Origin of the sequence: Natronoglycomyces albus (assembly GCF_016925535.1) — a bacterium.
GTDB lineage: Bacteria > Actinomycetota > Actinomycetes > Mycobacteriales > Micromonosporaceae > Natronoglycomyces > Natronoglycomyces albus.
Genome location: NZ_CP070496.1, coordinates 633241 through 748583 on the forward strand (window position 1 = coordinate 633241; position 115343 = coordinate 748583).

A 115343-nucleotide genomic window follows, 5' to 3' on the forward strand; every position below is an offset into this window, starting at 1 on the left:
TCATGGTCGAAGACAAGAAGATCGCCTGGCCCGCACAGCTATCCCTGGGTGGCGACGGCCTAGGCAACAGCCTCAACCACGTCCGCCACATCATGAGCCAGTCCATGGAAGCTCTCATCCACCACTTCAAACTGGTGACCGAAGGCTTCCGCGTCCCCCCCGGACAGGTCTATGTGCCCATCGAAGCCCCGCGCGGAGAACTGGGAGTCCACATGGTCTCCGACGGAGGAACCCGCCCCTACCGGATGCACATGCGTGAACCCAGTTTCATCAACTTGCAGTGCGTTCCCGCGCTGGCCGAAGGCGGCATGTTGAGTGACGTTATCGCCGGGGGCGCGTCCCTCGACCCCGTTATGGGAGGTTGTGACCGCTAATGGCCTACTCCGAAGAGATTCACGCATCGGCTGAGGAAATCAAGGCGCAATACCCCGAGGGCCGTGAGCGCTCGGCGCTGTTGCCCCTGCTGCACCTCGTGCAGTCGGTGGACGGCTACATCACGCCCGAAGGCACAGCCTTCTGCGCGGAGAAACTCGGCATCACCAAGGCCCAAGTACAGGCCGTGTCGACCTTCTACACGATGTACAAGCGCAACCCGACCGGCGACTGGCTGGTGAGCGTATGCACCAACACCATGTGCGACGCCCTGGGTGGACAGAAGATCTACGACCGGCTGTCGGACCACCTCAAGGTTGGTCACGACGAGACCACCGCCGACGGCAAGATCACGCTCGAACACGCCGAATGCCTCGCCGCCTGCGACTATGGCCCAGTCATGACGGTCAACTACGAGTTCTTCGACAACATGGACGAAGAACAAGCCCTAGAGGTCGTCAACCAGCTGCAAGAAGGCAAAATCCCCGTCCCCAGCCGGGGCGCGCCGCTATGCACGCTCAAGCAGATTTCGGTACAGCTGGCCGGCTACGGCGATGAGCGCGACGAAGGCAACGCCGGAACCGGCGCGGGAGATTCCACCTTGGTCGGCCTCCAATTGGCCGCCGAGCACGGCGTCACCGCCCCCCAGTTCGACCCCGACACGCCTCTGGTGTCAAAGGAGGAGGCTCAGTGAGTCAGTCCACTTCCGCGCCGCGCGCCGAACTGATCGAAAAGATCACGCCGGTCGTCACCAAGCGCTGGATGTCGCCCAACGCCTGGAAGCTCGACGTCTACGAGCAGCTTGACGGCTACGCCGCCCTGCGCAAGGCCCTGCGCCACACTCCCGACGAAATCATCGCCTTCATGAAGGACTCCGGCCACCGTGGACGCGGCGGCGCGGGATTCCCCGTAGGCATGAAGTGGGGCTTCGTGCCGCAAAATGACGGCAAGCCCCACTACATGGTCATCAACGCCGACGAGGGCGAGCCAGGCACCTGCAAGGACCTGCCGCTGATGATGAACGACCCGCACTCGGTGATCGAGGGCGTCATCATCTCCTCCTACGCGATTAGAGCCAACAACGCCTATATCTATGTCCGCGGTGAAGCCGTCCACGCCATCCGGAAACTGCGCCACGCGGTCAAGGAAGCCAAGGCGGCCGGCTACCTGGGCCGTAACATTCTCGGCTCGGGCTTTGACCTCGACATCGTCGTCCACGCTGGGGCTGGGGCCTACATCTGCGGCGAAGAAACCGCCCTGTTGGACTCCCTGGAAGGCTACCGGGGTCAACCGCGACTACGCCCGCCGTTCCCCGCGACCCACGGCCTATATCAGCAGCCCAGCTGCATCAACAATGTCGGCACCATCGCCGCGGTTCCCCACATCATCCTCGGCGGAGCCCAATGGTGGAAGGACCTCGGTTCGGACAACTCCGCGGGCACGATGATCTACTCGCTCTCCGGCCGCGTCAACCGACCCGGACAATACGAGTGCGGCATGGGAACCACTCTGCGCGAACTCATTGAGCTAGCCGGTGGCATGCAAGAGGGCCACGAGATCAAGTTCTGGACCCCAGGCGGGTCCTCAACGCCGATGCTCACCGCCGACCACATAGACGTCCCGTTGGACTTTGACTCGGTCGCCAAGGAAGGTTCCATGCTCGGAACCACCGCCTTGATGATCTACTCCAACCAGGACTGTCCGGTTTACGCCAGCTACCGGTGGATCAAGTTCTACCACCACGAGTCCTGCGGCAAGTGCACTCCGTGCCGCGAGGGCAACTACTGGATGGTGCACGTCTATGAGCGCATCCTCAGCGGTCGCGGTACCGAAGAGGACCTTCGCACGCTGACCGACGCGTGCGCCAACCTGCTGGGACGCTCCTTCTGCGGGCTGGGCGACGGAGCCACCTCATGTGTGACCTCCTCGCTGAAGTACTTCCGGCAGGACTACCTCGACTACATCGAGGGCCACCGTCCGCCCCTGTTCCACCCAGACGAACTGGTAGGAGCCCACTGATGAGTCAGCCAACCACCGTCACCCTCACCATTGACGGCTTCGAGATCACCGTCCCCAAGGGAACACTGGTGATCCGGGCCGCTGAACAACTCGGGATCGAAATCCCGCGCTTCTGCGACCACCCGCTCCTAGCCCCCGCCGGAGCGTGCCGCCAGTGCCTAGTTGATGTGGAAGGACAGCGCAAGCCGCTGGCCTCCTGCACCGCCGAATGCACCGACGGCATGGTCGTGCGCACGCAGGAAACCTCTGAGGTCGCCGCCAAGGCCCAAGAGGGCATCATGGAGTTCCTGCTCATCAACCACCCGCTGGACTGCCCCACCTGCGACAAGGGCGGCGAGTGTCCTCTGCAGAACCAGGCCATGTCCACCGGGCGCACTGAAACTCGGATGAAGCCAGAGGACAAGCGGACCTACCGCAAAGCCCTCCCCATTTCCAGCCAAGTGCTTCTGGATCGCGAACGTTGCGTTCTATGCGCCCGCTGCACCAGGTTCTCTAACGAAATCGCCGGAGACCCCTTCATCGAACTGATGGAGCGTTCGGCCCTCGAACAGGTCGGCATCTACGAAGACGAACCCTTCGAGTCCTACTTCTCGGGCAACACCGTGCAAATCTGCCCGGTCGGCGCGCTCACAGGAAGTCAGTACCGCTTCCGGGCCCGCCCCTTTGACCTGGTGTCCTCTGAGTCGATCTGCGAACACTGCTCGGCCGGATGCGCGCAGCGTTCCGACCACCGACGCGGTAAGGTCATGCGCCGCCTGGCCGGGGACGACCCGGCCGTCAACGAAGAGTGGAACTGCGACAAGGGCCGCTGGGGCAACCAGTATGTCGACGCCGCCGACCGTATCCTCACCCCGCTGGTGCGAGGAGAGGACGGACGACTGCATGAAGCATCCTGGCCCGAGGCCCTACGCAAAGCCGTCGCTGGGCTCCGCGAGGCGAAAGCCGCAGGCGGAGTTGGAGTCCTCCCCGGCGGCCGCCTCACCGTCGAAGACGCTTACGCGTACTCGAAGTTCGCCCGCGTCGCCTTGGGCACCAACGACATCGACTTCCGCTCCCGCCCTCACTCCTCGGAGGAGGCGGAGTTTCTCGCCCACGCCGTCGCTGGCGTCTACCCGGCCTCGGGTGGACTGACCTACGACGACATCGAGAAGGCACCGGCAGTTGTCACCGTCGGCCTCGAAGTCGAAGAGGAATGCCCCATCCTGTTCCTGCGCATGCACAAAGCCGTGCGCAACCACGGACAACAAGCCCACGTCGTCGCCCCCTTCGCCTCGGCGGGTACCAAGAAGCTCGCGGCGAAGCTGCACGACGTCGTCCCCGGAGGCGAAGCGGCCTACCTTTCCTCAGGAGTGCTCACCGAAGCGCTCAAGAGCAAGGGCGCGGTACTGCTGGTGGGTGAGCGCCTTGCCAACCAGAGCGGAGCGTTCTCCGCCGCCGTTAAGCTCGCCGCCGACACCGGAGCCCGGCTCGCCTGGGTACCGCGTCGCGCTGGTGACCGTGGTGCGGTGGAAGCCGGATGCCTGCCGGGCCTCCTGCCCGGCGGGGGACTGGCCGAGTCTCCCGAAGACCGCGCCCAACTGGCGCAACACTGGGACGTCGACCAGCTGCCGGAAGCCACCGGACGTCCGGCCTGGCAGATCCTCAAGGCAGCCGCCGACGGCGAGCTGGGTGGACTTCTCGTGGGCGGCGTTGACCCCTACGACTTCGCCGACGCGCCAGAGGCCGAAGCCAGCCTGTACGCGGCCAGGTTTGTCGTCTCGTTGGAGATCCGCCACTCCTCGGTCACCAAGATGGCCGATGTGGTCCTACCGGTTGCCCCCGACGTCAACAAGTCCGGCTCCTACTTCAACTGGGAAGGTCGCCTGCGCCTGTTCGACCGGGTCATCAAGTCTGACCTGCTTAGCGACCACCGGGTGTTGCACCTTCTGGCCGAGGGGCTGGGCGCCAAGCTCAACCTCGACGAAGCGCGCTCCACTCGCGCCGAGATCGCCAGCTTGCCTGACCCGATCACCCGCGCGCCCGCACCGGAGAACGCGGCCGCGAAGCCGGGCGAACCCGCCGCAGGCCAAGCAGTTCTCGCCACCTGGCGGCAGCTGCTCGACGGCGGCTCGTTGCAAGACAACAACGACCACTTGGCAGGCTGTGCGCCCAGCCCCGTCGTTCGGCTCTGCCAAGCCACCGCGGATGCCATCGGGGCCGAAAACGGTGGGGGAGTGGCGGTCAGCTCGGCCAAGGGTGGCATTACCTTGCCGTTGGAGATCACCGATATGCCCGAGGGCGTCGTCTGGCTTCCCACTAACGCCCCCGGACGCGGCATATACCGCAATCTGGGCGTACAAGCCGGTGATGTCGTCTCCGTCAAGGCATTCTCCTCACCCTCCCGAGGCGGCGGCTGCTGCCAGGGCGGGTCCACCGTCAGCGCTGCTGGAGCGGAGGCTTGCAAGTGAACGACTATCTAGCCCTGTTCGGAAACGACCCCTTTTGGCTCATCGCCCTCAAAGGGCTCGCGACCTTCATGGTCCTCACCCTCTTGGTGCTCTTCACCATTTGGTTCGAGCGCCGGGTCGTGGCGAAAATGCAGGTGCGCCCTGGGCCCAACCGTAACGGGCCCTTCGGCTTGCTCCAGTCCTTGGCAGACGGCCTGAAGCTGGCTTTCAAGGAAGACATCACCCCCCGCACCGCCGACAGGGTCATCTTCCTGGCAGCGCCGGTCATCGCGGTCACCTGCGCCTTCACCGCCTTCGCGGTGATCCCCATGGGACCCGAGGTCACCATCCTGGGCCACCTCACTCCGTTGCAGATGACTGACTTTGAAGTCTCGGTGCTGCTGGTGCTGGCCTGCTCGGCGGTCGGTGTCTACGGCATCGTGCTAGCGGGCTGGGCCTCCGGGTCGACCTACTCGCTGTTGGGCAGCCTCCGCGCCGCCGCCCAAGTGGTCTCCTACGAGATCGCCTTGGGTCTGGCGGTACTGGCGGTGTTCCTTCAGTCGAAACTCATGTCGACCTCCGGAATCGTCGAAGCCCAAGCGGGCGGAACTCAGATGATCATCCCCGGCACAGACATCGAATTTTCGGTGCCCGGCTGGTACTTCCTGGCACTGGCTCCCAGCTTCGTCATCTTCCTCATCGCCATGGTCGGCGAGACCAACCGGGCCCCGTTCGACCTGCCAGAGGCCGAATCGGAGCTGGTCTCGGGCTTCGCCACCGAGTACTCGACATTGAAGTACGCGTCGTTCTTCCTGGCCGAATACGTCAACATGGTCACCATGTCGGCCTTGGCCGTCACGTTGTTCCTAGGCGGATGGCGCGCGCCGTTCCCCGAGAACTGGTGGCCTGCGGCCAACGAGGGTTGGTTCCCGCTCATTTGGTTCTTCGGCAAGGTCCTGCTGCTGCTGTTCGTGTTCGTGTGGCTGCGTGGAACCCTGCCTCGCCTGCGCTACGACCAGTTCATGCGCCTGGGTTGGAAGATCCTCGTCCCGGTCAGCCTCGTCTGGGTCATGGTGCTTGCCGCTCTCAACATCGGAATGGGTTCGCCCGACACCTCTACCCGGATTGCGCTCGTCGGCGGCGCGATCGTCATCGTCATGGCAGTCTTCGTCTTCTGGCCATCGCGTGATCCCTATGAGCCGCCCACCCAGCCCGATGCCGGGCTCGGCGGCTACCCGGTTCCGCCGATGGACCTCGAGGTTCCGCCCAACCCGCGCGCACTCGCCCAGGTCTCGACCAAGGAACCGGCCCAACTGCCCGAGGCCGAGGACGATGATTCCGCGACCGCTAACAACCAGGGAAAGGAGGAGTAGATGTTTGGCACGCTACGCGGCTTCGGAGTCACCTTCTCGCACATGTTCAAGAAGATGGTGACGGAGAAATACCCCGAAGAAGTACCGCCACCTGCGCCTCGCTATCACGGCCGCCACATTCTCAACCGCTACCCCGATGGCTTGGAGAAGTGCATCGGTTGCGAACTGTGCGCCTGGGCCTGCCCGGCCGACGCGATCTATGTCGAAGGGGCGGACAACACCGACTCCGAGCGCTACTCGCCCGGTGAGAGGTACGCCAAGAACTACCAGATCAACTACGCTCGCTGCATTTTCTGCGGACTGTGCATCGAGGCCTGCCCGACCCGGTCGCTCACCATGAGCAACGAGTACGAGTTGGCCGCCGACAATCGGCGCGATCTGATCTTCACCAAAGAGGACCTCCTGGCCCCGCTGCGCGAAGGCATGCAGCCCGCCCCGCACAAGTCCAAAGCGGGCGCGACCGACGACTACTATGAGCGCGGCGTGAATGCCCCCGGTGACGCCGTCGGAGGCGAGTACTCCGATACCGAACGCCGATTGGGTCTAGACCGCGCCGCTCCTGAGAAGGGAGCAGGTCAGTGACCGGCGAAGAAATCGTCTTTTGGATTCTGGCCCCCATCGCCCTTGGCGGGGCGATCGGGCTGGTGTTGGCGCGCAGCGCCATCCACGCGGCACTTCTGCTGGCGTGCACCATGCTCACCCTCGGTGTCTTCTACATCATGCAGGCCGGGCCGTTTATCGGTTTCGTGCAGATCTTGGTCTACACCGGCGCGATCATGATGCTGTTCTTGTTCGTCATCATGTTGTTCGGACGAGAAAGCAAGGACTCGATGTTCGAGACTTTGCGCGGCCAACGGTTCTGGGGCGTCGTCCTCGGCATTGGTTTGGCCGCGCTCATCTCCTCCGGTTTGGCTCACGCCGTCTCCGGCCTCTATGTGACGGGCCTGGAAGGCGCGACCATCGAAGGTTCGAACGTCAAGGCGATCGCCGACACCCTGTTTGGCACCTACGTGTTCGCCTTTGAAGCCACTGCGGCATTGCTTACTGTGGCCGCGATTGGTGCGCTTATGTTCGCCCACGCCGAACGCAAGGGCGCGGCTCGGGGCCAAAAGGAGACCAGCCGCCGTCGCTTCGGTCCCGGTAACTACCCCGGGCCCATGCCCGGCCCTGGCGTGTTCGCCACCTCCGACTCCACCGCCACCCCGGCCCTGTTGCCTGACCGCGAGATCGCCCCCGATTCGCTGTCGGCCTATGTCCCGGTACGGGAATTGTCGGACGCGGAAGCCGAACCCAAAAACACGGAGAAGGGCGAGTAGGCGATGAACCCCGAGTACTACCTCATCTTGGCCGCTGCCCTTTTCTGCATCGGCGCTGTCGGCGTTCTCGTGCGCCGCAACGCCATCGTGGTGTTCATGTGCGTGGAGCTGATGCTCAACGCCGGCAACCTCACCCTCGTCACCTTCGCCCGCACCAACGGTTCGGTAGACGGCCAAGTCATGGCCTTCTTCGTCATGGTGGTCGCGGCAGCCGAAGTGGTGGTGGGGCTGGCCATCGTCATGGCCATCTACCGTTCCCGCCGATCGGCTTCGGTCGACGACGCCAACCTGCTGAAGTGCTAGCGAGGACGAAGTGGACGAAATAGAATACGCTTCCGCCACCGGAGCGTTCAGCTACCTGTGGCTGCTCATTGCCCTCCCCGCCCTGGGCGCGCTCTTCCTGCTCTTGGCAGGTCGACGCGCCGACAAATGGGGACATTGGGTCGGCGTCGCGACAGTGGCCTCATCCTTCGGGTTGGGCCTGTGGATGTTCTTCTCCCTGCGCGGCCTGACCGATAAGACCGCCTATCAGGAACTTTTCCAGTTCCTGTCGGTCGGAGACCTCACCATCGACGCCGCTTTGCTGTTCGACCCGCTCTCGGCGGTGTTCGTTCTGCTCATCACCGGTGTTGGCTCGCTCATTCACCTGTACGCGGTCGGATACATGGAGCACGACGAGGGGCGTCGCCGATTCTTCGGTTACTTCAACCTCTTCGTGGCCGCGATGCTGCTGTTGGTCTTGGGCGGCAACTACTTCATGATGTTCGTTGGCTGGGAGGGCGTCGGTCTCGCCTCGTACCTGCTCATCTCCTTTTGGCAGATGAAGCCCTCGGCGGCAACGGCCGGTAAGAAGGCGTTCCTGACCAACCGGGTGGCCGACGTCGGATTCGTTCTGGCACTGTTCACCATGATCGGCGCGGTCGGCTCCGTTGACTTCGACGCGGTTTTTAACGCCGGAATCGACGGCCAACTCACCTCCGGGGTCACCCTGGCGCTGGGGTTGCTGTTGTTGCTGGCCGCGGTCGGAAAGTCCGGTCAGTTCCCGCTCCAGACCTGGTTGCCCGATGCGATGGAAGGCCCCACCCCGGTCTCCGCGCTCATCCACGCCGCCACCATGGTCACCGCCGGTGTGTACCTGATCGCCCGCTCGCACATCATCTTCGAGCTCAACTCCACCGTGCAGACCACGGTCGTTGCCATTGGTGCGATCACGCTCCTGTTCGGTTGTATCGTCGGTTGCGCCCAGGACGACATCAAGCGCATCCTGGCCTGGTCGACGGTCTCCCAGATCGGTTACATGTTCCTGGCCGTGGGGCTGGGCGGCGCGGCCTTGGCGCTGGGCATCATTCACTTGCTGGCACACGGCTTCTTCAAGGCCGGGCTCTTCCTCGGGGCCGGTTCGGTCATGCACGGCATGAACGACCAAACCGACATCCGCCGCTTCGGTGGGCTATGGAAGAAGATGCCCTGGACTTACGCCACTTTCGCGGCCGGGTGGATCGCCATCATCGGCATGTGGCCGTTCTCCGGATTCTTCACCAAGGACCCGATCATCCTGGCCGCTTTCGCCCGCGAGGGCTGGCAGGGCTGGGTCTTCGGAGGCTCGGCCCTACTGGGAGCGGCGATCACGGCCTTCTACATGACGCGCCTGTTCGTCCTCACCTTCCACGGACCTAAGCGTTGGACCGACCCGGATCACCACCCGCACGAGTCCCCACCGGTGATGGTGGTTCCGCTGGTATTCCTGGCGTTGGGTTCGGTTGGAGCCGGGTTCCTGCTGGCCGCTGGCGTGCCCGAGTGGCTTAGCCCGGTCTTTGGAGAGACGACGCTGGCCTATGGCCACCTTGGCCACACCGAGGTCATGATCCTGACATTGTCGGCGGTCGTTCTCGGCGCGGCTCTGGCTTGGTGGCTGTTCCGCTCCGGCGGTGAAAAAGTGCAGCAACCCGCGCGTACCGCCATCGTGCGCGCTGCCCGGTCCAGCCTGTACGGAGACCGCGCCAACGAACTGGTCCTCGAAACCCCCGGACGCTTCCTCACCAATGCCTCGGTGTGGATCGACAACCGGGGCGTGGACGGCATAGTCAATAGTCTGGCCGCCACCATCGGTGGCTCCTCGCGGCGGCTGCTGCGACTCCAGACCGGCTATGTCAGAAGTTACGCCCTGTCCATTCTCTTCGGTGCCGTGCTCGTCGTGGCGGCCCTGCTGGTGGTGTTTGTGGGATGAACGATTTCCCCTTCCTCTCGGCCCTGGTGATCACGCCCCTGCTTGGGGCGATCCTGGTCGCCTGTGTGCCGCGCGCCAAGCCGTTCCAGGCTAAGGCGATCGCGCTTGGCGTGTCGGTCCTCGTGGCCATCTTCGCCGCCGGCGCGGCCCTCACCTTCGACTACGGCTCGGACGCTCCCTGGTTGCAGCAGGTGGAGTCCTACCCGTGGATTCCCGCCTGGGATCTCTCGCTCACGTGGGGCATCGACGGCATCGCCTTGGTCTTGGTGCTGTTGACCGCCCTGCTGACGCCGATTGCGATTTTGGCCGCGTGGCGTGACCTCAACAGTCTGCACCGCTCAGTTCCGGCGTTCTTCGCGCTCATCTTGGCCTTGCAGGGCACGATGCTGGCGACGTTCCTGGCTGGCAACGTGCTGTTGTTCTACATTTTCTTCGAAGCCATGCTCGTGCCGATGTATTTCCTTATCGGTTCCTATGGCAGTGGGCCTCGTCGCCAGTACGCGGCCGTGAAGTTCTTCCTGTATTCGTTGCTGGGCGGGCTGGTCATGCTCGTCGCGGTCATCGGAGTGTGGGTGGCCTCGGGCGGCGTCTTCGACTGGGCGACCTTGGTGGGAGCCGATGGCGCGGACCCGGCCCTGGCGCTGGAGGCCGGAGCTCTTCAAAACTGGCTGTTCCTAGGCTTCTTCTTGGCCTTTGCCATCAAGGCTCCGTTCTTCCCGTTCCACACGTGGCTGCCGGACGCCGGTGGTGCCGCCCCGGCGGCGGTGGCGGCTTTGCTGGTGGGCGTCATGGACAAGATCGGTACCTTTGCGATCATGCGCTACGCGCTGCCGATGTTCCCCGACGCGGCGCAGACCTTCGCGCCGTGGGCCATTGGCATGGCGGTGATCGGTATCCTCTACGCCGCTTTGGTGGCCATCGGCCAGACCGACTTGAAACGCCTGGTCGCCTACACCTCGATTGCCCACTTTGGGTTTATCGGTGTCGGTATCTTCGCCTTTACCCAAGCCTCGGCCACAGGCGCGGTGCTCTACATGGTCAACCACGGCCTGGCCACCGGCTTGTTGTTCATCGTCGTGGGCATGTTGGCGGCGCGGCGTGGTTCGTCCCTGATCGCCGACTATGGCGGCGCGGCCAAGACCCTGCCGCTCTTGGCGGGCGTGTTCTTGCTGGCGGGCATGGCCTCTCTGGCCCTGCCGGGTACGGCCCCGTTCGTCTCGGAGTTCCTCGTCCTGCTGGGCACGTTCAGTGTCAACCAGCCGGTCGCGGTGATCTCCACGCTCGGTATCGTGCTGGCCGCCGCCTATGTGCTGTGGATGTATCAGCGCACGATGCAGGGCGACCGTAACCCGAAACTGGATCAGATGAAGGCTATGAAGCGCGACCTCACCGTGCGTGAAAAAGCTTTGGTGACACCGCTGGTGGTCGCGATCATCTTCTTTGGGTTCTATCCGCAGCCGCTGATCAACGCGATTGAGCCAGCCGTGGAGAACACCCTCCAGTACGTCCAGCTCGATTCCACCCCGGACGACGTAGCCACAGGAGACGAAGCCGATGAATAGCGAAAACACGCTTCTGAGCGCTGAGTTCATAGCGCCCGGCATTGAATGGGCGGCCCTGTCGCCACTCATCATCGTGTTCGGCGCGGCCTTCCTCGGTCTGCTGTTCGAAGCGACACTGCCCCGTCACCTGCGGTATGTCGCCCAGGTGCCGTTGGCGGTGTTGGCCCTCCTGGGCGCTCTGGTCGCGGTGCTGGTCAACGCTGGCACCTCCACTGCGGCGTTCACCCGCGACGGGGAAAGCCTCGGGTCGATCATCATCGACGGTCCGGGCCTGTTCCTCATGGGCACGATCGTTGTTCTCGGCGCGGTGGCGATACTGCTCTTGGCCGAGACTCGGGCCGGTGGTACGTCCGACTTTGTGGCCGAGGCGGCCGTGGTGGCCGACAGCCCCGCCGACTTCGAACAGCGCAACGAACCGGCTGCCACTGAGATCTTCCCGCTGGCGCTGTTCGCCATCGCCGGCATGATGATGTTCGTGGTCGCCGGGGACCTGTTGACGATGTTCGTGGCCCTAGAGGTCATGAGCTTGCCGCTGTACCTGCTATGTGGTCTGGCTCGTCGCCGTCGTCTGCTTAGCCAGGAGGCAGCCATGAAGTACTTCCTCTTGGGAGCCTTCGCCTCGGCGTTCTTCGTCTACGGCATGGCGATGGTCTATGGTTTCGCTGGAACGGTGACGTTCTGGGGCATCTCGGAGGCGGCCGTTGGTTCGACCGCTCCTCGGGTGCTGCTGCTGGCCGGTATCGGTCTGCTTTCGGTCGGCCTGCTGTTCAAGGCTGCCGCCGTCCCGTTCCACATGTGGACACCCGACGTCTACACCGGGGCTCCGACCCCGGTTACGGCCATGATGGCCGCGTGCGTCAAGGTTGCCGCTTTCGGCGGTTTGCTGCGGGTGTTCAACATGGCGTTCGATACGACCGCGTGGGACTGGAAGCCGCTGCTGACCGGTATCGCGGTGCTGACGATGCTTGGGGGCGCGCTCTTTGCCGTCACTCAAGCCAATATCAAGCGCCTGCTGGCCTATTCGTCGATCGCCAACGCCGGTTTCCTTCTCATCGGTGTTATCGCCCTGGACGGGGCCATTGGCGCGACGATGTTCTACCTACTGGCCTATGGTTTCACCGTTTTGGCGGCGTTTGGGTTGGTTAGCCTGGTGCGCGACCGCGATGGCGAGACGACGCACCTGTCGCGTTGGGCGGGGCTGGGCAAGCATTCGCCTTTGGCCGCCGGTGTCTTCACCTTCCTCATGCTGGCCCTAGCTGGCATTCCGCTGACCAGCGGATTCACTGCGAAGTTCGGCCTGTTTAGCGCGGGTGTGACGGCGGGCGAATGGGGCCTGGTGTTGGTGGCTATCGCCGCCAGCGCGATTCTGGCCTTCCCGTATCTGCGGGTGGTTGTGTTGGTGTGGCTCAATGAGCCTGCCGATGATGCGCCGACGGTGAATCTGCCCAGCCCGATGACGGGCACTGTGGTGGGCGTTGGGGCGGCGGCGACGCTGCTGCTGGGCTTGGTGCCGGGGCCGCTGTTGAATGTGATCAGTGACGCTGGTTCGTTCTTGGCTGGCGGCGGCTGATCTGGGTATTCGCTAGTCGAGTGAGGCCGGTCTCTTGTGGCCGGTGAGGAACTCTTTGGTGGGGAACACACGCATAGTTGTGTGTTCCCCACTTTTCTCGTTTTAGGCTACGGTAGAGGTGGAGCCAATGCGGCCGATTGGAAACCCCTTCCCAGTCGGCTCCTGAGATTCCGATCCCCTAAAGGAGTCCTGCGAATGTCTGTGGCGTTCAACCGTGATGACCTCGAGAGTTACCTCACGCGCCTGGGTTCGTTGCGTGAGGGGGCCGAGTCGGCGTATGCCGTTTTGACTCACCGTCTACAAGCCACCGATATCAAGCCGGGGACGTTTGCCGCGGCGGAGCGGCTGCGGGCTACGCATATGGTGCGGGTAGAGGAGTATGGGGTTCGTTTGCGCCGTTATGTGGGCGCGTTGGAGGCCCTGGAGCACAGCGTTCGCGAGAAGCTGGCCGCGTGGGAGGCCACTGACGCTGTGGTGGCCTCGGAATTTGATCACATCGACGCGAAGCAGATGGCCGCGCTTGATGGTCACTCCGATCGGTTGCGAGGTTAGTGGATATGAAACCTGAATTTCCCTCTTCGTCGGGGGATCATTCTGCCAGTCACGTTGATGGCCACGAGGTGGACCTGATGCGGACTCAGTTGTTCCGTACCTCGACTCCGCACACGTTGGAGACCGCTGCCGATGATTGGGCGGCGGTGGCCTCGGAGTTTTCCCCGGTACCGCATGACTTGCGCCGTTTTACCGATGAGTTGTTGGAGAATTGGCAGGCCGATGACGGTGATGAGCTGCGGGCCTTGGTGGAGGACTTGGTTTCGTTCGGCGAGGATCTGTTGGCGGGTATGAACTATGCCGCCGATACGGTTTTGCCTGGCGCGAAAGAGGCTTTGGAGTCGGCGATTTACTCTGCGCCTTATGCTCTTGACCCGTGGACGTTGCCGCATCCGATCGCGGGCCCGGGCGCGCGGGCGTTGTCTGATTCCGAGAAGTTGGCGGCTTGGCACGATAGTGGATTCGAGTGTTCGCATCCAGCGGGCTCACCGTGCTCTCTGAACGAAATGTGGTGTGAGGATTTCGTCGAGTGGAATAACACGGTGCGTTATCGGGAGGAACTCTCGGCGATGAGCGCGGCGATGTCGACGGTGCAGGAGGCCTTTGAGGATGTGGTCGCCGGCTGGGCCGCACCGCCGGAGGCTCCCGCTTCGACTCCGGGGACGGAGACGGTCGTGACTGGTCCGACTACGTGGACGATGTATCAGGTGGGTCTTGAGGCTGCCGCGACTGGCTACAGCCAGGGAGCGGAGACTTTTGACTATTATTCGCATGCGTCTTCGGGGCATGATTGGGTTGGTCATGGTTTTGCGGGGTCGGCGCGTGAGGATGCGGCGGCCAGTGACGAGGAAGTCGGTGATCGTCAGGTTGTCGCCGATGGCCTCATGGGCGGTGCCGCTACCTCCGCCGGTGGCGCGGCGGTGGCGGCCGCTTTGTCTCAGGCCAAGTCACAGTTGGCTGACGAGGCGGGGCAGGTTTCTGAGGACCCGCAAGCCGTCGCACCCGGGATTGGGGCCGGACTGGTTTCGGCACCGGGTGCGGGGGCTCCCGTGGGTGTGGGGGACCGGGGCGAGGGCCTCGGTGGGGCCGCCGGTGCTGGCGACTTCGAGGCTCAGGAGGAGTCGCAGGCGTCGTTTGAGGTGGAGCCGGTTCAGTCCGGGCAGGAGCCGACGGCGCGTTTGGCTGACGGCAGTGTGACGCTGGGTCCGTATTTGACTGATCAGATTCCTGATTCGGTGTGGGCGGATATGGCGGCTGGCTTGACTGATTCTCAGTGGGAACAGTTGGCCTCTGACAATCCGTCTCAGGTGCCCCCGCAGTTGGCGGCTCTGGCGCCCGCGAGTGTGTTTTCCCAGTTTCCTTGCAATGGTGAGGGTTTCGCTTTGCCGTGTGACCCTAGTGGTCGACCGCTGCCATTCGGGGTGGTTTTGGCTCCGGAGTTGGCCGAGCGTCTGCCCTCGGAGGTTGAGGCGTTGATTGGCTCTTATGACTTTGAGCAGGCTCGGGCGCAGTGGGAGCGCAGTCATCCGGGTAGTCCCAGTTTGGTGGGGGCTGAGTTCATCGGCGCGCCGATGTCCGCGCCGTTGCTGCCTATCTTGGGGTTGCCTTCTGAGAAGCTTGGTGCTGCGCCGCGGCCGATGGAGGATTCCGCGGACATATACCGTTGATTTTTGACACCGGGGGAGTTCTCGGTGACGTAGACGCGGGTCGCCCCATTGTGTGGGGCGACCCGCGTTTCACGTTTCTTAGCTGGTGCGGTTGGCCAGGTAGTCGCAGATGCCCGACAGGGCTTGCCGTGGGCCGCCCTCTGGCAGTTGGTGTACGCGCTTGCGGGAGCGAGCCACGTAGTCGTTGAGGACCTCGCGCGCCTGTCGCATTCCCTGGGAGGCGCGCAGCATCTCCAAGGTCTCCGGTAGGTCGGCCTCGTCCACCGGCTGGCTGATGAGTTCTCGCAGCCGTGCTTCGGCCGGGTCAGTGCCTCTCAGGGCGAACAGGACCGGCAGGGTGGGGATGCCTTCCATCAGGTCGGTGCCCTGTGCTTTGCCGAGGCGACCGGAGGAGGATTCGACGTCGATAATGTCGTCGGAGAGTTGGAAGGCGATGCCGATGAGCTCGCCGAATTCGGTGACGGCTTCGATGATGTCTGGTCCGGCTCCGGAGAACCAGGCTCCGAACTGGGCTGAGGTGGCGATGAGGGAGCCGGTTTTTTCGCTCAGGACGTTGAGGTGCCATTCCAGCGGGTCGGAATTGGCATCAGGGCCGATTGTCTCGTTGATCTGCCCTTGGACGAGGCGCGATAGGGTCACGGCTTGTTGGCGTACCGCCTCGGTGCCGAGGTCGGCCATGGTCTGGGCCGCGCAAGCGAACAGGTAGTCCCCGGTCAAGATGGCCACGGAGTTCGACCAGCGGCTGTTGGCGCTGGGTGCGCCTCGGCGCAGTGGGGCCTCGTCCATGACGTCGTCGTGGTAGAGCGTGGCCAGATGGGTCAGCTCCACGGCGACGGCGGCCTTGTAGACGGCGTCGTTGTCCGGCTCGCCGAAGTGGGCGCACATCAGCGTCAGCATTGGGCGGAATCGTTTCCCACCCGCTTGCCGGAGGTGATCGGCGCTTTCGTCGAGGAGGCGGCCGCCGCCTGCGACAGTTGCGCTCAAACGCCGTTCGACTTCTTGGAGAGAGCGCTGCATCGACACTTCGAAGTTGGGGTCGTCAAACTTCAGCGCCGTTAGCTGTTGCGTCATGCTGCTGTCCACGGGCTAACCATATCGTGAAGTGCCGTGGTTTACGACGCGGTAGCACGGAGGAGTTAGCTCCGTCTAGTCGGCGAGGATGGTGAGAAAGTTTATGCTAGTCCGACGGCGGCGTGATGCTGGTGCGGCGGATGCGAGTGGTGAAGCCTGGGAGGGCAGGAGGGGCCAAGTTCAGAGGTTCCGAATTTGCCCTGGGGTCCCCTATATGGGGAGAAAACGCTAGTTGTCACTAATTTGACCTTGACAGCAAGCGGCCAGGGTGGTGGAGTGAATGGTGGGGACTCACTCCACAACCCCGGCCGTATCTGGTGAATCGACCTAGCTGGGAAAGGTCGACTCTGTTGCAAGACGGATTCAGGGTGGGGCATGAACCATCTTGTTCGTCAGCGTCGAGGAACCGTCGTCGCTGACACTTCCCATACTTCTTGCTACCGGCTGATGACGCAACTATGACTTTTCAATATAGTGATAAGAGCGAGTTGCTGGCGGATACGGACGGGGAACAGTAACGTCAAGAGACGGCCTGACTGGACGCGATCGGCCCCGGAACCGATTGCCGAGAGGTGGGAACTTAGATATGGCTGGAGAACCGAGCTTCGGTCGTCCCAAGGAAGAGCCCGGCCAGCTGATCCAGAGTGTTCAGCGGGCTTTTCGTATCGTGGAAGCGGTAGGTAAGCGAACTGGCGGCATGACCGCCAAACAGATCGCCCGAGAGTGCGATCTGCGGCTGCCAACCGCCTACCACTTGCTGCGCACATTGCAGTACGAGGGATACCTCTGCAAAGACGACGATGGCAAGTTTTCCCTGGGTCTGGAAGTCTCCGACCGCTACCGGGAACTCACTAGCGCCATTCGTGGGCCCATCAACGCCGACGACCTGATGCGTCGAATGTCCTCCGAGACCGGTTATAGCTATTTCATCGGCCGCATGGTTGACGAACGAGTGGCCATCACCGCGGTCAACGAAGGCGGTCGTTCGCCCCGCGTGGAAGACCTCATCGTCGGTTTTGACGAGGGAGCCCACGCCACGGCTCTCGGTAAGGCCCTCTTGGCCGGGATGGAAGCCGAACAACGCGAGCGCTACCTCAAAGAAACGGGTATGCGCCGCTACACGCCGCGCACTCTCACCGAACTGGGCCAGATCGAATACGACCTGGCTTCCTTGGAACGCCAAGGTGTGTACACCGAGATTGGGCAGTTCCGCAATGGCGTCGGCTGTGCGGCGGTTCTGGTTCGCGGTAAGCAAGACCGCAGCGAATCTGTCGCCTTGGCCGCCGTGATGCCCGCGACCGACCTGCGGCCCTATGGCAACGTCATCAAACAGCGCCTGCGTCGCGCCGCCGTTGAGATGCAGCCGCTCTTGTAGACCTTTCCTCCCCCGCAGACGCACAGACGCCGACGAGAAACTCACGTTTCCCGTCGGCGTCAGGCTTTTTCTTGGCCCTGTGCCAATGAGGGCGGTTTAACCACCATCATTGCCCCAGGCCGCCTTGTCGCGAGCAGGATGTGCCCGCGTGCGAATGAGGTCTAGGACCTGGTGTGGTCCCCGGGCAGGGCGAGGGTGATGACCCAGCTGATGAACGAGACCAGCAGCGCGCCGAACATCGCCCAGCCGAAGTGGTCGACCGAGAAGGCCAAGTTCATAGCTCCGGCCAGCCACGCGACCAGCAGGAACAACAGGGCGTTGACCACTAGCGCGAACAGTCCCAGGGTCAGGATGTAGAGCCCACATCCGACGATCTTGATGATGGGCTTCAGTACCGCGTTGACCACGCCGAAGAGAACCGCGAGGACCGTGATGGTGATGATGGTTTCGCCGGCGGAGTCCGCCTCGATGTTAATCCCGCTCAGGAGAGCGGCCGTAATCCAGAAGGCCACGCCAGTGGCCGCAATACGCAGAAGAATACTCACGTTGCCCATCTTTACAGATCCGCGCTGGCCCACAGACAAGGCCCGAGTTGGGTCTTTGTACGTCCACGCAGGGTATTGGGGCACAAACTAACCGCTACCGGCAATTGCTGAGCATGGAGTCACCGTGTTTCCTAAGCGACGTTGCGACTGGGCCCAAACGAGGCGCCAAACGACAGTGAAGCTTATGCAAGGGCACTTTCGGCGTTCTCGTCAGCTCGTCTAGGAGCCTAAACCGCGCTTCCTGCCGCCTTGAACTCGCACTTTTGCATAAGCGTTGAGTGTGGGTCGTCATCTGCGATAGATGACGACCCACACTCAACGCTGTTTGCTACAGGACCGTCCAGGTGTCTCCGGAGTGCAGCAGGTCGTCCAGCTGGTCACGCTTGGAGCGCCCTGTGTCGGCCGAGGCGACTTGTTCGCGCACCAGCGCGTCATAGGTGGGCTGCTTCACCTTGCGGAACACCCCGATGGGAGTGGTGTCCAGCTGGGAGCCAGACAGGCGCGACAACGCGAACGCGTAGTCCGGCTGTGGAACGGTCGGGTCGTGGACGACGATGTCTTTTTCGTCAACCGAATCCTTGTCGACGGTCACCATGCCGTACTCGGCTCGCACGACCGCCTTGTCACCAAAGATGATCGGCTGGCCGGCCTCCAGACGAATGAGCGAAGCGTCGCGAGTCTCAGGCGCCTTCAGCGTCTCAAAGGCGTTGTCGTTGAAGATGGGGCAGTTCTGGTAGATCTCCACGAACGCCGAACCTTCGTGCTCGGCGGCTTCCCGCAGCACGCTTTGCAAGTGCTTGCGGTCAGAATCCAATGTGCGGGCCACAAACGACGCTTCCGCGCCCAGCGCCAGCGACAGCGGATTGAATGGCGCGTCCACCGAACCCATCGGGGAGGACTTCGTGAGCTTGCCCGGCTCCGAGGTGGGGGAGTATTGCCCCTTGGTCAGGCCGTAGATCCGGTTGTTGAACAACAAGATCTTCACGTTCACGTTGCGGCGTAGCGCGTGAATGAGGTGGTTGCCACCAATGGACAGCGCGTCGCCGTCGCCAGTCACCAGCCACACCGACAGGTCGGGACGAGACACGCTCAGGCCCGTGGCGATCGTTGGCGCGCGGCCGTGGATCGAGTGCATCCCGTAAGTGTTGAGGTAATAGGGGAAACGCGACGAGCAGCCAATCCCCGAGACGCACACGATGTTCTCGCGCGGAATTCCCAACTCTGGCAGGAAAGCCTGGAACGCGGCGAGCACGGCGTAGTCACCGCAGCCAGGGCACCAGCGCACTTCCTGGTCAGACTTGAAGTCCTTGGGCTTCAATGTCAACGGAATAGTCTCAGCCATTCTTCACGACCTCCTCGAGGACTGATTCGAGTTCTTGAGAGGTGAACGGCAGACCCCGCACCTGGTTGTACCCCTCGATATCGGCGTCAAACTGTGCCTTTAGCAGCAGCGAGAGCTGCCCTAGGTTCATCTCCGGCACGATCACCTTGCGGTAGCGGCTCAGCACCTCGCCCAGGTTGGCCGGGAACGGGTTCAAGTATTGGATGTGCGCCTGCGCGATGGAGAGCCCCCGGTCGCGCAAAGAACGGCACGCCGCCCCAATGGGGCCCCAGGTCGATCCCCAACCCAGCGCCAATACTTCGGCGTCGTCGTTGGGGTCGTCCACGACTAGGTCCGGCACCGTGACGCCCGCGATCTTCGCGGCGCGAGTGTGGACCATGTAGTTGTGGTTCTCCGGGTCATAGGAGATGTCACCGGTCTTGTCGGCCTTCTCGATCCCGCCGATGCGGTGTTGCAAGTCGGGAGTGCCCGGAATGGCCCACGGGCGGGCCAAAGTTTCCTCATCGCGCAGATAGGGCAGGAAGATGGGCTCGCCCTTGTCATTGACGGCGTTGAAGCCCGAGGCGTATTCGACGCGCAGGTCAGGCAGATCATCGGAGTTGGGCAGCTTCCATGGTTCTGAGCCATTGGCGAGGTAGCCGTCCGAGAGCAACATGACCGGCGTGCGGTAATGCACCGCGATACGCGCGGCCTCCAAAGCCATGGAGTAGCAGTCCGAAGGGGACTTCGGGGCGATGATGGCCATCGGTGCCTCGCCATGACGACCGTAGAAGGCCATCAGTAGGTCGGCCTGCTCGGTCTTGGTCGGCATTCCCGTCGAAGGACCCGCGCGCTGAACGTCCACGATGATCATCGGAAGCTCAAGCGACACTGCCAAAGACATGGTCTCTGACTTCAGGGCGATTCCGGGGCCCGAGGAGGTGGTGATGCCCAAAGCGCCACCGTAGGCGGCGCCCAGAGCCGCGCCAGCGGCGGCGATTTCGTCCTCGGCTTGCACCGTGGTGACACCTAGGTTTTTGAATCGGCTGAGTTCATGTAGCACGTCTGAGGCGGGCGTGATCGGGTACGCGCCCAACAGGACCGGCAATTCGGAGGCCACCCCGGCGGCCGCGAGACCCCAGGCGAGCGCCTGGTTTCCGGTGATGTTGCGGTAGGTGCCGGGCTCGTGGGTCGCCGGGGGCACCTCGTATCGCACCGCAAAGGACTCGGCGGTCTCGCCGTAGTTCCAGCCCGCGTGCAAGGCGGCGACGTTGGCCGCGGCGATGTCGGGCTTGGAGGCGAACTTCTTGCCGAGAAATTCCTCGGTGGCGTCGGTGGAACGGGAATACATCCACGACACCAGCCCCAAGGCGAACATGTTCTTGGCCCGAGCCGCGTCTTTCTTACTGACGTCGAATTCCGCCAGCGCCGCGATTGTCAACGAGGTCAGCGCAACACTGTGGACTTGATAGCTCGACAGCGAGTCGTCTTCGAGTGGATTGCCCTCGTAGCCGACTTTTTGCAGGTTGCGTTTGGTGAACTCGTCGGAGTTGACCACGATGATGCCACCGGCGGTCAGGTCGCCGAGGTTGGCTTTCAGGGCGGCGGGGTTCATAGCGACGAGTACTTCGGGCTCGTCGCCGGGTGTGAGGATGTCGGAGTCGGCGAAGTGGATTTGGAAGCTGGACACGCCGGGGAGGGTTCCGGCGGGGGCGCGGATCTCGGCGGGGAAGTTGGGCAGTGTCGACAGGTCGTTGCCGATTTTGGCAGTTTCAGCGGTGAAGCGGTCACCTGTGAGCTGCATCCCATCGCCGGAGTCTCCGGCAAATCGGATGACGACCCGGTCTAGTTGCCGGACGGTATTCACCAAGATCTCCTCTTTACACGGGCTGGCCGCACGTGGCGCGGCGTAGGTTGGCCTGTGAGGCTTGTTCGCTGTGAGACTGGATGGGCTGCTGTGGGGTTTCGCGCGTGGCGTGTTCCCTTTAGCGGCCCTGCCTTGCCGTTGCTGAACAGGCCTCCTCTATATCGATGCTACGTCGTGAGCGGCAATGAGCGCCACAGCCGTTCTGTCGGTGTGGCGGTGGCCGTACCAGCACACCCACAGGCGGTTTTACTCGTCGCCCTCGTCGGTGTCGCCGGGGGATTCGCTGCCGGTGTGTTCGCTCTCAGTTGGTTCTGGTGTCGGGGATTCTTCCTCATCGGGTTCGTCTTCGATGAGGTGGAATTCTTCCCCGTCGTAGGCGAACTCCAGGTGATCACCGGCGTGCTTGATGCGGATGACGCCCTTGTCGATGTCGACCAGTTTGAACGTGGCCTCCTCGTCGTTTTGGGGCATCCATACCCAGGCGAACTGTTGTAGTTGCACTCCGGTGTCGGTTTCGGTGCGGTCGAAGGCGGCCACGGCCGAGCGTCCCTCGCAGTGGAGGGTCATGACTAGGTCATCGCGCCCATCGTCGTTCACGTCGCCAGTCAAGAATGCCCCGGTCAGCTCCCACGGAGCGTCGGGCTGGGCTAGTTCCCACTCATTGGGAGGCTCGGCGTGTTGGGCGAATGGGTATGTGCCCGCCGGGCATTTCGCGGAGTCTCCGGGCAGGTCGAACAGGACGAAGGTGGGTTCGAGTTCTGGCTCGGTTTCGTCCTTGGTGGTGGTGTCGACCTCGGTGGGGTGTTCTGATGCGGGCTTGGGTTCGGTTTCGGAAGCGGGGGCCGAAATGGGGGCGTGGGTGGTCGTCTCGGTGGCCGCTGGCGGCGCTTCGCCGGTGAGGTTTTGGGCCACGGCCATCCCGGCGGCGGTGAAGGCGGTGCCGGTGGTGATGGCGACGGTCAGGCCGATGGCGCGTCGGCGTCGCCGGGCGGGGGCGGCGGCGACTAGGTCGTCCACTCCGGGGGTGCTGAACATGGTTTCGGCGTCGTTGCGGAAGCTGGCGAATGATGCGGAGACGGCGTCGGACTCTTCGTGGTGGTTCATGCCGGTCCCCTTTCGCCGTTGGCGCCGTTGTTACGGAATGTGTTCATCACTGGTTTATTTCCGTGCCTGTTCGCGGGGCTCGTTCGATGGGGCTGGCCTATTAGTGTTCGCTCTCTGGCGGCCGGTGGCCACGGCACGGTCGGTGACAGTGCCCTTTCCTACATCGCCGGTGCATTGGGTGGTGGTTGCATCGGTGGGGTCGTTGTCGCTCAAGAGGATGGCCAGTTCGCCACGTGCTCGATGTAGCCAGGACTTCACGGTGCCGGGCTTGGCTCCGGTGGCTACCGCGATGTCGGCGATCGGCATGTCGGCCACGTAGTGCATGACGATGGCCCGTCTTTGTTTGGGCGGGATTTGTCCGAGGGCTTCGACTAGTGCCACGTGGTCGGGGTTGGCTCCGGGGGCGGGCTCTGGCGGTTTGGATTTCAGCAGGAAGCGGCGCATGACGGAGTTGCGGCGGTGGCGGCTGGCGGCGAGGTTCCAGGCGACGCGGCGCACCCAAGCGACAGGGTCGTCGTATCCGCCGATGGAGTTCCAGCGTTGCCATGCGCGCAAGAATGCCTCTTGCACCAAGTCCTGTGCTTCGGTGCCGTCTCCCAGGTAGGCATAGATTTGGGCGGTGAGCTGGGCAAAGTGGGCTTCATAGAGGTCGGTGAAGTCCGCTTCGGTGCGCAGGCCAGCGTCCAAGATGGGTATCGATCTTTCTGGGAGGATTCCGAGCCGTTTCATTGTGAATGGCTGGTCGGCCTCCTCCTGCAACGGGGTCCGATGTGCCGCAAGGGAAGCGGTGGTTGCACAGTGTTGACGTCGCCTCGACGCTTCCGTGTGGGGCACTGTGGTCATCGCTTCACTGTACTTGATGTGGCGGCTTTGCAGTAGTCAAGGCATTGGGGGTTTGGGCAGGTCGTGGCCTTTGTGGCGGTTGAGAATCAGCGTTTTGGGCACCAGTGGCGGTGCGAATGTGTCATTGGGGTGCAAGCGCGACAAAAGAGTGTTCATGCAGAAACTCTCTGTCATGTCAAGGGTTCTGTCGCCATGTCGACGCAATGTTATGGGAAGCGTTTTCTGTGGTGGGTGTGCTGGCTGTGAGCCCCTCGTGGGAAGCGAGATTGTGATTTTGTCGCTAGCGTGTCAGGTAAGCGAATCTCACGGTTCGTTTGACCCAGTGCATGAAAGTCGTTGAGGCGTACGCTCTTTCGCCTTTGGCCCAAGACGGTCGCGCCCGGATCGCGCTATCGCATGGCCAAGAGGCGCCGCGAGCGAACGACTCTCAGCCCGAGTGGTGGAATCAGGTATACACAGCCAGCTTAAAACTGGTGCCAGCGCGGCGTTGCGGGTTCAAATCCTGCCTCGGGCACTTCTTCGATAGGTCAGATACGGGTCACTAGTTCGCGTAGTCGAGCAGTTACGAAGCTCACGTCACTGTCGAGTGGCGACGGGCCGAGGGGGATGAGCCAAGCAAAAAACCAGTGCGCAACAGCTGTGATGTCACGCTGGTGTCAAAATGTGATGTGGTCGCGTCACTCCATGTCTACCTGGTGATGTAGGCGCCCTGTAGGCTAAATGGCACTAAGCAAAGCGTCGAGTAAGTGTCACCGGAGGAGTGAAATGGAAAGTCGCAACCGTTCATTGCACCAAATGATGAACAGCCAGCGAACTGCCGGCCAACCCACGATCGGGGCCGAGTACGGCTCGTATGACGGCATGACCCAAGCCCCCCGCGTGGAGACGATGACCGTTGACGACGTCATCGTGCGTACGGTGGGTCTGCTGGGATTGACCCTGGTTGGGGCGTTCTTCACCTGGACCCTCGCCTCGGGCGGCAACGTGGCTCTCGCCCAGAGCCTTAGCTTTGTCGGCATGCTGGTCGGCTTCGGCGTCATGATCTTCAGCATGTTCCGCCCCATCATGAGCCCCGCGGTGGCGGTCGTCTACTGCGTCGGGCAGGGTTTCCTGCTCGGTTTTGTCAGCCTTATCTTCAACCAGATCCACCCCGGCATCGCCGTGAACGCGGTGATTGGCACGGTTCTGGTCTTCATCGGCATGCTGCTTCTGTACAAGAACCGCGTTGTCCGCAACTCCCCGAAGTTCACCAAGGTCATGATGGGTGCCGGTATCGGCTTCGGTCTGCTGATTCTGGTCAACTTCGCCTCGCGCATGATGGGCGCTGACCTGGGTCTGTTCTCGCAGCCTGGCGAGTCGGGCACCTTGCTGCAGTGGCTCATCGTCATTGGTCTGGTCGCGTTCGCCGCGTTCTCGTTCGTGTTGGACTTCGACATGATCGAGCAGTCGGTCGCGCAGGGCGCCCCCAAGAAGTTCGCTTGGGCCGGTGCCTTCGGTCTGGCCGCGGGCCTGATCTTCCTGTACTGGACGCTGCTGCAGCTGCTGTCGCTGTTCCAGGGCGGAGACTAGTCCTAGCCCGGTAGTTCTATGACGACGTCATTGGGGCAGGCGCTCGGTCGCATCGTGCACGGCACGAAGCACTGGACGCCTGCCCGTTTGCGTGCCCGCCACGGTGCTGAGCCAACGAAGGCTGAGGTGCTCGCGCAGTTGGTGCAGCGGCTGGCCGACCTGACAGCTGAGGTGGAGGCGCAGCCTCGGCGTACCGTGCCCGCCCCTTCCTCGGACTCGACGTTGCCGGTGCAGCTGGCGGTGATGGCCGCCGACCTGGAGCGGGTGGCCGACCGGCTCGATGAGGAGCAGCGGCGGCGCGTTCAGGCCGCGATCGATGAGGCCCGCACTCGCTTGTTTGACACCTAGGTGTCCGCTATTTGACTTCCTCGGCCACCCACGCCGCGTAGCCCGGTGAGGTCCGCACATCGAAGACGAGGAAGCACGGCAGGTCGTAGGGGTGGAATTGATCGACGGCGGCGCGCACCTCTTCGACGAGGCGGGCGCTGGTGTGGATCGCCAGCCGAGCCTCGGGCTCGTTTTCGACCCGGCCTTCCCAGCGGTAGATGCTCATGACCTGCTGGATGCTTTGCGCGCACGCGGCCAGACGCTCCTGGATAAGGAGCTCTGCCAGCTCGGAGGCGCTTTCGGGACTGGGACAGGTGACGACGATTTCGACGATGTTCGCGGTGACAGTTGAGTCCATGTCCATATCGTCCTCGATCGTGTCCCTTTGTGGCCAGGAAATTCAGTTGGTGGTTTAAGGTTTTTGTCAGATACGCCACGTAGCCTTAGAATCGTGGACGTGAGATTGTTGCCCGATCTACTGGGAAATCGAAGTCAACGGCGAACTCATCGCCCACTGCTAGTACTTCCGTATCCACACCCTCCCCCACCCGGCACCACCGCCAGGCTCAAAGCGGCCCGCGCCCCGGTGCACCCGGAAAGTTCCCCACATGGGGAACATCACACCCATACTTGTGTGTTGAGGTTGCTGTGACTTGTCCTTTCTGTTCAGCGGACACCATTCCCGGTGCCCGCTATTGCCACACCTGCGGGGGGCCGCTAGCCCCCGAGGCCAACGCGCCGCAGACGGAGCGCCGTGTCGTCACGGTGCTCTTCGCCGACCTGTCCGATTTCACCGCCTGGTCAGAGGACCAGGACCCCGAGCGGGTTGGAGCGGTGACCGATAGGTTGCTCAACGAGTGCGTTCAGGCCGTGGTCGAGTTCGGCGGGCACGTCAATAAACTCACCGGTGACGGGCTCATGGCCGTCTTCGGCGCCCCGCTGAGCCACGAGGACGACGCGGAGCGCTCCGTTCGCGCCGCTCAAGCCATGCAGCGCCGGGTCCGCCGCACCCTGAAGGCCGAATCCGGCGGTGGTCTACCCATCGGGCTGCGCGTCGGGCTGCGCACGGGCCTGGTCGTGGCCGGTATGCAGGCCAACCTCGAATACACCGTCATCGGCGACACGGTCAACACCGCCGCCCGCATCTCCGACGTGGCGTCGGTGGGTGCGGTGTACGCGGGTGAACAGACCATGCAGGAAACCAAGCACATCGCCTCCTGGCGTCGACTCAACCCGGTCAAGCTCAAAGGCAAGCGCCTTCCCGTCGAGGTCTATGAGTTGCTGGGTTTCCACGACGAGCCCGGCACCCGCGCCAGCTTGGGCGACCGGGCCCCGTTCATCGGCCGCGACGCCGAGCTGGGACGAGTCAAGGGCCGCCTGGAAGCCGTGGCCGAACGTAATCAGCCGCAGGTGCTCATCCACACGGCTGAGGCGGGCATGGGCAAGACCCGCTTTGCCCGCGAATGCCGCACTTTGGCCACCGAACGGGGCGCGCGCGTCCTGATGGTGCGCTCAGCGGCCTACGGCGAGGGCCGCCGCTTCGGGCCCCTGGCCGACCTGGTCCGCAAAGCCGCGGGCTTGAAATTCGACGACGACCGCGCCACGGCCGAAAAACGTCTCCACCGCATCGCCGATCGACACGTCGACGCCTCCTATCTCAAGATCGACGTGCTGTTGGGCCTCCTGGGTCACGCCCGCACCGACGTCGGCGAGTCCCCGGGCGGTTTCACCGGACAAGCGGTCGATTCGGGAACCGTACCCACCGCCGTGGCAGACTTGCTGAACCTGCTGGCCACAGAGGGCCCGCTGGTGCTCATCGTTGACGATGTGCACTCCGCCTCCAACGCGGCGCTCGAATCGCTGGGCCTGGCGGTCTCCCGCCTACGTGGGCCGATCCTCACCTTGCTATTCGCCCGCCCCGAACTCATGCGCGACACCCCCCAGCTGGGCCGCATCTCCGAGGCCGAGGTCTACCCGTTGCCACCCCTGGTGGGTGCCGACGCGGCCCGACTGCTCACCGCCTACCTCGACGGCGGCAAGCTCGAGGCCGACGACGAGACCAAACTGCTCACCTTCGCGCAAGGTAACCCCTATTACTTGGCCGAGCTGGTCACCTTGCTCACCGAGCAGGAACTACTGGCACTGCGAGACAACGTGTGGAAGCTCGCCGAGGGATCGCTGACGGGCCGAGTGCTCTCCCGCGACCTCGCCCAAGTGCTGGGAGCTCGCATCGACGCGCTCCCGGCCGATGCCCGCGCCTTGCTGCGCATCGCCTCGGTCTTTGGCGACGTCATCCCCGAAGAAGCTATCGACTTCCTGCGCGAGGCCGCTCCCGGTAACGCCGATGCCTCGCTGATGGAGCTGCTGGAGAGGCGTATGTTGCGCCGCCGCACCTACTCGGGCTACCGCTTTGTCACCCCGCTGCTGCGCCAGGCCGCCTACGCCCCGCTGGGGATGGCCGACGCCGCTCACCAACACGCCGCCATCGCCCGCTGGGCCTCCCAGGTGAAGCTAGCCGACGAAGAGGGCGACGAACTCGTCGTCTTCCACGCCGAACAGGCCCTCCAGTTGGCCAGCCGCGTCTCGCTCAACCGCGACGACGAGGTGTGGGACGTGGTGCCACTGGCCGCAGCCGCGGCCCGCCGCCAAGCCCAGTCGGCGATGTATTCCTCCGAACCCGAACAGGCCGTGGCCATCATCGACCGGGCCGAGAAGATTCACCCACTGGCCCAGCCGGATAAACTACTGCGGGGCCGGGCGCTGGTGCGCCTGGGCAATATCCCCCGCGCCATCGAACAAGTCGCCTCGCTAGCCGAGGAACTCAAGCTGCAAGTACCCACCGAAGGCACCGCCGTCGACACCGCCGAAGTCGCCTTCGAAGACGCCGAGCCAGCCGCCCAAGTGCTGCTGCTGTTGGGCCGCGTCTACCGCTATCGCGGCGATATCGACTTGGCCCGAGCCTCCTGGAAGGCCGCGCTGGAGGTCTCGGGCATCGCCAACCTCGTTGGCGGGCGCTGCGACGCCCAATGCCGCCTGGGCATGCTCGACTACCTCTCGGGCGACCTAGACCAGGCCGACGCCCGATTCCTCGACGCGCTGGCGGCCGCCACCGATGCGGGGGATAGGCAGCGCATCGGCTGGGCTTTGCAACACCGGGCTTGGGTCCTCACCGCACGCGGCGACTTTGTCGCCGCCGAGGAGGTCTTGCAGCGAGCCGACGAAGTCTTTACCGACGCCGGGGATGCGCAGGGACGCGCTTGGGTGCGCGGAGCCGCCGCCTTCACGTTGCTCATGTCCGGCCTGTTCACTGACGCAAAACGCCTGGCGGACACGTTCTTGCCGGTCGGGGTGAGGTCGGGCGACCTCTTCGCTGTGGGCCTGTTGCGTTCGGTGGGAGCCGCGGCGTCGGTGGAACTGGGCGACGCCGAGGGGGCCGACCAAGAGGCCGAGGCCTCCTACGCCGACTTCGAACGCATCGATGACGACTGGGGCCGTGGTTTCGCGCTGTATGTGCGCTCACTGGCCGCCTACCGGCTGCGCCACATTGACGAGGCGATGCTCTTGGCCGAGGAGGCCGACCATTTTGCGCGCAGCACCGGCCATCCGCTGTTGCAGCGTCTCACTGAGGCCATGCGCGGCTGGTGTCTGTTGCGGCAGGGATACACCGCCGAGGCCGCGGCCGCCGCCGAGTCGATTTTGGCTTCGACTCGCGCTGAGGTGCAAAAGTCCTCGCGCGGTGCGCCAATTGTGCTGCTAGCCGAGGTTTCGGCCGTGGAGGGCAAGACTGGTGACGCGTTGGAGTATTTGGAACGCCTGACGGTGTATCCGGACCAGCCGTGTCTGGGGTGGCCGCGTCGTCGCGCGATTGGGCGCTATGCGCAGTTGCTGGCCGAGGAAGGCCAATGCGAGGAAGCCACGCACTGGGCGCGTATGACGCTGTCGGCTTTCGGTGAGGACCCTGAGGCGACCCAGTGGGCCGAGGAGTATTTGCGCACCTCCAGCCGCAGCTGAGGACGGCGTGGATGGTTTTTGGCGCCTGAGGCTATCCATCGATGGGGCCTCAGGCTCCTCAATGGAGCGAAGCTTACGGGGTTGCACGAGCCGATGAGAAGGCCGAAAGTGCCTATCGCATAATCCCCTTTGCGACGTGATCGTGATGACGCGCAGTAGCTAAGACAATGCGCAGGGGCGCCAAAGGCGTGGAAAATGTGGAACCCAATGGCGGAAACTGTTCGCGCCAAAGAAAGTTGAAAAAATTCTTGGCGTGCGGAAGCTGGTCAACGACCCCATTGGCTCACTGAGAGCAACCCTCCGCACGCCACACGGAGGACCCGTTCACTATCCGCCACAACGCAAATGCGCTGTGGTAGCGACACCTCAACCTTTCGGCCATTTGTTGGTGCCATTTCGGATAGGAGTATACAAGTACAGGGAGCTATATAACTTTGTTACCTGCCAAAACCCTTCCACGTGTCCAAAACCACCCTCAACACGCCGCCCAAGCAGTGGTTACGGTAAGGCATTCTTATTCTGAATAGGCTGACCTTGTTCATCCCGTCCTTGACGGGCGAGCTCACATTTGGAGGTTCAACCCAGTGAACTCGGTTTCCTCCTACCCCACGGCCGCACGGGCGTCCGTACCGCAGGGGAACCGGAGACCAGACCAGCCGACAGCCGCCCCAGGCGGACCCGCTGTCGCCGTCCAGTCTCCGCCGCGCCACAGCGGCACCCACGCCCCCCAACAACCGCCGTCCCCCCACGGCGCACCCCACCACCCTCCAACGCCACAGCACCCCAGCGTTGACCTCGACCCGGCCCACCTCCTCAAGGGCCTCGAAGACCTGACCGGCTACGCCGAAATCGCGCGCGGAGCCTACTCCATCGTCTACAGCGCCCAAGCACCCAACGGGCGCACCGTCGCCGTCAAGATTGACCGTCGACCACTCGCCGACGAAGGACAACGCCGCCGCTTCCAACAGGAAGTCACCTCCGCCGGGCGCGTCTCTAAACACCCCTGCGTCGTGCAGATGTACTCCGCCGGATTCACCAGCCAGGGCCACCCCTATGTGGTCATGGAACACTGCCGCGAATCCCTATCGGACTATCTGGCCCGCGAACACAAGCTCTATCCGGAAGATGTCCGCCAAATCGGCGTCCGCATCGCCACGGCGCTGGCCGCCGCGCACGCGGAGGGCATCATCCACCGTGATGTCAAACCCGCCAACATCCTTATCAACCAGCAAGGTCAGGTCGTCTTGGCGGACTTTGGACTCTCTGCTTTGAGTCCGCAACCGGCCCCCGGCCAGCCCATTTCCATCATGGCCACTCCCGCATACGCGCCGCTGGAAGTTTTCCAGCTGCAAGAGATCGGACCCGCCGCCGACGTGTATTCGTTGGCGGCGACTCTGTATGCGCTGCTTAGCGGTGCGCCGCCGCGCTTTCCGCTGGAGGCGACGCGGCCGCTTGACATCAACGAGGTCGCCTCGCTGCTGCATGAACCGGTCGACAACTTGCCGGGTGTCTCGCTGCTGATGGTGGAGATGATTCGCACGGCGTTGATCAATAACGCCCAGGGGCGCCCGACCGCTGAGGCGTTCGCCGAATATCTCGACTCGATTCCCGAGGAGTCGACCGGGGTCTTCCAAGCCATCGACGATTCGATGGTCGCCCCGGAGCCCTCGCCGCCGCGCGAAGGGACTTTCGGAGCGTTCTCGGCCCCGCCGGATGAGGACGTCGAAGCGCCGGTGGCAGCTCGCGCCGCTGTCGAGGCCGCGCTCGGTAGCCAAGGCATGAACTATGACGCTCCGTATGGATATGAACAGCCGCAGGGGTACGACCAGCCGCAAAACTACGACCCGAGCTTCTCCGAGGCGTTGGGCCGTATGCCGGAGAACGTCTCGTCTCCCAACACCGCGCCCACGGCACAGACCGGAGTGGTTCACCCACCGATTCCGGTACCCGAGCCGGTGAACGACCAAGGCTTTGACCAGTGGGACGACCTCAGCGGTGAATCATTGCCGGGCCGGTCCTTCCCGCAAACGGAAAAGCCCTACGAGTCGTCGCTAGAGCATTCGCCGGTGCGTCCCTCCCATGACGAGGGCCTATACCGCCATGAGGCGGCGAGTTTTTCGCCTCCGGCGCAGCGCTCGCCCGCCAAGTCAGCCCCGCTGGTGGACGAGACTCAGCGTTGGGACAACTTCGCTTCGCTGGATGAGGCTGAGGCTCCCGCACCGGAGACATCGGCTGGTCCGAATACCGGCATGACACGCCGCGAGCGCCGCCTCGCCTCGGGCGAGTCCGACTCCTCGATGGGGCAGCTCATCGGCATCGGCTCGGTATCGCTGATTGTTGTCATCGCTCTTGTCTTCGGAGCCATTAAGCTCTTCGGCGGCAACGGTTCGGCGCCGCTGGAGGACAACGCCAACGACGGGGTTTATGTCCCCGAATGCACCCTCGATATGGCCGGAGTGGCATGCGTGGCCGAACCCGTCTGTTTCAACGGGGCTCCCGGTGACGACATCGCCGAGCTGGCGTGCGACAACCCGCACACGTGGGAGGCCTACGCGATTGGGCAATTGCCCGAAGAGGTGAGTGAACCGACCCACCAAGAGGCGCTTCAGTCGTCAATCGTCACCGACGCGTGTGTGGACGGGCACCGTGAGGACGGGCCCTTGCAAGAATTCGTCGGCGCAGACCGCGTGAGCTGGGAGACCGACGTTCACCTTCCCACCGCCGAAGCTTTTGCCAACGGTGACCGCACCTTTATGTGCATCGCCCGGCAGGCCAACGGCGAAACCGAGATGGGGCACCGCTTCGCCCGAGGCTAGCCCACCACCCCGTATCCACAGATTGAACGCGCCCACAGTGCGCATGGAGACATGACGTGATTCCACTTTTGACGCGATTCGCCGCCAAGGGCGCCGCCGTGCTGGTGCTTGTCCTGGGCTCCATCATCGGCGGTCATGTGGCCGTGTACGGATCGACTGATATCGAAGAGCGCGACCCGCGCCAAATCGCCGCTGACGACCTGCGGGCCGCTCAGGAAGCTCACCAGGGCACGCGGCACCGCCACCAGACGTACATCATCGAGGTTGCCGACGCTGACGCCGAAACGAAGGCGTCCATGGTGATCGAGTACGCCAGTGAGTGGGCCAGCGAATTGAGTGAGGCCGAAGAAGCCGCCATCGAGGCAGCTGCGGTCGCCGAGGCGAACCGCAACACCAACCCGACCTCGGTGAACGTACCGGGAAGTTGCGACGAGTTCTCCGGCAACCGCGCCACCGGCTGCGCCATTAACCTGGAATGGGGCTTCGACCTGGAGCAGTTCGCCTGCTTGGAAAAGCTGTGGACCAAGGAATCGGGCTGGAACCACCTGGCCGAGAACTCCATTGGGGCCTACGGGATTCCGCAGTCGCTACCGGGCAGCAAGATGGAAAGCGAAGGCTCCGATTGGCGCACCAACGCGGTGACGCAGATCCGCTGGGGCCTGGGCTATATCCAGGGCCGCTACGGCCAGCCGTGTGCGGCCTGGGCTCACTCGCAGGCCAACAACTGGTACTAAGTCATTCGCGCCGTTGCTAAACGAGCCGAGGAGAACGCCGAAGGTGTCTTTTCATAGGCCGCTAGCTTGAATTTGAGGCGGGTTCGGGAAAATTCCGGAACCCGCCTCTTCGCTGTGCGCGACTCAGCTTTGTGCAGGTTGCCGCTCGCGTCTGCTGGGGTTGCGGTGTCGGGCGGTGACGGTGATGCGCGGTCGTTGTCTCCGGTCTGACGTGCGGTGAAGGCTGTGCTTGTGGTTGGGCTGGGTGGGATCGCCACTGTCATTGGCCGCAACTGTGGGCGGTGGCCTTCGTGTCCTGCATAAGCCTGGGTTTCTGTTGTGGGTTTCTGTTGGGTGTGTCTGTTGTGGTGACCCACTGGTCTGAGAACGGCATTCGTGGAGCGTTCCCTAAGTGGTGCTTGCCTAGCCTGGTAGCGGCGAGGTTGTCGCCTGGCCAGGAAGTCCCTTCCCGGGGTGGTTCCAGCGATGCGCAATCAAATCTCGGTGAACCCATAGTCCACCTGTGGCGGCGGTTTTGGGCCCGGTGAGTGGTTCGATGTCTACATCCAGTCGGGACGTGCCGTTAGATGAGGGCCATTCTTGACCGACAGCCAGCTTCGCTGTCAGGGCCGCCCCCACCACAGCGGTTGGTGCGAACGCCTCCAGCGGTGGGTTCGCGTTGCTTGCCTGGCAGGCAAGCTGCGTGGTGTTTATCGATGATGGAATTCTTGAGGTTTATGCAACAGGTGCCCTCGGCGTTCTCGTTGGCTTGTTTACCTGCGTAAACTTTGCCTTCTGCGGCCTTGAATTGGCACTATTCGCATCAGCCTCATTTATGTAGTTGGGTTGCCAGCCGGTGCGGTGATCGGTCGCGCGGCTGGAGTTTGGTTACGTCAGCCGCTATATAGCTGGCTGAGGTAGCAGCCGGTTACGGCTGTCTTTGGTGTGGTGGTTGTTTCGTGTGGGTCGGTGACGGCCGGTGTGTCGCGTGTGGACACTGTGCCAGGCGGTCCTAGGCTCGCATCGATCTTGGTGCCGGTGCCACGCTCACGTGGTGCCCGACAGATCCGGGTGTGCGGCGGCGTAGGTGGTGAAGTTCTCCGCGAAACGCTTCAACCCATAGGCTGCCTGGCCGAAGACCAGGGTCTTAATCCACCAAGCCCCCGAGGGCAACAGGTAGGCCCGCACGACCGGGTCGCCTTCCCTGGATTCTTCCCGGTGCACCGCGACCGAGTCGCCCATCCAGGAGCCATACAGGTAGTAGTAATACCCATCGGAGAGAAACCGGCCATAGAATTTGCCCGGCTCGAGGCGTGCCCCCAACAGGTCAAGCTTGGAAAGCCTGCTGGTGACATTCGCTGGGGCCGGTTGCCCGTTAGCGCTACGCATGGGGTGACCATTGGGTGAGCGCATCGCCGGGATACGCGGAAACCTGCCACTCATGACGCACCACCAAGCACAGATGCGGCCAGGTTTTGTGACACCTGGTTAAGAATGGCGTCCTTCCACTCAGGTGAACGGGCCAGAAACGGCGTCTCCCACACCACCTCAGTAAAGCGACCTCGCATCAGAGCGATCGTGGCCACCGGGATCACCAGCGATTGTCCTTGCAAGTTCAACGCCAACGCTGAGCCGCGTTCGGGATGCGGGGAGACCATGTAACGCCCCGGCCCAAAGGTGAACTCGACGACTTGTTCACCGGTGGTCTTCACCAGCGACGAAACATCCGATTGCGGCGAGCGCGACGACGTTGAGTAGACCGGATCAGATGCCGATAGGTCACGTGGATTACTCATCGCCCACCGCCCAAAGCCAGCGCCGATACCCGCATCTGCCAGGGCATATGCGGGTCAAAAAGATGTGAAGATATGGGTGTTGAGTACTCGTTTTTGGGTGCACGGAAGCGTATGGTGGTTCGTAGCATTACGAACTCCGTTTCTTGATGCTGGAGGGCGGTCCGCGGGAACGATTCTTAGCGGAAACCTGGTCCTACGGACCGCCCGATTCCATGTTTAGTTGTGCCCACCCAAAGCGGTGGGCGTTTTTCTGTGCCCATCAACGGTAAGACCTCAAGGGCCGAAGATGCGGTATTGACATCCCGTTGCTCGTGTCGCGTAGGCGACAGAGCCACCAGAAACCACAACCGACCCACAGTCGGCGGCGCACAGAACCCGATGGCGGCGCTCCTCCCCAGAAACGCACCAGCGCTAGGCGTTGCGGCACAGGCACACCCGCACCACCACATCCAACCCAGTGACAACAGCCCGCCACATCGGATAGCACGAAACTATCCCGGACCAAACCACAGAAGTCAACCACCACAACCCAAACCGCCCCGCGTGTCGCCCCAAACTAACCAGACCCCACGCCTAAAGCGAGACGCAGAACACATCTCTTCGGGGTGTTCGGAAACCTGTGCCTGCAGGGGCCCGAGAGCGGAATCGGCTCTGTTTGTCTTTGTGAGTGGCCCCGGGGAACAGCCGTCGCAACGGCGACACTTCGTTTCGTCCCGCACACGCTGACCCCATGGATTTGCGCGTTTTCGATGGAATTGCCATAACCCACCGAGAAGCCCTCACTTTTGAAAGGTGTCGTCGTGCCCTTGACACTTTCGGCTGCACGGCAAGCGCAGCCGAAGAACCTCCCTATCCACGCCCCGGACCGAAGCTTCGGCGCTCATCGTGCCGATGCATTGTCATTGCGGACCCGGGAGGGGCTGGCCTGATGTCGGGGTTCTCTCTAGACCAAAAGCGAATCGTTACGTGAGTCGTGAATTTGACCCCGATGCGGCCAAGTCGATCCATTCTGAGCTTGTGCATCTGATTGAGAAGCTGGAAGTGAATCAAGACATGGTCGGTCGAGGCGACCTGAGTTACGCCCCGGCCTTCGGGCTAGTCCTCAGCGGCCAGAACACCGCGCAAGCGAACTATGAAAACCTGCACTACACCGCTTGGAACAACCTCGACGCCACCAGGCGGGGGATGTATTCGGCCCTGTCGTGGCTCGAGATGGTGATGAAACAGCATGGCATCACCGAGTATGAGAACGTGCGCGAATTGGACGCCTTGAAAGAGGCCACAGATGAGTAGTGAGGCACGAGGACGCGGTTCGTCCCTGCGACAATCGACAGCAATGATAGATAAGCGTCGACACCCGGCTCCCAGGCCGGGACACACCCTTGCAAGCGCAGGTGAACCGCCCGTAGGCTCCTATTCGCATCCTGGATGGAAGGGAATAGCCCAGTGAGTGAAGCGTCGCGGCTGACCGGGGTTGCCCTGGCTGTGTTGGCATTGCTGGTAGCTAGCGGATGCGCTACCGATAACGGCGATTCCGACACTGACACCGGTAGCGATGGCTTGCCTGGTCTGCCGGCCATGTCACTCACCGAGCTAGAGCCCTCGTGCGACATGTTCCTCGAAGAACAGCTACGGGATTTCTTCGGCTACGTCGAATGGTCATACCCACCAGTCGAGTCGCCGTACGGCTCGGGAACAAGTCCGAGTGCCATCACCTGTGAAGGCACCGTTGTCTGGCCAGAATTTGAGTTGTCTTCAGGCCGTACGAACGCCGCAGAAGCATCACTTTTCACGTACCTATGGCCGCTCGAACCAGTTGACGAAGCCTCAAAAACCTTCCAGGCTCGTGTTGAATTTATGGTCGATTATGACGAAGGGCAAGGACGTACTGAATTCTTTGCTGAAGAATCCCCGGAAGGCGCATGGGACCAGGCAAATCTCTATGCCCACGGAGACGACCACGATTGGTACTTGCTTTTTCTCCAACAAGATGACTTCGTCTTGGAGATTAGTTTCCGGCATGAGCAAGATCCTGGTGAACGGCGAGCGGATTTGAGCCAGGGCGCAGCAGCCGGTGAGTGGTCGGTCTTCGATTTCGACCGCGAATCGGCCAGTCAATTCCTTATCGAGGACTACATGCCTGCGGTGCATGAGAACTTCCTAACCCTGCTGGATCGGACGGAGTAGGCCCCTCACATGAACTTTATGGAAAGGAATAAGCCTGTGCGCAACGCATCGCGGCTATCCACAATCGCCCTTCTTACCTCGGCCCTGCTGGTGGCTACCGCATGCGCCACCGACAACGGGAACAACGCGAACGGGAACGATGACAGCGGGGATGACCTGCCGGGTCTGCCCGCCATGGCCTTGACCGACCTCGACGCCTCCTGCGACATGTTCCTCGAAGAAAAGGCAGAAGACTTCTTCGGTTACGTCGACCGACCCAACCCACCAGTTCAATCCCCCTACGGCTCGGGCATCTCCCCCCACTCCATCAGCTGCGAAGGAAGCATCCACTGGGCTGAATACGAATTCTCCCCAGGGCGAACCAGCACTCCCAAAGGCAATCTCTGGCTCACGGTCTATCCAACGGAGTCAATCGCCGAGGCCGAGGAAACCTATGCGGGACGGTTGGAATTCGTCGCCGACCGGGACAAAGAAAACCACGGGGAGGACTTCTTCGTCGAAGAAAACCCTGAAGGCCCCTGGGACCAGGCATACCACTACGCCTACGAAAACAGAGGCGACCGCTACTATTTCTTCTTCCAAACCGACGACTTCGTCGTCGAACTCAGCTTCAACCACGGGCAAGATCCCAGTGAAGAATCCTCCGATCTCAGTCAGGGAGCAGGCCCCGGTGAGTGGTCAGTGTTTGACTTCGACCGCGACTCAGCCAGCGCGTTCCTTATCGAGGACTACATGCCCGCGGTGCATGAGAACTTCCTTAGCTTGCTGGAACGAACGGAGTAGGCCTCTGATGAGCGTTCACGATGACTTCGAAGAACACAAATACTTCACTCCACAGACAGGCGTGGGTGGGTGGAAAAAGGAAGCCCTGGACTCCACCGAACTGCTGCTGTCGACCAACTCCTGTTCCTTGGATGGCTGCACCCTGGCCCGTAACCCCGCCGATCAGGCCTGGATCGAACTCATGTCCGCCATCCCCAAAGAAGACAGCCTAGTCAGGGACCTACATACTGCTCCCAGTTCTGCGGTCATGCCCAGCGAGCACATGTTTAATGACATCGTCTCCCTACTACGCCCCGACAACGGCGAGCGCCACTCCATGGAATCCATTAGTAAGCTGTGGCACGATCAGATCGCCAGGCCGCTATATGAGGATGCGGACTCGCTTGAGGCGGTGTTGAAGGACGCGTCGCATGCCTGGCACGGGGCGGACTTCGATTCCCTACACGAGCACATCCAGCAATGCTTGAACGCTCTGCGGACCACGGCCGATCACGCCGAGGTGGTCTCCACCGAACTGCACGAGCAGTCCGAGACCATCCACACCCTGCAAGGTGGCGATTCCGGGGAGATCCCCTTTCCTGCCCCGCAGTTCTTTGACGCCAATATTCGTAAAGAGTCCGCCGATGTGCATGTGCGGCCGCCGTTTTGGTCCGAGGGCAACTGCCAGCGCGTGACCATGGATGAGGCCCTAGCCATGGTGGGGGCCGACCCGGAGGCGACCGAGGAATTCCACCAGCGCGAGCTGGCCCGGGCAGAGGAAATCATTGACCAGCGCCTAGCCCAGATGACCGATGAGGAAATCGAAGCCACCCACCTGGGCACCCTGGAGCAAGAAGCCATCGCCCAGGCCCGCGAAGAGATCGCCCCGGAAGTCGACAACTACAAGCAGAGCGTCCATAACGGACAACTGGGCGAGTCCGAACGCATCAACGCCGTCGTCCTCGACCACCGCGACCAAACCGACGCCACTTTGTCTACCTCGAAATACACGATGGAACCGGTCGAGGTCGAGCACACCGATCACACCGAACGAGCCAACGGCTCGGGCTATGGCGGCCTGAACATGCCCGGCCCCACCGGCACCCCCGATGCCTCCGGCATGACCCAACCCGGTGGCTACACCCCCGGCGTCTCTCCCACCCTGCACGAGGTGGAAACCGGTGGCTCCGGTGGCAGTGGCCCCAACTGGAGGCTGCCAGCCAGCGCCAGCAGCAGCGACGATGCGGTCAGCGACGGCCTCTACGCCGGTAATCCCGGCAGCCTCGGCGCGCCCGGGGCAAGTCCCGGCGGCGCGGCCCCCGGTGCGGCACCCGGTGCAGCGGGCGGGGGCGGAATGTTCGCTCCCGGTGCCCGTGGCGGCCCAGGCGGCACAACCGGTGGCGCACAACGCGGCCCCGGCGGCATCGGCAGCGTGGCCGGACGCGGTGGAGCCACAGGCGGCGCGGCCAGCATCGGACGCGGCGGCACCGGCGGCGGCGGTGGTGTTCGCGGCGGTGCCGGCGGCATGGGCATGATGGGCGGCGCAGCCCCTGGGCAAGGCAACCAGCAACAAGGAGCGAAGAAGAGCGAGCAACGTACGCTCTCCGCCATGGGCCGCCCGGCTCCCGGTACAGCGAAACCCTCTAAAGAGCAGACCAAGGAACAGGCCAAAGGCAAGGACGACAAACCAGCCGAGAAGAAAAGCCCCCTGGCGGCCGCGTTGGAGAAACGCCAGGCACACAAAGCCGAACGCGAACCAGCCCCCGTCACCCCACCAGACCCCGACCAGGGCCACGAACTAGACATCCACGACCAATTCGATATCGAAGACGACATCTGGGGAGCCCACTCCGCCCGCAAAGACGAATATCGTTAGCGGACCGCACGCGGTGGGGTGGCCCCTGCGCGGGCTTGCTCCACCGTGAACTTGGGTGGTCAATGTGGACCAGCACGTTGTGCGCTCACCAAACGTGGACAGCAAAATCGTTGCATATGCTATAAAATGGTCTCTGGCTATTGGTAGCCAAACCCTCACCGGTCGCCAACTCTATTGGGAGGATGAAATCACAGCCCCTCGGAACTTCGCATGCATTATGACGGGTCAGCAACATCTGATGGAGTCGAATGACTTACCGCAGAACCTGATATGAGACTAGGGCGCGAGTGCGCCATGCATCGTGGCAGCCTCACTTGTTGTTACAGGAGCTTGTATGAGTAGCGATCTGATCGAGTCGAGTGAGCCAGCAGAGCGAGCGTTAGTGAAATAGAGTCGTTTCTCTTTATCGAAGAGTATGTCCAGGAAGTTGTAAAAGCGCTCCTCGATTTTCCCAAATTCTATGAACGTATCTATGGTTCGCTCCCATGTGCTCGATCGTCTGACGGGCGCGATGACCCCGACTGCCGTGATATTGAAATTGACTATAGTTTCAGTCCGGAAGGCTTGAAACTAGACAAAATTCGCAACGAATACCGAGACGCCCTGCGAAGGCATTGAGAAAGCGGTGGCCTTAACCTTTACCGTAATGTCCAGCATGGATCGGGGTCGCCTGAACACTACTTGCTCCAAGCATGATGCGATGTGGGAATCAGCTACCATTACCTGGTTGGGTACCTCGTTCCCCTGCGTAAACTCCGCCTTCTACGGCCTTGAATTTGTATTTTTGCATAAGCCTCGCAGGCGATGAGTTTATTTATGTGCGACCCTGATGCGAGGACGAGACCGTAGCCCCATGCGCGACTTTCGCATCTCTCAGGTTCGGGCATATGTCTACCTCGGCCAGCCATTTCCATCTCGCCTCCCGGTGTCTTTTCGCCCGCAGTGCGCGGAAAATAACAAATAGCAAGGGGCTATTGTGAATCAAGAACATTCTGACCCTAAATACCAACCAATTACTCTCCCGCTCACCATCAAGGCTGCGCAAGTTGCGCTATCTTTCGCGGCGATAACCGCACTTTTCTGTATCGCGGTTTCGATACAATCATCGATAATGCCTGATCCCATCTTGGGCAACGCTAGGATGTCGGTATGGTGGACGATAGTCATCGTTCCTATCGGTATCTGGCTGGCTCTATCGTTCACGATAGCGGCACGTGAAATTACCGAAGGATCAGAGGAGGCGCGTAAGCGTGGAATGACGAGGGCCCTTCTGCTTTTCGTACTCTCTATGATAATCGCTTTTCTAGCGGAGTTTGAGTACTTGGCGCTCGGATTTATTCCAATTGGATTTATTTGGGTGATGCTGTCAAATTACGAATCAGTTATGTTCTGCAAGAGGGAAAGTGAAGATTAGACCTCTAGAGTCGCCGCACCCTTCGGCGCTGAGGCAAGGCTAGACGTGATCTGCTCCAGCGTCAGAGGGCAGACGCTTTCAGAACCGAGAGGGGTCCGGGAGTCTTCGACTCCCGGACCCCCTGTCGGTCGTTGCGGTTATGCCGATGGCGTTGGCTCGTATGTGGGCCTAGTTCATCAGCAGGTTGGTCACGATTTCGGCGATGTCGGAGCGTTCCGACCGCGTCAGCGTGACGTGGGCGAACAACGGGTGGCCTTTGAGCGCTTCGATGACGCTGGCCACGCCGTCGTGCCGACCCACGCGCAGGTTGTCCCTTTGCGCGACATCGTGCGTGAGCACGACCTTCGAATTGCGGCCGATGCGCGAGAGCATCGTCAACAACACGCCGCGCTCGAGCGACTGTGCCTCGTCGACGATCACGAACACATCGTGCAAGCTGCGGCCGCGAATGTGTGTCAGCGGCAGCACTTCCAGCATTTCCCGTTCGAGAACTTCGTCGATGACGTGCTTGTTTGTCACCGCCGAGAGCGTGTCGAAAACCGCCTCCGCCCAGGGCGACATCTTCTCGCCCTCAGTGCCCGGCAGGTACCCGAGGTTTTGCCCGCCGACGGCATACAGCGGTCGAAACACCAGGACCTTGCGGTGCTTTTGCGCTTCGAGCACTTGCTCGAGGCCAGCGCATAGGGCCAGTGCTGACTTTCCGGTCCCGGCCTTTCCTCCCAGGGACACGATCCCTACTTCGTCGTCCATCAACAAGTCGATGGCGATGCGCTGTTCAGCGGACCGCCCATGAATGCCGAAGACTTCACGGTCGCCGCGGACTAGACGCACTTGCTTGTCAGCAGTGACCCGCCCCAGCGCCGAAGAAGACGTGCCGCCCAGGCGTAGCCCCGTGTGGCAGGGCAGGTCTTCGTCCGCTGGTAGGTCGATGGTTTCGCCGCGGTGCAGGGCCGCCATTTCGACGTCAGTGACGCCTAGGTCGGCAATCCCTGGCCAGGTGGGGTCAATAGCCTGTCCATGTCGGTACTCCTCTGCGTTGATTCCGACCGAAGCCGCTTTCACCCGCAATGGCATGTCCTTCGTGACCAGCGCGACGTCCTCGCCGGTTTGGGCGAGGGCGCGGGCCACGTTGAGGATGCGGGTGTCTCCCGAGTGCGGGTCGAACCCGGCGGGGAGGGCTGAACAGTCGGTGTAGTTGAGCTCGACGCGCAGTGTCCCGCCTGATTCGTTGGCGGGTAGCGGTTTGTCGAGTTGACCGTGTTTGATCCGGAGTTCATCTAGGCGGCGCAGGCATTCGCGTGCGAACCAACCCAGTTCCGGGTGATGACGTTTCCCTTCCAGTTCGCTGATCACGACCAGGGGCAAGACGACAGTGTGTTCTTCGAACCGACTGAAGGCTCCTGGGTCGGAGAGCAGGACGGATGTGTCGAGGACGTATGTGCGCGATGTAGGCACGGTCGCCTCCTGGGACTCTCGATGTAGGGGAATACCCCGTTGATGCCCTAACCATAACCAGGAACTGTGACATCACGCTAGGTAAAGTTCCGAAATAGCCCACAGATGACCTCTGTGGGAAAGACGCCGGATATAACTGAGAGTGCTCGGATGATTATCCATAGTGGCACTTTGTTGCGAGATAGCCTCATGAGCTGGATTCGTGTTCGAAGGTCGTGCCCAGGCTCGATGGCGCGACGTTCACGCCCTGGGTGGCTGTTGCGATATGAATGCTCTCGGTAGGGTTTACGGATGATTATTTGGATAAATGGAACGTTCGGGGTCGGGAAGACGACCACGACCCGGGTCGTCGCCAGCTTGGTGAAGAACGCCAAGATCTTCGACGCCGAGTATGTCGGCTACACGCTGCGGTCAGTGCTGGCCGACATTGAGCCGGTCGAGAACTTCCAAGACTGGCGGCCGTGGCGTTCGCTGGTGGTCGAAACCGCGCGTCATATTGTCGACTTTGCTGGCGGGCCATTGATCATTCCGCAGTCGGTGCTTGTCGAGCAGTACTGGGTCGAGTTGGCCGAAGGCTTCGAGAAGGCGGGCCTTCCGGTGTCGCACTTCTGCCTCCACGCCGACCGCGACACCATCGTCAAACGTATCGAAGGCGACGAGGTCGAGGTTTCGGCCAAGCAATGGCGCCTGGATCACCTGGACCGCTACGAGGCGGCGCGACCGTGGTTGGGCGCGTCGGCGACCACCATCGACACCACCGAGATTTCGGCAGTCGAGGCCGCTGAAACGATTGCCGCGCAAGTAAAGTAGCCCACTGTCCTCGCCGCTGGCCCGAGGTTGATCGGCGGTGCGACCGGACCCGGGTTCGCAGAGTGCGCCAATCGTGGCGTGGGCGCTCCGTTTCCGTTGGGGCGCAGTAAAGGTGAACGAGAAAAGAAGTGCTTACGGCATTCTGGTCGGCCCGGTTGCTATTGGCAAACCTCGCCTCCTGCGGCCTTGAATCCGCACTTTTGCATAAGCCTCACTGAACGACGCACATTAATGTGCGTCGTTCAGTGTTTCCAGGATTGGTCAGAGGTGTGAATATGCAGCCGTGTCTTGCTTTATAGCCCCATTAACGACGGGTGGGACCGAGCCGTCGCTCAGTCCCACCCTTTTCTGTTGATTCTGATAATGAGTGATCGAGTCGCATTCTTCCTCTGCTACTCAATCCTTTATGGAGGAATTCGGTCGCGGCCGAATTATGGTCGAACAAACCGGCGAGCCCGCAATAAGGGCCAGACCTGTTAGTACCAGCCGTTGGCCTCGGAGTGTGCCCATGCGGCGCACGGGGCCCCGTAACGGTCGCTGATGTAGCCCAGGCCCCAGTGAATTTGGGTAGCCGGGTTGGTTTGCCAGTCGCCACCCGAAGAGGCCATCTTGTCGCCTGGCAGCGATTGTGGAATGCCATATGCCCCGCTAGAGGGGTTCTGGGCCGTTTCGTTCCAGTTGGATTCGCGTTCCCACAGGTTGTCCAGGCAGCTAAATTGGTCGCCGCCGAAGCCGAAGTCACCCAGCATGTTGCAGGCGATCAGCCGGTTTCCGCTGTAGGAGTCGCAGCCGTCAGCTGCGGTGGGAGGAGCCGGTGAGGACTGTTCCTCCTCGGGTTCCGACTCGGGCTCCGGTTCGGGTTCGGGTTCGGGCTCCGGCTCCGGTTCGGGTTCCGGGATTTCCGGGCGCTCGTCCTCATCGAGTGCGTCGGGCCGCCACAGTTCTCCATCACCATTGTCGTTCAAAGCGGCCAATAGTGCCGAGTCGAAAGGCTCGGCGTTGGCAATGTGGGTGATGTCGGCCGGAGGTAGTGTTTCCTCGGTTTCGGATGAGCCGGTATTTGCGTATGCGACTCCGGCGGCGCTGACTCCCAATACGGCGATACTTAGACCGGCCACAATGGGACGTCGGAATTGTCGCAACATCTTGCGACTGTTGGTAATGATGTGATTACTCACTCGGGATTGACCTCCTCAGTCAACAGACCCGCCTAGGCTGCCAGTGAGAAAGTGTTATCGACAAGTGATAGTGAGATATAACCCAGGAGAGTAACCAAAGGTCTAGGCGCTATAACCGGAACGGCTTTTGTTATCAACCGTTTGCTGTGGCGCGATATTTCTTCTGAGGTAGGGAAGAAGACTTTGCCCGAATTGGTGGCTACTTGCCGTATCGGCGGTTGCGATTGGAGAATGACCGCAATGCCCGAAGGAAGTCCACCCGCCGGAAATCGGGCCAGTTGGTGTCGCAGAAATAGAACTCAGAGTAAGCAGACTGCCACAGAAGGAAACCGGAGAGTCGCTGCTCGCCACTGGTTCTGATCACCAGGTCGGCATCTGGCTGTCCGGTTGTGTACAAGTGCTTTCCGATCGTGTCGGAATCCAGCAGCTCGCATGCCTCGTCCAGGCTCTTGCCCTGGGCGGCGTACTCGGTCAGGGCCGACTTCACCGCGTCGGTGATTTCCTGATGCCCGCCGTAGCCGACCGCCAAGTTCACCGACGCGCCCCCGGTGCGGCCCTCAGTGCGTTCCTGCGCGGCCTTCAAAGATGCGGCCAGGTCTTCGGGTAGCAGATCCAAAGCGCCGACAGTCTTGATGCGCCAGGGCAGTCCCGCACTGGAGAGATCCGCGGCGAGGTCGGCGATGATTTTCAGCAGCGGATTGAGCTCTTCGGCAGGGCGGGAGAAATTTTCTGTGGAAAGCATGTAGACGGTCACGTGGCTAACGCCGAACTCGTCGCACCAGGTCAGGAAGCGCTCTAGGTGTTTGGCTCCGGCGCGGTGTCCATCGTTGGGATCGGTGTAACCCATGCTGCGGGCCCAGCGGCGGTTGCCGTCGATCATGATGCCGACGTGGCGAGGCACTGGCTTGCCTTCGATCTGCTTGGCGAGCTTGCGCTCATAGACCCGGTAGATCATGTTTTGTACACCCATAACCGACAAGTGTATGCCCCTTAGAGCTGCCCTAGCCGCCAGCCTGGAGGCGCATCTGAGGGGACGGAACCCGTAGGCTTCGTCCCCTCAGATGCGCAGATTGGTCGAAACTAGTCGTTCATACCCAAGCGCTGCTTAAGCGCGTCAAGCTCCGCCCACAGCATCGCGGGGAGCTTGTCGCCGAACTTGGCGAACCACTCCTCCACAAGCGGAATCTCCTCTTTCCACTCCTCGACGTCGACTCGCACCGACGCGGCGAGGTCCTCGGGGTCCGTGTCGAGCCCGGAGATGTCAATGGCTCCCGGGGTGGGCACGAATCCGATGGGGGACTCCACGGCCTCTCCACGGCCCTCCAGCCGTTCCACGACCCACTTGAGAACCCGGGCGTTCTCGCCAAAGCCCGGCCACAGGAAGCGGCCGTCTTCGCCTCGGCGGAACCAGTTGACGTAGAAGACGCTCGGGAGCTTCTGGGCGTCATCGGCGGCCTTGCCCACTGAGATCCAGTGGTTGAAGTAGTCGCCGGCGTTGTAGCCGATGAACGGCAGCATCGCCATGGGGTCACGTCGCACCACCCCGACCTTGCCGGTGGCCGCGGCGGTCGTCTCCGAGGACAAGGTCGCGCCCATGTACACACCGTGGACCCAGTCGCGAGCCTGTGTGACCAGCGGAATCGTCGATGCGCGCCGCCCGCCAAAGAGGATCGCGTCGATCGGTACGCCGCGCGGGTCGTCGTACTGCTCGGCCAATACCGGACACTGCTTGATCGGGGTGCAGAAGCGGCTGTTCGGGTGCGAGGAGGGCCCCTTTGAATTGGGCGTCCAGTCATTGCCGTGCCAGTCAATGAGGTGGTCAGGGGCTTCACCCATGCCCTCCCACCAAATGTCACCGTCGTCGGTCAGCGCCACGTTGGTGTACAGCGAGTGGCCCTTTTCGAGCGTGCGCATCGCGTTGGGGTTGGTCTTGTAGTCGGTGCCGGGGGCGACGCCGAACAGGCCGTACTCGGGGTTCATGGCCCACAGGCGGCCGTCCTCCCCGTAGCGCAGCCAGGCGATGTCGTCGCCCAGAGTCTCTACCTTCCAGCCGGGAATGGTCGGCTCCAGCATCGCCAAGTTGGTCTTGCCGCAAGCGGAGGGGAAAGCCCCGGTGATGTGGTAGACCTTGCCCTCTGGGCTGGTCAGACGCAGGATCAGCATGTGTTCGGCCAGCCAGCCGTTGTCGCGACCCATCGCCGAGCCGATGCGCAACGAGTAGCACTTCTTGCCCAGCAGCGAGTTTCCGCCATAGCCGGAGCCAAACGACCAGATTTCCCGGTCCTCGGGGAAATGGGTGATGTACTTGGTCTCGTTCGAGGGCCAGGGAACGTCGGTCTGGCCGGGCTCCAAGGGAGCGCCCACCGAGTGCAGGGCGGGCACGAACTGGGCGTCGTCGCCCATCGCCTCGAGCACCTTGCTACCCATGCGGGTCATGATGTGCATCGAGGCCACGACATAGGCCGAATCGGTGATTTCGACGCCGAACATCGGGTTCTCGGCTTCGATGGGGCCCATGCAGAAGGGAATGATGTACATGGTGCGGCCCTTCATGCAGCCGCGGTACAGGTCGGTCATGATCCCGCGCATCTGCTCGGGATCCATCCAGTTGTTGGTGGGGCCGGCGTCAGCCTTGTCGTGCGAACAAATGAAGGTGCGCTCTTCGACGCGGGCCACGTCGGTGGGGTCGGTGCGGGCCAGGAAGGAGTCGGGCCGCTTCTCCTCGTTGAGCTTGGTCAAGGTGCCGAAGGCGACCAGTTCGCTGGTGAGACGGTCCCATTCCTCATCGGACCCGTCGCACCACACGACGCGGTCGGGGGTGGTCAGCTCGGCTACTTCCTTTACCCAATCCAGTAGGCGCGGGTGTTGAGTCGGTGGCTGGTTGAGGCCAGTTTTTACGGCGTCCACTAGTTCTCCCTAAAGCAGCAGCGTTGTCGGTCAGGCCGATGCGCGGTAGGCAGGTTGCGCGGCCTGCGCTCGGCAGGCCGAAGAGCCTGTGTGTTGTCGGTAGGCCCAAGAGCCGTAACAGGTCTGTCTTCCGCTTGCGGTGGGGTGCTGTGGAGCCTGGTCGTGTAGTCGGGGCGTGCCCATACCCGCTGGGTAGGAACAGCGCCTCGGCCTTGCCAGTCACTGACAGCACTCCGTTCTCGCTACGGAAACAAATCTGATAGGAGCTCAAGGGGCCCTGGGGTCGGTCAGGAGCGCACCCACAACCGGGCCATCGCAGCGCCCACATCTGTGGAACGCTGGCACCGGCCGGGCTGGAGTGCCTGTACAAACCCCATAGGTGTTGTCGGTAGGTTGTGGCTTACCCAAAAGGCGCTCCATGGAGAACCTGTCGGCGTACGTGCCGACCTCTTGCGGCCGTGGCCATGCTTGGTCAACAGCGCTCATTTGTCTAAGCCGTGGTGTGAACCGAGCCCGTCGCCTTCCTGTCAAGCACAAGACAGGGGTCCCATCCTCGCCGTGGTCGGAGTTATCGCCGTCGTTTCGTGGTGAAACTGCGCGATGAGCTCCTCGCCACGGGCGTGGATACTGGCACGATGGCTCCCGGTTCGCTTGGACCCGACACTACGCGGTAACGCGGGCCCCTCCAGGCAGCTCGGCTCTGGCAAAACCCCATATTCCGGGAAAATCAGACGTAGCTTTGATCCTGCCGCTTGAACGTGCGCGAAAGGCGGCTAAATGATTGCGTTTTCTGCGCAGGTCTGCACGATTAAGCATCACATTATGATTTATGCCCTATGACGTGGGAAACTATCGGTTGCGAAAGTCCGTGGCGGGCCCCACATATTGCTCGCCGTCGCTGCGGACAATCGCCGCGACCGGGCGCCGTCAAGATGCCTCTTGACACAGTGGACTGAATGGAACAGGATAACAGCGTTCCCTCCCTTTCTCGAAAGGACTACATATGAAACGCGCCCTAGCAGGCAGCGCCGTCGCGCTGTTCGCCGCCGCATCCGTCGCCGCTTTCGCCACCCCCGCCCACGCCGCAACCCCCGCCCAAGTCAACTGCAACTTTGCCGAAGTCTTCACCACCTTCGACGATGGCCAAGGTCAAGGCTCCCTCGGCTTCACCACCCGCAACACTCAACTGACGGTCCACGAAGGCAACGGCGATGCCTGGTACCTGACCGTAGAAGAGGGTTGGCTAGCCGGTAAAGACGGCTGGATCGAATCCGATTGCGTCGTCTTCCAGGCCTAACAGTGCCCTCTAGCCCCAAAACGATCCCCTAGAGAACATCGCGTTCCGGTTGCCGTGGGCCTACCTGGCCCACGGCAACCGGAACTTTCACGCCAGCGCGACGTATGGCTATGGGCTCGGGTGGTGAAACCCCAAACTCGCCTCACATGGGTGGGTGGGGCGCAAACGCCTTTGGTTAGTACGCGGCTAGATCTACGGCAAGCCAGATGTGGGGGCGGGGGAGTTTAAGCATGTGGTGAGTCGGCCTCATTGTCGAATGCGCGGCGCGAGTTCGCTGGTATGTGTGCGGTAGCGACTTCCTGGCACATCTTGTTCAGGAGTTGGGTCCGCGCTTGCGCAGATCATCCACACTGGACATCGCGTGCCGTAGTTCCGCCAGCCACTCTTCGGCGTGCTGTTCCACCAGCCGCACGCACCACGCCAGCGCGTCCTCGCGGGACCGCGCTACCCCCGAGTCCACCAGAGTGTCCAGAACTTGACGTTCCTGCTGCCGCAGTCGCGCTGTCACGGGGACGGCCTGGTGGGTAAAGATCAAGGTAGTGTCGCCGCAGCGGGCCCCCCAGGAAGCCAGCCGCCGGTAGCGGTACTGCAATTGCCCCGAGATTTGAATCCGGATATCCCGCGTGCCTTCGCGGAAGCTGGAAATGCGGCCCTCTTCGGTTGCCGCCCGGTCGTTCTCCGTGGAGTCCGGAGGGTGGTCCGGTGCCGGTAGCGGACAGATGACGATCAGCTCATCGGTGTCGGAACTGATTTCTGGAGGCCCCGTTAGCCAGCCCTCGGGCATCGCCCCGAAAACCCAAGCGGCGGCGTCGGAGGTGGAAGGAAGCGGCCCCAGCTGCCAATTCGCCGTGGCATCTCCATTGTTCATGGGGTCTCCCTTCTTCGTTAGGTCTTCACATATACCCGATGGCACAGCGATTGCGCCAACCGCGCGTCGAAAGTGTGCGGTGTGACCGCCCTGCGCCCCAACAGGGTTGGGCACATTGTCTACACCAGGTGTGTCTACTGGTCGTCCTCATGGGCGTCGATGCGCTCGCTAGCCGCGCTGATGAGAGCCGCCCACTGTCGCATTGTTGACTCGTTGGCGACCAGATAAGTGTCCACGGACTCCCACAGCGCTGTTTCGTGGATTTCGCGCAAGCGCGTCTCGTCGGCACATTCGGCGTGATGGGTGGCCAACTCGATTTCGTCGGCCTTGCGAGCGGCGAAGTCCGCGTCGGTCAACTCTTCGGTGTGATACCAAATGTCGGAGGCGGTGTTACGCGCGTCGATGGGCGCCTCTAGATCCCAACCGCGTTCCGACATGCATTCGCTCCATTCGTCCACGGCGCTGAGGTATCCCTCATCGGCGTGAACCTCCTCGAACACGATCCCGAATAGCCGATCGCGAACGATGAACTTCGCTTCGATGAAATCCTCTAGATCTGAGCCGAAAACGATCTGGTCGCCTTCGGCCTGGCAACCGACGGTCGGATACTGCAAGCGGGTGCCGTCGGGCATCTGGACCACTTCGTGGTCGGGCAGCCGATCGGAGGAGACATCGGCGTCATTCGGATCGTAGCCGCGTAGCGCGATCCAGTAGGCGGACCGTTCTTCGGCGGGAAGCTGGGTGAAGTCGTTCGGCCCACTCGGCTCCACATCGTTGGGGGAGGCTCCGTAGCCATTCTCGCGCGCCTGGTCGGTCTCCGGGGCGGTGATGGTGGCGCTGGAGAGGACTGTTTCCCATGGTTCTTGCCGGTCGGATCGATTGATGAGGAGATCCTCGGCGTGGACGGTAAAACCGTCGGCTTCCAAACATGCCCGGTAAATCCGTTCGAGGCCCGCCAGCACGTGCTGGAACTGATCATCCACCTCGTGCCATTGGGAGATGGCCGCCGTCATCGCCTGCTCCTGGTCACCGTTGCCCTTCTCCGGTTCGGAGGCCGTACAGGCGGAGGCAACCACGACGGTGGCCGCGGTGGAGGCCAAGATGAGGGTGAAACGGCGAGATGGGCGCACGCAAGACTCTTTCGCGTAACTCGATAGGTGCGGGCACGGTAACACGTGCCATTGACATAGTCGCGTCAGGCTGTAGCCCATGTGGAGGTGGCGAAATCACCTTCGTCGCCGCATTGCCTCCACCGCCTCGCCCCGTGAACGCCGAAAACGCCCGATGAGCACTCCGAACACTCATCACCCCAGCTTAGATCGTGTGCGGTAACCGTGTGGGCACTCAAGACTTAACGGTGCGGGGCGCGCCTAGATCTCATTCACGCGGCAATCGAGCCCGGGGCGAGCTCGCGCCCGGCCGGGCCACAGGGTGGCGCAACCATCTGCACGCGCATGGGCGGCAAGCAACCTAAATGCCGCGCAAAAGTAGCACCGACATGACGCACATGAGGACCCCGGCCGCCACGACACTGGTCAGAATCTGCGGCGGGCGGGCTTTGACCCGATGTTGCCACGCCAACCAGGTTTGGAGAAAAGCCGGACCGACGATGAGCCCACCGAACATCGTGACAGTCGCCAGCGCCTGCTGACCCGTGCCCGCATCCCCGTTGAGCAGTAGTTTCGCGCCAAGGACCGAAAGGAAGGCAGTGAATGCGCCAAAGGCGACCGCCATGGCGTAGGTGTGGCGCGGTGGCTCCAAAGGCAACTCTCCGTCGCGCGCTAGCTGTAGCAGCTGCTCACAGCGTCGGATGCGCTGGCGTACTTCATCGGCATCGGCATCGTGGGATTCAACCCGCACCGGCACGGCGATGGAACCGGCCCGGCGCGGCCCCACCAGGTCGGCCAGTCGTCGCCATAGGACAACCACGGCCCTATCGGACTCGACCAGTAGTTCAGCCGCCTCCGCGGCCTGTCGGTCGGCGGTCTTGGCCCGGGCGATCGCCTCCTCGGCCTCGACCTCCAAAGCGTCGGCCTCGTCCCGGTAGGCCCTGGTAGCCGCGTCGACCTCAGCCTCGGCGGCCTGGCAGGTGTCGCGGAACTCGCGCAAGGAACGCGCGTAATCTGCGGCGGGACCTTGTTCACGTGCCACCCAGGCTCCTCTCACCGACGCTGTTCGCATCGCGCTGTTCGATGTTCTCGCCGCTGCCTTGCGGGCTGCGGGGGCTATTGAAGACCCCAAGCCCTTCGGAGCCGTGAGTGCCCACCCCGCCGCCGCGCAGCGAACCGAGCACCCCGGCCAGATTCGGTAGCGACTCCTCAGTGCGATAGGGGATCAACACCTCCGGTTTGCGGTGGTGTGCCCGGTCAAAGAAGAGTCCCCGCCGCAAGCGGGGATACCAGGCGGGCCCGCCGGCCTGGGGAGACAGTGGAGCCAACTCGGGGCCCTGGACATCCAACGCCAACCAGGCGTCGATGGCGTCAAAGCGAGCCTGGAACCCCCCGAGGTCCTCGCGCAGGCGCGGCACCGACCGCCACCAGCCAATGGTGTGCAGATGATGTTCGGGCCCCTCCAGCAACATTTGCCGCAGGTTATGCGACTGCGTCCGGTCTAGACGTGCCGAACCCGCGTCCACCGCGTACAGCACGCACAGGTGCAACTGCCCGGTCGCGTGTTCCTCCCATTGCGAGGTCACCTCCGCGAGCCGTTCGTGCCACGACACGGTCGCCCCCGCCTCCTCCAGCGCCATCGACAGCCTCCATGCCCCCGAGACCTGGTCAGGGTCGAGACAACACAGCGAGACCGACAAAGGTTGGCGGCGCGCCATCGACAACGCCGCCGAGGCCAGCACGTCGCAGGCCTCTTGTGACCGCGTGCCCAACACCGCCAAGTTGCGGCCAGGGGCCCGGTGCAAGCGCAACAGCGCCGGTTTCGCGGCCACGTCAATCGTCTGCCCCAACAGCGCGGTCTCCCGGGCGACCCCGGGCGCGCTCTCATCGGGCATGGCGGGAACGACATCACCATCGAACAGCAAAGGCGGCTCGTTGTCATCGCCACGGTTCTTCCACAGTTTCTCCTGCAACGGAGTCCACGCCTGCGCATGTCCGGCGTTGGGAATCGCGACCAACTCATTGGCCTCCACGGTGCCGCTTTCCGCGTTGACCACGGCGTGAAAGCGTGGGATCGCGTCAGCCAGATGATTGTTGTCGGCCAGAATGCGCCGAGCTTTGGGCAGCGCGACGCGCAACGTGAACTGCGCGACCAGACCCGCCCGGCCCCACAACGCCTCAATCCCGGCCACATCCTGCGACGCGAGAACCAGGTGAATGCCCTGGCTGCGGCCCCGACGTGCCAAGTCCTCCAGCAATGTCACGGCCTCCTCGGTCACCGCGTCCCGGCCCTCCAACAGCGCCTGAAACTCGTCGATGACAGCCACCATGCGCGGCCACCGGCCTCCTGGGTCGGCCTCGCGCAGCTCCTCGAGCTTTGTAGCCTCGTGCCGCTTCGCGGCCTCGGCGCGGCGGCGCATCTCGTCCTTCAAATGGCGCAGGAGAGCCAAACCAAACTCACGGTCGTCGTTGATGTTGACGCCCACGAGCCGCACATGTGGCAGCCACGTCGGGTCGCGCTGACCCGAAGCGAAGCGGGCAAAGGAGACGCCCTCCTTGAAGTCGAGCAGATACAGCTCCAGCTCATCAGGGGAATAGGTGGCAGTCAGCGCCCCGATGAACGCGTACAGCAGGTTGGTCTTGCCCGAACCGGACGGGCCCCCAATCAAAGCGTGCGGCGGATTATCGCCCAGTGTGACCCGGGCAAGCTTCCCATCGGCGCGCTCACCGATGGGAACCGACAAGCCCGTGGCGGAGGAAGCCGTCCAGATGTCCGCCGGCAGCAGGTCGATCAGCTTGGCGGGCTCGCGCCCAGCGGTGTGAATATCGGCCAGTTTCTTCGCGGTGGCGGTAATCAGTTCCGCCGGTGGGCACGGATCCAACTCGATGGCAAGCTCACCGGTGGCCCCGGTGGCATTCGCGGTAATCCAGGTCGTGTGAGGAGAATCGTCCTCCAACGCGGCCTTGGCATCAGCGGTACCAACCACGACCAGATGCACACCCGTGGCGATGCCGGTGCGACGCAGGCGAGCCAGCTGGGCGTACTCCTCCTTCGACCAGTCAGCGATGGCCGAATTGAGCAACACGACCACCCGGGCCGGTTCAGGCCGCCGCCCCGAGACAGCGGCCAACCGCGCCAGCGACGAATGCTCCCCAGCCAACACCGTGGCATTGATACGACGGACATGCTCGACCAAATCATCCAGCATCCCGCGCAGACCGGAAGGACCCACGTATTGCACCAAAGCCGCCTGGGCCAGCGGGGCAAACGCGGCCAGCGAACCACCAAGTTGCTCCGGGTCGTACACATGCAACTGGACACCCCCGGCCGGAGTGGAACCAAGGGCGCGCAAAAGCAACCCCGGCAGGGCCTGAACAGCGTCATCGCCGATAGCCACGTGCGAGCGGTCGAGAAGACCCACCAACGCCGGCAGCTGAGGTCTATCGGCAATGGAGCCACAACGCAACAGCGGCGCCGGGTCACGACCCGCCGTGGCACCCAGGGCCCACTCATCCCACGAGGGAGCACCGGCCGCGCCGGGAGCGGCAGCCTCCGCTGCCGCCACCGCCGCCTCGACCGTGCGTTCGATCTCGCTTTGCGCACGCGCGTCGATGGTGGCCAGGACGCGCTCCTGAATCAAAGCCAGCGCCGCCTGGCGTTTCCGGGCCCGAGCCAGCGTCTGCCGCGTGCGCAACTGGGTGTCCTTGGCGTGCTTGGCGGCCTCGGCATCCAGCGCGCGGGCGGCACCGCGAGCCTGCGCCAGCTCGTGGCCAATGACGTCGCGGAGTCTCTTGCGCCAGTTCATCCTGACCGCCCTTCAAATCGACTGCTCATGGACACCGGGTCAAACACACGCGGGCACAACACCCGGCCGCCTCAGTCACGTCGGCGATGCAACGCCGCGATCAAGACCGGGCCGAGCGCGGCAGCCTCCGCCGCCTTCACTCGCGCGCGCTGCTCCTCCGCTTCGGGGTCCGGCTTGGGTGACCGGGCCGCCAACGCGCACGCGGAGGCCAGATGCTCCTCGGCGCACTTCTCATCCAAACCCGGCAAGATCGCGCGCACCGCGTCATTGGTGGCATCCCGCAAACGCGGCGGATCCGCCTTGGTGGGCGGACGCCCGAGCGTTTCAGTGGCGAGCCCGCGAATCATCGGCCACGACAGCCCAGGCAGGCGGACAGCCGTCTGCGGACCAATGTCAAGAAGCTTGCGGTGGTAGCCGGCCGCGTCGGAGCCATTGGCTAGCTTGGCCAGTTCCTCGAAAGCCTTAGTCGGCGAAACACCCGACGCGCTGGAATCCGGTTTACCCTCCCGTTGACACATCGCGTTCACCGCGTCGGTCCACCACTGTTGGCCATCGCCTTCTCGCGACTGGGGAATGGACGCGCTACCGGTGGCTACGGAGGAAGCCGCGGCGCTGGCACCGTCGGCCCCAATGGCAGACAGATACTCGTCCAACGCCTCGGCCGCGCAATCCAACTTCGACAGCGCCGCGTCCAACTTGTGGCGAGCCGTAGCTAGATGGACCAGCCCGACCGGTTCAACCGAATCCCGACTGGCATCGGTCAGCGCCACGTGCCCGGTTTCCAAATGATGTACCGCTTGCCGCAATCCAGGGCGCGGCAGATCGGCGCAAATATGCCGAATCTGCGAGGCCAGCGTGGCTATATCGCTCATAGATCGCGCGCCTACAGGGTTGCCGCATAGGATTCGGCCTGCTCGGAAGCGGCGAATGTGGCGGCTAGCGACTGTTCGAGTTCCGTGGCGGCCTGAGCTAGCGCGGCTTGAGCGGAGGCAACGGACTCATGTCCGCTGCCTTGGGTGATCGCCCCGAGCGTGCCCTGGGCGGTTTCGACATGTTGGGAGGCGGCCGTGATGGCGGCCTGACCGTCCTTGACTTGTTGCAAGGCTGATTCGATGGCTGATTTAAGTTCAGCGACACTGACACTCGACACGCCTAGTATTTTGTCGCACAATCGACCACAGCAGGTGGTGAACAAATAACTCGGCGTGTCCGAAAGGCGACAGCATGTCCGAATCCCCAGTCAGGGGCGGTTACGCAACGGTTCCCCGGCCCCAACAAGAGCATCGTTGTACGAACCTCGAGGCCGAACTCCACCGGCTACCAGCCTCGTCCGCCCGCACCGGTTGCTTAGGCCCCCACCGGCTCGCCTTGCAACTCCACACCTTCGTGTCGCATCTGGGCCAAGGCGCTGGCGATCGTGTCCGGGTTGACTCCGGCGGTGAGATTCAGCAGCACTGAGGTGGTGAAACCCTCCCGGGCCGCGTCGACGGCGGTGGCCCGCACGCAATGATCGGTGGCCAGCCCGACGACTTCGACCGTGTTGATGCCGTTTCCGCGCAGCCAGCTAGCCAGCTCCTCCTCGCCGCTGTGCCCCTCGAACCCCGAATAGGCCGCTTCGTAGGCGCCCTTGTCGAAGATCGCCGAGGCCACCCGGGGGTCGAAGTTCGGATGGAACTGTGCTCCCTCGGTGCCCACCACACAGTGCGGAGGCCACGAGTCGACAAAGTCGGGGTTCTCCGAAAAATGCGAACCTGGATCGATGTGGTAGTCGCGAGTGGCCACCACGTGGTCCCAGCGGCCCTCGTTCTCGGCGATGAACTCCTTGATCGCCAAGGCCACGTTGCCGCCTCCGGTGACCGCGAGCGATCCACCTTCGCAGAAGTCCTTCTGTACGTCAACAACTATCAATGCCCGGCCGTTGCTCATATCTTCAGCGTATCGGGTTAGGCGCGCTATTGCAGCCGCCGGGCGCATCGAAAAGCAAACGGGGAACACCCCGGCAAACCCCGCCATTGCCGCGAAAAAGCGCAAAAGGGTGGGGCCGAGACACGTAGTGTCTCGGCCCCACCCACGCCGTCGGGATCGGCTGGTATTCAGTCAGTAGTGAATGCCGACCTAGTCGATGTCGGGCCTAGGTGGCTTCTTTTCATCAATCGCGGTCGTTTCGGTTCCCTTTCCGACCGATGACTCCTGCTGCTTGAGCAGGTGGCCCCACTTCTCATCGAATACCGGGCGCTCCGAGCGGATGCGCGGCAGACGGTCGAAGTTACGCAGCGGCGGTGGGCAGCTGGTGGCCCACTCCAGGGAACCTCCATAGCCCCACGGGTCATTCACCGTCACCTGACGGCCAGCCTTGTAGGACTTGAACATGTTCCAGATGAACGGCAGCGTCGATAGACCCAAGATGAACGCGCCGACAGTCGAAATCATGTTCAACGTCGTGAAGTTGTCCATCACCTGGTAGTCGGCGTAACGACGCGGCATGCCCTCGTTGCCCAGCCAGTGCTGGACCAGGAAGGTCGTGTGGAAACCGATCATCGTCAGCCAGAAGTGAACCTGCGCTAGACGCTCGTCGTACATGCGCCCGGTGACCTTGGGGAACCAGAAGTACGTTCCCGCGAACACCGCGAACACGATCGTTCCGAACAACACGTAGTGGAAGTGCGCGACGACGAAGTAGGAGTCCGAGACGTGGAAGTCCAGTGGCGGGCTAGCCAGCAGCACACCCGAGAGACCACCGAGCAAGAACGTCACCAGGAAGCCCAGCGAGAACAGCATCGGTGCCTCGAACGTCAACTGGCCTCGCCACATGGTGCCAATCCAGTTGAAGAACTTCACCCCTGTTGGCACCGCGATCAAGAACGTCATCAGCGCGAAGAACGGCAGCAGCACCTTTCCAGTGGCGTACATGTGGTGAGCCCACACGGCCATGGACAAGGCGGCGATCGCCAGCGTCGCGAAGACCAGCGTCTTGTAACCGAAGATGGGCTTGCGGCTAAAGACCGGGAAGATTTCGGAGACGATGCCGAAGAATGGCAACGCGATGATGTACACCTCTGGGTGGCCAAAGAACCAGAAGAGGTGCTGCCACAAGATCGCGCCCCCGGTGTCGGGGTTGAACACTTGTGCGCCGAGATGGCGGTCGGCCACGACGGCCAGCAGCGCGGCGGCCAGAATCGGGAAGGCCAGCAGAATCAGCAGCGAAGTGATCAGGATGTTCCACGTGAAGATGGGCATCCGGAACATCAGCATGCCGGGCGCGCGCATCGTCACGATCGTGGTGATCATGTTGACCGCGCCGAGGATGGTGCCCAGACCAGAAATGGTCAGACCCACAAACCACATGTCGGCACCGACTCCGGGGGAGTGAACGGCGTTCGACAGCGGCTGATAGGCGAACCACCCGAAGGAGGCCGCGCCGTCAGGCGTGAAGAATCCGGCTACCACCATCGAAGAGCCGAAGAGGTAGAGCCAATAGGCAAAAGCGTTGAGTCGCGGGAACGCGACATCGGGAGCTCCGATTTGCAGCGGAACCAGATAGTTACCAAACGCGAAGACGATCGGCGTCGCAAACATGAGCAACATGATCGTGCCGTGCATGGTGAACAGCTGGTTGAACTGTTCGACGGAGAGATACTGCAGACCTGGCTGGGCCAGTTCGGCGCGCATGACCAGCGCCATCACGCCGCCGATGCCGAAGAAGGCAAACGACGTAATGAAGTACAGAATCCCGATGTGTTTGGCGTCAGTAGTACGCAGCGTCCGAGCAAGCCATGAACCTTTGGGCGCGCGGCGTACCGGCCAGGGACGCGCGACAATCGGCTTCGGCGAAACCGTAGTCACCTGTGGGCCTCCAGTGTCTCTGTTCGAGTAGCAACCGTGCCACCAAATTGGGGGCAGCCAGGCATGCCGATAGTCCTGATGTCACAACCTGGCCTCCGCAGAATAGCCGTTAGCGGCGGCGATTTTGCGGAGGGGTAATGACCAAGGCGAGAACCAACGGGCGCTACGTGTGGTTGGGAGTATGTCACCACGGGTAGGCGCGCCGTGGTGGACGTTGAGGGAGTTGCTGGTAGTCGCGGTGGCCCAGGGGGCGTTAGCCGTAGCCAGGAGGCGCGGAAGTCAACCCGAGAGTCACCGATGGAACGCGACAGTGACGGCACGTGCGACAAACCGTGAGCAATATCGCTGTCGTCCGCAGACAGTGTGAGGCCACGACGTCAGCCGGGCCCACGTTGGCGAAAACGCGGGGAGGGGTTCGCCTAAACGTGGGCCTCGCGGCTGAGACGATGCTAGTCGCGCGCGGCGGGCTCGATCGCGGCGTAGACGCGCTTGACTAGCACGGCCGTCTCGAAACCAACCTGGCCCAGATCGCACCCTGACTCGGCCAGCACCAGCACCTGAGCGCGGTCGCCCACCGACATCAGAAGCAGCACCCCGTCGTCCATGTCCACGACTGACTGGCGAATGCGACCCGCGTTGAGTACCTTCGCCGCGCCAGTAGTCAGACTGGCCAAACCCGAGGTGATGGCCGCCAGCTGGTCGGCGCGGTCATTGGCCAAGCCACGCGAGGCGGCCAGGGCCAGCCCATCGGCCGACACGGTCAGGGCGTGCGTGACGTCCGGGACCTTGTCCACAAACGAGGTCAGGAGCCAATCGAGCTCGCCAACCGCCTCTGAGGTAGATGCGGATGATTCCATTTTTCATTCCCTTCTGGGGGGAGGGGGAACGCTGCCGTTCCTAGTGCCTGGTGTGGTGCTCACCACCTTCGCGGTGTGCACCCGGTGTGGACTCCCAGTGTGCGAGGAGCCCGCGTCGGTGATCCCGCGCCGGGCCTCGCCTGTGAGACTCCGAATCAAGCGTCGTGCGCGGGTACCGTGTGATCTGCGTACTGGTCGGTCTGGAGACCGAACCGTCTTATCTGAGGTGTCCTCCCAGCGTGCCACTGAAGTGCCACCGTCCGCTGGTGCGCCTCGAGTCGTCGCCTCCATCGCAGTTGATGTGGGTGAACCCCGCGCCGCAAGCGTGTGATTGTGGCGCGAAGGCAACGCGAAAATGTGTCCTCACCGAGGGGTCGCTACTGCTCATTGATGGCCCACCGCAGTGAAACAGATAGTAATGGTGTTACTCGTGGTGCTCAGCGGCGGCGATGCCGGAGGCGAACCCGGAGAGTCTGTCTCGGACTTCCTCTGGGTCAAGGTCAACGGACGATTCCTCGCGTTGGGCGGGCACGGAGCCGGGCACGAGCAGGGTGCCTGGGTCGCGTCGAGGGAGCCCGCCGGGGCGGTCAGTGCGGTGACCGCTGTTCAGAGTTCTATCCACCTTTTTGAAAGTAACATCTACTGAGCTGGAAACAACCCCACCGGCACCGCCATTGCCGCGTGCGCGGCCAACTTCGGGTTGCGATGTGGCGTGTGAAACGGGCGCGGTCGGTGTGGTCACCGGGCGAGGCTGGTCGGGCACGATCGGGTCGATCGCGCCAGGGGCCTCCACCTCCTGGCCAGTCCCGACCACCGGCAGGTTGGCCGCATGAGCTGACAGCGCCAAGCGCGTTGGGGCGGGAGTCTGCGTGCGACGCAGAATCTCCGAGTGCGTCCGGGAAGGAAGCAACGTGTTGGGGACTCGGACCATCGCCAAGGTTCCCTTTCCAGACGTCGAATGAAGTTGTACGTGCATCCCGTGCAGGGCGGCCAGCCGCCCGACCACGAGCAGACCCATTGTCGCGGTCAGTTCCGAGGTCAATTGTTCGGGCTCTTCGAGTCGCCGGTTAATGTCGGCTAGTTGGTCGGGGGTCAGACCGATGCCGTCGTCGGAGACAGTGACGATGGTGTCGTTGGAGGTGTGCCGCATCGCGACTCGCACCGACTGTTTGGGCGGGGAGAAGCTAGCGGCGTTGTCGAGCAGTTCCGACAAGATGCGCACCAGGTCACCGGCGGGTTTGGCCTGGAGATAGACCTCCGAGGACCCATCGATGGTGACACGAGAGGCGTCTTCGATCGCGTCGGCGGCATCGGAGACGACCGTGCGCAGGTCCACGGCCTCGTGATAGCGGCTACCCGGTTGGCCACCGGCCATCAGCAGCAGGTTCTCCTCGTTGCGGCGCATGCGAGAGAGCAGGTGATAAATCTGGCGCCAGTCGGAAATGTCCTGGGTCGCGCCGTACTTGTCCACATAGGCTTCGATGACGTCTTGCTGGCGTCGGACCAGGCCCTGCCCACGCCGGGCCAGCGTCTTCATCATCGCCTGCACATCGAGTCGTAGCAGCGCCTGGTTGGCGGTCTGCTTGAGAGCTTGCTGTTGGGCGGCGGTGAACGCCTCAGACAGGGAATCGATCTCGTCAACGCGGCGTGGAGGCAGCGGAGCGACATCCGCGCCCTTGGCTTCGGAGAGAAGTTTGTCGACTTGCTCGGCGCTAGTGGCACTGGAGAAGGAGTCCACATATTTGGGGAGGACTTCGTAGGCCCCAGTTAGCGCCTCTTCACGCAGAATCTCGACTCGGCGAGCGATCCGGCGCGCCAACGTCGTAGCCGCGAAGATCGACGTCGCGGCCAAGATGGTGATGAGAGCGACGGTGATGACCGCCGAACGGACCGCCGAGGAGTGCATGTCGTCAACTCGGGCGTCCAGCTGTTCAGAGGCATGGTCTTCGACATCGTGCAAGGTGGTGATGAGGTTGGCCTGGAGAGATTCCCATTCGCCAGGGTTCATGACGGGCAGATGCCCGGACAGATATACCCCGATGGCCTCTTGAGCTTGGGAGACTTCCGGACTATCGACGAAATGGTCGGAAAAGTAGTTCAAGGATTCGGGGGTAGCCAGCTGGTTGAACGAGTCCAACTGCTGGTCGAACTTACCGGCCAGCACAGCGAACCCAGCCAGACGCTCAGGGTCGACCTCTGCCAGACCCTGCTCTGCCAGTTCCAAGTCCGAACCGAGCCGGAAACGCATTTCACCGGCGGAGCGGGCGGATTCGGAGATGAGCGAGAGCGCTTCCAAGGAGTTGGCGACATCGACGTTATCGCTTTGTCCGTGGAGAGCGTTACCGACGTGGACCATTGAGTCGGCCACCGTGCGGTAGGTGGTGAACGCCTCCTGCACCTCGGGGTCGATGGGTTCGGACTCTCCGGCGGCATAGACCCGGAACGTTTCGCGGGCCTGCGGCAGCTCCAACAGGGAACGCTGGGCGCGTTCGACGCGGTCGGTAAGAGCGGGGAAGCGTTCCAGCGCGTTCGGGGCGATCTCGTCGAGGTATTCCCCGGCCGCGTCAGTCACCTCCCACAACTCTTCGAGCACGACGTCAAGCTCTCGGTTGCGCATGGAGATCGCGTTGGTGATCTCGGCTTGTCCACTGCGCAGCACGAGGTTGGTGGCTTGGGCAAGCTCAGACAGCGCTCGGGCGTCATTGGCCGCTTGATAGTCACGCCAAGAGTGAGCAGTGTGAATCACACCCAGCACCAGCAAGCCGATGAGCGCCACAGTAATGGGCAGCAACAACTGTGTACGCACCGGCAGGTGAGTGGAACGGGGGCGTGCCTCGCGCGGGGACATCGGGGGGAAGTCCTTCCTTTCGACCGGGGCTGTCGAGTCAATCTTCGCTTGTCGGCCTCGTTAGCCGCTACGCGGGGGGACGACCGTACAGCGACACTGGACCAATTATGCACTCTCTGGCCTGTGGCGATACCGGTGGTAGCTATCAATTTGAACTATTAGCGCGCATTGGAAGTTGACGGTATCGGCCGACCGGCCAGCAGTTGGCAAGCGATATCGACCCACGTGTGGGTCAGTCTCCGTTTTAGAGGCGATACGGCGGCGAAGGGCTTTAGGCCCTCGCCGCCGTATTCGTCGTCAATTCAGTTCTTCGCCGGTGCCATGGACAGCGGCAGACCCCAGAGTCGTTCGCGACGGTGGCCGCTGACCGATCAGTAACGGTAGTGATCGCTCTTGTAGGGCCCGTTGACGTCGACGCCGATGTACTCGGCCTGTTCCTTCGTCATCGTCGTCAAGTTCACGCCCAGCGCGTCGAGGTGTAGACGCGCGACTTCCTCGTCGAGATGCTTGGGCAGAACATACACGCCAATGGGGTACTCCGCGGGCTTGGTGTGCAACTCGATCTGGGCCAGCACCTGGTTGGTGAAGCTGTTGCTCATCACGAAGCTCGGGTGACCAGTCGCGTTGCCCAGGTTGAACAGACGCCCTTCGCTCAGCACGATCACCGAGTGGCCGTCGCGGGCGGCCGAGCCGGGGAAGCGCCACTCGTGCACTTGTGGCTTGATCTCTAGCTTCTCGATACCCTCGATTTTGGCCAGCCCGGCCATGTCGATCTCATTGTCGAAGTGGCCGATGTTGCCCACGATCGCTTGGTGCTTCATCTGCTTCATGTGCTCGGCGGTGATGATGTCGCGCGAGCCTGTCGCGGTGATGAAGATGTCGGCCTCGGCCACAACATCCTCAATCGTGGCGACCTGGAAGCCGTCCATCGCCGCTTGCAAAGCGCAGATCGGGTCGATCTCGGTGACAATGACGCGAGCGCCTTGGCCCCGCAGCGACTCGGCGCAACCCTTGCCGACATCGCCGTAACCGCAGATCACAGCGACCTTGCCTCCGATGAGTACGTCGGTAGCGCGCATGATGCCGTCGGTCAGCGAGTGGCGGCAGCCGTACTTGTTGTCGAACTTGCTCTTGGTCACCGAGTCGTTGACGTTGATCGCCGGGAACAACAGGGTCCCGTTGCGCTGCATGTCATATAGGCGCAGCACCCCGGTGGTGGTCTCCTCGGTGACACCCTTGATCGCCTGCGACATGCGGGTGAAACGCTGGTTGTCTTCGGCAACCGAGGCGGCGAGCAGCTTGAGGACTTCCGCGTGCTCTTCGCTTTCGGCGGTATCCACGCCCGGCACGGAGCCAGCCTTTTCATATTCGGCGCCCTTGATGACCAGCATGGTGGCGTCGCCGCCGTCATCGAGGATCATGTTGGGTTCTTCCGAACCCCAGTCCAGGGCGCGGGAGGTGCACCACCAATATTCTTCGAGCGTCTCGCCCTTCCACGCGAAAACGGGGACGCCCTGCGGGTCCTCGGGCGTGCCCTTGCCCACGACGACGGCCGCGGCAGCATGGTCTTGGGTGGAGAAGATGTTGCAGGAGGCCCACCGCACCTGCGCGCCCAAGGCGGTGAGGGTTTCGATGAGGACGGCCGTCTGCACGGTCATGTGCAGAGAACCGGTGATACGAGCGCCCGCCAGGGGCTGTGTGGCCGCGTACTGCTGGCGCAGCGACATGAGGCCGGGCATCTCGTGTTCGGCCAGACGCATCTCGTGTCGACCGAACTCGGCCAGGGAGAGATCGGCGACCTTGAAATCGTCGGTGCTTAGCGTTTTCGTCATAGTGCCGATCCTACGCGGGCAGGTGGGAGATCGCGGCAATCGCCGCCACAGTTGCCGCGTGTGCGTGGTCATGTCTGGGCGGCCTTCGTTGCCTGGTCATCGTCCTGGACCAGGTTCGGCCCGCAGGTGCCGCGCGGAACGTGAGTGGACGGGGAAGCCGGTTCGTATCTCAGTCGCAGATGGGGAAACGACGGCGTGTGAGGTTGATGCCCACGGTGATCTTGTGGCACGGTCGGAAAGAAGCGGGGCCACGGCGCGGCCCGCGCGGGCGATGAACATGGGTATCACCCGGGAAAACATAGTTCCCACGCCTCTTCCAACCGAACGTCTTCGTTAAAGGAGACCGGTGTCTCCCCTGTGAAATCCCAGCGTATGGGGGTACATCAAAATTTTCTAGCCCATAATGGCGATTTAGCTTGACACTAGGCTTGCCTTGAGTAAGTATATAAGTACGCAGCGTTACCGCAGCGGCTCGGTCCGATCCGAGAGCAGCGGAGACGCGCGGGGGAACCAAACCGGGGGGAGTGCCGGGAGGTCTGGGGTGGCCTCCCGGCACATTAATGTGCCGGGTCTGAACAAGACCCCGGCACGTAACGCCAGACGACCTACATCGTCTGGCGTTTTTTCATGCCTTGCCTGCGCTGGGCGCGCTGGGGCTACTGCCACAAACGCCGAAAGTACCTGCCGCCTTCTGGCGCAAGTTTGCCAGTTGCTGCCCTGATTCCTCCCTCTTGCGCCATCCTCCATGTGTAAGACATTTGTTATACACATGAGTGATGACTATTGGATTCCGTCCTAACGCAGTGGACCAATGAGGCTTATGCAAAAGACGTTTTCGGCGTTCTCGTCGGCTCGTTTACCTGCGTAAACTTCGCCTCCTGCGGCCTTGAAACCGCACCTTTGCATAAGCCTCAAACGGTTATCGAAGGCTACCGGCGCAAAGGCGAGAGCATTGCGGACGTTCTGCGTCGCGGGTTGCGCAGTTTGGAGCGTCTGGAATGGGAACACGGCGATGGAAGACATGGCTCGTCTGGCCGATGAGGACTCCTCGGGGGAGCCGGATGTTTGGGAGTACGACGACTACGGCAACGTTAGGTTGTTAGGTGGTGCGGTGAAGAGAGTCCCAGCCGAAAGTGATGGAACTGAGAAGTCCCCAGCTGAGGAGCTCGCGCGCCTCCGGTCCGTTATTCGCGATCGAACGTTAATGATTAGGGGAGCGGTATATCCCATTGACGTGGGCGATGCGAAGCAGCGAGGGAAGCTCCTAGGTCTGGTGCTTAGCCTGCAGCGTGACGGTTGGAGCACCGTAACAGTGCTGCCAACGTCGACACGAGCGCGCGAATCCATCTTTCGTCCCGCCCTTGAGGTAGCGGGACAGCAAACGGTGGTGATGATCGACCAGATTCGCACCATCGACACCCGATTCGTCGTCGGCGAGATGGTCGACTTCATCGTGGGAGGCGACCGGGAGCGCGTTGAATACGCACTCGCGCGGTACCTGGGCCTTCCCCTGCTTTAACCATTAGGGCACCACGAAACGGGCCCGGCGCGGGGTGAGCCGGAGGGCTAGTCAAGAAACTTCGCCAGCACCTCGCGGTGGCTGGGCTTGGCCTCCTCATGCTTGGCGCGGCCCTCGTCGGTCAGCTTCAGCATCGCCGCACGGCGGTCGGTCGTGTTTATGTCACGGATGACGAGACCGTCGTTTGTCAACCGGGAGACGGTGCGCGACAGGGCGCTTTGGCTCAAGTGCATGCGCGACTCCAGAGTCTTGAGGGCGCACTCGTCGGAACCTCGCTCGCATTCGGCCTCGTAGCGCCGCAGCCGTTCCAGGACCTCGAACTCGCTGAGCCCGAGGCCATGTAGCTCTTGCAAGGTGGACTCCAGCGCACACGACAACTCGTGATACAGCGTCAGTGTTTTATGCCACTTGTCTAGCAGCACGCTTTCCATTGCTGAGTCCATGAACTGGAGTTTAACACCCGCCCAGTTTAAATGCTATGTCATTATATGATTTGACATTGAATGTACATGCATATAACTTCGCGCTTGTGACAGACATCGAAACCACACCAATACGCCCCACCACGACCGCACCCAACCCACCCAGGCAGGCCGACAAAACTCCACCCAAATGGTCCGCCCGGCTATGGAGCATCCTGCTCGTGGCCTGCTTCGCCCTCTTTCTGGACGGGCTAGACGTGTCCATGGTCGGCGTCGCCTTGCCCTCGATCGGCGCCGACCTCGGCCTGTCCACCACCGCCTTGCAATGGATCATCAGCGGCTACGTACTCGGATTCGGAGGCCTCCTGCTGCTGGGCGGCCGCGCCGGCGACCTCCTCGGGCGGCGCCAGGTCTTCCTGGTCGCCCTCGCCGTATTCGCCGCCGCCTCACTCATGGGCGCGATCGTCGACAGCGGAACCCTTCTCATCGTCTCCCGCGTCATCAAAGGCGTCGCCGCCGCCTTCACCGCGCCCACGGCGATGTCCATCATCACCACCACCTTCAAACAAGGCAAAGACCGCAACCGGGCGCTAGCGATCTTCAGCGTCTTCGGCGCATCCGGTTACTCCTGCGGGTTGATCTTCTCCGGATTCCTCACCGAGCTGGGCTGGCGCTGGACCTTCATCGCGCCCGTCCCGCTGGCTCTGGGCGCACTACTGGTTGGATACTTCGTCATCCCACGCAGCAAGCCCACCGCGACCGGCGGCGTCGACCTACTCGGCGCGCTGACACTCTCCAGCGGCATGCTGCTGGCCGTCTACAGCCTCGTGGCCCTGCCCGAGGTGGGAGCCGACAACCTTCTGCCGCTCATCACGCTCATCGCCGCCGCCGCGTTGCTGGCTGCGTTCTTCGTGGTGGAAAACCGAGTTCGCTACCCGCTCGTCCGACTAGGCATCCTGCGCAACGGTCCCGTGGCCCGCGCCAACTTGTGCATAATCGGCCTGTTTGGCACGTTCCTCAGTTTCCAATTCCTCATGTCGATCTACCTGCAATCAGTGCTCGGATGGTCACCGCTCCAAATGGCACTAGCCCTGGCACCGGCCGGCATCCTCGTGGTTATCATTTCCCCGATCACGGGGCGACTGATCACCCGCTACGGTTCCCCCCGGCTCATCATGGTCGCGTTGGCGTCCCTGAGCGCCGGATACGTTCTCTTCTTGTTCAACGGCAGTTCCCCAGAGCCCAATTACCTCACCGATGTCCTGCCCAGCATTTTGCTACTCGGCGGCGGCTTTGCCTTCGGATTCTCCTCGATCATGGCGCAGGGAACCGACGGCATCGAGGACTCCGAACAGGGCCTGGCCTCCGGACTCGTCCAAACCTCCGGACAAATCGGCGGGGCTGTAGTCCTGGCTGGCGTGACGATCCTGGTCACCTCCGGGTCGCACGCCACGACCGGAATCGACGTCGGATGGAGCCAATTCCAACCCGGCCTGATTCTCATCACGGCCGTGGCATTGGCGGCGCTGGCGGTGGCGACGGCGCCGCTGTGGCAGCGCAACGGCAAGGCGGGACAACACCGGCTTCGCAGCTAGCGACCTAACCTATCCCGAGGGGAGATCCACTGCACTGGCCGCAGAGGGTCTCCCCTCCGCCGCAGGCGTGCTACTGCGAAATGAGGAAGACCTCACCGTCGCCAAACGCCGTTATGGTGCCACCCGCCGGGCCCGAAAAGGCCGCCTGTCCGGGACTAAGTTGAGCTGAACCCTCCGCGTCGGAAACCGTGACCTGGCCCTTGACACACAACACGATGCGTGGCCCTGTGGGAGAGAACGATTCCTCGACACCAGTGGTTTGGTCGCGCTCACCGGAGTGCAGACGGGCCTGGACGACTCGGAATTCATCGGTTTCCACCGGCCAATGTCGTACGCTAGCCGAACTGTTTGAGCCGGAGGGGGCCCGGCGAGGATCACCGATCGGCGTAAATTTCACCACCCGCAATAGCTCCGGCACGTCCACGTGCTTATTGGTCAAGCCCCCACGCAAGACATTGTCGCTCGCGGCCATGATCTCCACACCCATGCCAGACAGATAGGCATGCATGTGACCAGTCGGCATGAACAGGCCCTCGCCCGGCTGCAGCACCACGTGCTCCAGCAGCAAAGCGACAAATACCCCCGGATCGTCCGGATAATACTGCGACAACTGCCGCAAAACGGCATGTGCGTCAGCGAACATGTGGCCGTCCCCGGCGTGTTCCACCGCTTTCAACGCCTGTTCGATGTACACCGCGCAGTCGGACCGGTCCAGGTCCAACAGCTGGGTGACAGCCGAGGCCAGCGCCTCTTCGGCCACCGGGCCATTGAGCTCCTCCACCAGCCACGTCAGCTGTGGCACCTGCAAGGACGCAATCGCCTGGGCAGCCAGGGCGGGCTTTCGAAACCCGCACAGGGCCGAGAACTCGGTCAGAGCCACCAGCATCTCGGGCTTGGGATTGGGGTCAACGTAGTTGCGACGCGACAGCTCCTGCGCTAGGGCAGCCCCAGCCACCCCGGCGATGACCGGGGCGGAGGCGGTGAGTTCGGATTCGCGATCAAAACCTTCGCGGGCTCGCTCGGCGTCCGGATGGGCCTGGAGCGACAGCGGCTGGGCCGCCGCCAAAATCTTTACCAGGAACGGAAGCTGATGTTCTTCGTCTAGGCCGCGTCCATCGGGTAGGGGAGAAGGCGCGGTGGGATGCGAGCCGAACCACAGCTCAGCCTCGGGTTCCTCCGATGGAACAAGCCGACCTTGCAACCGCGCGATGGCCTCGCGCGATCCCCAGTCGTAGTTGCGGAAGACTCCACCAATGGCGCGCATCCGGCTCCCTTCACCGTTGTGCTTGTGTGCCTGTGACGAGCGCTGCCGTGGTGCTTGGCCGCCAGCTGGCGCGGCAGAACACCGGCGAGGCCGGTTCTCGGCTGCGGATTTGGTGCCCATCTCTCAGGCGGACCGATCGCCGTCGCCGACGGTGAGCCCCGTGTGTCGCAGCAGGCGTAGGCAGGTCGTAGACCAGCTCTCACCCAGCCCCTGGTCTGCGCACCCAAGCTTGAACGAAGAAGCTTAGCCGATCGGGCGTGATTTTGAGAAACCAGTGGTGGGGAAACGTCTCGGGGGAGACCGATCATCAGTGGATCGGCCGCCCCCGGTCACTGGAGAGTCGGCACAATGACGCCAGGTACCCATTGGCGCGACCGCGAAGGTCTCGTTACTGGCGCGAGCCGGAGTGGATGTGATCTTTCATGTCAGATACGGCGGGGACCGACATCGGGTCCAAGTTGTGGGCCAGCGCCAAATACACCGACGTGAAGTCGGGGAACGCGATTAGTGAAGCGAGCCGCTCCAGCGAACAGCCGCCTTCGGCCTTAAACACGTCGCAGTGGATGCCGCGCTCTTCGGCCAGTTTCTCCACCGCGTCAGCCCGCCGTGAGTCCGGCAGAGGAACGGAGTCGTCACCCTCTAGACCATCGTCACGGAACAGCACGATTCGCAGCCGGGTGGGTTGCTCGTCGCCTTCGAGCGGATCGGCGAAGATGTCGTTGCTCTGGCGGGTCAGCGAGCCGAACACGCCATCGAGCAATCCGACGCGGCCACGGCCAGCCTCGCCCAGCTCCCCGGCGATGACCGGGTAGCGAGAGTTCGCGGCGAGCATGTCGCCGAAGCGTCGGGCCGCGACTCCAGCCAGCGGGGAGCCGCCCCAGACGACCGGGATTGTGCCGGCCAGATTCATGGCCAGTTCCTTGGCTGGGTTGACAAACGAGTCCGCCTCCCCTCGGCAGCGTTCGGCGTCTTCGTCCAGCCGGCGAGCCGTCTCGGCGATATCGGCCTCGGCCAGTCTCACCAGGCCCAGTTCGCGGGCGGCCAACAGCACCGGAACCGTCAGGCCCCACAGGCTCATTCGGGCCGGAGCCGTGCGCGGAACCGGCACGAACACCGCCCGCGCCCGTTCGGCCAGAGACTGCAAGGGGGAGTCCGGTGCTCCAATGGCGACCAGTCGTGCCCCGCGCCGTGCCGCCGCCTCCGCAGCGGCCAACGCCTCGGGGCTGCGCCCGGAAGCAGATACGGCCAGCACGACGTCGGCCGCGCCCACCCAGCCGGGAATTCCCGCCGAGCGGTGGGCCATGACCGGCACCGGACAGCGTGGTCCGGCCACGGTTTGCAAAATGTCGCCGGTGCGCGCGGCGGTTCCCACCCCGGCGACGACGACGGCGCGAGGGCGGCCCTCTTGCGCCAACACGCCCAGCCCCGCTTCCGCGGCGAAATGCGCGACCTCGCGTAGCTGCGGACCGGCTGCGGCCAGAGCCCACAGCGCGCCGCCGGGGCGGTTCGACGCCTCTTGCGGCCCGTCGAGGCGCTCGGGGTCTGCGTGGCGATCACCCGTGACTCCGGCGAGACCTGCTTCTTCGGAATGCGGCATTTACCTCTCCAGCTCTTCGTCGACCAGCATCACGGGGATGCCGTCTTCCACTCGGAACACCTCGCCACATTCAGAACAGGTGAGATGGCCTTCGTTGCGGTCATAGGACAGCGGGGCGTGGTGGGGCTTGGGGCAGCGCAAAAGTTCCAGCAGGACCGAAGAGAGTTCGGCCTCCAACTGGGTGGGGTCGGCAAGTGATTCGGATAGTTCAGTTTCGGGGGCCGAGTCGTGATCCGAGCCGTTGCCGTGGGGAGAGCGGGAGGACGGAGTTGTGGCGTTCACGGTGAGTGCTCCAAATACATGCGGTTAGCTGCGCACGATCGACAGGATGTCGTCGCGCAGTCGGATCATGGAGGCCTCGGTGGCCCCTTCGACGTTGAGCCGCAAGAGCGGCTCGGTGTTGGAGGCACGCAGGTTCGCCCACGAGCCGTCCTTGAAAGTAATGGTGAGGCCGTCGAGTTCTTCGAGGGTGACATCGCATTTGGTGCCGTAGATGGCCTTGATGTCGGCGATTTTTCCCGCTTGGTCCTCCACTGTCGAGTTGATCTCGCCGGAGGAAGGATAGCGATCGTAGTCGGCCACGAGGTCGGCCAAGCTGGTCTCGCAGTTGCCTAGCTTGCGCAGGACGTGCATCGCGGCGAGCATGCCGGTGTCGGCAAACCAAAAGTCGCGGAAGTAATAGTGGGCGGAGTGTTCGCCGCCGAAGATAGCGTCATGGTCGGCCATCGCCGCCTTGATATAGGAGTGGCCCACGCGGGTGCGATGTGGTTTGCCGCCTTGTTCGGTGACGACCTCGGGTACCGCCTGAGAGCAAATGAGGTTATAGATGACCGTCGCGCCAGGGGATTTCGCTAGCTCGGCTTCCGCGACCATGCAGGTGATCGCCGAGGGGGATACCGGGTCGCCGGCGGCGTCGACGACGAAGACGCGGTCGGCGTCGCCGTCGAAGGCCAGGCCGATGTCGGCTCCCACCTCGCGCACTTTCGCCTGCAGGTCAACCAGATTGGCCGGCTCCAATGGATTGGCCTCGTGGTTGGGGAAGGTGCCGTCGAGTTCAAAGTACAGGGGAACGATTTCCAGCGGCAGCCCTTCCAACAGCTGGTCGCCCAACACGGCGGGGACCGTGTGCCCGGCCATGCCGTTGCCAGCGTCCACCGCCACCTTGAGGGGGCGAATGCCCGACAGGTCGACCAGGCCACGCAAGTGCGCCGCGTAGTCGGCGAGGAAGTCTCGCTGAGTGACCGTTCCTTGCGCGGTATTGGAGTTGTCGCGCGAGTCAGGGTCGGCCAGGATTTCAGCGGCTCGGTCGCGGATACGTGCCAAGCCGGTGTCCAGGCTGATTGGTTTGGCTTCGGGAAGGCATAGCTTCATGCCGTTGTACTGCGCCGGATTGTGGCTCGCGGTCAGCATCACCCCGGCCACATTGTGTTTTCCGGATATGAAGTACATCATGTCGGTCGAGCACAGGCCGGCGGCGATAACGTCCGCGCCCGCCTTCGTGGCGGCCTGAGTGAAGGCCTCTGCTAGGCCGGGACCCGAGTCACGCATGTCGTGGCCGACGACCCACGTGCGAACGCCGGTGACCTCCACGGCGGCTGTGCCTATCGCCGAAGCGATGCGCTCGTTGAGCTGCTCAGGGACGGTACCGCGAATGTCATACGCCTTGACGATGGCCTGTAGCTGCTCGTCCACCATGTACGCCTTTCCCTAGCCGATACGTTCTGTTCGAGCTTATCTGGGGGCGTCGTCTTCGGACTGAACCACCCGCAGGTGCCGACGCGACGACGAATGCGCGCTGGTGGGCGAGGATTGCTGCGGGGACGTGGCGGCCGATCGCTGGGCTCCGGGGCGACTCGGGCTCGTGGTGGCGATGGGACTGGCCTCCGGTGGCGCAGCCGGGTTGTCTTCTTCGGGGCGGCTCCCGGCGGCTTCGCGAACGGCGTTGGCCAGCGCGACGAGATCATCGTCGGTGGGCATCGGTTCGGAGTAATCGCCTTGATGACGCACCAATTCCCATCCACGCGGTGCCGTCAAACGGCGCGCGTGGGTATCGCACAGGTCATAGCTGTGCGGCTCCCTTGCCGTGGCCAACGGGCCCACCACGGCAGTGGAATCGGAGTAAATATATGTCAATGTGGCCACCGCCGGTTGGCGGCAGCCGTTTCTGGAACAACGGCGATCCGACCTCACGAGACGACGCTACCGCTTTCTGTTTTCGCTTGGTAGTCCATATTGGCTCCGACACGCTGAAATCCGTACTGCTAAGCCAAGCTGCGAGGCTGGGCGCTGGGACGCGACCGGCTGCGCGGCACTTCGATAACAGTACGTCCTCAACCGAGTTGCCGGTATGAACGACTTGTCAGTGTTCTCTCGACTGCGCTGTAGGACCACATGTGCGACCTTGTACTCCGGGCCGTCTTTTCCGCATTGGGTCGCGTAGTCCGTGGTAGCGGACCCGTTCGTGGTGCGGTGATGGCCGCGGTGGGCCGTGTGGGCCTATCTGGCAAGTGCGGGCTTGATTTCCCCACCTTTAGGTTACCTGGAGCAATACGGGCCGGGCAGGCCGTCGACGTTTGACACAGACATCGACGTCGATGAGTTCCTTAGGTGGGCCTGTGGATTCGGGTCGCCTTGGCGTGTCGCCCGGTCACTTTGTTCCCAGGAGTTGAGGTGAGGGCAGCTGCGGTTTCGGCCCGATCTGGGCGAAAATTCTGTGACGGAAGCTAAATTACCTCTTCGGGTAACCCCCACTTGGTTGTTCGTTGACCTAATCTTAGGTTTATGCGACACCGAGACCGCCGGGGCCGCGGCATGCGGGGACGCTTGGCACCCAGCACATTGCCGATGTCGCGCACGTCCACACAACGATTCGACCGCAAAGTCACCGAGTTGATCAATGCGATCGAACGGCACCTTGCGTCTTCTTTGGGAGGCGAACAGGGCAGCTTGCGCCATGTGGAGTTCGCCGTCGATGATGTGCCTCCTCCCGCCCAGCACTATGACGCCGATGTGGTGGAGGACCACGGGGTCGCACTGTCGCGTTTGTATCCGGCGCAGCCGGGCACTCTCGCGGCCGCTCCGCGAATCGTGCTGTACCGCCGGCCCTTGGAACTGCGGGCCGATTCCCCCTCCGAACTGACGATTCTGGTGCGTAGTGTGCTGGTGGAACAGATCTCGGCCCTGTTGGGAATCCCGGTCGAAGCGGTCGATCCTAGTCTGTAGCGTGCCTCGATTGGCGCGTGTGGCCGTATCTGGTCCGACTCTTGCGTTCAGGTGGCCCGACTCTGGATATGAAACGGTGGCCTTTGACTCTCCACGTCCGTGGAGAGTCAAAGGCCACCGTGGGATAGCGGTGCGACATTGTTTTGGCCGTTGCCAAAGGCGATCGAGCAACTGAATCGACCCGATCGGCGCGGCACCATGGTCGGTACTCGGCGACCGAGTCGAATCCTCGTTGAGGTGTCCTCGTGGAGAGGTCCGCTCGATGTTGTCGTGACCTTGCGTATGGCCTTGTACTTTCGGTCCATGTCGACACACCGTTGCCTGGCCTCACGAGTGAGGCTTATCCGACAGGCACTTCCGGCGTTCTCGTCAGCTCGTCTACCTGCGTAAACTTTGCCTCCTGCGGCCGTGAACCTGCGCGTTTGCACAAGCCTCCGTGATCCCGGTGGAATTCTTCGCTGCTTGAGGCCGCGGCGTGTGTGTATGGAACGTTGTGATCTGCCAATCGCAGGGAACATAAATTCCCGGCCATATTGGTCCAGCCCCGTCTCCATTGACGAAAGGCCATGTGGCCCGCGCTGAATCTCAGGGTTGTGGAATGGTTCTCATTGTTCTGGCGCTGTGTTTTTCTCCAAAGCTGACGCCGCCGAGGCTTTCGCAAGCCACCGGCAAACCCTTTGGCCTTTGCGCGGGCCTGGCTGTACAGCAGTGGCATCCTTCAAGCGAGTGCTGGCACTTTCTGTGGCTCTTGGGCCGCTTCGCGCAGCTCCTCGAGCGCCTCGGTGGTCGCCCCAGCTGCCGCAGCCGCTAGAGCGTCGATGGGTTGTGGGTCCAGATTTTCGCGTGATGTTGGTTGAGTTGGCACGGTGACGACATAGGTTTCGGCGGTGCTCGCGTTCGACATGAGCCCCGGCGATCCAGTCAGTTCCATCTCACGACAGGTACGGGCCACCACCACTGGCAGCATGTGCTCGCCACGTCGCTGGGCAATTTCGCGGGCCTGTCGTTTGATCTTGCGACGCTCTCGTTCCGAGAGCCCTCCCCAGATTCCGAACCGTTCGTCATTTTCGAGTGCAAACAGTAGACACTCGCTTTTCACATCGCAACGTCCGCAGATTCGCTTTGCGTCGCGGGTCGAACCCCCTTTTTCTGGGAAGAACGCCTCCGGGTCGGTCTGCGCGCACAAAGCGCGCGCCTGCCACTCGGGGACGTTTCCCAACAGGTCGGCCAGGTAATCACGGCCGTCCATATACGTCCGCCTCCTCAATCGCGCACCGGGCAGTCCGATGCTTCCCCCTTGTTGCCTTGACGGGGCCGCCTTTCGCGGTCGCCGATGATGCGATGCCTCCCCAACCGCGCATCATTGACGTCGCCACTTCGCTTTTTGCAAGCCGCCGTCGCGCGCCCTCGCGGCGAGGGCGCGTATTTCGCTGTGGTGTTGTGACATCGGTTTGTCACGTCGAACCGAAACCGACGAGACCCTTGTCGTTTCCTTCCGGCCCCACTGGGCGTTCCCTCTGCGACTGGGTCGTTTCAGGTCGCGTTGTCAGAGCCGGTGACGTTTGGGATTGTGTCCCTCACGGCCCCACTGATCTGGACTCTGACCTGGTTGGCTCCCCGTTCTTGGGAGCTCTCCCATCGGGGTTGCTGCCCCTTCGATGCGTTGAGCCCCTGCTAACTCGTGCCTCGGACGATGTTGCGCCCGTAGCGATCGCCTCGCCTCGGTTCGTACCGTGGTCGGTTAGCCCGAGCAGCCTCGGAAGTCCGTGTCGTTGCGGATGAAACAGAGCCATCGTCGATGGCGTTTCCACCCGGAGGCTTATGTAAAAGGCACTTTCGGCGTTCTCGTCGGCTCGTCTACCGGTGTAAACTTCGCCCCCTGCGGCCTTGAATGTGCGCGTTCGCATAAGCCACCCTGAATCTGAGGCATTCGACTTTGACTCTCCGCGATCGTGCGTTATGCGCGATTGGACGAGTGTTGGGTCAACCAGATTCAGTTCCACAGCGGAGTTACCGCTCGTTTCATGCCTGCGTATACCTGCCCTCGTCGAGCCAGACTGATCGGCGACGACTTCCCCCTGCGGGCTATGCCGTGTCGTGTTGTCGCGCGACCCATGTCGCGCCTCGCACTTAATCTGCATAACCCTTGCTGTGTCTTCGCACGTGTCTGCCTCTTCGCGAGCTGGAACATGAAACGAGTTCGTCCTTGCGAGCCAATGACGGGCTCTCGTGAGTAACGAGATATTCGCTCAACAGTTGCGGTTTTTTCTCATAAGAACCGAAATCTTGCATCTGGTGCGAACGTGTACGTGAATGTCACTCACATGACGTTTGGTAACGTTTCGATACCAAACGATAGCGCACGGTAAGCAGGCGTGGCAATGGTTTTGATGAGATTTTCTGCGGACTATGTGCACATATGTGAGCTTCTGACTGGATAGCCCAGCTGGCCGTCCGCACTGGCGGGAACCGGGTGTCGGCGCTGCTCAGATGCCCTTGATATACACCCGGCCGTCGAAGTTGCGCTATGGGGCGGCTCGCCATGGTCACCGCCGCTACGGGCGCAGAGTGAAAGCTTTAGGAAGTCGCTGTCGAAGGCGAATCCGATGCTCTGTGCGGGCGTGCCTTGCGCGTCCACACCAGCGCCAACACCACAGCCGTTAGCCAAGCGACATCGTGCACGGCACGTTCGACGACATCCCGCTGCGTAACCCAGACGGCCCCGAGGCTCTCCTGTTGGTTGGCCAAGTCCCACCCATATGCCGCCGCCGCTGCGGCCAGAAAGCAGCCCACCGCCAAGGTGATCGCATACAAGATAATCGCGAACTGGCGAATCGTCACCCGGGGCGATACCCACACCGCCAACAGCGGCAACGCGAGAGGCAGAGCGCTGAACAGAGTCTGACGGGCAGTGTCGGTGAAACCGATTCCCGCAGCGCGGGAACCAAGGCTGTCCCGGGGGTCAGTTCCCGTGCCGACGAGCCACTGAGAGAGGGCTACGGCAACCAGGACGGTCGAAATGAGCAGCAGGAGCCCCGCAGTCCGCGTGCGCAGGGGAGGGCTGACCGTGTCGCGCCAGGGTGAGGCGAATGCTTGAGGTGCCACCGGAGTCCGAAGGTGTGACGTGGCTTGGGCGGATGTGGTCGGTTTGGACGCGGCTTGATCCTCGCCGCCCACCTCTGGGGCCGCTTCACCAATGTCATTGGGATCGGATTCGGGTGTGCTCACACTGTTATCCACAGACTTCTCCACAGGGGCCATGCACGTTATTACACCAGTCTGGCTACCCGCTATGGCGGCAAACCCGGCAGGAGCGAACAGGAGAGTGACCGGGTCTGCTCCTGCCGCCGCCAGATGACATCGCGCCTAGACCAGGTCGGTGCGCCCAGTCTCTTTGAGCTGGTCGACGATTTGCTTAACCTCCTGCGCCCGGTCGCGAGTGGCCACGAGAACGGCCTCGTCGGTGTCAACGACGATCATGTCGTCGCAACCGAGGGTCGCGATCAGCCTGCCCGAGGCCGGGACCAGCACATTGCGCTTAGATTCGACCGTCAACACAGGACGGTCCTCCGAGGAGACGATGACGTTGCCGAATTGGTCGGCCGGACGCAAAACTGAGCCGAGCGTATCGAAGTCGCCGATGTCGTTCCAGCCAAAGTTGCCCGGCACGACTCCCACCTTGCCCGCGGCGGCGGCCGGTTCCATGACCGCGTAGTCAACCGAGATCCGTTCGAGCGCTGGCCACAATTGGTCAAGCAAAGTGGCCCGCTCGGGGGCTTCCCAGGCTGCCGCGAGGCGGCGGACCGTGTCATGCAGGGCTGGCCGCTGGGCCGCGAGCTCGGCGAGGAACACGTCGACTCGCCACACGAACATGCCCGCGTTCCACAGATAGTTGCCCGAGGAGACGTATTCGACCGCCGAGACCTGGTCGGGCTTCTCCTTGAATTCCGCGAGTTGAAAACCGGGGCCGCGCGGTTGGCCCAAACGCAAGTACCCATACCCGGTTTCGGGGCCCGACGGGGTGATGCCGATGGTCATGAGAAGGCCGTCTTCGGCCAGTTCCATGGCCCGCGAGACCGTGTCGGCAAACTGCTCGTCATCGGCGATCAGATGATCGGCGTGAAAAGCGCCCATGACGGCGTTCTCATCGCGTTCGGCGATGACGGCGGCGGCCAGGGCGATGGCAGCGGCTGAATCCCGCGGTGAGGGTTCGACGAGGATATTGCTTTCGGGACAGCTGGGCAACTGGCGTGCCACAGCGACAGCGTGGGCCGAACCAGTCACCACATACATGTGGTCGTCAGCCGATAGCAGCCGTAGACGGTCGACGGTCGCCTGTAGTAGGGAACGATCGGTTCCCGTTAGGGTGTGAAGAAACTTCGGGTTCTGGGCGCGCGACAGTGGCCACAAACGTGTCCCGGAGCCACCCGCTGGTACCACGGCATGCAACATGTCTCTCAGTCTGACATCCTCACGCCCCGACCACGGAGCCACATGCCCAGGAACGGCCGGGGCAATCCGGGACGATTTACTCATGAAAACGTCATTTGTCGCCTATGTCCGGCGCATGGCAAGGGTGAACCCAGAGAGGTTTGATGCGCGAAGAGTGCGCGAAGCTGCTTAGAGTAGCGCGGGGCAGGCGCCCCCTCACCCTCTGCGGCGCCAAGCCCGCGCCGCTCCATTGGACAGTGGCCGCGCCGGGCCGACTGCCTCAGAACAGGGTCGGCTGCGACTCGTCGACGATGCCGCGCATGTCGTCATAGTCGAGCACCACACAGCGAATACCACGATCCTCGGCAAGCACCCGGGCCTGCGGCTTAATGGCCTGGGCGGCGAATACGCCCCGCACGGGCGACAACAGTGGATCGCGGTTGAGCAGTTCCAAGTATCGGGTCAGTTGCTCCACGCCGTCGATTTCGCCGCGTCGCTTCACTTCCACGGCGATATGAGAGCCCGCCGCATCGCGACACATGAGGTCCACCGGGCCGATCGCGGTGGGAAATTCGCGCCTGACGAGCGAATAGCCTTCCCCTAGCCGGGTGGCGTCGGCGGCGAGCAGCTCTTGCAGATGAGCTTCGACACCGTCTTTTTGGAGCCCGGGGTCAACGCCCAGATCATGGTCGGAGTCGTGCAGGATCTCTTCGATGGTGATGCGCAGGGTGTCAGTGGCCTTCTTATTGGTGACCGTCCAGATGTCGCCGTCCTCCTTGAGGGTGCAAGGGGCGCTCATCCAGTTGAGTGGCTTGTAGGAGCCGCCATCGGAATGAATGAGGACACTAGTGTCGCCCTTGACCATGATGAGGCGGGTCGCCATCGGCAAGTGGGCGGAGAGGCGGCCGGAGTAATCCACAGAACAGCGAGCAATGACTAGGCGCATGCCGGGGAGCATATAGGGCGGGACTGATCAACGCTCATCCGCTCACGGAACCTGTTGCCAAGCCAGCTGAATTCTGCAACCTAGGTGGCAGGGGCTAGCGCTGAGCGGGGCGCTCAACAATCTTCGTTGTCCACCGGGTTTTTTCGCAGATTGCTCAATTTTGGGGCTGAGGAATCGGATTCCACCGCGTCCAGGATGGCCTGCGCCACTTGGGCCAAGGCTTCAATCTTTTCGTCGGGTATTTGGTCGAACACCAGGTGCCGCACCGCCTCGACATGGCCGGGCACTGCGGCTTTGAGCTTGCTCCACCCCTGTTCGGTGAGCGTGGCGAAGGTGGAGCGCTTGTCACTGGAATTGGTGTGCCGCTCGATGAGGCGATTTCTCTCCATCCGGCGCGCCACATGCGACAGCCGCGATTGGGATCCGTTGGTCAATGTCGCCAATTCGCTCATGCGCAGGGTTTGTTCGGGGGCTTCTGACAGGGTCACGAGCACGGCGAATTCGAAATGCGTGAGGCCAGCATCGCGCTGTAGCTGCGAATCCAAGGCGGCGGGCAGTTTCATGGCCATGCCTATGAGGCTTCGCCACGCGCGCATCTCTTGCGAATTTAGCCAGCGCGGCTGGTCTTCTTCATCATTGTCGGCACACACAGCTTCAGTTTACGTGCGGGCTGGCGCTTCACTCGCTGGATATTGAGCCGCAGGGAGGAGTATATTAGTTGAAGCTTCAAGTATTAGGGGATTCTCGTGCTCACGACCGCGCAACCGATCAAGGCCTATGCGGATTTCCTGCCTGCCGCGCGTACGGCCTCGGCCTCCACCGAAGAATGGACTGAGACCGACCCAGCACTGCCGTCGGTCTATCTCAGTCACGGGGCCCCGCCGCTACTGACCGAAGCCGACTGGATCGCCCAGCTATTCGCGCTGGCCCAAAGCATGCCCAAGCCCCGTGGCATCGTCATCATCAGCGCGCACTGGGAAGCCGCGCCAGTGGCGCTCACCGCCTCCGGCGGCGACTTGGTCTATGACTTCTCGGGTTTTCACCCGGTCTACCGCGAACTCACCTACGCCACCCCCGACTCAACCAGACTGGCTCAGCGGGTGGCCGCGGCCATGCCCGATGGAGAACCGGTCCACCAGCACGTCTCCCGTGGCCTCGACCATGGGGCCTGGGTGCCCCTGATGGCCATGTACCCCAACGCGGACGTGCCGGTCGTGCAGATGAGCATCCCCACCCATGACCCGCATCAACTGCTGGATTTGGGTCGGCGTCTGGGTCACTTGCGGGATGAAGGCGTCTTGGTGATTGGCTCCGGGTTTATGACCCACGGCCTGCCATTTCTCGACCGCGACGCCATCGCTGGAATCCAGGTTCCAAGTTGGTCTCGCGAGTTCGATGCCTGGGCCGCCGAAGCGCTCTCCACAGGTGACATCGAGGCACTGGCGAACTACCGCGCGATCGCGCCCGGTGTGTCCTATGCGCATCCGACGGTTGACCACTTCGTCCCACTCTTTGTCACCTTTGGCGCGGCCACAAAAATCGAGCAACCCGCGCAGACGGCCATTGATGGCTTTTGGATGGGGCTGTCGAAGCGCACCTTCGTCTTGAAGTGAGGGCTCAGGGCAGTCAGCCCTCGAAACGCGACTGCGCGCCGGTTGACCTAAGTGGATGACTTTGGGATGCCACTCGCGGGGGTTAGCGGATGATGACCGGGATCGCCGGGTCGCCAGGCGACAGCTTCAAACCCTCCCAAGGGATCGAGATCAGTCGCTGCCGCAGGAACTCGCGTGAGCGACTCAGGCTGGGCAGCTCCATTGGCTTTCCGCCGCGGAACAGAGGCACCTGGAGGTCTTGGTCCCCAGGCTGTCGGTCGGGACGGCCTTGCGCGACCACCACTTCCTCGATCGCGGTACCGGTTGGTTTATGGCGTCGTATCGCCGTCTTCGCCCCGCCCACGGTCACTTTGGACTCGGAGCGCTTGGCCACGGGACGTCCCTCGACTTCGACGAGCTTGTAGACAAAACCCGCCGTGGGAACACCCGACCCGGTGACGACGGCGGTGCCAGCCCCGTATGTGTCCACTGGGGCGCCGGAGAGCGCCGCGATCGCGTACTCGTCCAAGTCCCCAGACACGATGATCTTGGTGTCTTTGGCGCCCAGAGAATCCAGTAGTTCGCGTGATTGCATTGCCATCTCGCTCAAGTCGCCCGAGTCAATGCGGATGGAGCGCAGGCGTGGGCCAGCAACCTCGATGGCGTTGCGAATGCCCTGCGTGATGTCGTAGGTGTCGACCAGCAAGGTGGTGTCGGTGCCGTACTGGGCGATCTGGGCTCGGAAGGCTTCCTTTTCATCGCCGTGCAGTAGCGTGAAAGCGTGAGCGCTGGTGCCGCCGGTGGGCACTCCCCAACGAGCTCCGGCGGCCAGGTTGGACGAGGCGGAGAAGCCAGCCAAATAGGATGCCCGAGCGGCCGCGACTGCGGCCGATTCGTGGGTGCGGCGACCGCCCATCTCCAAGATGGGGCGTCCGCGTGCGGCCGTGACCATGCGGGCGGCCGCCGAGGCGACCGCGCTGTCATGGTTCAAAATCGACAGCGTGAGGGTCTCCAGCAGGATGCATTCGGCGAACGTTCCCCGCACCGTGGCTATGGGGGATCCGGGGAAGTACAGATCTCCCTCGCGGTATACGTCAATGTCTCCAGAGAAGCGATAGTCTCGCAGCCAGTCGATTGTGGAGCGGGCAACCACGTTGTCGCGCCTGAGGAAATCGAGGGTTTCCTCAGAGAACCGGAATGTCTCGATGGCCTCGGCCAGCCGCGCGATCCCCGCGACCACGCCATAGCGGCGCCCCGACGACAGTCGACGCGAGAAAACCTCAAACACGCACTGCTTGTCACCATTGTGGCCCGCCAGCGCGGCCTCCAGCATGGTGAACTCGTAGTGGTCGGTCCGCAATGGAGTGGGCGTGTGTACAGAGTCGCCGATGGTCATGACTGTGAGCCTAGCTCTCGTCCGCTCGGAAGTCACCGCTTCGGTCATGAGCGTCAGCCACGTCCCACTGTCGCGCACGACTCACCGCTTTGGGGTCAGCATGTGCCATCGAGGCCCAGCACGCGGGTCGAAGTCGCCCGCGACAGATGCCCACAGCGGCCCGAAATCACCCATTTTGACCACCCCGCTGGGCCCGTCGCACCCCCTGTGACATGCATAACCACCCACGTCTCACTCTGTGAACACCGCTAGTTGAAGGTGGGCCGCGCACCCTGAAACGTGTACGCTTGGTCGCGTGTTGCGGATATCGCATGACCTCATTGAAGCGATGATCGCCCACGCCCGCGCCGACCATCCGGACGAGGCTTGTGGCATCATCGCCGGCCCCGCCGTGTCCGGCGAGCCTCAGCGCCACATCCCCATGACCAATGCCGCTCGGTCCACCACCTTCTATGAGTTCGATTCGACCGAATGGCTGCAGGTCTACAACGGGATGGAAGACGCCGACGAGATTCCCACTGTGATCTACCACTCCCACACGGCCACCGAGGCATATCCGTCGCGCACCGACGCGTCCATCGCGGCCATTCCGGAAGCCCACTACGTCCTCATCGCCACCCGCGATCCCGACGTAGCTCAGGTGCGCTCTTTTCGCATCATTGACGGGCAGATCACCGAAGAGGCCATCTGTGTCACGGGCGCGCCCGACGACGTGCAGTCGTATAAATTCGCCCACACTCCCGACGCCGTCATCTACGACTGTCGTTGATTTTCCGAAGAGGCGATGCCTCTTCGGTTCACACGCATCTGTGCCACACGCGAGTGTGCGCCGCAACAACCCGTCCGACCATTAAGGAACTCACCATGTCGATCCATGTTCGCGTCCCCACGATCCTCCGCAGCCACACCGGTGGCGAAAAAGTCGTCACCGGCGAGGGCAAGACCGTCGCCGACCTGTTCGACAACCTCGATGCCAACCACTCGGGAATCAAAGGCCGCGTGGTGACCGACGAAGGCAGCCTGCACCGCTTCATCAACGTCTACGTCAATGACGAGGACATCCGCTTCCTGGGCGGCCTCGAAGCCGAACTGTCCGAGGGCGACACCGTCACCATCCTCCCGGCCGTAGCCGGGGGCTCCGTCGACCGAATGTAAGGAGGCAGCCGTGGCACGATTCGACTCCCTCCCCGACACTCTGGGCGACACGCCACTGGTGGGTCTGCCGCGGCTCTCCCCAGCTAGCGGGGTGCGGCTATGGGCAAAACTCGAAGGTGAGAACCCGACCGGTTCCATTAAAGACCGCGTCGCCGCCCAGATGATCGCCCAGGCCGAGGCGGACGGCAGGCTGTCGCCGGGCGATACCATCATCGAACCCTCCAGCGGCAACACGGGAATCGCGCTGGCGATGCTGTGCCGCCGCCAGGGCTACAAGCTCATTTGCGTGATGCCCGAGAACACTTCGGAGGAACGTAAGCAACTGCTGACCGCCTTCGGCGTGGAAATGGTGTACTCGCCCGCCGCTGGCGGTTCCAACATGGCGGTGGCGAAGGCTCGCGAGATCGCGAAACAGCGTCCAGAGTTGGTGTCTCTCAACCAGTACGCCAATCCGGCCAATGAGGCTGCGCACTTCAACACCACCGGCCCGGAGATACTGCGCGACCTGCCTGAGATCACGCACTTTGTCGCGGGTCTGGGCACGACCGGCACCTTGATGGGCGTCGGCCGTTTCCTGCGCAAGGAGAAAGACGATGTGCAGATCGTGGCCGCCGAACCTCGCTACGGAGAGCTTGTCTACGGACTGCGCAACCTCGATGAGGGCTTCGTTCCCGAACTGTATGACGAATCGGTGTTGACCCGGCGGCTGTCGGTGGGAACCGACGATGCCCTTCGGGCCGCCCGCGCGGTTCTCTCCGAAGAGGGGCTGTTCGCGGGATTGTCCACCGGTGCGGTACTGCACGCGGGTTTGGCGATCGCCAAGCAGGAGGCCAAGGCTGGCCGCGAGGCCGATATCGCGCTGTTGGTGGCTGACGCGGGCTGGAAGTACTTGTCGACCGGCGCTTACTCTTCGGACTTCGACGAGGCCACCGAGAACCTGGACGGACAGGTCTGGGCTTGATCAGCTGTAGCCGGTTACAGGTGGGGCTCGGCCCGGGGCGCGATGTCTGGGTGCGGGCCCCTTTGTCATGGGCGGGAACGTCTCCCATCATCGGTGAGGCCAGTTGTATGGGCCACAGAGCCCGACGGCGAGGCCCCGCCTCTAGGGTCTTCTTCGCGGCGACCGCGCTTCGTGTGACTGCGAACCCGCACTTTCGCATACGTCTCAATGAACCCCGTTGAACCCGCTGACCTCCCTGAATGACAATCGCACCAATGCTTCGCCCTGGGGCGTAACCCATTGGTGATACAGCGGGCTGGCACAACGGAACACTCATTGGAGCCTGCTACCTTTATCCAGATGAGCACCACCGACCGCGCAACAGACGCGAGCCACGATTCCATTCCGGCTTCGCGCCAGGGTGAGGACCTGGCCGCTGGTAACTCAACCGCAACCGCCATCTCCGATCGGGACACGGACACTTTTGCCGATTCTGGTCCCACAGCGAGTTTCTCCGAGGCGGGATTCCCCACACTTGGCACTATGAGCTCTTCTCAGATGCACGTGCCGCACTCCTCGGTTACCTCCGAGCCGACCTCCGCCGAGGAGCCCGCGCGGGGCGAGTCTCCGCTGGACAAGATCATCGCTCGCGCGAAAGTGGCCAATCCCGTCTTGCGCCGCCAGCGCAAGGCCGACCGCGCGCGTCACGACGCCGATTTCCCGCTCCCAGGCACGGGCCCCTCCGCCCCGCGCGTGGATACACCGCAGTTGCGGCTGCGCCGTCTAGCCGGGGTGGCGGTATGGGCGTTGACGCTGGTCTTGGCCGGGGTTGGCACTGCGATCGTCGCGCTGGTCCAGATCTTCAGCGGAGCTCCGGCCTGGTTCCAGCCGGTGTTTACCGGTACGGGCGTGGTGGGAATGTTGCTGGCCATGAGCGCGTTTGCCTCAGTGCGATTTCGGGGTATTCCCTGGCTGCTTCTGGCGGCCTCGACGATGACTCTGGCTGTGGCACTGGCGCTGATTGCCCTCATGTAGTGGGCGCCGTTGGCCTTTGAGCCTTCATGTGCCGAGGTCAGGGTCACTATTTTGGTGTGTTTTCGCTCAAGTTCGGCCGTTCAGTCGCGGTGAGGGTGCGATGACTCAGGGCAAGTGGAGGATTCCGTGTCGGCCGTCGCAGCGAGACTCAGTCGATCTCTGAAAGTGAGTTCGGGGGCCTTTGTGGCCTTCGATCCGGCTCACTCGAGTACTCTGCGGCCCCCATTTCCGTGTTTTCGCTGGTGTCCACAGGGGTACCATGATCGGAAGCACGTCACTGGGCGTGTGTGACTGAAGGGCATAGAGTGAAAAATGGGGTGTAAGTGTGATAACCGACACCTGTCAGGTTGACGACATAAGCCCCTCGCCGCATGATGGCCCCATGCGTTGCCGACGTAGGCTTGCACCCTTATGTTGAACGCGCCGATCGGGATCTTCGACTCCGGCGTCGGCGGCCTGACCGTAGCCCGAGCGGTCCTTGACCAGTTGCCGCACGAGCGCCTTGTGTACGTGGGCGACACTGCCCGCGTTCCATATGGCCCACGGCCGATAGCCGAGGTGCGTAAATACAGTCTGGAAATATGCGACCACCTGGTAGAACAGGGGGTCAAAGCGCTCGTTGTGGCATGTAATTCCGCCTCGGCGGCCAGCCTTGCCGACATTCGTCAACGCTATGACATTCCAGTCGTCGAAGTGATTCGACCGGCTGTGCGAAGGGCCGTCGCCACCTCGAAAACCGGCCATATTGGGGTGGTCGGTACCCCTTCCACCATTGCCTCGGGAGCCTACCCGGACGCCTTCAATGTTGTGCCCGGTCTGAGGGTGTCGACAGTCGCCGCTCCCGCCTTCGTCGATTTCGTGGAACGGGGAGTGACAACCGGGCGACAGCTGCTAGGGCTGGCGCAAGGTTACCTTGAGCCGCTAAAGCAGTCCGGAGTTGACACAGTCGTCCTGGGTTGCACACATTACCCACTGCTGTCCGGGTTGATCGGCCTGGTGATGGGAGAAGACGTGACTTTGGTGTCCAGTGCCGAGGAATGCGCCAACGAGCTCTACCGGCTGCTGACGGAGCGGGAACTGCTGGCCCCCGCTGACGAGACGAGCCTGCCGGTGGAGGCGCATCAAATCTTGGTGACTGGAGACCCCGATGCGTTCACCCGGACCGCACGACGAATCCTCGGAGGCCAGTTCCCCAACCTGGCTTGCGAAAAATTGGATGGGGCGTGATTGAACAATGAAACTCACCGTTATCGGCTGTGCCGGGTCTTTCCCGGCACCCGACTCACCGTGCTCGGCCTATTTGGTGGAGGCCGAGGGCTTCAAGCTGCTCATCGACTTCGGTTCGGGCTCGCTGGGGAACCTGCAAAATGTCATCGACCCACACGACCTCGACGCCGTGATTCTCACTCACCTGCACGCTGACCACTTCTTTGACGCCTGCCCGTACGCGGTCATGCGTCGCTACGCCCCGACTGGTCCGTATCCGCCGCTGAGGATCTATGGGCCTGAGAACACCCATCAGCGGCTCGTGGCGGCCTATGGCGGCGAGGGCGAGCGCCACTGTTCGTCCCTGACCGATGTTTATGACGTCCACACACTTAAGCCGAGCACATTCGAGCTCGGGCCGTTTTCGGTCACCGTCGACCGGGTCACCCATCCGGTGGAGACGTACGGAGTGAGACTGGAATACCGGGGTCGGTCGCTGACCTATTCCTCTGATACCGGCCAATGTGAGGCGTTGGATCGACTGGCCACTCACTGCGATGTGTTGTTGGCCGAGGCGGCCTATACCGAGGAACGTGAAAATCCCAAGGGCGTCCACCTGACCGGGAAGGAAGCCGGAGAGTGCGCGACCAAGGCTGGTGCGGGCCGACTCTTGCTGACTCACCTGGTCTATCCCTGGGGCTCGGCAGAGACGGCTCTGTCCGAGGCTCGCCAAGCGTATACGGGGCCGGTGGAAGTCGTCCGGCCCGGTTCGGTCTACGAACTATAGGTGCGGAGATTCTCAAGGGTCGACCGTTTCACAAGCGTTGAGACACCAATTGATAATCGCTTATGGACTGTCCATGGAGCCAGTTAAGTACTTTATGGACAGTCTAATCAGTACCTTTCAGTATTGTGGTCGGCGATTATGTCACTTGCCTTTATATGCCCTGCTGTGCCACCGGTGAGCAAAGCGAGCCAAATGCTCCCATAACCACCTTTTTTCGGTTTTATACCAAAGAGCGAATTGCCTCCCCAGCTGTGACGCTACTCCACATAAGCTGCCGAGCGTGATCAACCTGCCGACTAAAAGTTATGAATAGCTGAGATAATGAGGGCTGGGCCGCAAGTGGCATGAACAGGGGAGTCAGCTCATGCGCATTCTCAGTACTGTGGCTTTTAACTTCCTATCCAAAGCCGGAATTCATAGGTGAGAATCATGAGCCACATGCCCCCTAGCGGTGGACAACCACCGCACTTCGATCCAAACCAGCCACCACCGCCCGCCTCGCCCACGCAACCGCAGCCGACCCAGCCGCAATACCCGCCACCGGGAATGCAGCAGCCAACGCAGCCCTATATGACAGCGCCCGCAGGAGGACAACCTCCGATGGGCCCGCCCCCAATGGGAATGGGATACGGGCCGATGGGCCCGCCGCCGAAGAAAGGCAACGGCGGCAAGATCGCCATCGCCTCCGTACTAGCTTTGGTTCTCGTCCTCGGCGTTGGCGGATTTTTCCTGTTCACCAACGTGCTCAAAGGCGGCCCCGACCCGGCCGAAACGCTTCCGGCCTCAGCGGGCTTCTACATGGAAGTCAACCTGGACCCCAGCTTTGACCAGACACCGAAGCTGTTGCGCCTCATGAACAAGTTCGACGAAGTCGACATTGCCGAAGATCGCGACCAAGCGATCATCGACCTGTTCAACGAACACGCCGAGGTCGACTTCGATCCCGACGCCGACCTCGTCTCCTGGCTTGGAAATCGCGGAGCAATGGCCATCTGGTCCGATGGCGATGACCCATACGTGGTCTTCTCCCTGTCCAGCACCGACGACAGCGCGGCCGAAGCTGGCATGAAGCGCATCGTCGAAACCTCCGACATTGAGCCGGGCGAACTGGCCTACGAGGTCTCAGACGGCTCGGTCCTCATTGTGGCCGGTGACGACAACGCCGAGGCAGCCCTGTCGAAGGTACAAACCGAATCCGCCTCCGCGCCCATGTCGGATAGCGCTGGCTACAACGAGGCCAAAGGCTGGCTAAGTGGAGACCAGCTCATCACTTTCTGGGCTGACCTCGATGAGCTTCAAGAATCCGGTTACGCCGAAATCTTCGGCGGCGAAGACTTCGCCGAGCTCACCAACGATGACGACTTCACCGGATCCATCATCATGGGCTTCCGTGCCTTCGATGATGGCTTCGAAACCCAATACCGTGTCTACTCCGACGACGAGGCCATGCTGCCCGGCGACTCCGACCTGCTCAACCGCATGGGCGAGCTGCCCGCCGCCCCGCTGGCGGCCAGCCTGACCCTGCCCGAGGACCTGCCACAGCAGACCGAAGACTTCATTGGCCTGTTCGAGGAACTCGCCATGGGCCCCGGTGACTCGATGGACGACTGGGACACCGGCTGGGACGACTACGACCGCGAAGGCGCCCTGACCGACGCCGAATGGGACGAGCTGCAAGAGCTGCAACTCATGTGGGATGAAGACATCATGAGCCTCAGCAACGAAGAATTCGATCGCTATCTCGAACTCGACACCCGCTACATCCTCTATGGCCTGGAAAGCGACAACCCAGGCGGTGCCGGAGACCCGATTGGCGCCGGTGGCCCCGACTTCCAGGAACTGATGGAAATCCTGGCTGGTTCGAACGTGACTGTCGCTGTAGGCGGCAATGCCGATGCCGACGAGTTCGCGATTGAACTGGCGGCCAACCTGAAGTCAGGCCAAGGCGATGCTCTTGACCAGTGGCTCCACAGCGCAGGGCTCGCCACCGGGCCCGACGCGGGCAGCCTCGACGGGGACCGATACACCCTCAGCGAAGGCAACCTGAACTACGATTCGCTGGCAAACGACTCGCGGTTCACCAGCTTCGCCGCCGATGCCCCTGGCAACGCGGCACTGGCACTGTGGATTGACATCGCGGAGTTCGAGAACTCGTTGATTCCTTCCGACCCATGGTCGGACTCGGAGAGCTCCGATGTGGCTCCGCTGACGGTCTTCGCTTGGGCACACGGTGCCGAAGACGGTGACGACGTCGGTCTGGTCCGGATGTACCTGGAGTAGAAGCCAGCCAACCAACACCGCGAAGTGAATATTGCCGCTTGTGCGTCAGCACGGTAGCGAAACCATCGGACGGGAAATGAAACGCCCGCGTACGAACCGGTGAGACTCCGCACCGCATGAGCATCACTGAATTCCGCACCCGGCCACGCACTCCAAGTGCGTGGCCGGGTTGGTTGGGGCCTAGCCGCAGCGGTGGTTGTCCGTTTGACACCTTAAGTTTGGAAACAAAGAGTGGAGCCTCCCCATTACTGCCGGTAGGCTCGGGCATATGAATGACCCTGCTGAAGACCGCTACGTCTTGGAAGGGTCGGGCCCTTCCGCCGCGACGCGCTCGCCGTTTCAACGTGACCGGGCTCGAGTCCTCCACTCGGCCGGATTCCGTCGCCTTGCCACCAAGACCCAGGTCCACACCGCCGGTACCGACGATTTCTTGCGCACACGGCTGACGCATTCCCTCGAAGTCGCGCAGATTGCCCGCGAGCTGGGTACACGGCTGGGATGCGATCCCGATGTGGTCGATGTGGCTGGATTGGCCCACGACCTGGGGCACCCACCTTTCGGGCATAACGGCGAATCAGCCCTCAACATCGTCGCCCAGCCATGCGGAGGATTTGAGGGTAATGCCCAGACGTTGCGGCTGCTGTCGCGCCTGGAAATGAAGGTGCTCGATGCCGATGGCAATAGCGCGGGACTCAACCTCACCCGCGCGTCGCTGGATGCCGCGTGCAAATATCCCTGGCAGCGGCGAGAAGGCACCCGAAAGTTTGGCGTCTACGCCGACGACCAGCCGGTCTTCACCTGGTTCCGCCAGGGTGCGCGACCGGGAAGGCCATGCATGGAAGCTCAAGTCATGGACTGGTCGGACGATGTGGCCTACTCGGTCCACGACGTGGAGGACGCTTTGTTCACCGGCTTCGTCACCGACCAAATCGAGATGCTGTTCGCCACCGAGAGCGAGCGGCGTGCCCTGTGCGAGGACGCTGCCAGAATCTATTCACCGCTGTCGGCCACCGAACTGGAAGCCGAGCTTGACTCACTCTTGCGGTTCCCGGCCATGAAGCATATTCGTTCCTACGACGGTAGCGTGGGCGCGCAGGTGGCGCTGAAGTCATTTACCTCGGCGATGGTGGGACGTCTAGTCGATGCTGCAGTAGAGGCCACCCGCGATCGCTACGGGCAACAGCCGCTACGCGGTTATAGCGCGAATCTCGTCGTCCCCGAGCGCGAGCGGGCCTGGTGCGCCTTGCTCAAGGGGGTCGCCTGGCGTTATGTCATGCGTAAACGTTCCGAGGACCAGCAGTATGCCCGCCAGCGTCAGATCCTGGTGGAACTAGTCGAATTCTTGTTTGAGCACGCTCCCACCCACTTGGATCCACCGTTTGCCGCTTGGTGGAAAGAAGCCGAGGACGACGCGACCCGGTTGCGGGTGGTGGTTGACCAAGTGGCATCCCTGACCGACCCCGGGGTTGTCCTTTGGCATGAGGGGCTGGTCTGAGAAGGGCCAGGTATTTGGGGCCCAACAAGTGATGCCACTGGCCCGAAGCGAGGCCATTGGCAAAGGCACACTGCCGGCACAGGCTGCGAGATGGTGCCAGTGAGGGGGCGAAAAGGGCACGTAAAAGGGGCCGACTGCGCCGAGTCGACCCCTAGAGAAGAGGATGTGTGAGCTAGAGTACTAGATTCTCACTCACTTTGCCACTTCGGTCTTAGTTGATCGTCCGCGTGACCAGCGTCAGGTTCCAGCTGTTCAACATCGGGAGAATCGGCTGGTAGAACGTCGTTCCACCGGTCCGGCAGTTGCCGGAGCCGCCGGAGGTGACGCCTTGGGCGCTGCTTCCGGAGATGAACGATCCACCCGAGTCACCAGGTTCGGCACAAGCGGAAGTACGCGTCAGTCCGCGCACTTGACCCTGCGGGTAGGACACGGTTTGGTTTTTGGCTTGGATGGAGCCGCAGCGCCATCCGGTGGTGATGCCCGAGCGGCAGATGCTGGCGCCGATGGGGGCTTCGGTGGCGTTGTTGACTTGGGTCCAGCTGCTGCTGGTGCGGACTAGTGGGTAGAGGGTCTTGTTGGAGGCGACTTCGACGAATGCGGCGTCTGCGCCGGGGAAGACCGAGTTGCGGTAGATGCCCGGGGCGGGGTTGCCTCGGGTTACTTGGGCGCCGACGCGGCCGCAGTGGCCGGCGGTGACGAAGCCCTTGGTGTTGCCGCGGAGGACGGCGAAGCCGACCGAGCAGCTGGAAGTGTTGGTTCCCTGCAGGATTCCACCAGCCACATAGAAGGTGTCCGGTGCTTCCACAGCGGTGTCAATGACAACGGCGGAGCTGTCGACGCCCGCCAGGGAGGCGAACTCCTTGGCTCCGTCGGTGGTGGCCGCTTCGAGGACCACCGAGTTGTTCACGACGTCCACGTACCAGCCGTAGACCCCATAGTCGAGCGGGTCGACAGACACCGACGCGAATTCCGCGGTGGCGCTTTCGAGTTCGGCCAGCGAGTACTTCGCGTCGACCGAGGTGATCTCGGAGGCGGTCACGGAGACGCCGGAGGTTGAGGCGACGATGATGTCTTCGCCGTTTTCGGCGATCCATAGTCCGGCGAATCCGGCCTCAGAGGCTAGGTCGGCTTCGAGGGTGGTGGCGACGCTTTCGAGGGCGAGGCGGTCGTATGCTTCGTTGACGCTGATGTCGAAGTGTTCGGTCATCGCCTCCAGCATGTTGGTGTCGACATTGCCGACTAGGTCAGCACGAGCATCGTTGATCTCAGCTTCCAAAGTGTGGGCGGAAGCCGAGGTATTCAGGGCAAGAACGCCGGACACAGCCAGGGTAGCGGCTGCGCCTCCGGCAATTACTCGTCTTACTTTCATTGTGTTGCCTTTCAGGGTGAGGCACGAAACAACATCCACAAGGGAAAGGGCGATTCACATCCGGGTAACCGGGGTAGGCGTACCACGGATGCTGAGTTCAGCGTAGAACAGCATTCAGTGAATTTAAAGATGTCAATAATTCACTGAATATCAGGTAATGGTCCAGTTGTGGACATCTTCCAAACAAACCTTTGTTTAGGGATAAGTATGCCTTCTTTAGTGGTGGGAACAAATGTCAGCGGTGGTTATCGCCTTCGCTCCGGGATTTGTGTAAAAGCAGCTAAGGCGGCATGGGGGAATAATTTGTTGGGTATGGCCAATAGGAGTGTGACTGGGGGTGGCGGGTGGGGATATTGATAATGGTCCATGCGTAGTTGTCATTCTCGAATGGGGGAGCGGAGTGATCTCGTCAGTCGACCTAGTCGTTTGCTTACTTATGTCAAGATCACTAATGAGAGAGTCGGGCCTGTCTGAGGCGTCCCTGGGGAAGGGCACGTAAAAGGGGCCGACTGCAATGAGTCGGCCCCTAGAGAAGGGGATATCTGAGCTAGAGGGCCTAGGAGGCTTATGTAAATGGGGCTTTCGGCGTTCTGGTGGGCTGGCTATCTGTGTGAACTGCGCCTCCTGCGGCCTTGAGCTTGCACTCTTACATAAGTCCCTGGGTCTTGGCTCATCAAACCACTGCGGTGTTAACGGTTGGGTTCGGCTAGTTGACTTGCTGGGTGACCAGCGTCAGGTTCCAGCTGTTGAGCATTGGCCAGATCGGCTGGAAAACCGACCAGGTGTTGCCACCTCCGCAGCCGAGGAGTCCGCCGGAGGTGACGCCTTGGGCGCTGCTTCCGGAGATGAACGATCCACCCGAGTCACCGCTGTTGACACAGGCGGAGGTTCGGGTCATGCCGTGGACGGCGCCCTGGGAATAGTTGACGGTTTGGTTTTTGGCTTGGATGGAGCCGCAGCGCCATCCGGTGGTGATGCCCGAGCGGCAGATGCTGGCGCCGATGGGGGCTTCGGTGGCGTTGTTGACTTGGGTCCAGCTGCTGCTGGTGCGGACTAGTGGGTAGAGGGTCTTGTTGGAGGCGACTTCGACGAATGCGGCGTCTGCGCCGGGGAAGACCGAGTTGCGGTAGATGCCCGGGGCGGGGTTGCCTCGGGTTACTTGGGCGCCGACGCGGCCGCAGTGGCCGGCGGTGACGAAGCCCTTGGTGTTGCCGCGGAGGACGGCGAAGCCGACCGAGCAGCTGGAAGTGTTGGTTCCCTGCAGAATCCCACCAGCGACGTAGGCCGTCTGGGGAGCTTCGCTGGAGATATCGATAACGATATTCGAGCTGTCCACACCCGCCAGGGAGGCGAACTCTTTGGCTCCGTCGGTGGTGGCCGCTTCGAGGACCACCGAGTTGTCCATGACGTCCACGTACCAGCCGTGAATTCCGTAGTCGCTTGCCGCTTCCGCGACCGGGTTGAACTGTGAGGAGGTGTACTCCAGTTCATCGAGGGTGTACTTCGCCTCGATGACGGTGACTTCGTTCGCGGTTATGGAGACGCCGGAGGTTGAGGCGACGATGATGTCTTCGCCGTTTTCGGCGATCCATAGTCCGGCGAATCCGGCCTCAGAGGCTAGGTCGGCTTCGAGGGTGGTGGCGACGCTTTCGAGGGCGAGGCGGTCGTATGCTTCGTTGACGCTGATGTCGAAGTGTTCGGTCATCGCCTCCAGCATGTTGGTGTCGACATTGCCGACTAGGTCAGCACGAGCATCGTTGATCTCAGCTTCCAAAGTGTGGGCGGAAGCCGAGGTATTCAGGGCAAGAACGCCTGCTGAGGCAACGATTGCGGCGGCGCTTGCGGCCACTATTCGTTTTGTTTTCATGGTGTGCCTTTCGAGGGGTAAGGCATAGAGCAACATCCCGTTAGGGAAAAGGGCGATTCGCGTCCGGAGCTCCAAGGTGGCGACTTCGGATGCTGATCTTAGATTAGGGCAGCGTTCCAGGAATTCAAAGATGTCAATAATTCACTGAATATCAACCCTTGAGTAGGTTGTGAGTGCCCCGCAATTAAACTATTGATTCACTGACGCAAGCGCTGGGTGGGCATGAATAAGAATGTTTGCACCTTCCTATGCCTTTGTTTCCGGCAACGAGAATGACCCACCCGCTGCGCGGGTGGGTCATATATCTTGCCGGTAAAGATCAACCGTTCCAGCCGGTGTTACGTGTGAGGATATTGATAAAAATCAATATCGATCGATCGTATTCAACACCTGTCGATTTTTAGTGTCGATGCTTTTTGCGGTGAGGCTGGTCGGTAATGAATGACGAGAATGTCCGCTCACTACCGACCGGCGTCAATGTCGAGAAGTGAAACAGAACCCTTTAGGACGTCACCAAAGACAGGTTCCACTGGTTCAGCACCGGGTTCAGCGGGTAGAACAAGGCGTCACCAACACCGTTGTTACACGCGCCAGAGCTTCCGGAGTGAATTCCCTGGGCACTGTTGCCACTGATGTGCGCTCCTCCAGAGTCGCCACCTGAGGAACAAGCGGTGGTGCGGGTCATGTTGTAGACCGGACCCTGCGAGTAGTTGACCGTGAGGCCCTTGGCCTGAATCGTTCCACACCGCCAACCAGTGGTCTGGCCCGAGCGACAGATGCTAGCGCCCACGGCGGCCTCGTTCGAGTTGTGGACCACGCGGCTGTAACCGTTGTGCATGGTCACGTGAGGGAACAGAGTCTTGCCCGCGCTGACGCTGACAAATGCGGCATCTTGCCTGGGGAAGATCGAATTCACAAACGTGCCAGGTGCGGCGTTGCCGCTGGTCACGCTCGTGCCAGCCGAGGCGCAGTGGCCGGCGGTCACGAAACCGGGCGTGTTGCCCTGGCGGACCGAGAAGCCGACTGAGCAGATGTTTCCACCCGCCACATAGCGTTCACCGCCACGGACGTGCTCGGGTTCGAATGCCTCGGTCTCGGTGTCGATCAGCACGGCCTCGGGGTCCACCCCGGCGGAGGAGATGAACTCGGTGGCCGCCTGCTGGGAATCGGCGCTGACAACGACCGCGTTAGCAGTCACGTCGACGAACCAGCCGAACGTTTCATCGGCGTCCGCCAGGTCGGCGTGTGCGTTGAGCTGGTCGATGATTTCGTCCAGATCCGCAAGCGACCGGTCGACGTACCTCGTGCTCAACTCGCTATCGATGTCGGCAACGCGGTCGATGTCCCCAGCGAGGGCGACGTGAATGTCGGTGCCGTCTTCGCTGATCCACAGCCCCGCGAAATCCGAGTTGGTGGAAAGTTCACTTTCGAGTTCGGAGGCGACCGCTTCTAGCGCGAGTCGGTCATAGGCGGCTTCGGTGGAGATACCGAAGGTGTCTGACATGGCCGCGACCAGTCCGGCGTCCACGGTGTCGACCAAGTCGACGCGGGCCTGGGCTATCTCAGCGGCTAGACCGTTGGCATTGGCTGCGGAGGTGGAGAAGGTAAAGATACCGACGGTTGCGATCGCTGCCGCAGAGGCGCCAGCGAGGATGCGTTTCGTTTTCATTTGTTCCTACCGGGGTATATAGGGGATTGCCAAGCAGGCAATGGGATTGGGATATGTGGGCGCAGGTGAGTCCATACCAGGAGGTGGCTTCCGCATCTGCGAAGTGGAGGACTTCTCAGTGCCGAACCAAGGCCGCGAGGAGGGCGGCCGGTTCCTCTTTCGACTCTGATCGATACGAAGGCGACCAGAGCGAAGTCCGGGAAAGGGGCATCTTCCATGCCATATCTTTAGTCCTCGACCGGGTATGGACTTTCTGTACCGTTGGGGCGTATTCAGTTATGTCTGACAACCGCGGTCGGGTAGCGCCGAGCGTGATGCGCCTACCCTTCTCGTCGGTCTTCAGAGGGGAGAGCCTGGCTCTGGGGGTAATCAGAACCAGCCTTCGCCCAATGGCTCCGCGCCGAGTGTGAATGGGTTGCCCATGGCCCTCGGTCACATCGCCATTGATTCTTATGAATATGAATAACATTCCATGAAGTGTCGGGCGTCACCAGGGTCAGGTTTCACTCGCTGCGCGCATGAAGGGCCTGCCGCGACCGGTGATCGCGTTCGTTCGTGTCGATAGCGACGTTTCCCCAGGTGTTGAAGCTACCGCCCTTGAGGCTTGGTCCACGGCCGTCCTGGAAATCCTTATGTCCATGAGGTGATCCACCGATGGGAAAACTCAGTGAACGTGATCGTGCGGCCAGGAGAGAAGAAGTGGACGGTACTGCGGCTGTGAGTCTCGGATTCACGTGCCGTTGTAGTACCGTCCACCGCTCTTCTTATGTGGTTAGGGATTGGCGATGAGGTTTACGGTCTTGGTCTAGGAAGGAGTCCAGGCTCAACTACGCGTCCACATCGGCAGTCCTCGGTCCTGATTAGGCGGTGGCCAGGGTCAGGTTCCAGGCGTTCAGCATCGGCAGGATCGGCTGGTAGTACGTGGTACCGCCCCACGAGCAGTTGCCGGAGCCGCCGGAGGTGACGCCCTGGGCGCTGTTACCGGTGATGTAGGCTCCGCCGGAGTCGCCCGGCTCGGCGCAGACGCTGGTTTGCGTCATGCCGTGCACGGTGCCCTGCGGGTAGGAAACAGACTGGTTCTTAGCCTGAATGGTTCCACAGTGCCAACCGGTGGTCTGGCCGGAGCGGCAGATCGAAGCACCGATGGCGGCCTCGTTGGCGTTGTGGACAGCGCGGGTGCCCCAGTATGTGTTGACGGTACCGGTCACGTTCTTACCAGCGGAAACGGAGACCCAGGCGGCGTCGTTGCCGGGGAAGACCGACTGCTGGAAGGTACCGGGGGCGGCGTTGCCACGGGTAACAGCGGCACCCTGGCTGCCACAGTGACCGGCGGTCACGAAGCCCGGAGTGCTGCCGTGGTAGACGCCGAACCCGACCGAGCAGGTTCCCACGTTGGTGCTGTAGGAGTCGCCACCACGGACGATGAAGGTTTCGGGAGCCTCCACGTCGGTGTTGTAGCTGACGAGGTCGGTGTTGACGCCAGCGGCCTCGGCGAATGCCTCGCCGGCTTCGGTCGATGCGGCCTCGACGACGACTTCGTTGTTCATGACGTCGACATACCAGCCGTAGACGCCTTCTTCACCTTTGACGCCAGCGTGGTCATCGAGCACGCCAATGACCCGGTCCAGGGTGGCCAGGTCGTACTTGACGGGAACCTCGTTGACTCCCGGGGTGGACAGCTCGCTTCCTTCGGTGGTCGCGACGTTGATTTCGGTTCCGTCCGCGTTGACCCACAGGCCAGCGAAGCCAGCCTCGGCGGACAGTTCGCTGGTGAGGTCGGAGGCGACACTTTCGAGAGCCAGGCGGTCCAGGGCGGCCCCTTCGGAGATTCCGAAGTGTTCGGTCATGGCACCGAGAAGTTCGGTGTCTACGTTTCCGACCAGGTCGGCTCGCGCATCCGCAATGTCGGCGTCCAGGGTCTGGGCCGAGGCTGAGGTGTTAAAAGCGAAGGCGCCAGCGACAGCAAGGGTAGCTGCTGCACCACCAGCGAGAATTCGACTTTTTCGCATCGTTATGCCTTTCGGGTGAGGGCACCGGCAACAACCGGAGACTAAAGGGCGGGTGAGGGTGCCACGAGGAGTAACCTGCGTTACACCTCTGAGGCTGATTCCCAGGCTAGGTCACAAAGTGATGCAGATCGATATGTATGAACGTTCCAATAATTCACTGAATGACAGGGCCTTTTTTAGTTGGGTACCCGAAGCAAACTAAATGGATCTACTGCGCAGTGATGCCAAATGATGGTGAAGTCCTACGGGCAAATTGTTGGTTGTGGCCTCTGATTGTGACTACGGAGAGTATTCGAATGATGGAATTGGATTGTGGATTTAATGGACATTCCATTCAATGAATAGAAAACTACGGTTGATTCGGTTGCTATCTGTGAGCAAGCGGCACGCGAAATGAGGATGAAATTTCGTCAGGGGACGCCATCACGCCGCGCCATATGGCGATCGTTTGTGGCGGGGAGGCCGCCGCGTGTCCCTGTGGAGAGCTGGACGTGTAACCAGAGAGCGGCAGTGGGGGCGGTGTTACTTGGATTCGAAGGTACGGCCGATGAACCAGACAACTTATGGGTTTTCTCTGGCCTGACCACCAGTGTGAATTTCTCATCCTGTGGGCCTAAGAGCTCCTATCAGGTTTCTCTTCCTACTGCGGTGGAGTGATGTCGCGCCTGGCCGCGTTGTCGGCCCTTGCCCATACCCGCTGGGTATGAACAAGGGCCTCCGCCTCCCCACGCACTGACAGCACACCATCCTCGCCACGGAAACAAACCTGATAGGAGCTCTAAGCTCGCGCGATCGCACTAGTCTCGGTGAGCGCGTGGGGCCGTTCATATTCGCCACCGGGCAGTAACCGAGGATGCTTGTCGTAGATGGATACGACGGCAGATTTCGTGCCACCTGAGGGCCCGGGCGGGAATCGAATCGTGAAAACAGACGGGGTGTCACTCGAAATACGAGTGACACCCCGTCTGCCGGCGGTGAATACGGCCTTATGTCAGTCGATGGGGAGCCGACACTATATATAGTCCCGGTTCCCCGGCCTCGGCCTACCAATTCGATACTGCCCAGGCCCTACCTATTAGCTGGTGACCAGCTGTAGCCCGAAGTCGTTCAGCGTCGGGTTGAGCGGGTAGAAGTAGGTGGTTCCACCAGTGGAGCAGTTACCCGATCCACCCGAGGTCATGCCCTGGGCGCTGGTGCCCGCGATGAACGCTCCACCGGAGTCACCGCCCTGCGCGCAGGCGCTAGTCCGCGTCATGCCGTGAACGGTGCCCTGCGCGTAGGAAACCGACTGGTTGAAGGCCTGAACAGTTCCGCACCGCCAGCCAGTGGTGGCGCCGGAACGGCAGACATTCGAACCGATGGGGGCCACGCTGGAATCCGTCACCGCGACCGTGCCTGAGCTGGTGAGAACTTGGGCGCGCAGGTCGGTTGTCTGAGTCGAGACCCAAGCATTGTCCTTACCCGGGAAAATCGAGTCGACGAACCGGCCAGGGGCCGCGTTGCCACCCTGCAAAGAAGTGCCCACACTTCCACAGTGCCCGGCAGTGGTAAAGCCGGGCTTACCGTTTTTGGTAGCCGCGAAACCGACCGAACACCAGCTGTTCATGGGCAGGTCGTAGCGGTCGCCTCCCGTCACGTGGAAGAGCTGCGGCTCCTCGACGTCCGCATCGATGGTGACCATGTCGGCGTCGATACCCGCCATATCGACAAAGGCGCGCCCATCGGCCTGGGTGGCGGCTTCGACGACAATGTCGTTGGAGGTGACGTCGATGTACCACCCGTAGACGTTGTCCTCGTAGGCGTTCTCGCCCAGAGACTCCAGCTCATCGGTGATCGCGGTCAGGTCCGAGAGCGCGTGCTCGACGGTCACGTGCGTGACCCCCGCGGCCGTCACCGCCCCACCGGTGGTGGCAACGAAGATCTCAGAGGAGTCCTCGTTGAGCCACAGCCCGGCGAAGTCGGAGCGGGAGTCCAGGTCGGACTGGATGTTTGAGGCGACCGACTCCATTGCCAGGCGCTGCTTGGCTTCGTCGGCGCTGATTCCCAACTCCTCGGTCAGTGCCTCGAGCATTTGCGGGTCGAGATGCTGCTCCATGGCCTGGAGTGCGTTGTCGATCTCGGCGGAGAGTGGCTCTGCCGAGGCCGAGTTGACGCTGAGAGCGAAAGCGCTGGCCGCGGCCAACGCTGTCACCGATCCAGCGGCAACAATGCGTCGTGTATTCATGTGTTCTGCCTTTCGGGGTGAGAAGCGACAGCCGTCACGAGCCACACCTAGAGACATGCGGACGTTAGTGCATCGGCCTCGGGTGTCACTCCGAGGCGGAGGTAAGCCGCGCCATCTGCGGGGTTTGCCCTCGACTACGGCGCGGGGGTCGGTCAGCCTCAGGTGACCGCAGCGCCGCCGTCGAGCGCGGGTGATGGCTCGTTGTCACTCTTCGAGTGACTGCTATCGCTTGCCGATGAGACTAGAACACATATGTACAGATGGGAAGAAGGGAATAATTCACTTAATAGGGTTACCCATCAAAACATGCCTGGTTAAAGGCGCGTTGGTGGAGAAAAATGGCCGCGTAGCCGCCAGGTGGGCCACCCGTGGTACCCCAGAGCCGCGGATTGGGCTCCCCGCCGTTATCGACGTTGGAAGATCAGGTCGAAGATTTCATGCCCAGCGTCGATTCCACGCCGCTCGAACTTCGTCATGGGCCGAAAATCGGGGCGAGGGGTGAAACCGGCGGAGGTGTTTTCGAGCCGTTCCTCCGCCTGGAGGACCCGCAACATGTGGTGTGCGTATTCGGCCCAGTCGGTGGCCGCGTGCAAGGTGCCGCCGGGCTCCAATAGTTCAGCCATGCGGGCGACGTGATCGGGTTGAATGATGCGGCGCTTGTGGTGACGCTTCTTGGGCCACGGGTCGGGGAAGTAGACCCGCACCCCCGCTAGCGATCCAGGGCCGAAGGCGTGATGCATCAGCGGTATGGCGTCGCCTTGGTAGATGCGAATGTTGTCAAGTCCTCGCTCTTGGGCATCCAGCATGAGATTCGCGATACCTTGGGGGTATATCTCCACGGCGAGGATGTCGCGCTCGGGTTCGGCCTCGGCTAGAGCAGCGGTGGCCTCACCGTTTCCGGAGCCGATCTCGAGAATAAGTGGCGCCTTGCGGCCATAGAGGGATTCCACATCGAGCCGGGAGACCCCATCCCAGCCGATCTCGTAGCGCGGCAGCAGCTGTTCTAGAGCGTCCATGTGCTTGGGGCGACTGCGTCCGGCTCGGGCGTTAAACGTCAGAATATGGCGGCGAGGTGGGTCAGAGGTGGGCTTTGGTCGCAGCTCAGACTGTGGCGAGCCACCGGCGGCCAACGAAGCTTGGTCGGATGTGTCCCGCTGCGTGCTCTGCTTATGCGAACGCTGTTGCTGTGAGCGTTGTTGGGCTGAACTGTGCATGTCTGATGAACTCTCCGGCTGCTCTGAACTGGGCATAACTGTCCTAGCATAACCGGCGTGGCGGGTCCAAGAGCGAAGCGAGAGCGCCGGTGAGACCTGGCCGGTATCCGCACCCGGACGTTTTGGGCAACGCTAGTGGCCGGAGGCTGGCGACTCGTAGGAACGACCGCGGATGGCTCCCGAATGACGGCGGTCCGGCGGTGCGGAAACGCTGTCGGTCTCTCCGTCGTCACCGAACAACAACGAACCGGTTGGCCGCAGCTGCCGTACCTGCGGTTCTGGCTCGTCGTATTCGTCCTCGTATTCGCCCTCGGGTAGTTCGGTTTCGTCCGCTAGATCCTCGGGCGAGGCCGCGTGGTCATCGATCTCGGAGTGGGCCTGTGCCTCGTCGAGATCGTGAGCGGTCTCTTGTGCCGGAACATAGGTGGGACGCTGTGAACTCAGCCCACGACTGGGGTGGGCAGCCCGGGAACGTTGCCGTGCCAGGACCTTTGCGCGCAGCAGCGCCACGTAACAGCCCAACAGGATCGCGGAGACGACGACACCAACCCAGAATCCGGGCCCCACGATGATGACGCCGATCAATTCGATGAAGAGCAGCGCTAGCAGGACATACAGGACTTTGCGGTGGCGAGCGCGCCACCACTGAGCTCGCTGAGCTCGTAGCCTGGCCTGGTTGCGCATATCAGTGTGGTCCTCAGCCGTTGCTGGTTGGTCTGTTTCCAACCGTACTGATTGTCCGCTGCGACATCCGCGCCGTTCCCACCCGCGCGGGCGGCCGGTGGATGCTGCGTCGTTCAGTCTATTCCGCTTGTCCAGCTCGTGGTGGGTGGGTGCATCTGCTTGGGCCACAAGCGAATCACCGCCGCCCTCGGTGGGGCGAAAGGCTTCCTGCGCCGTCTCATACTCAAAGGAGTCGCTGAAAGTCGGCCTCTGGTCGTCCCATGGGGAAGGTGGCCACGACAAGGATGATCCCTCATCGGACCTGCCCGCGTCTTCTGCCAGTTCAGCGTGGGTAGCGGCTGGCACCGTGCTGCGGCCCACGGCGTTGCGAGTGGCGGGGGTGGGCGGGTTGATGGGGCCTTGTCGAGGCATATTCGAGGTTGATGGCGTACGTTCTAGCAGCCGGGCGCCGGAATTGGCGCGATCGGCCATGAGCCGTTCGTCGGCGTCGTAACGCCGCACGAGGGCGGGGGCCAGTAGCAGCAAGCCGGTGGCGGCCAGTACGGCCAAGAGAATGGATGCTGGCACGGTCCCCTCCGAATCTCGCGTCGCGGCTACGTACTTCTAGTGATACGGCGCGTCTGTGATGTAGTTCTCGCTCCTAAAGCAAGTATTGACCGGCTTCAGGTCGTGTCCGCAGGGCCTGACGATCGGGCGTTGAAAGCATCGCCAGATGGTCGCGACCAGGTCCGAACTGGTACTTACATGATCCCTGCATTGGTTATGAGTTCGGCATGGATCACACAGTACGCACAATAGTGTCAAATTTCTGACACTTTGCGGTACGCAGGGTACGAGCAAGCCCGAGAACGAGACAGTACAAAAACGGCATTAAGCGCAACCTACAACCACCACCCCACCCGTGTCAGATATCTGGCCAAAATCGCTGCGTGTGTCATCTGTACGCCAGGCGTCACTTCGCATACTCTCAGCTAGCAACCACCGCCAAGATCATTCGTTGTTCAACATGTGGAGGCCTCACGCCCTCACTCATGCAGCCGACTGCTTGGCCTCAACGCCCGGCAGCGGCCGGGCCATGTTTCATCCATGAACACCAACTACATACAACGACCAGAATCCTCACGGCGAGACAAGATCACGGCAGCCACAAACTCCGGGCCGCCTGACGCACAGACCCACTTGGGTCTACATACTGACAAGGCAGCGGCAACCCGCACCCCGTCAGTTACACCTCAGCCCCGAACCAAGAAGGGAGCACCGGCCCTCCAATGCCTGATGTCTCTTCTCCCGCGTCCACCGGAACCTCTGACCCGGAGCTCATCGCCGCGACCCGCGCAGGGGACACCACCGCCTACGCCGCCCTCTACGAGCGCCATGTCCACGCCGCTCGGCGCCTAGCCCGTGCCCTCACCCCCGACGCGGCCTTGGCCGACGACCTCGTCAGCGAGACCTTCGCCAAGCTACTCACCGTCCTACGCGACGGAAAAGGCCCCGACCTAGGCTTTCGTCCCTATCTTCTGCGCAGCCTGCGCAACACCTTCTACGACCGCATTCGTCGCGACAAACGCATCGAATACACCGACGACCTCTCCGCCCACGAGGTGGGCCAACCACAACCAGACCCCGCCATCGAGGGACAAGATCGCCGCTATGCCGCCTCGGCGTACTCCAAACTGCCCGAGCGCTGGCAAATGGTCCTGTGGCACACCGAAGTCGAAGAAGACAGCCCCGCTGACGTCGCCTCTCTGCTGGGTATGACCGCCAACGGTGTATCCGCGCTGGCCTACCGAGCCCGCGAGAGGCTACGCCAGCTATACCTCCAAGAACACATCGCCGACGCCCCCAGCCCACAATGCGGCTGGACGGTCGACCGGCTGGGCGCCCGCGTCCGCGGCAGCCTCGCCGCGCGCGATGTCAGCAAGGTCGACCACCACCTAGACGACTGCGCCGCCTGCAAGGTTCTGTTCATGGAACTGACCGAAGTCAACTCCGGACTACGCGGAGTTCTGGCACCGGTCATTCTCGGCGCGGCCGCCCCGGCCTACCTGGCGGGAGCCTCCGCCAAAACCGCCGGGATCGCCTTCGCGGGGTTCTTCGCCGCGATATGGGAGCCGTTCCGCGTCGTGGCCAATTGGGTTCGCCGGATCTTCCAACGACTGGGGACGCGCAACTCCGTGGCCACCGGCGGCGCGACCGCTGCTGTGGTCGCTGGCCTCATCGCGCTGGCACTAGTGTCCAATGACGCGCCACCGCCACCCACCGAATCCGCCCTGCCTCCGGCTGAGGAAGAAGCCGCACCCCCTTCCGAGGAGGAACCCGAGGAGGAACCCGACCCGGCGGCGGACCCGGTTCCGGATCCGGAACCGGAACCGGACGAACCGATCGAGGAGCCCACGGAGGAACCGGTCGAGGAGCCTCCGGCCGAAGAACAGCCTCCGGCGGAGGACCCACCCGCCGAGCAACCCCCGGCCGAGGAACCACCAGTCGAGGAGGCACCTCCGGCCAACTACGACGTTCACTACGACCTCGCCGGTGCCAACCTGGTCGCGGGGCAAGGCAATACCCTTCCCTTGGAACTGCGAGAGAGCGACGACGGAGGCAACGGTGGCGGCCGCATCGCGCCGACCGAGCGCGGAACGCTCCCGCCCGACGCCGCAGACCTCTCCGAGGAACTATGGACGCACGAACCCGTCGCCAGCGAGGGGAATTCATTCCCTCCCGGCCCGACCACGACCGAGTCTCAAGGCCCCTTGAGTCCGCTCATGGAACCAATAACGCTCTCCGACACCACCGGAATCAACGCGGTGCGGGCGGCCGAGCTGCTCAACGTCGGCACCTCAAAAGACCTATTCCTCCCCGACCCGCGTCCCGGGGACTTCATCGGACCTTGGGTCGACCCCGACCGTGGCAGCGACCTTCCGCCGAGCGAGGAAGACCCCGACACCATCGAGGACCGGCCCGAACCGGAACCGGACAGACCGTATGAGGAGACCGAACCCGAACCAGGCGAGCGCAACAAACTACGCCTGACTCTCGAGGTCCCCACCGGCTTCACACTTACTGGCTCCGATGCCTCCGACGGCTGGGAATGCGACGCCGACGGCGCGCTCATCAGCTGTGTTCGCGACTCCCTCGAACCCGGGCAAGGCACGACGGCGCAGGTGCCGATCGGAATCGAGCCACAAGTCAGCGGCTACCAGACCGTCACGATTTCGATCCGGGGCGCGGGCGAGTCCCAGGCAACCCTGCGAGTTCCCGTCGCCCCGCCTGGCTCGGCGGTTGGCTATGCCTCGCTAGAGGCCACCGGCGTAGCCATGGCGGGCAACACCCTACTGAATTGCCTCTCGTTCGCCTGCCAAGAACAAGCCCTCCTGGGATGGAATGATGACTTCCCCATGGGGCCCTACGTGCCCGGTCACGGCGACCCACGGCCGCCCGCAGGTCGTTCGAAACACGCCGCCTCCGGAGCCCACCTAGCGATCCCCGATGGGGCTCGCGTCGAATGGGCGGGCCTATATTGGGCTGGCTCCGATAACTCACTGCCAGACAGCGTCTCCTTCGCCGGCCCCAGCGGCAGTTGGTTGGACCTCGGTTCACACCATGTGCGCAACGCCGGCCCCTTCGGCCAAGCCTTCGTTGACGTGACGGCTCAGGTCAGCGGCGGAGGCGAGTACTGGGTGGCGGCCGACCCGGATCAGCTTCCCGGCTGCCAGAACGTCAAGGGAAACGGCCATCTGCTTGACTGGAGCGACTGGAACCAAAGCTCATCATCCACATGCCAGGGACACTCGGCGGGTTGGGGCCTGACGGTCGTCTATAGCCAGCCGGGCTCGCCACAGCGTGAGATCGCCGTCTACGACGCTCCTCAATATCTCAGCGGCCATGGACTCGACATATACCTGCGCGGCGGCGGACCTGTCGATGTTGGCTATCTGTTGTGGGGCGGTTCCCGCGCCAAGACCAAAGACTATATGGACATCGGCGGGATTCCGGTCGGCCAACCCGGAAACGTGGCCTACTCACGGTCGGCCTCGGCGCTCAACCACAGCAACTGGTGGTACACCTTCGGCGTTGACGCCGATCACCACACCATCGTCGCGCCACCGGGCCCGCAGGACCTCACCGTGCATCCGGGTAACGACGAGTTCGCACTGGGCGTGATCGCGTTGGCGACGCCGCCAGAGGATTAAGAGGGCAGCGGGGTCGGCCTAGTGCGGGCCCCGTTCCATTGAGAGCTCCTATCGGGTTTCTCTTCCTGCTGCGGTGGTGTTCCCTCGCGCCTGGCCACGTTGTCGGCCCTTGTCCATGTCAGCTGGGTAGGAACAAGCGCCTCCGACTCCCCAGGCACCGATGGCACACCATCCTCGCTACGAGGTATACCCGATAGGAGCTCTAAGTTTAGGTCTTGACCGACCGCCGCGACGTATGTGTCACTAGTTGTCGAGTTCACCCTTCGTCACTTATCGTGGGCTTCTTGGGCGACGGTGGGCCAGGGGGCAATCCGGCCCCTCTCCGTTCGCTCTACTATGTACACATTGCTGAGGTCCAGTGCCCTGGCATTCTGGTCCCATTAGCCCGATAAGTAGTACTTCGATGGCTGCGGTTTTAGGCCGGATGTGACAATCTTTTGTGACGTTGGCTATAAGATCCATTGGCGAGTTCGTGTATTCACCGCCAACTTCCACAGTCCTTAGTTGAGAATGAGTTGATCCGCAGTCACTCGCGAATTGGCCGCGGTCATGCACGCTGAGACCGATTCCAGAGTCCGGCAGTTGGCGTTCTGCGAGTTCAGGGCAGGCATAAGGAGATATCGACCCTCGCCGATGGATGCTCTCGCCTCCGAGGCACCAGGCTGGGTCGAGGTTTCAAACTCACTGGCGGCGGCTGGGCTAACACGGGAGAATAGGGATCAGTGTCCAAATTAAGGAATTAGTGGAGGAACCTCGATCTTGTACGCCCAAGGTATCGTTTTCTGAGTATGGTTGGCACTGGCACAGACATGACTTCGCAGCGCAGCGACTCCGAGGCTAACCCGAGGACTGCATCGGCTCAGGCGTCAGGTTCGCAGAACCCGCCGCAGCGATCAGGCCCCGGGAAGAAGACCTCCACCAAACGTAAACGTCCTGGGTTGTATAGACGTGTGCGGGCAAATATAGGTGAAATAACCAAATTTGCCGGAGTTGGCGGAACCGCCTATATTCTCGACGTCATTCTCTTCAATATCTTCTGGATTCTTCTCGGCTGGCCCTCGTGGCTGGCCAAGACAGTGTCGACGACTATTGCGACCACTGGATCGTTCTTCGGCAACCGTCACTGGACCTGGAACGACCGCATCAGTGACCGGGTCGGCAAGCAATACTTTCTGTTCTTCGTGATGAATGGCATCGGGTTGGTCATCACCCTGGCCTGCATCTGGATCAACCACCTATTGGGCCTGGCGTGGCCGGGGATCTTCGACAACCCGCTGGCGGTCAATATCGCCGCCAACGTCGTCGGTATCGGGGTGGCGACAGGCTTCCGTTTCTACGCTTACCGCACGTGGGTGTTCCCGCCTCTGGGCAGCAAGGCTCCCAGCAAAGGTGGCAGTGGGAAACGGCCCCCGCGACAGGATGCCGACCAAGATTCCGCCACCACCGAGCCCAGTTCCTAACAGGTAGCCCAAACCAGGTCGAACGACGCGCTGGGCTTGATCGCCACGCCCCGCCTAGTCAATCCAAAACCGGCCGATGAGGCTAACCATGAGGGGAGGGCCCGCGCTTCGCGCGGGCCCTCCCCTCATGAGCCATGTGGCCAGTTGTATGAGCGAGCGTCTGGCCTTGGTGGTCAGTGAATCCGAAGGCACCACCACCCAGGAACGAGACCAGGTCGTAGAGTCGCCGATGCCGATGAGGCGTTCGCCCACTCCACTCCAGCGGCCGTGCCGCGTTATAGCTAGGGAAGCGCGAGTTAGATTCCCTCGTCAACGCCCTGGTTGGCAGTGCGTTGGTGCGTACGGTCGTCCTCGGCCAGCTGGTAGATCATGGCCTTCACGCTGTCGACCTTGGGGACATCGATCAGCTCGATGACGCCTTCGTTGGAGGCCGACTCGATCTTCAACGTTCCAAAGCCCAAGAGACGTTCGACAATGTTTTGTTCGAATGACACCGTGTTGACTCGCGAGAGCGGGATGGCAGTTGAGTTGCGCCTGACGATGCCGGTGCGCCACATGATGCGCCGGTTGGTCAACACGTAGTGCGTTGTTTGCCAGTTGATGTATGGAATGACCGACAGCCACACGATGATGGCGGTGAAGACGAGCCCAATGCCCATCTGCAGCCATAGCGAGACTTCCCAGTCGTTCGGCACCAGGTAGATCAGGATGGCTGCGACGAGAATGAAGACGACGAACCAAATGACTGGAAGGAAAACTTCCTTCCAGTGTGGGTGCGTATGCAGCTTGACGTCTTCTTCACGGGTCAGCATGTTGTCTGGGTAACCCACGGTTGCGAGACCTCCTGGTCAGTTCAGTGCCTTGGGCAAGCATTTGTCACGTTTTAATTGCACCGTAGCTTATCGTGGCAAGCGGCATAACCTCTCGGCGCTGCCCGAAGTGTCGGATGTTGTTCCAGGTCAACTATGGGCGGCTACCACCGGTGTGGTGGAACGAGGCCAAGCTGGGCCGAGCCCTTACGTGTTGGGGTTGAATGGGTCGGGCCTTAAGACCGGGGATCGGGGATGACCCAGTTGCGTCGCGCGGCCTGCCACCCCAACTGAATGCGCGTGTCGACTTCCGCCAAGTTCATCAGTTCTCGCACTCGTCGCTGAACGGTCCGCAGGCCGATTCCCAGCCGCGTTGCTATTGCCTGATCAGTCAGGCCCGCGATGAGGAGCGACAACAGTAGCCTGTCTTCTTCGCTGGGGGCGTGACGATCACGTGGAAGTCCATCGTCGTGGGGGGCGGGAACCGAACTCATCCACAGCTGTTCGAACAGCGCCACCGCCAATGCCACGATCGGAGGATGCGAGGTGATGAGTACTCGGGGCTGTCCCGTTGGCGGCTCGGGCATGGCGAGAATGCGGTCGTCGAAGAGAACTAGTTTAACGGGCAGCTGCGCGGCGAAGCGCACTTCGTCGCCACCTTCGAGGCACTGGTGTAGGTAGTCCATGTGTGGATCGTCGTCGAGGTCGTTGAGTATTCCTCGCTCATAAAGGATCTGTTGGTGAGCGCCTTGGTTGGGGCGCGGCTCGGGGTGGCGACTGTTGATGGGCCCCTCCAACACGATGGGGCTTTTGACGAAGTTGCGCACGAGCCGTTCGGCGCTTGATTCCAATTTCCACAGTCGGGTTTGGATGGCGGCTTGCCCGGTGACGCTTTCCCAGCGGGTGGAGCCACTGCCCGCGTGGTTGCCGTCTCGGTAGATCTCCAACAGTTCTTGGAGGACGCCGTACCCGCTGCGTACCGCGTCCAGTTGCCGACCGATCTGAGCGCCGAGGGCGACTTCGGGGGCTTGGGCGCGATAGTGAGAGTCGGTGATGAGCGTGGCCATGCCTAGCCGCACGAGGTTTTCGAGTTGATGTTGCGCGGTGGTCACAGGGATGGCGGCCTCGGCGGCCAACTGACCAGCGGTGGCTTCGGTTCGGCTAAGGAGCAATCGGTATAGGTGCTGGGTGGCGGGGTCGAGCGGGTTTGTTTCCAAGGAGGGATTCGGCGTGGATTCGGTGTCAGCGCGTGGGGCTCGCTCGGTTTCCCCAGACTCTGAATGCGTCACTGACGCCCACCTTTCTAGCCCTGAGACCTGATTGAGGCGTGCATTGGTCGCACATCCGCAGTGATGACGATGAGCGCGGATCTCCCCACTGGCACTCGATTCTCACAGCAGTGAACTCGTCTCACTGTCGCGACCGGAGGTGGTGTATGTCCCCGGCCGAAACATTCACTAGTTCCGAATCATATTTCAAAACCAGCTGTCCGTCTCGGTTCACGTCCTCAGCCCTGCCAACTATGTGGGAACCATCGGGATACGAAACGGAAACTTCGCGACCCAGGGTGTCGGAGTCGCGACGCCAAGCCTCGAGTACGCCGCTGGCTTCGGCGTCGCCGTGGTGTCGCATCCAGGCCAGGTAGTGGTGTTCGAACCGGCGCAGGAACGCGATGAGGAGGGCTTCGCGGTCGGTGTTGCCACCGCACAGCAGTAGCGATGTGGCGTTGTCATGGGGGAGTTCTTCGGCGGTGAGGGTGACATTGAGGCCGACTCCGATGACGACGGCTCCGGGGCTTCCCGTGGCCAGGATGCCAGCGCATTTGCGCAACGGGTTTTGCGCATTGCCTGCTGGGGGTGGGTGTCGTGGGTTGTCTAGGGGGCCGATGAGGACGTCATTGGGCCATTTCAGGCCGACGCGGACACCGCCGTCCTCGCGTAGGGCCTCAGCGAGGGCGACTCCAGAGAGGAGGCTGAGCAGGCCCCACGTGCTGGCGGGGGTCTCGGGCCGCAAGAGGGCCGAGACGGCGAGTCCGGCGCTAGGTGGCGATTGCCATTGGCGCATCAGGCGGCCGCGGCCGGCGCTTTGCTCTTCGGCGCAGAGGACGACCCCGCCGGGTTCTCCACTCTTGGCTCGCCGCGCCAGATCCTCGTTCGTGGAGCCAGTGATGTTGACCACATCAATATGTTTCCAGAGGGCGGAAGTAGGGAGAAGTGTGTCATTTAGTGCCCGACTCGACAGTGGCACACGCGGTGTCTTCCTCACACACTTAGCCTAGCCACCGGTCGGGCGTATACCATCCGAGCGTGACCGACATCGACAAACACACCACTGCCGGAAAGTTGGCCGAGCTGGCCGAACGCCGCAAAGAAGCGGAGACCGGCAACCCCCGAGCTATCGAAAAGCAGCACGACCGGGGCAAGAAGACCGCCCGTGAGCGCATTGAATCCCTCCTGGACGAGGGCTCGTTCGTGGAACTCGACGGTCTGGCCCGCCACCGATCCTCCAACTTCGGAATCGACGCCAACCGCCCCTACGGCGACGGCGTGGTGACCGGATACGGCACCGTCGAGGGCCGCGAAGTGTGCATCTTCGCGCAGGACTTCACGGCGTTTGGTGGCTCCCTAGGTCAGGTGCACGGCGAGAAGATCTGCAAGCTGCAGGACTTGGCCATGAAAACGGGCCGTCCGTTGATCGGTATATCCGACTCCGGCGGGGCCCGCATCCAAGAGGGCGTGGCGTCCCTGGGTGCCTATGGCGACATCTTCTTTCGCAACGTGCGCGCCTCCGGCGTGATCCCACAGATCTCGCTGATTATGGGCCCGTGTGCCGGTGGGGCCGTGTATTCCCCAGCCGTCACCGACTTTACGATCATGGTCGACCAGACCTCCCACATGTTCATTACCGGTCCTGACGTCATTCGCGCCGTCACCGGCGAGGACGTCGGCATGGAGGAGCTAGGCGGCGGGCGGAGCCACAACTCCGTCTCCGGAAACGCGCACTACCTGGCCTCCGACGAAGACGACGCGCTCGAATACGTCAAGCAGTTGCTGAGCTACCTGCCCAGCAACAACCTCGATGAGGCTCCCACCTATGAGCCTGACGAGGAATTGGAGATTTCCGGCGACGACGACGCGCTCGATACTCTTGTGCCCGACTCGGCTAACCAGCCCTACGACATGCACAAGGTCATCGAAAGCGTTCTCGATGACGATTTCTTCGAGGTTCAGCCGCTCTTCGCGCAGAACATGATCATTGGTTTCGGCCGTCTTGATGGCCGCTCGGTCGGCGTTGTGGCCAACCAGCCGATGCAGTTCGCCGGTTGCCTCAACATCGACGCCTCGGAGAAAGCCGCGCGGTTTATCCGTTTCTGCGATGCCTTCAACATTCCGGTGATCAGCTTTGTCGACGTGCCGGGCTTCCTGCCTGGCACCGACCAGGAGCACGATGGCATTATCCGGCGCGGAGCCAAGCTGATTTACGCCTACTCCGAGGCCACGGTGCCCAAACTGACCGTCGTCACCCGCAAGTCCTATGGTGGCGCCTACTGCGTCATGGGCTCCAAGCATGTCGGAGCGGATCTCAACCTGGCGTGGCCGACCGCCGAGATCGCGGTCATGGGTTCGCAGGGCGCGGTCAACATTCTCTACCGCCGGGAAATCGCCGAGGCCGACGATGAGCAGTCGCGGCGCGCCGATCTGATGGGCGAGTACGAGGACACGCTGTGCAACCCGTATGTGGCCGCTGAGTTGGGCTATATCGACGAGGTCATCCATCCTCGAGAGACGCGCGTGCGACTTATCAAGGGGCTGCGCATGATGGCGTCGAAGCGCGACAGCCTGCCTCCCAAGAAACACGGCAATATCCCGCTGTAATCGCGGATCGCTCAGGCGCACACCTGCTGCGTTCTCGTCGGGTCGTTTGCGGTCGGCAAACTTCCCCTTCGGGGTCTGGCAGGTGCACGCCTGAGCGACCCTCTTGTGGGAATTCCAAACATTGACAATGCGGCGGTGTCGACCAGTTCCTTGGTCGGCACCGCTTTCGTGAATGCGAACCACATTTAAGGCATGCATTAACGAGGCTCATGCGAACGTGTGAATTCAAGGCGGCATCAGGTGAAGTTTGCTCAGGTAAATGAGCCGAGGAAAACGCCGAAAGTGTCTTTTGCATAAGCCTCAACATCCCGTTCTCGCCCACGACGCAACCACTGCCTGGCTTGCTCCGGTACGGTTTGAAGAACCAAAAGGGCTGCGCGCTGTGGCCCCCTACTTACGCAATGGAGTGAGTTATGTCACGGAGAGAATTGGGCAGTCCGGGCGCTTCGTCCCGGAGATACGCGATGTTGATCGATGTTGGCTACCTGTACGCAGCCGGGGCGGAGGTGCTTCTCGACGCCACCTCTCGCCGCGACTACCGGGTTGATGCGGAGAACCTGATCGCTGGCCTCATTGCCGCCGGGCAGGACAAGCTGCCCGACGGAGAACTCTTGCGCCTGTACTGGTTTGACGCCGCCCGAGATCGCGTCCCGACCGTCGATCAGCGGGTCATCGCCCAAATGGAATTTGTCAAAGTGCGGCTGGGCAACCTCAACGCCCGCGGCCAACAAAAGGGAGTGGATGCCATGATCCGCTCTGACTTGGAACAACTCGCCCGCCACCACGCTGTTAATGAAGCCATCTTGCTCGCTGGTGACGAAGATATGGTCCCTGCTGTCGAAATCGCCCAAGCCTATGGCGTCCGCGTCCACCTCTGGGGCGTCGAGCCACCCTATGGAACTAACCAGGCCGAACGTCTCGTGTGGGAAGCCGACACCGTCAGAATCCTTTCCCGCGACGAGCTGAAACCGTACTTTTCGAAGGCCAACACCGCCGCCTCGGCGACCGCGCAGATCGCTGGCGCTCCCATCGCCCACCCCGAGCCTGAAATCGCGGTGCCCTCCCCGGCCTCGGTGTTCGGGCAACGGGAGTCGGTGGCGGTGACTCGCTCCGCCGCAGACGCCCTGGCCGCCGCCGAGAGCGCCCGGCCCAACTTTGTTCGCAAGACGATCACGGGCGATAAGCTGGACCCCGAGACGGTCATTTCGATCGGAGAATACGTCGGGCACAAGTGGATTCTCACGCGCGGGATCGACAACATCGCCGACCTACTGCCCGGCCCTCAGTTGCCAACAGTCATTGACAAGGAGCTGCTGGTCGAGGCGGAAAAGGAACTGGGATACTCGTTGCGTGACCACCCCGAGGCACGCATCTGGGTGCGGGACGGGTTCTGGGAGCGCGTCCACCGCGAATTTGACATAGACATTGACGAGGACTGAGCATGGAACCGATCCGGGTCGTATCTGGCAACCCGACGCCAGAGGAACTGGCCGCCACCGTGGCCGTCTTGACATCGGCGCAAGCCCAACGGGCCGCCGCAGCCGCCGCCGAAGCCGAAAACGGACGCGCCCGGCGCACACCGGCTTGGTCGAACCCAGGCTTGCGGCTCCAGGTGCCGCGCAGCTGGCGCGACTCGGCGTTGCCAATGCGGATTCGAGTCGGCAAGTGACGTCGGCGACCGCGCCGCGACTGGTCTTGGCCTCGGCCTCTCCAGCCCGCCGGGCGCTGCTCCTAGCCGCCGGATTGGAACCTGAGGTCATCGTCTCCGGCGTTGACGAGAGCACCGTTTCCTCGAAAGACCCCGCGACGTTGGCGTGCCAACTTGCCGCGCTCAAGGCCAAGGCCGTCGCCGCGCGGCCCGAGACCGCCGAGGCACTCGTGATCGGCTGCGATTCGGTGCTGGCCTTTGGTGGGGACATCTACGGCAAGCCCGCCGACGCCGAGGAGGCCGCCGCCCGCTGGAAGGCCATGCGTGGTCGCTCCGGGGTCTTGCACACCGGCCATTGCCTGATCGACAACCGCACCGGGCGCAGTACTGTCGCCGGGGCGGCGACCACCGTGCATTTCGCCGAGGTCTCGGATGAGGAGATCGCCGCCTATATCGCCACGGGAGAGCCGCTCCGCGTCGCGGGGGCGTTCACGCTCGATGGTTATGGCTCAGCGTTCGTCGACAAGATCGAGGGCGACCCCGGGACGGTTATCGGTCTGTCGATGCCGTTGCTTCGCCGGATGCTCTTTGAACTGGATATACCGCTGCGACAACTGTGGTGATGACCTAAAGCGGGGGCTGCACAGGGCATAGCCCTGTGCAGCCCCCGCTGCGTTACCGCATGGGTATGGGCCGGTGGGGTGTCACGAGCGGGTGAAGAGCCCGGCCGGAGACGAGTTTTCGTCGACCTTTCTCCATTCCACAGCCCGGACCTGCGATTCGAGGCTCAGTTGCCGAACGGTGTGTTCCAACGGTTCGTTGATGTTCTCCGGCGTGGCCACCGTCGTGGTGACTGTCGCATCTCCCTGGGGGTTCTCCGCCATATTCATGGAACGAATCGCCACTCCATTTCTATGGAGCGACTGGATGAGCAAGGAACGTACGTGAGCCGTTTCTGACTTGTCACATACGGCTTTGACGAAATACGTGGACTCAACCTCCGAATGAGAGCTTTCGGGGAGGCGTTCGATGCGACGGGCGATGGGACGCAAGAGGATATTCACCAGCACGACCGTGAACGCTCCGGCAGCTGCTCCCACATAGTTGCCGCTGCCAGCCAGTACTCCAATGGCGGCGGCACACCAGATGGTCGCGGCGGTGTTGATACCGCGAATATTGATGCCGTCACGCAGAATCACGCCCGCACCCAGGAAGCCGATACCTGAGACCACCTGGGCTGCCACGCGGGTGGAGCTCACTTCGTCCATGGCATTGGCAGAGAAGAGCACGAAGAGCGCCGCGCCCGTGGCCACCAAGGCATTCGTACGTAGACCCGCCATCCGAGCCCGCCATTGCCGCTCGAACCCGATGAGGGCGCCGAGGATGACCGCGAGCACGATGCGGATAAGGAATTCCCAAGTCTCGAGCATCTATCCCACACCCAACAGCACACCGACCAGGCTGAAGTACACGAATAGCCCAGTGAAGTCTTTAATCGTGGTTATGAACGGGTCTGCTCCGGGAGCGTGGTCTAGGCCGATCTTCACCATGAGCCACGGTAAGGCGAACCCGAGGAAGGTGGCCAACGTGACGGACGTGAACAGGGAAATTCCTACTGCCACGCCCAACAGGGGGATGTCATTGGGGGCACCCTGCCACAGGTAGGCGATGGCTCCGCCCAGGGTTCCCAGGAAGAGAGCCATGGTCATGCCGACGGTCACTTCTCGGCGCAGTTGCTTGCCAAACGATGAGAGTCGTATATGACCCAAAGCCAACCCGCGAGCAAAAATGGTGGTCGATTGCGTTCCCACGTTTCCGCCCATGTCCATGATGAGAGGGACGAACACAGCGACCGCTACGACAGCGGCCAAGACATCTTCGAATTGTTCGATGAGCCCGCCAACCAGTAGGCCTCCCACAAGAGTCATCAAGAGAAACGAGATGCGTACCCG

General features: G+C 62.3%; 90 protein-coding genes, 1 tRNA gene and 2 pseudogenes (2 of these 93 only partly in view). 45 read left to right on the forward strand and 48 right to left on the reverse strand.

Annotated features, from left to right (window positions below):
- The 13 genes and pseudogenes from JQS30_RS02665 to JQS30_RS02725 form a co-directional block, all read left to right on the forward strand.
- On the forward strand, positions 1-374 hold the end of the coding sequence (locus JQS30_RS02665; RefSeq protein ID WP_213171858.1) for an NADH-quinone oxidoreductase subunit D. It extends 994 nt beyond the left edge of the window; 374 of the gene's 1368 nt are visible here — the last part of the coding sequence; the start codon falls outside the window, past its left edge; it ends in the stop codon at positions 372-374.
- Positions 374-1060, forward strand: a pseudogene (gene nuoE, locus JQS30_RS02670) (NADH-quinone oxidoreductase subunit NuoE); the annotation flags it as partial. The gene JQS30_RS02665 and the pseudogene nuoE, both read left to right, overlap by 1 nt.
- 74 nt (positions 1061-1134) lie before the next feature.
- A complete protein-coding gene (gene nuoF, locus JQS30_RS02675; protein WP_213172933.1) occupies positions 1135-2391 on the forward strand; it encodes an NADH-quinone oxidoreductase subunit NuoF in 1257 nt (418 codons plus the stop codon).
- A complete protein-coding gene (locus tag JQS30_RS02680; protein WP_213171860.1) occupies positions 2391-4838 on the forward strand; it encodes an NADH-quinone oxidoreductase subunit G in 2448 nt (815 codons plus the stop codon). Before nuoF ends, JQS30_RS02680 begins: the two co-directional genes overlap by 1 nt.
- Positions 4835-6190 carry an NADH-quinone oxidoreductase subunit NuoH gene (gene nuoH / locus JQS30_RS02685; RefSeq protein ID WP_246498022.1) on the forward strand — a complete coding sequence of 452 codons (1356 nt, stop codon included), beginning with the start codon at positions 4835-4837 and terminating at the stop codon, positions 6188-6190. Before JQS30_RS02680 ends, nuoH begins: the two co-directional genes overlap by 4 nt.
- On the forward strand, positions 6191-6772 hold the full coding sequence (gene nuoI, locus JQS30_RS02690) for an NADH-quinone oxidoreductase subunit NuoI (RefSeq protein WP_213171862.1): 582 nt from the start codon (positions 6191-6193) through the stop codon (positions 6770-6772).
- Positions 6769-7506, forward strand: coding sequence for an NADH-quinone oxidoreductase subunit J (locus JQS30_RS02695; protein WP_213171863.1), 738 nt, complete (start codon positions 6769-6771; stop codon positions 7504-7506). Before nuoI ends, JQS30_RS02695 begins: the two co-directional genes overlap by 4 nt.
- A gap of 3 nt (positions 7507-7509) precedes the next feature.
- On the forward strand, positions 7510-7809 hold the full coding sequence (gene nuoK, locus JQS30_RS02700) for an NADH-quinone oxidoreductase subunit NuoK (protein WP_213171864.1): 300 nt from the start codon (positions 7510-7512) through the stop codon (positions 7807-7809).
- A gap of 10 nt (positions 7810-7819) precedes the next feature.
- Positions 7820-9733: an NADH-quinone oxidoreductase subunit L gene (gene nuoL, locus JQS30_RS02705; RefSeq protein WP_213171865.1), complete on the forward strand. Its 1914-nt coding sequence runs from the start codon at positions 7820-7822 to the stop codon at positions 9731-9733.
- The gene (locus tag JQS30_RS02710) at positions 9730-11295 is read left to right on the forward strand and encodes an NADH-quinone oxidoreductase subunit M (RefSeq protein WP_213171866.1); all 1566 of its coding nucleotides are present in this window, start codon (positions 9730-9732) and stop codon (positions 11293-11295) included. The genes nuoL and JQS30_RS02710 overlap by 4 nt, the downstream gene beginning before the upstream one ends.
- Positions 11288-12865, forward strand: coding sequence for an NADH-quinone oxidoreductase subunit NuoN (gene nuoN / locus JQS30_RS02715; protein ID WP_213171867.1), 1578 nt, complete (start codon positions 11288-11290; stop codon positions 12863-12865). The genes JQS30_RS02710 and nuoN overlap by 8 nt, the downstream gene beginning before the upstream one ends.
- A gap of 195 nt (positions 12866-13060) precedes the next feature.
- Complete coding sequence (locus JQS30_RS02720; protein WP_213171868.1) at positions 13061-13417, forward strand: hypothetical protein; 357 nt, start codon at positions 13061-13063, stop codon at positions 13415-13417.
- Positions 13418-13494: 77 nt separating this feature from the next.
- A complete protein-coding gene (locus JQS30_RS02725; RefSeq protein ID WP_213171869.1) occupies positions 13495-15084 on the forward strand; it encodes a hypothetical protein in 1590 nt (529 codons plus the stop codon).
- 78 nt (positions 15085-15162) lie between these two features.
- Here JQS30_RS02725 and JQS30_RS02730 read toward each other — a convergent pair whose 3' ends face one another.
- Positions 15163-16167: a polyprenyl synthetase family protein gene (locus JQS30_RS02730; protein WP_246498023.1), complete on the reverse strand. Its 1005-nt coding sequence runs from the start codon at positions 16165-16167 to the stop codon at positions 15163-15165.
- A gap of 574 nt (positions 16168-16741) precedes the next feature.
- Between JQS30_RS02730 and JQS30_RS02735 the strand changes: the two genes are divergently transcribed.
- On the forward strand, positions 16742-17530 hold the full coding sequence (locus JQS30_RS02735; RefSeq protein WP_213171870.1) for an IclR family transcriptional regulator: 789 nt from the start codon (positions 16742-16744) through the stop codon (positions 17528-17530).
- Between the two features lie 161 nt (positions 17531-17691).
- Here the strand turns inward: JQS30_RS02735 and JQS30_RS02740 are convergent, their stop codons facing one another.
- From JQS30_RS02740 to JQS30_RS02760, 5 genes are all read right to left on the reverse strand, one after another.
- Positions 17692-18084, reverse strand: coding sequence for a phage holin family protein (locus tag JQS30_RS02740; protein ID WP_343076146.1), 393 nt, complete (start codon positions 18082-18084; stop codon positions 17692-17694).
- 319 nt (positions 18085-18403) lie between these two features.
- The gene (locus JQS30_RS02745; RefSeq protein WP_213171872.1) at positions 18404-19417 is read right to left on the reverse strand and encodes a 2-oxoacid:ferredoxin oxidoreductase subunit beta; all 1014 of its coding nucleotides are present in this window, start codon (positions 19415-19417) and stop codon (positions 18404-18406) included.
- Complete coding sequence (locus JQS30_RS02750; protein ID WP_343076147.1) at positions 19410-21266, reverse strand: 2-oxoacid:acceptor oxidoreductase subunit alpha; 1857 nt, start codon at positions 21264-21266, stop codon at positions 19410-19412. Before JQS30_RS02750 ends, JQS30_RS02745 begins: the two co-directional genes overlap by 8 nt.
- A gap of 243 nt (positions 21267-21509) precedes the next feature.
- Positions 21510-22367, reverse strand: a complete 858-nt coding sequence (locus tag JQS30_RS02755) for a hypothetical protein (RefSeq protein ID WP_213171874.1) — start codon at positions 22365-22367, stop codon at positions 21510-21512.
- 54 nt (positions 22368-22421) lie between these two features.
- Entirely contained in the window at positions 22422-23210 is a 789-nt protein-coding gene (locus JQS30_RS02760) for an RNA polymerase sigma factor (protein WP_213171875.1), read from the reverse strand.
- A 430-nt stretch (positions 23211-23640) separates the two neighbouring features.
- On the opposite strand from JQS30_RS02760, the gene JQS30_RS02765 reads away from it, so the two are divergent.
- From JQS30_RS02765 to JQS30_RS02775, 3 genes are all read left to right on the forward strand, one after another.
- Positions 23641-23724: transfer RNA gene (locus JQS30_RS02765), tRNA-Leu, on the forward strand.
- A 251-nt stretch (positions 23725-23975) separates the two neighbouring features.
- Positions 23976-24779, forward strand: coding sequence for a Bax inhibitor-1/YccA family protein (locus JQS30_RS02770; protein WP_213171876.1), 804 nt, complete (start codon positions 23976-23978; stop codon positions 24777-24779).
- Between the two features lie 18 nt (positions 24780-24797).
- Positions 24798-25127, forward strand: coding sequence for a hypothetical protein (locus JQS30_RS02775; RefSeq protein WP_213171877.1), 330 nt, complete (start codon positions 24798-24800; stop codon positions 25125-25127).
- Positions 25128-25134: 7 nt separating this feature from the next.
- On the opposite strand, the gene cutA is transcribed toward JQS30_RS02775, so the two are convergent.
- Entirely contained in the window at positions 25135-25464 is a 330-nt protein-coding gene (cutA, locus tag JQS30_RS02780) for a divalent-cation tolerance protein CutA (RefSeq protein ID WP_213171878.1), read from the reverse strand.
- 290 nt (positions 25465-25754) lie between these two features.
- Here cutA and JQS30_RS02785 point away from each other — a divergent pair, with 290 nt between their 5' ends.
- The 3 genes from JQS30_RS02785 (at position 25755) to JQS30_RS02795 (ending at position 32667) form a co-directional block, all read left to right on the forward strand.
- Positions 25755-29117: an adenylate/guanylate cyclase domain-containing protein gene (locus JQS30_RS02785; RefSeq protein ID WP_213171879.1), complete on the forward strand. Its 3363-nt coding sequence runs from the start codon at positions 25755-25757 to the stop codon at positions 29115-29117.
- Positions 29118-29701: 584 nt separating this feature from the next.
- Positions 29702-31933, forward strand: a complete 2232-nt coding sequence (locus JQS30_RS02790) for a serine/threonine-protein kinase (RefSeq protein WP_213171880.1) — start codon at positions 29702-29704, stop codon at positions 31931-31933.
- A gap of 56 nt (positions 31934-31989) precedes the next feature.
- On the forward strand, positions 31990-32667 hold the full coding sequence (locus JQS30_RS02795; RefSeq protein ID WP_213171881.1) for an aggregation-promoting factor C-terminal-like domain-containing protein: 678 nt from the start codon (positions 31990-31992) through the stop codon (positions 32665-32667).
- 1026 nt (positions 32668-33693) lie between these two features.
- Here JQS30_RS02795 and JQS30_RS02800 read toward each other — a convergent pair.
- The gene (locus JQS30_RS02800; RefSeq protein ID WP_213171882.1) at positions 33694-34089 is read right to left on the reverse strand and encodes a hypothetical protein; all 396 of its coding nucleotides are present in this window, start codon (positions 34087-34089) and stop codon (positions 33694-33696) included.
- On the reverse strand, positions 34086-34442 hold the full coding sequence (locus tag JQS30_RS02805) for a hypothetical protein (RefSeq protein ID WP_213171883.1): 357 nt from the start codon (positions 34440-34442) through the stop codon (positions 34086-34088). The genes JQS30_RS02800 and JQS30_RS02805 overlap by 4 nt, the downstream gene beginning before the upstream one ends.
- Before the next feature lie 966 nt (positions 34443-35408).
- Between JQS30_RS02805 and JQS30_RS02810 the strand changes: the two genes are divergently transcribed.
- The 5 genes from JQS30_RS02810 to JQS30_RS02830 all read left to right on the forward strand — a co-directional run bounded on the left by JQS30_RS02810 (position 35409) and on the right by JQS30_RS02830 (position 40681).
- Complete coding sequence (locus tag JQS30_RS02810) at positions 35409-35735, forward strand: hypothetical protein (protein ID WP_213171884.1); 327 nt, start codon at positions 35409-35411, stop codon at positions 35733-35735.
- A 153-nt stretch (positions 35736-35888) separates the two neighbouring features.
- A complete protein-coding gene (locus tag JQS30_RS02815) occupies positions 35889-36629 on the forward strand; it encodes a hypothetical protein (protein ID WP_213171885.1) in 741 nt (246 codons plus the stop codon).
- 36 nt (positions 36630-36665) lie between these two features.
- Positions 36666-37412 (forward strand): hypothetical protein, encoded by a 747-nt coding sequence (locus tag JQS30_RS02820; protein ID WP_213171886.1) that lies wholly within the window; start codon positions 36666-36668, stop codon positions 37410-37412.
- A 7-nt stretch (positions 37413-37419) separates the two neighbouring features.
- Positions 37420-39267, forward strand: coding sequence for a hypothetical protein (locus JQS30_RS02825; RefSeq protein ID WP_213171887.1), 1848 nt, complete (start codon positions 37420-37422; stop codon positions 39265-39267).
- A gap of 1111 nt (positions 39268-40378) precedes the next feature.
- Positions 40379-40681, forward strand: a complete 303-nt coding sequence (locus JQS30_RS02830) for a hypothetical protein (RefSeq protein WP_213171888.1) — start codon at positions 40379-40381, stop codon at positions 40679-40681.
- Between the two features lie 168 nt (positions 40682-40849).
- Here the strand turns inward: JQS30_RS02830 and phoH2 are convergent, their stop codons facing one another.
- Complete coding sequence (phoH2, locus tag JQS30_RS02835) at positions 40850-42136, reverse strand: RNA 5'-3' helicase PhoH2 (RefSeq protein WP_213171889.1); 1287 nt, start codon at positions 42134-42136, stop codon at positions 40850-40852.
- Between the two features lie 291 nt (positions 42137-42427).
- Between phoH2 and JQS30_RS02840 the strand changes: the two genes are divergently transcribed.
- Positions 42428-42946: a P-loop nucleotide/nucleoside kinase family protein gene (locus tag JQS30_RS02840; RefSeq protein WP_246498024.1), complete on the forward strand. Its 519-nt coding sequence runs from the start codon at positions 42428-42430 to the stop codon at positions 42944-42946.
- Between the two features lie 476 nt (positions 42947-43422).
- On the opposite strand, the gene JQS30_RS02845 is transcribed toward JQS30_RS02840, so the two are convergent.
- The 3 genes from JQS30_RS02845 to JQS30_RS02855 form a co-directional block, all read right to left on the reverse strand.
- A complete protein-coding gene (locus JQS30_RS02845; RefSeq protein WP_213171890.1) occupies positions 43423-44124 on the reverse strand; it encodes an aggregation-promoting factor C-terminal-like domain-containing protein in 702 nt (233 codons plus the stop codon).
- 199 nt (positions 44125-44323) lie between these two features.
- Positions 44324-45094: an isoprenyl transferase gene (locus JQS30_RS02850; protein ID WP_213171891.1), complete on the reverse strand. Its 771-nt coding sequence runs from the start codon at positions 45092-45094 to the stop codon at positions 44324-44326.
- 110 nt (positions 45095-45204) lie between these two features.
- Complete coding sequence (locus JQS30_RS02855; RefSeq protein WP_213171892.1) at positions 45205-47031, reverse strand: phosphoenolpyruvate carboxykinase (GTP); 1827 nt, start codon at positions 47029-47031, stop codon at positions 45205-45207.
- Positions 47032-48034: 1003 nt separating this feature from the next.
- On the opposite strand from JQS30_RS02855, the gene JQS30_RS02860 reads away from it, so the two are divergent.
- On the forward strand, positions 48035-48328 hold the full coding sequence (locus tag JQS30_RS02860) for a hypothetical protein (protein WP_213171893.1): 294 nt from the start codon (positions 48035-48037) through the stop codon (positions 48326-48328).
- 313 nt (positions 48329-48641) lie between these two features.
- On the opposite strand, the gene JQS30_RS02865 is transcribed toward JQS30_RS02860, so the two are convergent.
- From JQS30_RS02865 to ahcY, 11 genes are all read right to left on the reverse strand, one after another.
- Positions 48642-49196 (reverse strand): hypothetical protein, encoded by a 555-nt coding sequence (locus JQS30_RS02865; RefSeq protein ID WP_213171894.1) that lies wholly within the window; start codon positions 49194-49196, stop codon positions 48642-48644.
- Between the two features lie 134 nt (positions 49197-49330).
- Entirely contained in the window at positions 49331-50326 is a 996-nt protein-coding gene (locus JQS30_RS02870; RefSeq protein ID WP_213171895.1) for a hypothetical protein, read from the reverse strand.
- A gap of 340 nt (positions 50327-50666) precedes the next feature.
- A complete protein-coding gene (locus tag JQS30_RS02875; RefSeq protein WP_213171896.1) occupies positions 50667-51347 on the reverse strand; it encodes a hypothetical protein in 681 nt (226 codons plus the stop codon).
- Complete coding sequence (locus tag JQS30_RS02880; protein WP_213171897.1) at positions 51337-54111, reverse strand: FtsK/SpoIIIE domain-containing protein; 2775 nt, start codon at positions 54109-54111, stop codon at positions 51337-51339. The genes JQS30_RS02875 and JQS30_RS02880 overlap by 11 nt, the downstream gene beginning before the upstream one ends.
- A 71-nt stretch (positions 54112-54182) precedes the next feature.
- The gene (locus tag JQS30_RS02885; RefSeq protein WP_213171898.1) at positions 54183-54983 is read right to left on the reverse strand and encodes a hypothetical protein; all 801 of its coding nucleotides are present in this window, start codon (positions 54981-54983) and stop codon (positions 54183-54185) included.
- Positions 54984-54994: 11 nt separating this feature from the next.
- Positions 54995-55261 carry a hypothetical protein gene (locus JQS30_RS02890; RefSeq protein WP_213171899.1) on the reverse strand — a complete coding sequence of 89 codons (267 nt, stop codon included), beginning with the start codon at positions 55259-55261 and terminating at the stop codon, positions 54995-54997.
- Positions 55262-55458: 197 nt separating this feature from the next.
- Positions 55459-56037 (reverse strand): isochorismatase family protein, encoded by a 579-nt coding sequence (locus JQS30_RS02895; protein WP_213171900.1) that lies wholly within the window; start codon positions 56035-56037, stop codon positions 55459-55461.
- Positions 56038-56226: 189 nt separating this feature from the next.
- Positions 56227-57954 (reverse strand): aa3-type cytochrome oxidase subunit I, encoded by a 1728-nt coding sequence (gene ctaD / locus JQS30_RS02900; RefSeq protein WP_213171901.1) that lies wholly within the window; start codon positions 57952-57954, stop codon positions 56227-56229.
- Between the two features lie 449 nt (positions 57955-58403).
- Positions 58404-58811 (reverse strand): roadblock/LC7 domain-containing protein, encoded by a 408-nt coding sequence (locus tag JQS30_RS02905; RefSeq protein ID WP_213171902.1) that lies wholly within the window; start codon positions 58809-58811, stop codon positions 58404-58406.
- 424 nt (positions 58812-59235) lie between these two features.
- A complete protein-coding gene (locus JQS30_RS02910) occupies positions 59236-61659 on the reverse strand; it encodes a sensor histidine kinase (protein WP_213171903.1) in 2424 nt (807 codons plus the stop codon).
- Positions 61660-62030: 371 nt separating this feature from the next.
- A complete protein-coding gene (gene ahcY / locus JQS30_RS02915; RefSeq protein WP_213171904.1) occupies positions 62031-63491 on the reverse strand; it encodes an adenosylhomocysteinase in 1461 nt (486 codons plus the stop codon).
- A gap of 1012 nt (positions 63492-64503) precedes the next feature.
- Between ahcY and JQS30_RS17225 the strand changes: the two genes are divergently transcribed.
- Positions 64504-65010, forward strand: coding sequence for a type II toxin-antitoxin system PemK/MazF family toxin (locus JQS30_RS17225; protein ID WP_246498025.1), 507 nt, complete (start codon positions 64504-64506; stop codon positions 65008-65010).
- A gap of 47 nt (positions 65011-65057) precedes the next feature.
- On the opposite strand, the gene JQS30_RS02925 is transcribed toward JQS30_RS17225, so the two are convergent.
- Positions 65058-65453, reverse strand: a complete 396-nt coding sequence (locus JQS30_RS02925; protein ID WP_213171905.1) for a MarR family winged helix-turn-helix transcriptional regulator — start codon at positions 65451-65453, stop codon at positions 65058-65060.
- Between the two features lie 86 nt (positions 65454-65539).
- Between JQS30_RS02925 and JQS30_RS02930 the strand changes: the two genes are divergently transcribed.
- Positions 65540-67027, forward strand: coding sequence for an MFS transporter (locus JQS30_RS02930; protein WP_213171906.1), 1488 nt, complete (start codon positions 65540-65542; stop codon positions 67025-67027).
- 70 nt (positions 67028-67097) lie between these two features.
- Here JQS30_RS02930 and manA read toward each other — a convergent pair whose 3' ends face one another.
- From manA to JQS30_RS02955, 5 genes are all read right to left on the reverse strand, one after another.
- Positions 67098-68291, reverse strand: a complete 1194-nt coding sequence (manA, locus tag JQS30_RS02935) for a mannose-6-phosphate isomerase, class I (RefSeq protein WP_213171907.1) — start codon at positions 68289-68291, stop codon at positions 67098-67100.
- A gap of 388 nt (positions 68292-68679) precedes the next feature.
- The gene (locus JQS30_RS02940; protein ID WP_213171908.1) at positions 68680-69888 is read right to left on the reverse strand and encodes an SIS domain-containing protein; all 1209 of its coding nucleotides are present in this window, start codon (positions 69886-69888) and stop codon (positions 68680-68682) included.
- Positions 69889-70170 carry a Trm112 family protein gene (locus JQS30_RS17760; protein ID WP_246498026.1) on the reverse strand — a complete coding sequence of 94 codons (282 nt, stop codon included), beginning with the start codon at positions 70168-70170 and terminating at the stop codon, positions 69889-69891.
- 24 nt (positions 70171-70194) lie between these two features.
- The gene (locus tag JQS30_RS02950; protein ID WP_213171909.1) at positions 70195-71583 is read right to left on the reverse strand and encodes a phosphomannomutase/phosphoglucomutase; all 1389 of its coding nucleotides are present in this window, start codon (positions 71581-71583) and stop codon (positions 70195-70197) included.
- Positions 71584-71619: 36 nt separating this feature from the next.
- A complete protein-coding gene (locus tag JQS30_RS02955; RefSeq protein ID WP_213171910.1) occupies positions 71620-72078 on the reverse strand; it encodes a DUF3499 domain-containing protein in 459 nt (152 codons plus the stop codon).
- Positions 72079-72669: 591 nt separating this feature from the next.
- Between JQS30_RS02955 and JQS30_RS02960 the strand changes: the two genes are divergently transcribed.
- Positions 72670-73110, forward strand: a complete 441-nt coding sequence (locus JQS30_RS02960) for a metallopeptidase family protein (protein ID WP_213171911.1) — start codon at positions 72670-72672, stop codon at positions 73108-73110.
- A 997-nt stretch (positions 73111-74107) separates the two neighbouring features.
- Here JQS30_RS02960 and JQS30_RS17625 read toward each other — a convergent pair.
- The 5 genes and pseudogenes from JQS30_RS17625 to JQS30_RS02985 form a co-directional block, all read right to left on the reverse strand.
- Positions 74108-74359, reverse strand: a pseudogene (locus tag JQS30_RS17625) (WhiB family transcriptional regulator); the annotation flags it as partial.
- A 1328-nt stretch (positions 74360-75687) separates the two neighbouring features.
- Positions 75688-76338, reverse strand: coding sequence for a hypothetical protein (locus JQS30_RS02970; protein ID WP_213171913.1), 651 nt, complete (start codon positions 76336-76338; stop codon positions 75688-75690).
- Positions 76339-76476: 138 nt separating this feature from the next.
- Positions 76477-77562: a mannose-1-phosphate guanylyltransferase gene (locus JQS30_RS02975; protein WP_343076166.1), complete on the reverse strand. Its 1086-nt coding sequence runs from the start codon at positions 77560-77562 to the stop codon at positions 76477-76479.
- 259 nt (positions 77563-77821) lie between these two features.
- On the reverse strand, positions 77822-78487 hold the full coding sequence (gene nucS / locus JQS30_RS02980; RefSeq protein WP_213171915.1) for an endonuclease NucS: 666 nt from the start codon (positions 78485-78487) through the stop codon (positions 77822-77824).
- A gap of 113 nt (positions 78488-78600) precedes the next feature.
- Positions 78601-79137, reverse strand: a complete 537-nt coding sequence (locus tag JQS30_RS02985; protein ID WP_213171916.1) for a MarR family winged helix-turn-helix transcriptional regulator — start codon at positions 79135-79137, stop codon at positions 78601-78603.
- Positions 79138-79233: 96 nt separating this feature from the next.
- Here JQS30_RS02985 and JQS30_RS02990 point away from each other — a divergent pair, with 96 nt between their 5' ends.
- Positions 79234-80100: a dioxygenase family protein gene (locus JQS30_RS02990; protein ID WP_213171917.1), complete on the forward strand. Its 867-nt coding sequence runs from the start codon at positions 79234-79236 to the stop codon at positions 80098-80100.
- 82 nt (positions 80101-80182) lie between these two features.
- Here JQS30_RS02990 and JQS30_RS02995 read toward each other — a convergent pair whose 3' ends face one another.
- Complete coding sequence (locus JQS30_RS02995) at positions 80183-81475, reverse strand: nicotinate phosphoribosyltransferase (RefSeq protein ID WP_213171918.1); 1293 nt, start codon at positions 81473-81475, stop codon at positions 80183-80185.
- Between the two features lie 295 nt (positions 81476-81770).
- Here JQS30_RS02995 and JQS30_RS03000 point away from each other — a divergent pair, with 295 nt between their 5' ends.
- The 8 genes from JQS30_RS03000 (at position 81771) to JQS30_RS03035 (ending at position 90373) form a co-directional block, all read left to right on the forward strand.
- Entirely contained in the window at positions 81771-82244 is a 474-nt protein-coding gene (locus JQS30_RS03000) for a M67 family metallopeptidase (RefSeq protein ID WP_281398616.1), read from the forward strand.
- 95 nt (positions 82245-82339) lie between these two features.
- Positions 82340-82630 (forward strand): ubiquitin-like small modifier protein 1, encoded by a 291-nt coding sequence (locus JQS30_RS03005; protein WP_213171919.1) that lies wholly within the window; start codon positions 82340-82342, stop codon positions 82628-82630.
- Positions 82631-82640: 10 nt separating this feature from the next.
- Positions 82641-83591 carry a PLP-dependent cysteine synthase family protein gene (locus tag JQS30_RS03010; protein WP_213171920.1) on the forward strand — a complete coding sequence of 317 codons (951 nt, stop codon included), beginning with the start codon at positions 82641-82643 and terminating at the stop codon, positions 83589-83591.
- A 339-nt stretch (positions 83592-83930) separates the two neighbouring features.
- The gene (locus tag JQS30_RS03015) at positions 83931-84605 is read left to right on the forward strand and encodes a hypothetical protein (RefSeq protein ID WP_213171921.1); all 675 of its coding nucleotides are present in this window, start codon (positions 83931-83933) and stop codon (positions 84603-84605) included.
- A gap of 411 nt (positions 84606-85016) precedes the next feature.
- On the forward strand, positions 85017-85832 hold the full coding sequence (gene murI / locus JQS30_RS03020; RefSeq protein ID WP_213171922.1) for a glutamate racemase: 816 nt from the start codon (positions 85017-85019) through the stop codon (positions 85830-85832).
- A 7-nt stretch (positions 85833-85839) separates the two neighbouring features.
- On the forward strand, positions 85840-86598 hold the full coding sequence (locus JQS30_RS03025) for an MBL fold metallo-hydrolase (protein ID WP_213171923.1): 759 nt from the start codon (positions 85840-85842) through the stop codon (positions 86596-86598).
- Positions 86599-87027: 429 nt separating this feature from the next.
- On the forward strand, positions 87028-88878 hold the full coding sequence (locus JQS30_RS03030; RefSeq protein WP_213171924.1) for a hypothetical protein: 1851 nt from the start codon (positions 87028-87030) through the stop codon (positions 88876-88878).
- 268 nt (positions 88879-89146) lie between these two features.
- Positions 89147-90373, forward strand: a complete 1227-nt coding sequence (locus JQS30_RS03035; RefSeq protein WP_213171925.1) for a deoxyguanosinetriphosphate triphosphohydrolase — start codon at positions 89147-89149, stop codon at positions 90371-90373.
- Between the two features lie 211 nt (positions 90374-90584).
- Here JQS30_RS03035 and JQS30_RS03040 read toward each other — a convergent pair whose 3' ends face one another.
- The 7 genes from JQS30_RS03040 to JQS30_RS17765 form a co-directional block, all read right to left on the reverse strand.
- Entirely contained in the window at positions 90585-91742 is a 1158-nt protein-coding gene (locus JQS30_RS03040) for a S1 family peptidase (RefSeq protein ID WP_213171926.1), read from the reverse strand.
- Positions 91743-92448: 706 nt separating this feature from the next.
- Positions 92449-93609: a S1 family peptidase gene (locus JQS30_RS03045; protein WP_213171927.1), complete on the reverse strand. Its 1161-nt coding sequence runs from the start codon at positions 93607-93609 to the stop codon at positions 92449-92451.
- A gap of 502 nt (positions 93610-94111) precedes the next feature.
- On the reverse strand, positions 94112-95278 hold the full coding sequence (locus tag JQS30_RS03050; RefSeq protein WP_213171928.1) for a S1 family peptidase: 1167 nt from the start codon (positions 95276-95278) through the stop codon (positions 94112-94114).
- Positions 95279-96138: 860 nt separating this feature from the next.
- Positions 96139-97287: a S1 family peptidase gene (locus JQS30_RS03055; protein ID WP_213171929.1), complete on the reverse strand. Its 1149-nt coding sequence runs from the start codon at positions 97285-97287 to the stop codon at positions 96139-96141.
- Between the two features lie 1075 nt (positions 97288-98362).
- The gene (locus JQS30_RS03060; RefSeq protein WP_213171930.1) at positions 98363-99511 is read right to left on the reverse strand and encodes a S1 family peptidase; all 1149 of its coding nucleotides are present in this window, start codon (positions 99509-99511) and stop codon (positions 98363-98365) included.
- 404 nt (positions 99512-99915) lie between these two features.
- On the reverse strand, positions 99916-100725 hold the full coding sequence (gene trmB, locus JQS30_RS03065; RefSeq protein WP_213171931.1) for a tRNA (guanosine(46)-N7)-methyltransferase TrmB: 810 nt from the start codon (positions 100723-100725) through the stop codon (positions 99916-99918).
- 132 nt (positions 100726-100857) lie between these two features.
- On the reverse strand, positions 100858-101976 hold the full coding sequence (locus tag JQS30_RS17765) for a hypothetical protein (protein ID WP_213171932.1): 1119 nt from the start codon (positions 101974-101976) through the stop codon (positions 100858-100860).
- A 701-nt stretch (positions 101977-102677) separates the two neighbouring features.
- On the opposite strand from JQS30_RS17765, the gene JQS30_RS03075 reads away from it, so the two are divergent.
- Together JQS30_RS03075 and JQS30_RS03080 are read left to right on the forward strand one after the other, a co-directional pair.
- Positions 102678-105599, forward strand: a complete 2922-nt coding sequence (locus JQS30_RS03075; RefSeq protein ID WP_213171933.1) for a sigma-70 family RNA polymerase sigma factor — start codon at positions 102678-102680, stop codon at positions 105597-105599.
- Between the two features lie 950 nt (positions 105600-106549).
- Positions 106550-107059 (forward strand): GtrA family protein, encoded by a 510-nt coding sequence (locus JQS30_RS03080; RefSeq protein WP_213171934.1) that lies wholly within the window; start codon positions 106550-106552, stop codon positions 107057-107059.
- Between the two features lie 296 nt (positions 107060-107355).
- Here JQS30_RS03080 and JQS30_RS03085 read toward each other — a convergent pair whose 3' ends face one another.
- The 3 genes from JQS30_RS03085 to JQS30_RS03095 all read right to left on the reverse strand — a co-directional run bounded on the left by JQS30_RS03085 (position 107356) and on the right by JQS30_RS03095 (position 110046).
- Positions 107356-107889 (reverse strand): PH domain-containing protein, encoded by a 534-nt coding sequence (locus tag JQS30_RS03085; RefSeq protein WP_213171935.1) that lies wholly within the window; start codon positions 107887-107889, stop codon positions 107356-107358.
- A 215-nt stretch (positions 107890-108104) separates the two neighbouring features.
- Complete coding sequence (locus JQS30_RS03090) at positions 108105-109157, reverse strand: helix-turn-helix domain-containing protein (protein WP_213171936.1); 1053 nt, start codon at positions 109155-109157, stop codon at positions 108105-108107.
- A 121-nt stretch (positions 109158-109278) separates the two neighbouring features.
- Complete coding sequence (locus JQS30_RS03095) at positions 109279-110046, reverse strand: biotin--[acetyl-CoA-carboxylase] ligase (protein WP_213171937.1); 768 nt, start codon at positions 110044-110046, stop codon at positions 109279-109281.
- 128 nt (positions 110047-110174) lie between these two features.
- On the opposite strand from JQS30_RS03095, the gene JQS30_RS03100 reads away from it, so the two are divergent.
- The 4 genes from JQS30_RS03100 to JQS30_RS03115 all read left to right on the forward strand — a co-directional run bounded on the left by JQS30_RS03100 (position 110175) and on the right by JQS30_RS03115 (position 114014).
- Positions 110175-111743, forward strand: a complete 1569-nt coding sequence (locus JQS30_RS03100; RefSeq protein ID WP_213171938.1) for an acyl-CoA carboxylase subunit beta — start codon at positions 110175-110177, stop codon at positions 111741-111743.
- A gap of 464 nt (positions 111744-112207) precedes the next feature.
- On the forward strand, positions 112208-113182 hold the full coding sequence (locus JQS30_RS03105) for an NYN domain-containing protein (protein WP_246498027.1): 975 nt from the start codon (positions 112208-112210) through the stop codon (positions 113180-113182).
- Between the two features lie 2 nt (positions 113183-113184).
- A complete protein-coding gene (locus JQS30_RS03110; RefSeq protein ID WP_213171940.1) occupies positions 113185-113412 on the forward strand; it encodes an acyl-CoA carboxylase subunit epsilon in 228 nt (75 codons plus the stop codon).
- A complete protein-coding gene (locus tag JQS30_RS03115) occupies positions 113409-114014 on the forward strand; it encodes a Maf family protein (protein ID WP_213171941.1) in 606 nt (201 codons plus the stop codon). Before JQS30_RS03110 ends, JQS30_RS03115 begins: the two co-directional genes overlap by 4 nt.
- An 81-nt stretch (positions 114015-114095) precedes the next feature.
- Here JQS30_RS03115 and JQS30_RS03120 read toward each other — a convergent pair whose 3' ends face one another.
- Complete coding sequence (locus JQS30_RS03120; protein ID WP_213171942.1) at positions 114096-114821, reverse strand: MgtC/SapB family protein; 726 nt, start codon at positions 114819-114821, stop codon at positions 114096-114098.
- Positions 114822-115343 carry the 3' end of a magnesium transporter gene (gene mgtE / locus JQS30_RS03125; RefSeq protein WP_213171943.1) on the reverse strand. Its footprint extends 849 nt past the window's final position, so the window shows 522 of its 1371 coding nt (coding positions 850-1371); the start codon falls outside the window, past its right edge; its stop codon occupies positions 114822-114824.

Bases quoted from the DNA above. Each gene is read 5' to 3' on its own strand.
- JQS30_RS02735 (WP_213171870.1), top strand. From the start codon at position 16,742: ATGGCTGGAGAACCGAGCTTCGGTCGTCCCAAGGAAGAGCCCGGCCAG.
- JQS30_RS02680 (WP_213171860.1), top strand. From the start codon at position 2,391: ATGAGTCAGCCAACCACCGTCACCCTCACCATTGACGGCTTCGAGATC.
- murI (WP_213171922.1), top strand. From the start codon at position 85,017: ATGTTGAACGCGCCGATCGGGATCTTCGACTCCGGCGTCGGCGGCCTG.
- JQS30_RS03045 (WP_213171927.1), bottom strand. From the start codon at position 93,609: ATGAAAACAAAACGAATAGTGGCCGCAAGCGCCGCCGCAATCGTTGCC.
- JQS30_RS02995 (WP_213171918.1), bottom strand. From the start codon at position 81,475: ATGACCATCGGCGACTCTGTACACACGCCCACTCCATTGCGGACCGAC.
- JQS30_RS02895 (WP_213171900.1), bottom strand. From the start codon at position 56,037: ATGAGCAACGGCCGGGCATTGATAGTTGTTGACGTACAGAAGGACTTC.
- cutA (WP_213171878.1), bottom strand. From the start codon at position 25,464: ATGGACTCAACTGTCACCGCGAACATCGTCGAAATCGTCGTCACCTGT.
- JQS30_RS02910 (WP_213171903.1), bottom strand. From the start codon at position 61,659: ATGTCCCCGCGCGAGGCACGCCCCCGTTCCACTCACCTGCCGGTGCGT.
- JQS30_RS02710 (WP_213171866.1), top strand. From the start codon at position 9,730: ATGAACGATTTCCCCTTCCTCTCGGCCCTGGTGATCACGCCCCTGCTT.
- JQS30_RS02840 (WP_246498024.1), top strand. From the start codon at position 42,428: ATGATTATTTGGATAAATGGAACGTTCGGGGTCGGGAAGACGACCACG.
- JQS30_RS03005 (WP_213171919.1), top strand. From the start codon at position 82,340: ATGTCGATCCATGTTCGCGTCCCCACGATCCTCCGCAGCCACACCGGT.
- JQS30_RS02770 (WP_213171876.1), top strand. From the start codon at position 23,976: ATGGAAAGTCGCAACCGTTCATTGCACCAAATGATGAACAGCCAGCGA.
- JQS30_RS03055 (WP_213171929.1), bottom strand. From the start codon at position 97,287: ATGCGAAAAAGTCGAATTCTCGCTGGTGGTGCAGCAGCTACCCTTGCT.
- JQS30_RS03015 (WP_213171921.1), top strand. From the start codon at position 83,931: ATGAGCACCACCGACCGCGCAACAGACGCGAGCCACGATTCCATTCCG.
- JQS30_RS03050 (WP_213171928.1), bottom strand. From the start codon at position 95,278: ATGAAAACGAAACGCATCCTCGCTGGCGCCTCTGCGGCAGCGATCGCA.
- JQS30_RS02885 (WP_213171898.1), bottom strand. From the start codon at position 54,983: ATGAGCGATATAGCCACGCTGGCCTCGCAGATTCGGCATATTTGCGCC.
- JQS30_RS02830 (WP_213171888.1), top strand. From the start codon at position 40,379: ATGCCTGATCCCATCTTGGGCAACGCTAGGATGTCGGTATGGTGGACG.
- JQS30_RS02975 (WP_343076166.1), bottom strand. From the start codon at position 77,562: ATGTTGCATGCCGTGGTACCAGCGGGTGGCTCCGGGACACGTTTGTGG.
- JQS30_RS02960 (WP_213171911.1), top strand. From the start codon at position 72,670: ATGCGACACCGAGACCGCCGGGGCCGCGGCATGCGGGGACGCTTGGCA.
- JQS30_RS02805 (WP_213171883.1), bottom strand. From the start codon at position 34,442: ATGAGTAATCCACGTGACCTATCGGCATCTGATCCGGTCTACTCAACG.
- JQS30_RS03035 (WP_213171925.1), top strand. From the start codon at position 89,147: ATGAATGACCCTGCTGAAGACCGCTACGTCTTGGAAGGGTCGGGCCCT.
- JQS30_RS02850 (WP_213171891.1), bottom strand. From the start codon at position 45,094: ATGGGTGTACAAAACATGATCTACCGGGTCTATGAGCGCAAGCTCGCC.
- nuoN (WP_213171867.1), top strand. From the start codon at position 11,288: ATGAATAGCGAAAACACGCTTCTGAGCGCTGAGTTCATAGCGCCCGGC.
- JQS30_RS02760 (WP_213171875.1), bottom strand. From the start codon at position 23,210: ATGACCACAGTGCCCCACACGGAAGCGTCGAGGCGACGTCAACACTGT.
- JQS30_RS02755 (WP_213171874.1), bottom strand. From the start codon at position 22,367: ATGAACCACCACGAAGAGTCCGACGCCGTCTCCGCATCATTCGCCAGC.
- JQS30_RS02825 (WP_213171887.1), top strand. From the start codon at position 37,420: ATGAGCGTTCACGATGACTTCGAAGAACACAAATACTTCACTCCACAG.
- nuoI (WP_213171862.1), top strand. From the start codon at position 6,191: ATGTTTGGCACGCTACGCGGCTTCGGAGTCACCTTCTCGCACATGTTC.
- JQS30_RS02745 (WP_213171872.1), bottom strand. From the start codon at position 19,417: ATGGCTGAGACTATTCCGTTGACATTGAAGCCCAAGGACTTCAAGTCT.
- JQS30_RS02950 (WP_213171909.1), bottom strand. From the start codon at position 71,583: ATGGTGGACGAGCAGCTACAGGCCATCGTCAAGGCGTATGACATTCGC.
- manA (WP_213171907.1), bottom strand. From the start codon at position 68,291: ATGCGCGCCATTGGTGGAGTCTTCCGCAACTACGACTGGGGATCGCGC.
- JQS30_RS03060 (WP_213171930.1), bottom strand. From the start codon at position 99,511: ATGAATACACGACGCATTGTTGCCGCTGGATCGGTGACAGCGTTGGCC.
- JQS30_RS02725 (WP_213171869.1), top strand. From the start codon at position 13,495: ATGCGGACTCAGTTGTTCCGTACCTCGACTCCGCACACGTTGGAGACC.
- nuoF (WP_213172933.1), top strand. From the start codon at position 1,135: ATGTCGCCCAACGCCTGGAAGCTCGACGTCTACGAGCAGCTTGACGGC.
- JQS30_RS17225 (WP_246498025.1), top strand. From the start codon at position 64,504: ATGGAAGACATGGCTCGTCTGGCCGATGAGGACTCCTCGGGGGAGCCG.
- JQS30_RS02925 (WP_213171905.1), bottom strand. From the start codon at position 65,453: ATGGACTCAGCAATGGAAAGCGTGCTGCTAGACAAGTGGCATAAAACA.
- JQS30_RS02860 (WP_213171893.1), top strand. From the start codon at position 48,035: ATGAAACGCGCCCTAGCAGGCAGCGCCGTCGCGCTGTTCGCCGCCGCA.
- JQS30_RS03025 (WP_213171923.1), top strand. From the start codon at position 85,840: ATGAAACTCACCGTTATCGGCTGTGCCGGGTCTTTCCCGGCACCCGAC.
- nuoK (WP_213171864.1), top strand. From the start codon at position 7,510: ATGAACCCCGAGTACTACCTCATCTTGGCCGCTGCCCTTTTCTGCATC.
- JQS30_RS03075 (WP_213171933.1), top strand. From the start codon at position 102,678: ATGCCTGATGTCTCTTCTCCCGCGTCCACCGGAACCTCTGACCCGGAG.
- JQS30_RS02720 (WP_213171868.1), top strand. From the start codon at position 13,061: ATGTCTGTGGCGTTCAACCGTGATGACCTCGAGAGTTACCTCACGCGC.
- JQS30_RS02800 (WP_213171882.1), bottom strand. From the start codon at position 34,089: ATGAGTGGCAGGTTTCCGCGTATCCCGGCGATGCGCTCACCCAATGGT.
- JQS30_RS02880 (WP_213171897.1), bottom strand. From the start codon at position 54,111: ATGAACTGGCGCAAGAGACTCCGCGACGTCATTGGCCACGAGCTGGCG.
- JQS30_RS02865 (WP_213171894.1), bottom strand. From the start codon at position 49,196: ATGAACAATGGAGATGCCACGGCGAATTGGCAGCTGGGGCCGCTTCCT.
- JQS30_RS03110 (WP_213171940.1), top strand. From the start codon at position 113,185: ATGGAACCGATCCGGGTCGTATCTGGCAACCCGACGCCAGAGGAACTG.
- JQS30_RS03105 (WP_246498027.1), top strand. From the start codon at position 112,208: ATGTTGATCGATGTTGGCTACCTGTACGCAGCCGGGGCGGAGGTGCTT.
- JQS30_RS02775 (WP_213171877.1), top strand. From the start codon at position 24,798: ATGACGACGTCATTGGGGCAGGCGCTCGGTCGCATCGTGCACGGCACG.
- JQS30_RS03040 (WP_213171926.1), bottom strand. From the start codon at position 91,742: ATGAAAGTAAGACGAGTAATTGCCGGAGGCGCAGCCGCTACCCTGGCT.
- JQS30_RS03120 (WP_213171942.1), bottom strand. From the start codon at position 114,821: ATGCTCGAGACTTGGGAATTCCTTATCCGCATCGTGCTCGCGGTCATC.
- JQS30_RS02905 (WP_213171902.1), bottom strand. From the start codon at position 58,811: ATGGAATCATCCGCATCTACCTCAGAGGCGGTTGGCGAGCTCGATTGG.
- JQS30_RS02740 (WP_343076146.1), bottom strand. From the start codon at position 18,084: ATGGGCAACGTGAGTATTCTTCTGCGTATTGCGGCCACTGGCGTGGCC.
- JQS30_RS02940 (WP_213171908.1), bottom strand. From the start codon at position 69,888: ATGCCGCATTCCGAAGAAGCAGGTCTCGCCGGAGTCACGGGTGATCGC.
- nucS (WP_213171915.1), bottom strand. From the start codon at position 78,487: ATGCGCCTAGTCATTGCTCGCTGTTCTGTGGATTACTCCGGCCGCCTC.
- ahcY (WP_213171904.1), bottom strand. From the start codon at position 63,491: ATGACGAAAACGCTAAGCACCGACGATTTCAAGGTCGCCGATCTCTCC.
- trmB (WP_213171931.1), bottom strand. From the start codon at position 100,725: ATGCACAGTTCAGCCCAACAACGCTCACAGCAACAGCGTTCGCATAAG.
- JQS30_RS03030 (WP_213171924.1), top strand. From the start codon at position 87,028: ATGAGCCACATGCCCCCTAGCGGTGGACAACCACCGCACTTCGATCCA.